This window comes from Prochlorococcus sp. G5PB11, from assembly GCF_059772425.1.
Window position 1 is genome coordinate 445,785 of record NZ_CM186287.1, and the last position, 101,291, is coordinate 547,075.

Annotated in this window: 155 protein-coding genes, 1 tRNA gene and 1 pseudogene; 65 read left to right on the top strand and 92 right to left on the bottom strand. The window is 32.7% G+C overall.

All coding sequences use genetic code 11. The annotated features are described in order from the left end of the window. Positions 1-425 precede the first annotated feature (425 nt). From AC6EI0_RS02590 to AC6EI0_RS02605, 4 genes are all read left to right on the top strand, one after another. Positions 426-986, top strand: coding sequence for a CIA30 family protein (locus tag AC6EI0_RS02590; protein ID WP_498522926.1), 561 nt, complete (start codon positions 426-428; stop codon positions 984-986). A gap of 191 nt (positions 987-1,177) precedes the next feature. Further along, positions 1,178-2,653: a polysaccharide deacetylase family protein gene (locus tag AC6EI0_RS02595; RefSeq protein ID WP_498522927.1), complete on the top strand. Its 1,476-nt coding sequence runs from the start codon at positions 1,178-1,180 to the stop codon at positions 2,651-2,653. A 91-nt stretch (positions 2,654-2,744) separates the two neighbouring features. After that, a complete protein-coding gene (locus AC6EI0_RS02600) occupies positions 2,745-2,936 on the top strand; it encodes a hypothetical protein (RefSeq protein ID WP_413677972.1) in 192 nt (63 codons plus the stop codon). A 48-nt stretch (positions 2,937-2,984) separates the two neighbouring features. Continuing rightward, the gene (locus AC6EI0_RS02605; protein ID WP_498522928.1) at positions 2,985-3,119 is read left to right on the top strand and encodes a hypothetical protein; all 135 of its coding nucleotides are present in this window, start codon (positions 2,985-2,987) and stop codon (positions 3,117-3,119) included. Positions 3,120-3,714: 595 nt separating this feature from the next. On the opposite strand, the gene AC6EI0_RS02610 is transcribed toward AC6EI0_RS02605, so the two are convergent. From AC6EI0_RS02610 to AC6EI0_RS02625, 4 genes are all read right to left on the bottom strand, one after another. Next, positions 3,715-3,873, bottom strand: coding sequence for a DUF8642 family protein (locus AC6EI0_RS02610; protein WP_498522929.1), 159 nt, complete (start codon positions 3,871-3,873; stop codon positions 3,715-3,717). Between the two features lie 156 nt (positions 3,874-4,029). Further along, on the bottom strand, positions 4,030-4,212 hold the full coding sequence (locus AC6EI0_RS02615; protein WP_498522930.1) for a hypothetical protein: 183 nt from the start codon (positions 4,210-4,212) through the stop codon (positions 4,030-4,032). Position 4,213: 1 nt separating this feature from the next. After that, entirely contained in the window at positions 4,214-4,477 is a 264-nt protein-coding gene (locus tag AC6EI0_RS02620; RefSeq protein WP_269624959.1) for a hypothetical protein, read from the bottom strand. A gap of 5 nt (positions 4,478-4,482) precedes the next feature. Then, entirely contained in the window at positions 4,483-4,686 is a 204-nt protein-coding gene (locus AC6EI0_RS02625) for a hypothetical protein (protein ID WP_413390719.1), read from the bottom strand. 537 nt (positions 4,687-5,223) lie between these two features. On the opposite strand from AC6EI0_RS02625, the gene AC6EI0_RS02630 reads away from it, so the two are divergent. Together AC6EI0_RS02630 and AC6EI0_RS02635 are read left to right on the top strand one after the other, a co-directional pair. After that, positions 5,224-5,379 carry a hypothetical protein gene (locus tag AC6EI0_RS02630; protein ID WP_498522931.1) on the top strand — a complete coding sequence of 52 codons (156 nt, stop codon included), beginning with the start codon at positions 5,224-5,226 and terminating at the stop codon, positions 5,377-5,379. Between the two features lie 101 nt (positions 5,380-5,480). Further along, complete coding sequence (locus AC6EI0_RS02635; RefSeq protein WP_498522932.1) at positions 5,481-5,777, top strand: DUF3764 family protein; 297 nt, start codon at positions 5,481-5,483, stop codon at positions 5,775-5,777. 250 nt (positions 5,778-6,027) lie between these two features. On the opposite strand, the gene AC6EI0_RS02640 is transcribed toward AC6EI0_RS02635, so the two are convergent. The 7 genes from AC6EI0_RS02640 to purT form a co-directional block, all read right to left on the bottom strand. Next, entirely contained in the window at positions 6,028-6,360 is a 333-nt protein-coding gene (locus AC6EI0_RS02640) for a DUF1499 domain-containing protein (protein WP_498522933.1), read from the bottom strand. A 261-nt stretch (positions 6,361-6,621) separates the two neighbouring features. Next, positions 6,622-7,173: a nitroreductase family protein gene (locus AC6EI0_RS02645; RefSeq protein WP_498522934.1), complete on the bottom strand. Its 552-nt coding sequence runs from the start codon at positions 7,171-7,173 to the stop codon at positions 6,622-6,624. Positions 7,174-7,335: 162 nt separating this feature from the next. Continuing rightward, positions 7,336-7,605: a hypothetical protein gene (locus AC6EI0_RS02650; protein ID WP_498522935.1), complete on the bottom strand. Its 270-nt coding sequence runs from the start codon at positions 7,603-7,605 to the stop codon at positions 7,336-7,338. 169 nt (positions 7,606-7,774) lie between these two features. Continuing rightward, complete coding sequence (locus tag AC6EI0_RS02655; RefSeq protein WP_498522936.1) at positions 7,775-7,951, bottom strand: hypothetical protein; 177 nt, start codon at positions 7,949-7,951, stop codon at positions 7,775-7,777. A 374-nt stretch (positions 7,952-8,325) separates the two neighbouring features. Further along, complete coding sequence (locus AC6EI0_RS02660) at positions 8,326-8,496, bottom strand: DUF4278 domain-containing protein (protein WP_158466730.1); 171 nt, start codon at positions 8,494-8,496, stop codon at positions 8,326-8,328. A 624-nt stretch (positions 8,497-9,120) separates the two neighbouring features. Then, on the bottom strand, positions 9,121-9,378 hold the full coding sequence (locus AC6EI0_RS02665; protein ID WP_498522937.1) for a hypothetical protein: 258 nt from the start codon (positions 9,376-9,378) through the stop codon (positions 9,121-9,123). Then, positions 9,371-10,534: a formate-dependent phosphoribosylglycinamide formyltransferase gene (gene purT, locus AC6EI0_RS02670; RefSeq protein WP_498522938.1), complete on the bottom strand. Its 1,164-nt coding sequence runs from the start codon at positions 10,532-10,534 to the stop codon at positions 9,371-9,373. The genes AC6EI0_RS02665 and purT overlap by 8 nt, the downstream gene beginning before the upstream one ends. A 441-nt stretch (positions 10,535-10,975) precedes the next feature. On the opposite strand from purT, the gene AC6EI0_RS02675 reads away from it, so the two are divergent. After that, complete coding sequence (locus tag AC6EI0_RS02675; protein WP_498522939.1) at positions 10,976-11,191, top strand: hypothetical protein; 216 nt, start codon at positions 10,976-10,978, stop codon at positions 11,189-11,191. Positions 11,192-11,389: 198 nt separating this feature from the next. After that, a pseudogene (locus AC6EI0_RS02680) lies at positions 11,390-11,724 on the top strand (DUF3804 family protein). A gap of 428 nt (positions 11,725-12,152) precedes the next feature. Here the strand turns inward: AC6EI0_RS02680 and AC6EI0_RS02685 are convergent. The 9 genes from AC6EI0_RS02685 to AC6EI0_RS02725 form a co-directional block, all read right to left on the bottom strand. Further along, on the bottom strand, positions 12,153-12,278 hold the full coding sequence (locus tag AC6EI0_RS02685; RefSeq protein ID WP_498522940.1) for a high light inducible protein: 126 nt from the start codon (positions 12,276-12,278) through the stop codon (positions 12,153-12,155). Then, positions 12,278-12,424, bottom strand: a complete 147-nt coding sequence (locus tag AC6EI0_RS02690; protein WP_269613088.1) for a high light inducible protein — start codon at positions 12,422-12,424, stop codon at positions 12,278-12,280. Before AC6EI0_RS02690 ends, AC6EI0_RS02685 begins: the two co-directional genes overlap by 1 nt. After that, positions 12,424-12,543, bottom strand: coding sequence for a high light inducible protein (locus tag AC6EI0_RS02695; RefSeq protein WP_011294968.1), 120 nt, complete (start codon positions 12,541-12,543; stop codon positions 12,424-12,426). Before AC6EI0_RS02695 ends, AC6EI0_RS02690 begins: the two co-directional genes overlap by 1 nt. 20 nt (positions 12,544-12,563) lie before the next feature. Continuing rightward, a complete protein-coding gene (locus AC6EI0_RS02700) occupies positions 12,564-12,770 on the bottom strand; it encodes a CAB/ELIP/HLIP family chlorophyll-binding protein (protein WP_498522366.1) in 207 nt (68 codons plus the stop codon). Positions 12,771-12,902: 132 nt separating this feature from the next. Further along, positions 12,903-13,103 (bottom strand): hypothetical protein, encoded by a 201-nt coding sequence (locus tag AC6EI0_RS02705; protein WP_498522941.1) that lies wholly within the window; start codon positions 13,101-13,103, stop codon positions 12,903-12,905. Positions 13,104-13,136: 33 nt separating this feature from the next. Then, positions 13,137-13,868: a type 1 glutamine amidotransferase gene (locus tag AC6EI0_RS02710; protein ID WP_498522942.1), complete on the bottom strand. Its 732-nt coding sequence runs from the start codon at positions 13,866-13,868 to the stop codon at positions 13,137-13,139. Positions 13,869-13,875: 7 nt separating this feature from the next. Beyond that, a complete protein-coding gene (locus AC6EI0_RS02715; protein WP_498522943.1) occupies positions 13,876-14,115 on the bottom strand; it encodes a non-structural protein (NS2)-like protein in 240 nt (79 codons plus the stop codon). Positions 14,116-14,278: 163 nt separating this feature from the next. Continuing rightward, a complete protein-coding gene (locus tag AC6EI0_RS02720) occupies positions 14,279-14,545 on the bottom strand; it encodes a hypothetical protein (protein ID WP_498522944.1) in 267 nt (88 codons plus the stop codon). Positions 14,546-14,716: 171 nt separating this feature from the next. Next, positions 14,717-15,085, bottom strand: a complete 369-nt coding sequence (locus tag AC6EI0_RS02725; protein WP_498522945.1) for a hypothetical protein — start codon at positions 15,083-15,085, stop codon at positions 14,717-14,719. Between the two features lie 186 nt (positions 15,086-15,271). On the opposite strand from AC6EI0_RS02725, the gene AC6EI0_RS02730 reads away from it, so the two are divergent. Next, entirely contained in the window at positions 15,272-15,556 is a 285-nt protein-coding gene (locus tag AC6EI0_RS02730; protein ID WP_498522946.1) for an inward rectifier potassium channel, read from the top strand. Positions 15,557-15,622: 66 nt separating this feature from the next. On the opposite strand, the gene AC6EI0_RS02735 is transcribed toward AC6EI0_RS02730, so the two are convergent. The 3 genes from AC6EI0_RS02735 to AC6EI0_RS02745 all read right to left on the bottom strand — a co-directional run bounded on the left by AC6EI0_RS02735 (position 15,623) and on the right by AC6EI0_RS02745 (position 16,781). Further along, the gene (locus AC6EI0_RS02735) at positions 15,623-16,093 is read right to left on the bottom strand and encodes a hypothetical protein (RefSeq protein ID WP_498522947.1); all 471 of its coding nucleotides are present in this window, start codon (positions 16,091-16,093) and stop codon (positions 15,623-15,625) included. A 269-nt stretch (positions 16,094-16,362) separates the two neighbouring features. Beyond that, positions 16,363-16,569 carry a hypothetical protein gene (locus tag AC6EI0_RS02740; RefSeq protein ID WP_498522948.1) on the bottom strand — a complete coding sequence of 69 codons (207 nt, stop codon included), beginning with the start codon at positions 16,567-16,569 and terminating at the stop codon, positions 16,363-16,365. An 8-nt stretch (positions 16,570-16,577) separates the two neighbouring features. Beyond that, entirely contained in the window at positions 16,578-16,781 is a 204-nt protein-coding gene (locus AC6EI0_RS02745) for a hypothetical protein (protein WP_498522949.1), read from the bottom strand. A 269-nt stretch (positions 16,782-17,050) separates the two neighbouring features. Between AC6EI0_RS02745 and AC6EI0_RS02750 the strand changes: the two genes are divergently transcribed. The 3 genes from AC6EI0_RS02750 (at position 17,051) to AC6EI0_RS02760 (ending at position 18,339) form a co-directional block, all read left to right on the top strand. Continuing rightward, positions 17,051-17,221 (top strand): hypothetical protein, encoded by a 171-nt coding sequence (locus tag AC6EI0_RS02750; RefSeq protein WP_269605936.1) that lies wholly within the window; start codon positions 17,051-17,053, stop codon positions 17,219-17,221. Between the two features lie 185 nt (positions 17,222-17,406). Further along, complete coding sequence (locus AC6EI0_RS02755) at positions 17,407-17,820, top strand: DUF1499 domain-containing protein (RefSeq protein WP_498522950.1); 414 nt, start codon at positions 17,407-17,409, stop codon at positions 17,818-17,820. A 171-nt stretch (positions 17,821-17,991) separates the two neighbouring features. After that, positions 17,992-18,339 carry a hypothetical protein gene (locus tag AC6EI0_RS02760; RefSeq protein ID WP_498522951.1) on the top strand — a complete coding sequence of 116 codons (348 nt, stop codon included), beginning with the start codon at positions 17,992-17,994 and terminating at the stop codon, positions 18,337-18,339. A gap of 72 nt (positions 18,340-18,411) precedes the next feature. On the opposite strand, the gene AC6EI0_RS02765 is transcribed toward AC6EI0_RS02760, so the two are convergent. Continuing rightward, a complete protein-coding gene (locus AC6EI0_RS02765) occupies positions 18,412-18,606 on the bottom strand; it encodes a hypothetical protein (RefSeq protein WP_498522952.1) in 195 nt (64 codons plus the stop codon). A 315-nt stretch (positions 18,607-18,921) separates the two neighbouring features. Between AC6EI0_RS02765 and AC6EI0_RS02770 the strand changes: the two genes are divergently transcribed. Both AC6EI0_RS02770 and AC6EI0_RS02775 read left to right on the top strand, forming a co-directional pair. Next, positions 18,922-19,251, top strand: coding sequence for a hypothetical protein (locus AC6EI0_RS02770; protein ID WP_498522953.1), 330 nt, complete (start codon positions 18,922-18,924; stop codon positions 19,249-19,251). A 219-nt stretch (positions 19,252-19,470) separates the two neighbouring features. Further along, positions 19,471-19,659 (top strand): hypothetical protein, encoded by a 189-nt coding sequence (locus AC6EI0_RS02775; protein WP_498522954.1) that lies wholly within the window; start codon positions 19,471-19,473, stop codon positions 19,657-19,659. Between the two features lie 195 nt (positions 19,660-19,854). Here AC6EI0_RS02775 and AC6EI0_RS02780 read toward each other — a convergent pair whose 3' ends face one another. The 3 genes from AC6EI0_RS02780 to AC6EI0_RS02790 form a co-directional block, all read right to left on the bottom strand. Next, positions 19,855-20,139 carry a hypothetical protein gene (locus AC6EI0_RS02780; RefSeq protein ID WP_498522955.1) on the bottom strand — a complete coding sequence of 95 codons (285 nt, stop codon included), beginning with the start codon at positions 20,137-20,139 and terminating at the stop codon, positions 19,855-19,857. 179 nt (positions 20,140-20,318) lie between these two features. After that, entirely contained in the window at positions 20,319-20,552 is a 234-nt protein-coding gene (locus AC6EI0_RS02785) for a DUF1651 domain-containing protein (protein ID WP_498522956.1), read from the bottom strand. A gap of 324 nt (positions 20,553-20,876) precedes the next feature. Then, positions 20,877-21,053: a hypothetical protein gene (locus AC6EI0_RS02790; protein WP_498522957.1), complete on the bottom strand. Its 177-nt coding sequence runs from the start codon at positions 21,051-21,053 to the stop codon at positions 20,877-20,879. Between the two features lie 797 nt (positions 21,054-21,850). Between AC6EI0_RS02790 and AC6EI0_RS02795 the strand changes: the two genes are divergently transcribed. Next, entirely contained in the window at positions 21,851-22,075 is a 225-nt protein-coding gene (locus AC6EI0_RS02795; RefSeq protein ID WP_498522958.1) for a hypothetical protein, read from the top strand. A 92-nt stretch (positions 22,076-22,167) separates the two neighbouring features. Here AC6EI0_RS02795 and pip read toward each other — a convergent pair whose 3' ends face one another. Next, positions 22,168-23,118 (bottom strand): prolyl aminopeptidase, encoded by a 951-nt coding sequence (gene pip, locus AC6EI0_RS02800; RefSeq protein ID WP_498522959.1) that lies wholly within the window; start codon positions 23,116-23,118, stop codon positions 22,168-22,170. A gap of 107 nt (positions 23,119-23,225) precedes the next feature. Here pip and AC6EI0_RS02805 point away from each other — a divergent pair, with 107 nt between their 5' ends. The 3 genes from AC6EI0_RS02805 to AC6EI0_RS02815 all read left to right on the top strand — a co-directional run bounded on the left by AC6EI0_RS02805 (position 23,226) and on the right by AC6EI0_RS02815 (position 24,553). Next, positions 23,226-23,441: a hypothetical protein gene (locus AC6EI0_RS02805; RefSeq protein ID WP_498522960.1), complete on the top strand. Its 216-nt coding sequence runs from the start codon at positions 23,226-23,228 to the stop codon at positions 23,439-23,441. A 119-nt stretch (positions 23,442-23,560) separates the two neighbouring features. Continuing rightward, on the top strand, positions 23,561-23,878 hold the full coding sequence (locus AC6EI0_RS02810) for a hypothetical protein (RefSeq protein WP_498522961.1): 318 nt from the start codon (positions 23,561-23,563) through the stop codon (positions 23,876-23,878). A 510-nt stretch (positions 23,879-24,388) separates the two neighbouring features. Next, positions 24,389-24,553, top strand: coding sequence for a hypothetical protein (locus AC6EI0_RS02815; RefSeq protein ID WP_269610566.1), 165 nt, complete (start codon positions 24,389-24,391; stop codon positions 24,551-24,553). 105 nt (positions 24,554-24,658) lie between these two features. Here AC6EI0_RS02815 and AC6EI0_RS02820 read toward each other — a convergent pair whose 3' ends face one another. The 4 genes from AC6EI0_RS02820 to AC6EI0_RS02835 form a co-directional block, all read right to left on the bottom strand. Continuing rightward, entirely contained in the window at positions 24,659-24,835 is a 177-nt protein-coding gene (locus tag AC6EI0_RS02820) for a DUF4278 domain-containing protein (RefSeq protein ID WP_498522962.1), read from the bottom strand. A gap of 236 nt (positions 24,836-25,071) precedes the next feature. Continuing rightward, entirely contained in the window at positions 25,072-25,335 is a 264-nt protein-coding gene (locus tag AC6EI0_RS02825; RefSeq protein WP_498522963.1) for a DUF1651 domain-containing protein, read from the bottom strand. Positions 25,336-25,337: 2 nt separating this feature from the next. Further along, positions 25,338-25,553, bottom strand: a complete 216-nt coding sequence (locus AC6EI0_RS02830) for a hypothetical protein (RefSeq protein ID WP_498522964.1) — start codon at positions 25,551-25,553, stop codon at positions 25,338-25,340. 599 nt (positions 25,554-26,152) lie between these two features. Further along, positions 26,153-26,365, bottom strand: a complete 213-nt coding sequence (locus tag AC6EI0_RS02835; RefSeq protein ID WP_498522965.1) for a hypothetical protein — start codon at positions 26,363-26,365, stop codon at positions 26,153-26,155. 678 nt (positions 26,366-27,043) lie between these two features. Here AC6EI0_RS02835 and AC6EI0_RS02840 point away from each other — a divergent pair. Both AC6EI0_RS02840 and AC6EI0_RS02845 read left to right on the top strand, forming a co-directional pair. Continuing rightward, positions 27,044-27,196: a hypothetical protein gene (locus AC6EI0_RS02840; RefSeq protein ID WP_498522966.1), complete on the top strand. Its 153-nt coding sequence runs from the start codon at positions 27,044-27,046 to the stop codon at positions 27,194-27,196. A gap of 29 nt (positions 27,197-27,225) precedes the next feature. Next, on the top strand, positions 27,226-28,023 hold the full coding sequence (locus AC6EI0_RS02845) for a TIGR01548 family HAD-type hydrolase (protein WP_498523488.1): 798 nt from the start codon (positions 27,226-27,228) through the stop codon (positions 28,021-28,023). 143 nt (positions 28,024-28,166) lie between these two features. Here AC6EI0_RS02845 and AC6EI0_RS02850 read toward each other — a convergent pair whose 3' ends face one another. The 3 genes from AC6EI0_RS02850 to AC6EI0_RS02860 all read right to left on the bottom strand — a co-directional run bounded on the left by AC6EI0_RS02850 (position 28,167) and on the right by AC6EI0_RS02860 (position 29,029). Then, positions 28,167-28,451 (bottom strand): hypothetical protein, encoded by a 285-nt coding sequence (locus AC6EI0_RS02850; RefSeq protein WP_498522967.1) that lies wholly within the window; start codon positions 28,449-28,451, stop codon positions 28,167-28,169. A gap of 54 nt (positions 28,452-28,505) precedes the next feature. Next, positions 28,506-28,688 (bottom strand): hypothetical protein, encoded by a 183-nt coding sequence (locus AC6EI0_RS02855; RefSeq protein WP_498522968.1) that lies wholly within the window; start codon positions 28,686-28,688, stop codon positions 28,506-28,508. 197 nt (positions 28,689-28,885) lie between these two features. Next, on the bottom strand, positions 28,886-29,029 hold the full coding sequence (locus AC6EI0_RS02860; protein ID WP_498522969.1) for a hypothetical protein: 144 nt from the start codon (positions 29,027-29,029) through the stop codon (positions 28,886-28,888). Between the two features lie 310 nt (positions 29,030-29,339). On the opposite strand from AC6EI0_RS02860, the gene AC6EI0_RS02865 reads away from it, so the two are divergent. From AC6EI0_RS02865 to AC6EI0_RS02900, 8 genes are all read left to right on the top strand, one after another. After that, the gene (locus AC6EI0_RS02865) at positions 29,340-29,936 is read left to right on the top strand and encodes a hypothetical protein (RefSeq protein WP_498522970.1); all 597 of its coding nucleotides are present in this window, start codon (positions 29,340-29,342) and stop codon (positions 29,934-29,936) included. 110 nt (positions 29,937-30,046) lie between these two features. Next, positions 30,047-30,211 carry a hypothetical protein gene (locus AC6EI0_RS02870; RefSeq protein ID WP_219045946.1) on the top strand — a complete coding sequence of 55 codons (165 nt, stop codon included), beginning with the start codon at positions 30,047-30,049 and terminating at the stop codon, positions 30,209-30,211. 63 nt (positions 30,212-30,274) lie between these two features. After that, positions 30,275-30,346 (top strand) — tRNA-Gly (locus tag AC6EI0_RS02875). 105 nt (positions 30,347-30,451) lie between these two features. Beyond that, on the top strand, positions 30,452-30,796 hold the full coding sequence (locus AC6EI0_RS02880; RefSeq protein WP_498522971.1) for a DUF8646 family protein: 345 nt from the start codon (positions 30,452-30,454) through the stop codon (positions 30,794-30,796). 141 nt (positions 30,797-30,937) lie between these two features. Then, complete coding sequence (locus AC6EI0_RS02885; protein ID WP_498522972.1) at positions 30,938-31,027, top strand: DUF3764 family protein; 90 nt, start codon at positions 30,938-30,940, stop codon at positions 31,025-31,027. A gap of 104 nt (positions 31,028-31,131) precedes the next feature. After that, positions 31,132-31,221 (top strand): hypothetical protein, encoded by a 90-nt coding sequence (locus AC6EI0_RS02890; protein WP_498522973.1) that lies wholly within the window; start codon positions 31,132-31,134, stop codon positions 31,219-31,221. Positions 31,222-31,691: 470 nt separating this feature from the next. Further along, positions 31,692-33,386 carry a protein adenylyltransferase SelO gene (locus AC6EI0_RS02895; RefSeq protein ID WP_498522974.1) on the top strand — a complete coding sequence of 565 codons (1,695 nt, stop codon included), beginning with the start codon at positions 31,692-31,694 and terminating at the stop codon, positions 33,384-33,386. Positions 33,387-33,554: 168 nt separating this feature from the next. Then, the gene (locus AC6EI0_RS02900; protein ID WP_498462905.1) at positions 33,555-33,683 is read left to right on the top strand and encodes a hypothetical protein; all 129 of its coding nucleotides are present in this window, start codon (positions 33,555-33,557) and stop codon (positions 33,681-33,683) included. Between the two features lie 328 nt (positions 33,684-34,011). Here the strand turns inward: AC6EI0_RS02900 and AC6EI0_RS02905 are convergent, their stop codons facing one another. Both AC6EI0_RS02905 and AC6EI0_RS02910 read right to left on the bottom strand, forming a co-directional pair. Continuing rightward, entirely contained in the window at positions 34,012-34,257 is a 246-nt protein-coding gene (locus tag AC6EI0_RS02905) for a hypothetical protein (RefSeq protein ID WP_498522975.1), read from the bottom strand. Positions 34,258-34,348: 91 nt separating this feature from the next. After that, positions 34,349-34,546 carry a hypothetical protein gene (locus AC6EI0_RS02910; RefSeq protein WP_498522976.1) on the bottom strand — a complete coding sequence of 66 codons (198 nt, stop codon included), beginning with the start codon at positions 34,544-34,546 and terminating at the stop codon, positions 34,349-34,351. Between the two features lie 133 nt (positions 34,547-34,679). Here AC6EI0_RS02910 and AC6EI0_RS02915 point away from each other — a divergent pair, with 133 nt between their 5' ends. Further along, positions 34,680-34,892 (top strand): hypothetical protein, encoded by a 213-nt coding sequence (locus tag AC6EI0_RS02915; RefSeq protein ID WP_498522977.1) that lies wholly within the window; start codon positions 34,680-34,682, stop codon positions 34,890-34,892. 51 nt (positions 34,893-34,943) lie between these two features. On the opposite strand, the gene AC6EI0_RS02920 is transcribed toward AC6EI0_RS02915, so the two are convergent. From AC6EI0_RS02920 to AC6EI0_RS02935, 4 genes are all read right to left on the bottom strand, one after another. Continuing rightward, positions 34,944-35,126, bottom strand: coding sequence for a hypothetical protein (locus AC6EI0_RS02920; RefSeq protein ID WP_498522978.1), 183 nt, complete (start codon positions 35,124-35,126; stop codon positions 34,944-34,946). 229 nt (positions 35,127-35,355) lie between these two features. Next, positions 35,356-35,595: a hypothetical protein gene (locus AC6EI0_RS02925; protein WP_498522979.1), complete on the bottom strand. Its 240-nt coding sequence runs from the start codon at positions 35,593-35,595 to the stop codon at positions 35,356-35,358. A 10-nt stretch (positions 35,596-35,605) separates the two neighbouring features. Then, entirely contained in the window at positions 35,606-35,761 is a 156-nt protein-coding gene (locus tag AC6EI0_RS02930) for a hypothetical protein (RefSeq protein WP_498522980.1), read from the bottom strand. 57 nt (positions 35,762-35,818) lie between these two features. Further along, entirely contained in the window at positions 35,819-36,289 is a 471-nt protein-coding gene (locus tag AC6EI0_RS02935; protein WP_498522981.1) for a hypothetical protein, read from the bottom strand. A 701-nt stretch (positions 36,290-36,990) separates the two neighbouring features. Here AC6EI0_RS02935 and AC6EI0_RS02940 point away from each other — a divergent pair. Continuing rightward, the gene (locus AC6EI0_RS02940; RefSeq protein ID WP_498522982.1) at positions 36,991-37,197 is read left to right on the top strand and encodes a hypothetical protein; all 207 of its coding nucleotides are present in this window, start codon (positions 36,991-36,993) and stop codon (positions 37,195-37,197) included. Positions 37,198-37,347: 150 nt separating this feature from the next. Here the strand turns inward: AC6EI0_RS02940 and AC6EI0_RS02945 are convergent, their stop codons facing one another. Both AC6EI0_RS02945 and AC6EI0_RS02950 read right to left on the bottom strand, forming a co-directional pair. Next, positions 37,348-37,680, bottom strand: a complete 333-nt coding sequence (locus AC6EI0_RS02945; RefSeq protein ID WP_498522983.1) for a hypothetical protein — start codon at positions 37,678-37,680, stop codon at positions 37,348-37,350. A 799-nt stretch (positions 37,681-38,479) separates the two neighbouring features. After that, entirely contained in the window at positions 38,480-39,034 is a 555-nt protein-coding gene (locus tag AC6EI0_RS02950; protein ID WP_498522984.1) for a hypothetical protein, read from the bottom strand. Between the two features lie 462 nt (positions 39,035-39,496). Here AC6EI0_RS02950 and AC6EI0_RS02955 point away from each other — a divergent pair, with 462 nt between their 5' ends. Next, a complete protein-coding gene (locus tag AC6EI0_RS02955) occupies positions 39,497-39,670 on the top strand; it encodes a hypothetical protein (RefSeq protein ID WP_498521107.1) in 174 nt (57 codons plus the stop codon). A 574-nt stretch (positions 39,671-40,244) separates the two neighbouring features. Here the strand turns inward: AC6EI0_RS02955 and AC6EI0_RS02960 are convergent. Beyond that, entirely contained in the window at positions 40,245-40,427 is a 183-nt protein-coding gene (locus AC6EI0_RS02960; RefSeq protein WP_498522985.1) for a hypothetical protein, read from the bottom strand. 196 nt (positions 40,428-40,623) lie between these two features. Between AC6EI0_RS02960 and AC6EI0_RS02965 the strand changes: the two genes are divergently transcribed. Then, positions 40,624-40,788 (top strand): hypothetical protein, encoded by a 165-nt coding sequence (locus AC6EI0_RS02965; RefSeq protein ID WP_498522986.1) that lies wholly within the window; start codon positions 40,624-40,626, stop codon positions 40,786-40,788. A gap of 25 nt (positions 40,789-40,813) precedes the next feature. Here the strand turns inward: AC6EI0_RS02965 and AC6EI0_RS02970 are convergent, their stop codons facing one another. From AC6EI0_RS02970 to AC6EI0_RS02990, 5 genes are all read right to left on the bottom strand, one after another. Then, positions 40,814-41,131, bottom strand: a complete 318-nt coding sequence (locus tag AC6EI0_RS02970; protein ID WP_498522987.1) for a hypothetical protein — start codon at positions 41,129-41,131, stop codon at positions 40,814-40,816. A gap of 307 nt (positions 41,132-41,438) precedes the next feature. After that, complete coding sequence (locus AC6EI0_RS02975; protein ID WP_498522988.1) at positions 41,439-41,636, bottom strand: hypothetical protein; 198 nt, start codon at positions 41,634-41,636, stop codon at positions 41,439-41,441. A gap of 891 nt (positions 41,637-42,527) precedes the next feature. Further along, entirely contained in the window at positions 42,528-42,854 is a 327-nt protein-coding gene (locus AC6EI0_RS02980; RefSeq protein ID WP_498522989.1) for a hypothetical protein, read from the bottom strand. Positions 42,855-43,156: 302 nt separating this feature from the next. Then, positions 43,157-43,360 carry a hypothetical protein gene (locus tag AC6EI0_RS02985; RefSeq protein WP_498522990.1) on the bottom strand — a complete coding sequence of 68 codons (204 nt, stop codon included), beginning with the start codon at positions 43,358-43,360 and terminating at the stop codon, positions 43,157-43,159. Between the two features lie 793 nt (positions 43,361-44,153). Further along, a complete protein-coding gene (locus tag AC6EI0_RS02990) occupies positions 44,154-44,444 on the bottom strand; it encodes a cytochrome oxidase (protein ID WP_498522991.1) in 291 nt (96 codons plus the stop codon). Positions 44,445-45,161: 717 nt separating this feature from the next. Between AC6EI0_RS02990 and AC6EI0_RS02995 the strand changes: the two genes are divergently transcribed. The 4 genes from AC6EI0_RS02995 to nei all read left to right on the top strand — a co-directional run bounded on the left by AC6EI0_RS02995 (position 45,162) and on the right by nei (position 47,615). Beyond that, positions 45,162-45,374, top strand: a complete 213-nt coding sequence (locus AC6EI0_RS02995) for a hypothetical protein (RefSeq protein ID WP_498522992.1) — start codon at positions 45,162-45,164, stop codon at positions 45,372-45,374. Positions 45,375-45,474: 100 nt separating this feature from the next. Further along, a complete protein-coding gene (locus AC6EI0_RS03000) occupies positions 45,475-45,756 on the top strand; it encodes a hypothetical protein (protein WP_498522993.1) in 282 nt (93 codons plus the stop codon). 181 nt (positions 45,757-45,937) lie between these two features. Then, a complete protein-coding gene (locus AC6EI0_RS03005; RefSeq protein WP_498522994.1) occupies positions 45,938-46,564 on the top strand; it encodes a hypothetical protein in 627 nt (208 codons plus the stop codon). Between the two features lie 205 nt (positions 46,565-46,769). Continuing rightward, the gene (gene nei, locus AC6EI0_RS03010) at positions 46,770-47,615 is read left to right on the top strand and encodes an endonuclease VIII (RefSeq protein ID WP_498522995.1); all 846 of its coding nucleotides are present in this window, start codon (positions 46,770-46,772) and stop codon (positions 47,613-47,615) included. Positions 47,616-48,039: 424 nt separating this feature from the next. Here the strand turns inward: nei and AC6EI0_RS03015 are convergent, their stop codons facing one another. Next, a complete protein-coding gene (locus tag AC6EI0_RS03015; RefSeq protein WP_498522996.1) occupies positions 48,040-48,165 on the bottom strand; it encodes a hypothetical protein in 126 nt (41 codons plus the stop codon). Between the two features lie 1,027 nt (positions 48,166-49,192). Between AC6EI0_RS03015 and AC6EI0_RS03020 the strand changes: the two genes are divergently transcribed. Continuing rightward, positions 49,193-49,357, top strand: a complete 165-nt coding sequence (locus tag AC6EI0_RS03020) for a hypothetical protein (protein WP_498522997.1) — start codon at positions 49,193-49,195, stop codon at positions 49,355-49,357. A 41-nt stretch (positions 49,358-49,398) separates the two neighbouring features. Here the strand turns inward: AC6EI0_RS03020 and AC6EI0_RS03025 are convergent, their stop codons facing one another. After that, complete coding sequence (locus tag AC6EI0_RS03025; protein WP_498522998.1) at positions 49,399-49,758, bottom strand: P-loop NTPase family protein; 360 nt, start codon at positions 49,756-49,758, stop codon at positions 49,399-49,401. 949 nt (positions 49,759-50,707) lie between these two features. On the opposite strand from AC6EI0_RS03025, the gene AC6EI0_RS03030 reads away from it, so the two are divergent. Beyond that, on the top strand, positions 50,708-50,890 hold the full coding sequence (locus AC6EI0_RS03030; protein WP_498522999.1) for a hypothetical protein: 183 nt from the start codon (positions 50,708-50,710) through the stop codon (positions 50,888-50,890). A 229-nt stretch (positions 50,891-51,119) separates the two neighbouring features. On the opposite strand, the gene AC6EI0_RS03035 is transcribed toward AC6EI0_RS03030, so the two are convergent. The 5 genes from AC6EI0_RS03035 to AC6EI0_RS03055 all read right to left on the bottom strand — a co-directional run bounded on the left by AC6EI0_RS03035 (position 51,120) and on the right by AC6EI0_RS03055 (position 54,815). Further along, a complete protein-coding gene (locus tag AC6EI0_RS03035; RefSeq protein WP_498523000.1) occupies positions 51,120-51,659 on the bottom strand; it encodes a hypothetical protein in 540 nt (179 codons plus the stop codon). 1,155 nt (positions 51,660-52,814) lie between these two features. Further along, a complete protein-coding gene (locus tag AC6EI0_RS03040; protein WP_498523001.1) occupies positions 52,815-53,246 on the bottom strand; it encodes a hypothetical protein in 432 nt (143 codons plus the stop codon). Positions 53,247-53,581: 335 nt separating this feature from the next. Then, entirely contained in the window at positions 53,582-53,821 is a 240-nt protein-coding gene (locus AC6EI0_RS03045) for a hypothetical protein (RefSeq protein WP_498523002.1), read from the bottom strand. 251 nt (positions 53,822-54,072) lie between these two features. After that, positions 54,073-54,213, bottom strand: a complete 141-nt coding sequence (locus AC6EI0_RS03050) for a hypothetical protein (protein ID WP_498523003.1) — start codon at positions 54,211-54,213, stop codon at positions 54,073-54,075. A 380-nt stretch (positions 54,214-54,593) separates the two neighbouring features. After that, positions 54,594-54,815, bottom strand: a complete 222-nt coding sequence (locus tag AC6EI0_RS03055) for a DUF2839 domain-containing protein (protein ID WP_498523004.1) — start codon at positions 54,813-54,815, stop codon at positions 54,594-54,596. Positions 54,816-55,392: 577 nt separating this feature from the next. Here AC6EI0_RS03055 and AC6EI0_RS03060 point away from each other — a divergent pair. Together AC6EI0_RS03060 and AC6EI0_RS03065 are read left to right on the top strand one after the other, a co-directional pair. After that, positions 55,393-55,557: a hypothetical protein gene (locus AC6EI0_RS03060; protein WP_498523005.1), complete on the top strand. Its 165-nt coding sequence runs from the start codon at positions 55,393-55,395 to the stop codon at positions 55,555-55,557. 57 nt (positions 55,558-55,614) lie between these two features. After that, positions 55,615-55,803, top strand: coding sequence for a hypothetical protein (locus AC6EI0_RS03065; protein ID WP_498523006.1), 189 nt, complete (start codon positions 55,615-55,617; stop codon positions 55,801-55,803). 220 nt (positions 55,804-56,023) lie between these two features. On the opposite strand, the gene AC6EI0_RS03070 is transcribed toward AC6EI0_RS03065, so the two are convergent. From AC6EI0_RS03070 to AC6EI0_RS03080, 3 genes are all read right to left on the bottom strand, one after another. Then, the gene (locus tag AC6EI0_RS03070; RefSeq protein WP_498523007.1) at positions 56,024-56,314 is read right to left on the bottom strand and encodes a hypothetical protein; all 291 of its coding nucleotides are present in this window, start codon (positions 56,312-56,314) and stop codon (positions 56,024-56,026) included. Between the two features lie 944 nt (positions 56,315-57,258). After that, positions 57,259-57,477: a hypothetical protein gene (locus AC6EI0_RS03075; protein ID WP_498523008.1), complete on the bottom strand. Its 219-nt coding sequence runs from the start codon at positions 57,475-57,477 to the stop codon at positions 57,259-57,261. Positions 57,478-57,624: 147 nt separating this feature from the next. Next, entirely contained in the window at positions 57,625-57,813 is a 189-nt protein-coding gene (locus AC6EI0_RS03080) for a PM-15 family protein (RefSeq protein ID WP_498523009.1), read from the bottom strand. A gap of 743 nt (positions 57,814-58,556) precedes the next feature. On the opposite strand from AC6EI0_RS03080, the gene AC6EI0_RS03085 reads away from it, so the two are divergent. The 3 genes from AC6EI0_RS03085 to AC6EI0_RS03095 all read left to right on the top strand — a co-directional run bounded on the left by AC6EI0_RS03085 (position 58,557) and on the right by AC6EI0_RS03095 (position 60,556). Beyond that, positions 58,557-58,730 (top strand): hypothetical protein, encoded by a 174-nt coding sequence (locus AC6EI0_RS03085; protein WP_498523010.1) that lies wholly within the window; start codon positions 58,557-58,559, stop codon positions 58,728-58,730. 1,169 nt (positions 58,731-59,899) lie between these two features. Further along, entirely contained in the window at positions 59,900-60,043 is a 144-nt protein-coding gene (locus tag AC6EI0_RS03090; RefSeq protein WP_498523011.1) for a Photosystem I reaction center subunit IX, read from the top strand. Between the two features lie 174 nt (positions 60,044-60,217). Further along, the gene (locus tag AC6EI0_RS03095; RefSeq protein WP_498523012.1) at positions 60,218-60,556 is read left to right on the top strand and encodes a hypothetical protein; all 339 of its coding nucleotides are present in this window, start codon (positions 60,218-60,220) and stop codon (positions 60,554-60,556) included. Between the two features lie 122 nt (positions 60,557-60,678). Here AC6EI0_RS03095 and AC6EI0_RS03100 read toward each other — a convergent pair whose 3' ends face one another. Together AC6EI0_RS03100 and AC6EI0_RS03105 are read right to left on the bottom strand one after the other, a co-directional pair. Further along, entirely contained in the window at positions 60,679-61,086 is a 408-nt protein-coding gene (locus AC6EI0_RS03100) for an ExbD/TolR family protein (protein ID WP_498523013.1), read from the bottom strand. A 9-nt stretch (positions 61,087-61,095) separates the two neighbouring features. After that, positions 61,096-61,713: a MotA/TolQ/ExbB proton channel family protein gene (locus AC6EI0_RS03105; protein ID WP_498523014.1), complete on the bottom strand. Its 618-nt coding sequence runs from the start codon at positions 61,711-61,713 to the stop codon at positions 61,096-61,098. Between the two features lie 157 nt (positions 61,714-61,870). Between AC6EI0_RS03105 and AC6EI0_RS03110 the strand changes: the two genes are divergently transcribed. Beyond that, positions 61,871-62,509 carry an energy transducer TonB gene (locus AC6EI0_RS03110; protein ID WP_498523015.1) on the top strand — a complete coding sequence of 213 codons (639 nt, stop codon included), beginning with the start codon at positions 61,871-61,873 and terminating at the stop codon, positions 62,507-62,509. Between the two features lie 2 nt (positions 62,510-62,511). Here AC6EI0_RS03110 and AC6EI0_RS03115 read toward each other — a convergent pair whose 3' ends face one another. The 4 genes from AC6EI0_RS03115 to AC6EI0_RS03130 form a co-directional block, all read right to left on the bottom strand. Next, positions 62,512-63,393, bottom strand: coding sequence for an ABC transporter substrate-binding protein (locus AC6EI0_RS03115; protein ID WP_498523016.1), 882 nt, complete (start codon positions 63,391-63,393; stop codon positions 62,512-62,514). 50 nt (positions 63,394-63,443) lie between these two features. Then, positions 63,444-65,684 (bottom strand): TonB-dependent receptor domain-containing protein, encoded by a 2,241-nt coding sequence (locus AC6EI0_RS03120; RefSeq protein WP_498523017.1) that lies wholly within the window; start codon positions 65,682-65,684, stop codon positions 63,444-63,446. Positions 65,685-65,880: 196 nt separating this feature from the next. Further along, positions 65,881-66,657 (bottom strand): ABC transporter ATP-binding protein, encoded by a 777-nt coding sequence (locus AC6EI0_RS03125; RefSeq protein ID WP_498523018.1) that lies wholly within the window; start codon positions 66,655-66,657, stop codon positions 65,881-65,883. Positions 66,658-66,662: 5 nt separating this feature from the next. Continuing rightward, positions 66,663-67,682 (bottom strand): FecCD family ABC transporter permease, encoded by a 1,020-nt coding sequence (locus AC6EI0_RS03130; protein ID WP_498523019.1) that lies wholly within the window; start codon positions 67,680-67,682, stop codon positions 66,663-66,665. Between the two features lie 566 nt (positions 67,683-68,248). On the opposite strand from AC6EI0_RS03130, the gene AC6EI0_RS03135 reads away from it, so the two are divergent. The 7 genes from AC6EI0_RS03135 to AC6EI0_RS03165 all read left to right on the top strand — a co-directional run bounded on the left by AC6EI0_RS03135 (position 68,249) and on the right by AC6EI0_RS03165 (position 75,805). Beyond that, positions 68,249-68,479, top strand: coding sequence for a hypothetical protein (locus AC6EI0_RS03135; RefSeq protein ID WP_498523020.1), 231 nt, complete (start codon positions 68,249-68,251; stop codon positions 68,477-68,479). Positions 68,480-69,831: 1,352 nt separating this feature from the next. After that, the gene (locus AC6EI0_RS03140; RefSeq protein ID WP_498523021.1) at positions 69,832-70,326 is read left to right on the top strand and encodes a DUF2231 domain-containing protein; all 495 of its coding nucleotides are present in this window, start codon (positions 69,832-69,834) and stop codon (positions 70,324-70,326) included. Next, complete coding sequence (locus AC6EI0_RS03145) at positions 70,326-70,952, top strand: DUF2231 domain-containing protein (protein WP_498523022.1); 627 nt, start codon at positions 70,326-70,328, stop codon at positions 70,950-70,952. Before AC6EI0_RS03140 ends, AC6EI0_RS03145 begins: the two co-directional genes overlap by 1 nt. Beyond that, the gene (locus tag AC6EI0_RS03150; protein ID WP_498523023.1) at positions 70,952-71,890 is read left to right on the top strand and encodes a cytochrome c oxidase subunit II; all 939 of its coding nucleotides are present in this window, start codon (positions 70,952-70,954) and stop codon (positions 71,888-71,890) included. The genes AC6EI0_RS03145 and AC6EI0_RS03150 overlap by 1 nt, the downstream gene beginning before the upstream one ends. Positions 71,891-71,899: 9 nt before the next feature. Continuing rightward, entirely contained in the window at positions 71,900-73,591 is a 1,692-nt protein-coding gene (locus tag AC6EI0_RS03155) for a cytochrome c oxidase subunit I (protein ID WP_498523024.1), read from the top strand. After that, positions 73,592-74,185 carry a cytochrome c oxidase subunit 3 gene (locus tag AC6EI0_RS03160; protein WP_498523025.1) on the top strand — a complete coding sequence of 198 codons (594 nt, stop codon included), beginning with the start codon at positions 73,592-73,594 and terminating at the stop codon, positions 74,183-74,185. A 42-nt stretch (positions 74,186-74,227) separates the two neighbouring features. Next, entirely contained in the window at positions 74,228-75,805 is a 1,578-nt protein-coding gene (locus AC6EI0_RS03165; protein WP_498523026.1) for a GMC oxidoreductase, read from the top strand. Positions 75,806-76,029: 224 nt separating this feature from the next. Here AC6EI0_RS03165 and AC6EI0_RS03170 read toward each other — a convergent pair whose 3' ends face one another. The 7 genes from AC6EI0_RS03170 to AC6EI0_RS03200 form a co-directional block, all read right to left on the bottom strand. Then, on the bottom strand, positions 76,030-76,233 hold the full coding sequence (locus AC6EI0_RS03170; RefSeq protein WP_498523027.1) for a hypothetical protein: 204 nt from the start codon (positions 76,231-76,233) through the stop codon (positions 76,030-76,032). Then, entirely contained in the window at positions 76,230-76,553 is a 324-nt protein-coding gene (locus tag AC6EI0_RS03175) for a hypothetical protein (RefSeq protein WP_498523028.1), read from the bottom strand. Before AC6EI0_RS03175 ends, AC6EI0_RS03170 begins: the two co-directional genes overlap by 4 nt. Before the next feature lie 149 nt (positions 76,554-76,702). Further along, positions 76,703-76,894 carry a hypothetical protein gene (locus AC6EI0_RS03180; protein ID WP_498523029.1) on the bottom strand — a complete coding sequence of 64 codons (192 nt, stop codon included), beginning with the start codon at positions 76,892-76,894 and terminating at the stop codon, positions 76,703-76,705. Positions 76,895-77,012: 118 nt separating this feature from the next. Further along, on the bottom strand, positions 77,013-77,201 hold the full coding sequence (locus AC6EI0_RS03185; RefSeq protein WP_498523030.1) for a hypothetical protein: 189 nt from the start codon (positions 77,199-77,201) through the stop codon (positions 77,013-77,015). A gap of 128 nt (positions 77,202-77,329) precedes the next feature. Next, positions 77,330-78,052 (bottom strand): esterase/lipase family protein, encoded by a 723-nt coding sequence (locus AC6EI0_RS03190; protein WP_498523031.1) that lies wholly within the window; start codon positions 78,050-78,052, stop codon positions 77,330-77,332. A 591-nt stretch (positions 78,053-78,643) separates the two neighbouring features. Next, positions 78,644-79,021 carry a DUF2834 domain-containing protein gene (locus AC6EI0_RS03195; protein ID WP_498523032.1) on the bottom strand — a complete coding sequence of 126 codons (378 nt, stop codon included), beginning with the start codon at positions 79,019-79,021 and terminating at the stop codon, positions 78,644-78,646. Between the two features lie 178 nt (positions 79,022-79,199). Further along, positions 79,200-79,514, bottom strand: a complete 315-nt coding sequence (locus AC6EI0_RS03200) for a hypothetical protein (RefSeq protein ID WP_498523033.1) — start codon at positions 79,512-79,514, stop codon at positions 79,200-79,202. A gap of 249 nt (positions 79,515-79,763) precedes the next feature. Between AC6EI0_RS03200 and AC6EI0_RS03205 the strand changes: the two genes are divergently transcribed. Further along, positions 79,764-79,976: a hypothetical protein gene (locus tag AC6EI0_RS03205; protein WP_498523034.1), complete on the top strand. Its 213-nt coding sequence runs from the start codon at positions 79,764-79,766 to the stop codon at positions 79,974-79,976. Between the two features lie 27 nt (positions 79,977-80,003). Continuing rightward, complete coding sequence (locus AC6EI0_RS03210) at positions 80,004-80,270, top strand: Nif11-like leader peptide family natural product precursor (protein WP_498523035.1); 267 nt, start codon at positions 80,004-80,006, stop codon at positions 80,268-80,270. Positions 80,271-81,176: 906 nt separating this feature from the next. Here the strand turns inward: AC6EI0_RS03210 and AC6EI0_RS03215 are convergent. The 3 genes from AC6EI0_RS03215 to AC6EI0_RS03225 form a co-directional block, all read right to left on the bottom strand. Further along, on the bottom strand, positions 81,177-81,311 hold the full coding sequence (locus tag AC6EI0_RS03215; protein ID WP_498523036.1) for a hypothetical protein: 135 nt from the start codon (positions 81,309-81,311) through the stop codon (positions 81,177-81,179). 199 nt (positions 81,312-81,510) lie between these two features. Next, positions 81,511-81,714, bottom strand: a complete 204-nt coding sequence (locus tag AC6EI0_RS03220; RefSeq protein ID WP_498523037.1) for a hypothetical protein — start codon at positions 81,712-81,714, stop codon at positions 81,511-81,513. Between the two features lie 450 nt (positions 81,715-82,164). Continuing rightward, positions 82,165-82,356, bottom strand: a complete 192-nt coding sequence (locus tag AC6EI0_RS03225) for a hypothetical protein (RefSeq protein ID WP_498523038.1) — start codon at positions 82,354-82,356, stop codon at positions 82,165-82,167. A gap of 664 nt (positions 82,357-83,020) precedes the next feature. On the opposite strand from AC6EI0_RS03225, the gene AC6EI0_RS03230 reads away from it, so the two are divergent. After that, positions 83,021-84,037, top strand: a complete 1,017-nt coding sequence (locus tag AC6EI0_RS03230; RefSeq protein WP_498523039.1) for an SDR family oxidoreductase — start codon at positions 83,021-83,023, stop codon at positions 84,035-84,037. Positions 84,038-84,149: 112 nt separating this feature from the next. On the opposite strand, the gene thiD is transcribed toward AC6EI0_RS03230, so the two are convergent. The 7 genes from thiD to AC6EI0_RS03265 form a co-directional block, all read right to left on the bottom strand. Beyond that, on the bottom strand, positions 84,150-84,932 hold the full coding sequence (gene thiD, locus AC6EI0_RS03235; protein ID WP_498523040.1) for a bifunctional hydroxymethylpyrimidine kinase/phosphomethylpyrimidine kinase: 783 nt from the start codon (positions 84,930-84,932) through the stop codon (positions 84,150-84,152). A gap of 32 nt (positions 84,933-84,964) precedes the next feature. Next, on the bottom strand, positions 84,965-85,591 hold the full coding sequence (locus AC6EI0_RS03240; RefSeq protein ID WP_498523041.1) for a TenA family protein: 627 nt from the start codon (positions 85,589-85,591) through the stop codon (positions 84,965-84,967). 174 nt (positions 85,592-85,765) lie between these two features. Beyond that, positions 85,766-85,975, bottom strand: a complete 210-nt coding sequence (locus AC6EI0_RS03245) for a hypothetical protein (RefSeq protein WP_498523042.1) — start codon at positions 85,973-85,975, stop codon at positions 85,766-85,768. A gap of 919 nt (positions 85,976-86,894) precedes the next feature. Continuing rightward, positions 86,895-87,206, bottom strand: coding sequence for a hypothetical protein (locus AC6EI0_RS03250; protein ID WP_498523043.1), 312 nt, complete (start codon positions 87,204-87,206; stop codon positions 86,895-86,897). 504 nt (positions 87,207-87,710) lie between these two features. After that, positions 87,711-87,842 (bottom strand): hypothetical protein, encoded by a 132-nt coding sequence (locus tag AC6EI0_RS03255; protein WP_498523044.1) that lies wholly within the window; start codon positions 87,840-87,842, stop codon positions 87,711-87,713. Between the two features lie 609 nt (positions 87,843-88,451). After that, positions 88,452-88,775 (bottom strand): hypothetical protein, encoded by a 324-nt coding sequence (locus AC6EI0_RS03260; protein ID WP_498523045.1) that lies wholly within the window; start codon positions 88,773-88,775, stop codon positions 88,452-88,454. An 889-nt stretch (positions 88,776-89,664) separates the two neighbouring features. Continuing rightward, positions 89,665-89,796, bottom strand: a complete 132-nt coding sequence (locus tag AC6EI0_RS03265; RefSeq protein ID WP_498523046.1) for a hypothetical protein — start codon at positions 89,794-89,796, stop codon at positions 89,665-89,667. Positions 89,797-90,294: 498 nt separating this feature from the next. Here AC6EI0_RS03265 and AC6EI0_RS03270 point away from each other — a divergent pair, with 498 nt between their 5' ends. Continuing rightward, complete coding sequence (locus AC6EI0_RS03270; RefSeq protein ID WP_498523047.1) at positions 90,295-90,459, top strand: hypothetical protein; 165 nt, start codon at positions 90,295-90,297, stop codon at positions 90,457-90,459. Positions 90,460-91,024: 565 nt separating this feature from the next. Here AC6EI0_RS03270 and psbZ read toward each other — a convergent pair. The 6 genes from psbZ to def form a co-directional block, all read right to left on the bottom strand. Further along, complete coding sequence (gene psbZ, locus AC6EI0_RS03275) at positions 91,025-91,237, bottom strand: photosystem II reaction center protein PsbZ (protein WP_498523048.1); 213 nt, start codon at positions 91,235-91,237, stop codon at positions 91,025-91,027. A 943-nt stretch (positions 91,238-92,180) separates the two neighbouring features. Beyond that, complete coding sequence (locus tag AC6EI0_RS03280; RefSeq protein ID WP_498523049.1) at positions 92,181-92,456, bottom strand: DUF3104 domain-containing protein; 276 nt, start codon at positions 92,454-92,456, stop codon at positions 92,181-92,183. A gap of 229 nt (positions 92,457-92,685) precedes the next feature. After that, the gene (locus AC6EI0_RS03285) at positions 92,686-92,826 is read right to left on the bottom strand and encodes a hypothetical protein (protein ID WP_498523050.1); all 141 of its coding nucleotides are present in this window, start codon (positions 92,824-92,826) and stop codon (positions 92,686-92,688) included. 20 nt (positions 92,827-92,846) lie between these two features. After that, positions 92,847-92,999 carry a hypothetical protein gene (locus tag AC6EI0_RS03290; RefSeq protein WP_498523051.1) on the bottom strand — a complete coding sequence of 51 codons (153 nt, stop codon included), beginning with the start codon at positions 92,997-92,999 and terminating at the stop codon, positions 92,847-92,849. Between the two features lie 386 nt (positions 93,000-93,385). After that, positions 93,386-93,628, bottom strand: coding sequence for a hypothetical protein (locus tag AC6EI0_RS03295; RefSeq protein WP_498523052.1), 243 nt, complete (start codon positions 93,626-93,628; stop codon positions 93,386-93,388). Positions 93,629-94,122: 494 nt separating this feature from the next. Continuing rightward, positions 94,123-94,656 (bottom strand): peptide deformylase, encoded by a 534-nt coding sequence (gene def, locus AC6EI0_RS03300; protein WP_498523053.1) that lies wholly within the window; start codon positions 94,654-94,656, stop codon positions 94,123-94,125. Between the two features lie 227 nt (positions 94,657-94,883). Between def and clpS the strand changes: the two genes are divergently transcribed. The 4 genes from clpS to AC6EI0_RS03320 are packed head-to-tail and all read left to right on the top strand — an operon-like array spanning position 94,884 to position 95,911. Continuing rightward, complete coding sequence (gene clpS, locus AC6EI0_RS03305) at positions 94,884-95,180, top strand: ATP-dependent Clp protease adapter ClpS (protein ID WP_498523490.1); 297 nt, start codon at positions 94,884-94,886, stop codon at positions 95,178-95,180. Positions 95,181-95,214: 34 nt separating this feature from the next. Continuing rightward, positions 95,215-95,478, top strand: a complete 264-nt coding sequence (locus tag AC6EI0_RS03310) for a hypothetical protein (protein ID WP_498523054.1) — start codon at positions 95,215-95,217, stop codon at positions 95,476-95,478. Continuing rightward, the gene (locus AC6EI0_RS03315) at positions 95,457-95,681 is read left to right on the top strand and encodes a hypothetical protein (protein WP_498523055.1); all 225 of its coding nucleotides are present in this window, start codon (positions 95,457-95,459) and stop codon (positions 95,679-95,681) included. Before AC6EI0_RS03310 ends, AC6EI0_RS03315 begins: the two co-directional genes overlap by 22 nt. Before the next feature lie 44 nt (positions 95,682-95,725). Then, complete coding sequence (locus tag AC6EI0_RS03320; RefSeq protein WP_498523056.1) at positions 95,726-95,911, top strand: hypothetical protein; 186 nt, start codon at positions 95,726-95,728, stop codon at positions 95,909-95,911. Positions 95,912-96,882: 971 nt separating this feature from the next. On the opposite strand, the gene AC6EI0_RS03325 is transcribed toward AC6EI0_RS03320, so the two are convergent. Continuing rightward, complete coding sequence (locus AC6EI0_RS03325; protein ID WP_498523057.1) at positions 96,883-97,134, bottom strand: hypothetical protein; 252 nt, start codon at positions 97,132-97,134, stop codon at positions 96,883-96,885. Between the two features lie 297 nt (positions 97,135-97,431). Between AC6EI0_RS03325 and AC6EI0_RS03330 the strand changes: the two genes are divergently transcribed. After that, positions 97,432-98,049, top strand: coding sequence for a tetratricopeptide repeat protein (locus AC6EI0_RS03330; RefSeq protein ID WP_498523058.1), 618 nt, complete (start codon positions 97,432-97,434; stop codon positions 98,047-98,049). 164 nt (positions 98,050-98,213) lie between these two features. Here AC6EI0_RS03330 and AC6EI0_RS03335 read toward each other — a convergent pair whose 3' ends face one another. The 3 genes from AC6EI0_RS03335 to AC6EI0_RS03345 are packed head-to-tail and all read right to left on the bottom strand — an operon-like array spanning position 98,214 to position 98,782. Next, on the bottom strand, positions 98,214-98,381 hold the full coding sequence (locus tag AC6EI0_RS03335) for a hypothetical protein (RefSeq protein WP_498523059.1): 168 nt from the start codon (positions 98,379-98,381) through the stop codon (positions 98,214-98,216). A 39-nt stretch (positions 98,382-98,420) separates the two neighbouring features. Then, positions 98,421-98,603: a hypothetical protein gene (locus AC6EI0_RS03340; RefSeq protein WP_498523060.1), complete on the bottom strand. Its 183-nt coding sequence runs from the start codon at positions 98,601-98,603 to the stop codon at positions 98,421-98,423. Continuing rightward, a complete protein-coding gene (locus AC6EI0_RS03345) occupies positions 98,603-98,782 on the bottom strand; it encodes a hypothetical protein (protein WP_498523061.1) in 180 nt (59 codons plus the stop codon). Before AC6EI0_RS03345 ends, AC6EI0_RS03340 begins: the two co-directional genes overlap by 1 nt. A gap of 141 nt (positions 98,783-98,923) precedes the next feature. On the opposite strand from AC6EI0_RS03345, the gene AC6EI0_RS03350 reads away from it, so the two are divergent. The 5 genes from AC6EI0_RS03350 to AC6EI0_RS03370 all read left to right on the top strand — a co-directional run bounded on the left by AC6EI0_RS03350 (position 98,924) and on the right by AC6EI0_RS03370 (position 101,213). Beyond that, the gene (locus AC6EI0_RS03350; RefSeq protein WP_498523062.1) at positions 98,924-99,058 is read left to right on the top strand and encodes a hypothetical protein; all 135 of its coding nucleotides are present in this window, start codon (positions 98,924-98,926) and stop codon (positions 99,056-99,058) included. Further along, complete coding sequence (locus tag AC6EI0_RS03355; RefSeq protein ID WP_498523063.1) at positions 99,055-99,186, top strand: hypothetical protein; 132 nt, start codon at positions 99,055-99,057, stop codon at positions 99,184-99,186. Before AC6EI0_RS03350 ends, AC6EI0_RS03355 begins: the two co-directional genes overlap by 4 nt. 347 nt (positions 99,187-99,533) lie before the next feature. Then, entirely contained in the window at positions 99,534-99,818 is a 285-nt protein-coding gene (locus AC6EI0_RS03360) for a hypothetical protein (protein WP_498523064.1), read from the top strand. Between the two features lie 66 nt (positions 99,819-99,884). Beyond that, on the top strand, positions 99,885-100,376 hold the full coding sequence (locus tag AC6EI0_RS03365) for a DUF3104 domain-containing protein (protein ID WP_498523065.1): 492 nt from the start codon (positions 99,885-99,887) through the stop codon (positions 100,374-100,376). 540 nt (positions 100,377-100,916) lie between these two features. After that, positions 100,917-101,213 carry a hypothetical protein gene (locus tag AC6EI0_RS03370; RefSeq protein WP_498523066.1) on the top strand — a complete coding sequence of 99 codons (297 nt, stop codon included), beginning with the start codon at positions 100,917-100,919 and terminating at the stop codon, positions 101,211-101,213. Positions 101,214-101,291 lie beyond the last annotated feature (78 nt).

Sequence of the window (101,291 nt, forward strand, 5' to 3'; positions counted from 1 at the left end):
TATAGCTATTAAGTATTTGAATAAAAAAAATAACGAGGAAAACATGAAAAACCTCATCAAATCTCCTAAACAAAATTGATTTTATCAAAGAAAAATTGAGATCAAGAAACAATGGCAAATCATTGGTAAGTTATCGAATATGAGTGGCATTTGAGATGCTAAATACTATATAAATCCATCATCTCCAAGTTTCTTTCTCTCTAACAATTTACAACAATGGATACAGCTGCAAGCCAACTAAAGTGAATCATCTCAGATCATAAATTTCTCTAAAAGCCTTGTGAGTGATAAAAGAATCAACATAAAGACAAAAAGAATCCACTAATGAGTTGTATGGGATTTTTACTATCTGGTGAGTCTACATTTTCAAACTCATGATTCAAAAAAAAATTTTATAGAGTTAAAAAAAATTTTTTTAATAAAAAATGCCGGAGCTTTCAAAAGTCCTGTCATCAACTGACTTTGATGAATGGTTTTCATTGAACGACACTGTCATGGGAGGCTCAAGTAAAGCAGTTTGTAGAGCATCTTCAAAAGGCCTCTCCCTGGAAGGTGTTGTAGTCGAGGAAAAAGGGGGGTTTGTCAGTTGCATATCTCCAACATTTTTACCTCTTCTAAATTTATCCAATTATCAAGGTTTTGAATTAAGAATTGAAGGTAAAGGTCGAACTTTAAAATTTGGAGTGTCATGTAAATACGGAATTTTTGGTCTAAGGGAATTCTTCTTAAATAAATCACCTGGTGGGCTCAGATGGGTAGCAGAAATAGAAACAAAAAGATTTGGGACAACAATTATTAAAGTTCCTTTTGAAAGCCTTGAACCAACTGTTCTTGCAAAAAAAATTTCTTTTCCACTTAAGTTCAAATCCGACTCCATAAGTCAATTTCAATTACTACATTCCAAATTCGGTAGACCTGGAGAATTGAATCCTGGCTTTAAACCCGGAAAAATAAATTTTGTGTTGCAATCTATTAGTGTTTATTAGCACTAATAGAAAAATTAAAATATTTATACTTTTCTTAATTCATAGATAATACACCCTGGAAAGAAAATTGTTCAGATGAATTGAACTGTAAAACAAATTATTTCTTTGATAAATATTTTTATTTGTATATACTCCGATTAATTAAGTAACCTCACTTTTAGATTGATTTCTTTAATATATAAAATCGAAATATGAATAATATAGACCTACCACCGATAAGTGGTTTTGAATATACAATTAAAAAATTAACAAACAAGAAAAGAGATAGAAAACAATTCAATGAAAAGTCAAATTTTAAGAATGCCAACTCAGGGTTTGCATGCGCCCTCCATATGCATCAACCAACAATTCCAGCAGGTAGAAATGAGGAACTAATTTCACATTTGCAATTTATGTTTGAACACAGTTCAGAAGATGATAATCACAATGCCGAACCATTTGCTCAATGCTACAAACGTCTAGCTGAAATCATTCCAAGACTTATAGATGGTGGATATGATCCCAAAATAATGCTTGATTACTCAGGAAATCTTCTGTGGGGATTCATGCAAATGGGTCGAGAGGATATTCTTTCATCTTTAAGACTGCTAACGTGTGATAAGACAGTTCATCAGCACGTTGAATGGCTAGGAACCTTTTGGAGTCATGCTGTAGCCTCTTCAACTCCACCCTCTGACTTTAAATTACAGATAACAGCCTGGCAGCACAATTTCTTATCATTATTCGGAGAAGATGCATTGCGTCGAGTGCAGGGATTCTCTCTTCCTGAGATGCATCTTCCAAACCAACCTGATGTTCTTTATCAATTAATCAAAGCTCTCAAAGAATGTGGATATCGTTGGGTATTGGTTCAAGAACATAGCGTTCAAAATTTAGATGGCTCCAGTCTTAGAGACGAGCAGAAATATATTCCCAATAGGCTCAAAGCACAAGGAAGTAATGGAGAGATTATCTCTATTCTTTCACTAATAAAAACTCAAGGTTCAGATACAAAACTTGTTGGACAAATGCAACCTTATTACGAGGCAAAAGGGCTAAAAAAACAAAAATTAGGTCAAGATATTATCCCCACGCTAGTTTCCCAAATTGCTGATGGAGAAAATGGCGGAGTAATGATGAACGAATTTCCTCAAGCTTTCATTCAAGCGCATAAAAGAATTGGTCCAAAAACGAATAAAAGTCCCACAATTGCTATGAATGGTTCTGAATACCTCGATTTCCTGGAGACTTTAAATATAGATGAAGATAATTATCCATTGATACAAGCAATCGATCAAGACAAAATATGGGGAAAAATTTCAGGCCCAATAACTCCCACCTCGGTTAAACAAGCAATTAGTAAATTAAAAGAGGAAGATCAATCCTTTTCTTTGAGTGGAGCTAGCTGGACTAACGACTTGAGTTGGGAAGATGGATATAAAAATGTTTTAGAACCAATTACAAAACTTAGTAGCTATTTCCACGAAACATTTGACCATTTATTAGTTCAAGATCAATCGTTAACGAAAACCCATGAATATCAAGAAGCGCTCCTATACCTTTTGCTATTAGAAACTAGCTGCTTCCGGTATTGGGGACAGGGAAAATGGACTGAATATGCTAAAACGATCTTCAGAAAAGGTGAAGAGGTGATTAGAAACTTTGAATTTTCAGCACAGAGCAGTTAATCAATTTTGTAAAGGCATCAATCAAGAAAAAAGAAATAACTAGCAAAAAATAATTTTTTGCGTTAAGTTCACCGACCAAAGCTTTAATAAAATGACTAGTACAAGTTTTGACAAAAATGGACTGGATAAAGCAGGTATTCATTGGATGCAATACCTTTCAATGACATCAATGTCATTGCTTATATTTCTCATAGCATTAGACAAAGCCGTTCCTAGCTTTCATCATTTTGTTTTAATTTCTATGGCCAAAGCAGGAATTATCTGTAATGGGATAGCTGGATAACATACTTTGACAGATCCAGTAATCTCGCCAAAGAAAAAATATTAAACTATGAAAGGAAAAAACAATCCAGACAACGATGGTTACGATCCATCAGAGGAATACTTCAAAAAGAAAGGTGACGCATATGAAAATGAAACTGAAGAATATTTCCCTGAAGAAACTTCTAAACCACCCCATTATTAAGGCAACCAAGAAAGGGCTGATGATAATTAAAATAAACTAATGATTATTATCTATGTGAAATGTACGTACCTTCTGGATAGAGCCTTGAGATTGCATTAAATCGCTTTGATATTTGTCGTTCTTTGTCAATATTAACTTTACGATTAAGAACCAAAACGTTGTGAACCATCCATAGAAAAAAGCCAATAAGCCAATACCAAGATATGGGATGAGCCAAAATTTTTAGATATCATCTAATTTCAAGATGGCAATTATATCCGTTTTCTTCATAAGTATTTAAACCTTTTGTTATTACCCCAACATCAAAATTAGATTAAAAAAAAATTACTCAAGACTATTGCTCTTTTCACCACATCAACAGTCAAGTATGACTAGGTAGAACTGCTCAAGTCATTTATAAACATGAAAATATTTGGTATAAATCAACGGAATGTATACTTATTCGTACTGGATTATTCATAGATTTTTCGAGCATTACTGCTCGCCAGATAAGAGAGTGTATTTAGGTCTCTAATTTGAGATTGAGATTTCAAAAGTTAATTTCATTATTAAAGAGCTGTAATTTTCTCTGGTTTTTATTTTTTGGTGTATCAGTCTAAAAATATGAGCTTTTCAAATGCCTTTCCATACATATAGTTTGGCAATCGTTCTCTTCCGCACTACTAGATATTGAACAATATGTTACACACTCAAGATAATCATCAATTGGATCAACTTGTCCTTGAGACATTTTCTTAGCATCAATCGTATTCATAAAAGTCTCCTAAAATTAGAGTTAATCTATCCTTTCTTTTTATTTTTTTCTATCGGTATTACTTACTAACTTATACGCATAAGAAAAACGTATACCTGAATCATATTTTACGCAAAAAGTAGTGGCGAAAAAGGGATTAATCATCATTTTAATAGCTCACATTTTTCTCAATTTTATTCTTATTCCTATTCTTTCTCGAATAGCTTTTATCGGGATCATATCTTTCATTTGACCATCTATTTGCTTTCTTATTAAATTTCTAAATAAATGAGAAAGCAACACCAAACTAAAAAGAGATAATACAATGGTTGCCAATCCAATTAATGAATAAGTATCCATTTCAAAGTTCTCTATATATTGCCCATTCATCACCATCAGCAGTGACTTCAGAAAGTAACGCAACAGCTATGTCAGACTGATCAGAGCGTTTAACAATAATCTCTTTACCACCCATATATGGATCATTGAACTCTGATTTTGAACGGCTAGCCTCAAGCTGTTCTGATGGTGTCAAAACTTCAAGAATTTTAATCCATATCTCATCATCTGAAGCGAAAGGAGGAACAGAAAATTTACTCGGGCTACTTCCTTTTTTTTTATCCATATTATTTAATTTTTAGCTTTAATCTCTTTAACTTCATTAATTAACCGCTCTTGTCGTTCAGGGGTAATAAATCCAAGAGATCCGCACTCATTAATATCTTGAATTGGATCTGATAGTCCATCGTGTTTCTCTAGCCATCCTTCAGTGCATCCTTTACATGCTAATTCATTTAATTCATTAGCCAAAGACTTGGCTTTCAAGCTATCCATCAATAAAAATTTAATTACTTCTTTCTTTCTACTCTACAGTCATTCGATAACTCAAGGGAAAAAAATTAATAGCCTTATTAAACAAACTTGTAAAGTTAGGAAATTTAAACCCTATTAATAGATAAGTGGAATCAAAGAAAATAAGAACAAAAAAAAATCTAGTTAGGAACTCATGCAGCTTCTTTTTTAAATTCCCGATAAATAGAAATGTCTATAGGTCTATTCACATCGGATTGAAAATCAACAATGTCTTGATAAATCTCATTAGGTAAAGGTTGCATTTCGCATCTTGAATAACATTTGCTGTAGTCATACTTTTTCACTGAAAACCTGTTGCTTAGGCGCTTAAAGATAGACAATGTCACAATGCAACTTGAGTTAGTTATATCGTTAGAAGCTGTAGATGCAATACGCAAAACTACTAGCCTTCTCTATTAATTGAGTAAGTAGTTATTACTAATATTACTTTTTAGTAGCAGTTTCCACTTCATATCATTTTGTATAAAAAGCAAAATTGAAAAAGAATATTAAAAAAAAATGTCTTTATCTCCAAATGAGATGACTCCGTACATAAAAAAAATTCAACAGAAATTTGATGAAGCACTAATGTTTTTAGTTAAAAATGGTTTTCACCAAGCCACAAAAGGGCTTTTACAAGACATCGAAAACGCTAACGATAAAATAAAAAAATAACTAACATCCTCCCAACCGATGGAAGCGAAAACAACAACGTCTGTAGGGACAAAAGTAAAATGGTAAACATATACATCATCTAAGATTCACTAACCCTTTACATGGCAACTGAAATCACTGTTTTAGACTTCAAGCTTAGTAATACTTTTTCAGAGTATTGCACTCATATGAATGCGCCAGAGCAGCAGGCGATGTTTAAAGAAATGGGTGTTAAAATTTTTTATATCGGCGAAAGTATAGGAGACTCTAAAAGAGCAACTGTTATGTTTGAAGGAGCAGAGAATGTTTTATATAACATTTTTATCAGTCCGGAAACAAAGCCTATTGTTGAGGCCTCTGGTCATATTTATGAAGAAACCAAAATCACAAGATGGATAAACAATTGTCCTAACTGCTAATTTTAACGTGTTAAAGCTCGTCAAGAAAATTTATCTGAAATCATAGGTATTGAATGTTTTTTGCCATCTGGGCTTACATAGATATTCTCTTTCCCATATTCCGTATAAATGATTTTTTCAAAATGAGTCCCCTTTGGAAGATGTAAAAAATATTTTTCTGCTCTGTTCATTTTATTTATACATTTATTTAAAAATAACTAGCATTTTTCCCAACGACAACAAATTGATTGTTTTATGAAAGTTTTGGTGGCTAACAATTTAATTTTTCTAAAGCAGTTAATAATCTTCCCACTCTAGCTCCATTAACTCCAAGATCTCCACCACCATATCTTGATGCCGATTTGATTTGAATCTTCTTATCCATTTTTAAAATCTCCAAGTCGTCTGGAAATCTGAAAATCAAACTTCGACAAACTCCTTTCCAATATCTATCATTAGCCTCTAAAACTTTGGTTCTAGGAATTTTCTGGGCAATCCCAATAAGTTGTTCAAAGGTCTTGTCAACATCTTCAAATTCTTTTTGAAAAAAAACGCAATTAAGCGGATTTAAACAGGGACTAAGACCTGATTTAAGATCTGGCATATTTTCTATGAGTTCACATATTGACCATGAGAAAAGTTTATCCCCCCTTTGGTCTTGTTTTTCAGAAATTTATTACTAAGTGATGTCTAGTTCTCCCTACCTAAAATGATCGTGCTAAAACTTACCATCGATTAAATTTTTATAAAACTATTTTTTAGCATGAAGCGATTAGATAAAACAGGGATGATGATGATTGTCTTTAGTGTGGCCTCAACACTTCCTTATCAGTTTCATTATCTCTCTTCTATAAGTTAAAAAAGGTTAATTACTCTCTCTATAGATAGTACTAATTAAAGGTCTATTGATTAAAGGCGGCTCATTTCCATATCCAATCCAAATAAAACCAATAATTTCCTCCTCACTTGAATTTATTTGTGCGATTTGATAGGTATTAGGATCTTTGGTGATTTTTCCTGTTGACCACTTGCAACCAACATCATCGGCGACAAGTGAAAGTGACAGGTTTTGAATCGCGCAAGCACAAGCAGCATAATCTTCGAGTTTTTGAGCTTGATTATCAGTACATACTTGAGTGGCAATAAGCAAATGGGAAGGGTTAAGCATTTTTTCCTTTATTTTTCTTAAACTAGATTCATCTATTGACTTATCACCAAACTTCAGAGTCAGCTGTAATTGATATAGAAGTTCCCGTTTTTTTATCCCAATGTTGGTAAAACGCCATGGGAAAGTCCTTCTGTGGCAGGGTGCCTGATTAGCTGCAACTATTGATTTTTGAATTACTTCGCTAGGAACACTTTTTTGGGAAAAGATATGAATGGTCCTTCGTTTTTTAATTGCTTCAGCTATTTCCATGATTTTTTCTTGATGTTATTAACTACAGTATTAGCAATAGTGAAAATTTTAAAAGAAGTTTAGTTTAGAGACCTGTATAAAGAAAAGGCGTTTAAATCATCTCCAGATTGAAACTAACATTAAAAAAAAAAAAAAAAAAAATTATTAGTTGAAAATCACTTATTAAGCAACTTTGTCAAGAATTACATTTGATGGTTTTGAAAATAACGAGACGACTTGGCCCATAGGTGTCTTGAATACGCGTTCGACAATTTCTCCATTATTTATAATTACCCTCGTATTCAAAGACCCAGAAGGTAGATTTACAGATCTTTTTTTTAGAAGAATTTCTAGCTCTGGATAGTGATCATTAGGTTTAAGAACCTCTTTTAACTCAGGATGTAGATCTAAGATTGCGTCATCAAAGGCCTTAAACTTTTTAGTTAAAACCATACTTTGAGAAAGCTGTTACTTATAACTTGTAACCTACTGATCTCATGACGTAAAGGGTATTTGAACTAAGATATGGATAAACTTAATAAGACTTTAAATAAAGCTTTAATAAGCAATGAATAAATTCATAAAATAAGTTTTACTGATAGCTAAAAGTGAAAAATAGTCATTAATATCTAGTAGCATCGATCACTCGCTGTTCATGATGAGAAATAGACGTTACTTCAGGACTTCTGTCATTTAAAACTGACTGTGTAAAAACAGTAATAGCTGCAATACTTGGTGTAATAGGTAAAAACACGAACAATGCCAACACTCTACTGTTAGGTTTAAATAATCTTTGCATTAATAAATAAAGGATTTAATTATCATTCTTAATAACTTTTAGGTGATTTGCGTGTTCGGTTTCCCTTGAATAAAGCTATTAGTTTGACCTGTAATACCATCTAAACACCTTTGGTCGTTTCCAGAGCATTGTATAAATAGCTTCAAGTGCCTTTTGAGTTTTAGGTAGCTTGCAACTAGGCCATGACTGTTGAGTAATCATTGTGATTATTTCGGAGTCATTATTATTTCTACATCGGATGCCACCTATAAAACCAGAGTAATAAAACTTAGGCCAAAATACATAGAACCAAAAATATAACTCAGCTAGATATTTTTGGGGCAAATGAGCATAAAAAAAGAGGCAATTAATGCCTCTTTTAGTTCACCTTTAAATTACTTTTGGTATGTATTACCTCTGTAAGTTAAGGATGCTTGCATCTGCTTTTTAGCTTCTGCCTGCCTAGATGTGTAGACGTTACTTCTGTAACTAAGTTCTACAACTTTTTTTGGAGTAGCTTCTTTATGTTGAAGGTACTCTTTGCCTCTGTAAGTAAGAACAGTCATTGCTCTTCCTCGTAGTGCTCAAGACCCCGTTCCATGTCTCGAGTCTTACTGCAGCTTAAAATTCAGCTGAACGTGTAACAAAAATAACAGAAATTATCTATAAAAGATGTTCCTCATGATACATAAAACATTGAATTAAGTAGTGTTAACCGAAATAGTTGCATTTCTTACTAAAAAGCCCCCTTAAATCACTAAAAAAGTTAATTATGTATCCTATTCTTTTTCCTTCTTAAACTAAACCAACCTTCCCCTTTCCCCTCTTCTTACAAAAGTAATTAAAGAACAAAAAAAGGATCCTAATATGGCATAGATTATGAAAGTAATTACGCCTTAAAACCAGATGAAGCAATATTTAGAAAAATTGAATCAAATGCTTCCATAACACTTCAAGAAGGTAAACCATTCAGTAGCCACACAAAAGCCTCGTTATTTAATACCCAGTTTCTAAAAACTACTATCACTATTAAATTGATCAAAAGAAGCACGAATAAACGAAGTTTTGGATCCTCTATCCCCATAAATCTATTGTAATTTAATTTTTGTTAGGCAAAACCAGTTACAAAGATGTTAACAATTATGGGGCTAGAGGAAGTTGGTAAGGAGTTAATAGAGTATGTATGATTTTCAATCCGCTTTAAAAGGCCTACCACCTTTACTTAAATAATCCATATATTTATCAGATTCTTTGAGGTAATAATTCCTGCTTTGACCAATATATCTAGCTTCAATTAAGAGATCCGTAACTTCAGGCCAAAAAGATTCAGGGACCAACTCAAGAGGGTTAATTGCACTTGGATTCCAATTTAACTCAGTCAAAAATAGAAACCAAATCGACTTGCAATTAATGAAATCAGATAAACAATCTGAATTAAAATTATTCATTTATAAATTGCACTGATTGAGCTGTTTTATCAGCTTTAATTCTTGCCTCATCGATGGTTTCTGCATTTGCTACGGCTACTCCCATTCGACGACCTTCAGTAGAGCTTGGCTTGCCAAATATAAATACACCTGTATTCGGTTGACTTAAGGCATCTTCAAGTCCCGTAAAAGCTATGTTTGAAGTTTTCTGGGAAGCCAAAATCACTCTGCTCGCAGAAGCTTCATGACAAACTATTTCTGGAATTGGGATACCTAAAACAGCTCTGAGGTGTAATTCAAACTCATTTAAATTTTGGCTAATCAAAGTTACTAAGCCTGTGTCATGTGGTCTTGGTGACAGCTCTGAAAAAATCACCTCCTCGCCCTTAATAAAAAATTCAACGCCAAACAAACCAACTCCACCAAGATTATCAGTAACACATTTGGCTATCTTCTGAGCCTTATCTAAAACACTTTCAGTTAATGTAGCTGGTTGCCAACTACATTGATAATCTCCATTCTTTTGCTCGTGTCCTATCGGTTCACAAAATAATGTTTTACCATTAAATTGTCTAATAGTTAATAAAGTAATTTCTAAATCAAAATCAATAAATTCCTCTAATATAATTTTATTTGATTTACCTCTTGATTTTTCAATAGCCAAATTCCAAGCCTGGACTAAATCATTTTTATTATTAACTAAGCTTTGTCCTTTACCTGAAGAACTCATAACTGGCTTAATTAATAAAGGATAACCAATCGCATCTGCACAAAAATTAAGCTCGGATTGACTCATCGCATAACTAAATTTTGCAGTTCTTATATTTAATTCGTTAGCAGCTAAATCTCTGATTTTATCTCTATTCATAGTTATTGCAGTAGCTCTAGCATTTGGTATTACTGTTATTTTTTGTTCGATTTCTTTTAATACATCTACTGCAAGAGCCTCAATTTCAGGAATAATTATATCAGGATTACATTTATATATCACTTCTTTTAATTCACTACCATTATTCATATTTAATACCTCAACTTGATCAGCTATCTGCATAGCTGGCGCATCATTATATCTGTCACATGCAATAACATAACAACCTAATCTTTTTGCTGCGATTGCCACCTCTTTCCCTAATTCTCCGCTACCTAAAAGCATTATTTTCTTTGGAAAAACGTTCATAATCATATCTATAGGTCAAAAATATAAATTAATATAATATCTCTTAATCAGAATTGATAATAAAAAAAAGAAGTAGAAATTAACAGAGACACTGAAAGGGAAAAATTATTCTTAGTACAACAGAGCGCTTTTTATTGATGGATAAAATCAATTGATCATTCGCGATGGTGTTCGACTCAATAAGATAAAAGAATGATATTCCCACCACAACAAGTAATTTTTGGATAACTACTTTTGAGTACTGCAATGGTATTGATTTTGGACATTAGGTAGAACCGTTTTGAAAACAATGAAAACAAGCTTAAAAAAGCAATTTCTAATCCAAAAACCATATCTAATTTTTCACGTTAGTCCTATAAATAGCTGATTAGTTATACAAGCTCTTTACGAGTGGAGAAAAGTTAGTTAAAAGGAATAAATAACTTCGACTTATTTATTGGAATGGTTACCAAGAAGAAAATTAAAGACTTCAAGGATTTGGATCAGTTCCCAGATTTAAAAGAAGCTCTAGTACCAGCTATTATGACATTGCCTTCAGGTTCAATGAATACTAGAGTAATCGTTACTAAAGGCAAAATTGTAGAGAGAATTTATAAAACACCAAAAGGTGAAATTATATCTCTTTTCGCAAGTGACTTATCGGAACAAGCTGCCTAAATTTTCTTGTTAAAATTAATTATTTTTATTTCTCCATAAAAAGGGTTAGATCATATTGACAGCACAACAAGAAAAGATAGCAAAGAAAACATCCATTATTGAGCAGATCAGTAATCCTAGTCTATTGTTTTTAATTGATCAATGTCTTCTAAAGAAGAAATCCTGTCCATCCTAGAAGCCTTTGCCTCAACAGAGAGAATGGGATCATTCTTTTTAGACAATGCAACCCCCGACTTTTTATTTATAAGACCAAGCGGAAATCGCATTGACGCGAAAGGTTTTCAAGAGATGTGGTCCTAAGGAGATCTTGTATTACAAAGCGCAGAAGTCACAAAGGTGCACAAATTTGAACTCTTAGGTTCATATGCTTCAATTTGCGTTTTCACCCTAGGTTCAAAATTTACTTATAAAGGGACTCAAATGATGACCTCCCTACAGTAACATCTATTTTTAAAAAGATTGATGAGAAACAGAAAGTAGCGTGGATGCAAAGATCTTCAGGCCAGTCAGATATGATTTTGTGGAACGACTAATTTATATTTCCTTCTTAATGGTTAAGTATTCGTAAGTTCTATTTATATCCTTACGTCTGAAGTAATCATTGAACAAGATAGATAATTTAAAAGAAAAACAGTATTAGTCGTAAATGCAAGAAAAGCCAAATGTTGAAGAGCTGACTGCAGATTCAATGACATTGCTCTTAATTAGAGCCCAAAAGCTAGCAAAATGAAATTACTAGCAAATTCTCAAGAGTTTAGAGAATGGCTTATTGGTAGTTGCAAAGTAGAAGATATATTGATCCTAGATACAAGAATCAAATAGTAATAACTACATCCAGTTGATAATCATCAATATTACTGAATTAATTTACATTGCGTTAATCAGACAAAAAACAAATAAAAAAGGCCTCTTCCATAATGACAGAGAAGAGGCTTGTTTTTATTTGACTTGAAAGGTAGGACTATACAATTCCAGGGACGATCCAGCCTGTTATTCCGTAGTTAATCACAGCTGCAAAGAAGCCCATCATCGCAAGACGACCATTCATCTGCTCTGCTGTTTTCCAATAATTAGTTGCTTTGTTCATTACACGAAACCTGGGATGATTTGACCAGTTGTGGCATAAGCACCAACAAGAGCGATGCAACCAAATAATGCTGCATAGCCGTTAAGTCTTTCTGCAGTTACCTTTTCAGGATCAATGTTTCTGTTGCTGTTGTTTTGAGTAGTCATTAAACGACACCTGGAATGAGTTGACCGGTTGTTAGGTAGATACCTGTTAGTAGAACGAATGCCATCATGGCTGGTCTGCCGATGCTTCTTTCTAGAATTGTTTTGTTAGATGGTTGCATTGTTATTGGTAGTTATTGATTTAGAAAATTCCAGGAATGATTTGACCTGTAGTGAAGTAAGCACCTAAAAGACTGATCATTCCGATCATTGCCCAACGGCCATTTGTCTTTTCTGCTTCTTCTGGGTAGCTGGTGTAGTCCTCTACAAGCTGAGGCTGTGTTTCACGAGCAAAGATGTTTTGCTTGCCGTACTCAGTGATTACCTGAGATGAGGTTGAACTTGTCATTACTGGAATTGAGTTGATGTGAACAAATGTAAAGTATGAATTTTTCAAATGAAAGATACGGTCGGGTACGGCTTACTCACTTTATGAAGATCTTAAAGTCGATTTTAAATAAAAAATTCCAATGAAGATTACTTAGTGAATTAAATACAGAATTGCTAAATCCTGATTAGATTCTGCGACTTTCCTTCTTAAAAAAGTTAATGCCTCATCATTCATACTTGACTCAGCGATCATTTTTTCGGCTTCATTGATACCATGCTCAAGATTTTTAATTTTTAATTGAAGAATTTCCCTATCTTTTTTGCACTGCTCAAGTGTGAAGTCGTCAATCATTTTTGTAAATATTCAAACCGCTAATTTTTTTAGCTAGTTTAATAAGTCAAACAAAGTGTTTAAAAATTTTAATCTAGAGTTTAGCGTTTTACTACCAAATTCTTTTTGTTGTTGTTTGAGAATGGCTTGGCCGTCAACTCCTAATGCTGAAGAAATAAATTTATGATCTTCTGAAATCAACGTATTAACCATCTCATCGTCAATCTCAACGTGAAATTGCATCCCATATGCTAACGAACCAATGCTAAATAGTTGCTCCTTACACCTATAACTACTAGCGATGAGCTCTGCAGAATTAGGCAATAAAATTCTATCTCCATGCCAATGCAAAACAGGGAAAGGTTGACTTAAAAATGCTGTCAGTTTGCTTTTATGTTCTAGTGAATGCGGAAAAATACAGTCCCACCCGATTTCAGCTAATGGTTGACGAGATGTCTCCTCCTGAAGCAATTCGACATCACCACCAGCTGCATAGGCTAAGAGCTGAGCTCCCAAACATACTCCTATTAATCCAACACCTTGATTTAAGGCTTCTTTTATTAAGCGAACTTCTTCGATAAGCCATCGATAAGTTGAAGTTCCAATGTCTCTAATACCCATGGGTCCACCCAACACCAAAAGTAAATCACCATTACTAAGTACAGGAAGAGAGTCTCCTAAATCCAAGCGGAAAATGGAAACACTAAATCCTCTTTCCTCAGCAATATTTACAAAAAGTCCAGGCCCCTCGCGTTCTAAATGCTGAAGAACAAGTAAACGACTCATAAATAAATTAAAAATCTACATTTTCATTTGGAGTAAAAACAGAGCAATACAATTTGATGAATAGCTCTGCCTCCTTTTCATCTTTACCATCATATTTAAGTTTGAGGTCTTCTATTGCTACTAAAGCAGTTTTCTCTTTCAACCTATATCTTGCACAAGTATCTAGAACTTTAAACATTCGAGTAGTAACTGCTACCGTTGGAGTGCTTAGACCAAACAAGAAAGTAACAAGTAATAGATATTTCATATAAATAATTCAATCATCTTTTTTAGATAAAGCTCTAGAGCTTTGAAATTATTTATTAGTTTTGTACAAAAGGACAAAAATCCTAGACAAAAGGAGTAGTAAGAGCTTTTAAATAAATAAAGAAATAATCATTCAAATACATATTTTTTTTCTTGAGATTTGATTAAATTTGCTTTAATTCCTCATCTGTTAATGAGCAAAAACCTCTTGAACATCTATCAGGTTTATCTAAATCTGCAACAGACTCCGACCCACCAATAATTAAATTGTGCTTTGACATTTTATAAAACTTCTCGTGAACAGAATCAGTAAACTTGTTTTCCTTCTCATACTCTAACTCGCATGGATCTATGTTGTTATCAAACCATTCATCATATTGAATATAATTTGGGTTTGCATAATATGTCATATTACTAGAGTAGTACGACATAGGAATAAATACCAGAAATTAAAGTCAAGGCTCGTTGGGTTGTTTATCAAGAATTTTTTTAAGATATTTCTTTTTGAGTAGCTTTTTTCTTTCTTTCAAGAATTTTTTTAATTGTTGTAACTTCAAATCAATCAGTAACTATATTCAGTACTGATTAAATTTACCTCAAAGTTAGCTTGATGGGCTGCACTTCGGAGAAGCTTTATTTCCATCGAGCTTTTGAATTTTGGATATGTCTAAATCGGATATCTCCAGCCCATAAATTTCAGCGATCTTAGCCATCGCCAAACCTTCTGCACCTGTCCATGCTTCAGCTAATACCGACCAAGTCTTTTGACTAAATTCAACTCCGAGATTTTCGTTGATAGCTCTTTTTTTATCTATCTCAACTACTTTCTCTAGCCCCTGCTTAGATAGGTGACTTTTTATCCTTAAGAAAACAACCTCCAACATTGAATAATAGAACTTTTCCATTGCTTTGTTGTATGCCCATTCAGCTTCTTTCTGTGCCTTTTTTGCACATTCGGTTGTAATCTCCATATCCATTTATTGTTTTAGAAAGTGTTTTTATATATTATAGTTTTTGAATTAAGCCATTAAAGATGGAATCTTAAATTCAGCTCATAAATAAATAATTTAAATAAATGCTAACGTCAAAATAAAATAACTTTTTACAAAAAGCCTTTTTCATTAAAACACCGATTTCTCCATTAGGGTAAATTAAAAATGTCTTTAGAACTTACAGAATTAGTCAAGGATTTCATAGCAACAAAACTCCTCTCAAAAGTTGAACTGGATTTCTTAGAGAGTGAACTATGGGAAACCCTCGAACATATAGATGAAATAACTTCCTTAACAGCAGCTCCAGTAGATGTTTCTAAAGAATTGAAATTAAAAGATGGTTCCTCATGGCAATTATGTTGTGCAGTAATACTTGATGAGGCCAGACCACAAAAAACCCCTCGTTCAAAAAAACTTATCAAATTAATAGAAAAATTTTCTCTCCAATGACACTACTCATATAGTTTTGAGATTCTAATTTTAAAATAATTCAACCAAAATTTAGATCTCACTTATTTAATAAAAAAATATCTTTCTAAATTTATAAAAAAACATTCCCGTTTTCTCATAAAGATGATTTGGTTCTTTTTTTAGCTCTAATTCATATGGATTAATAAAAATAGTCAACAATATTCTTAAGGCAGTATAAAAATTTTTACTAGACTTAATATCCTGATATCTTTCGTTTCTCAATTTAGAAATTAAATGCTTATCTAACAAAGCCTCTAGAGAGTGAAGGACTATGTCTTTCTCCTTTTGGCTGATTGTAGATAATAAAACCATCAACGCTTTTATTGATGATTCATCTCCACTGATAACATTCCTAAGAACGCTTTGATAGAGATTCTCCCATTTGTAGGGTTCATTCCTAAAAAGATTAGAAGCAGGTTCATCTGGATTAAGCTTTAACAGTCTCTTATTTTCATCATTCTCTTCTTGCGCAGAATTCCAATATTCATACAATGGTGATGATTGAGCGATATTCATATGTATTTATTGAAAAAAAAGATTAAAGGAAATCTGGAATCAGAAATTCTTGGTAACCATTTTAGTTCAGATAGTAATGCTTTGACTTCTTCGTTATTTGTTCCACTTACTGCCAAGAAATTTACTTTGGAAGAAAACAACATACCAAACATTTTTTAGATTAATCTTGCTAGTACAAAGAGGTAGTTATCACAAGTAAAATTTACTAAGCCTAATTTAAAGCATTATTTAGTTGTGGTAGATATAAAAAAATAAAAACAAATCAAAAACTAAGCGCAAAATATTTTTGCGGTATTAGTCAAACCTATTGAATAATCATCAATATTTAAATCCAAAGCTTCTAGGGTTTTGAGGGCATCTATTTTCCCAGCGGCAAAACTTTCACATACAGAATTTAGTTTATAAGTTCTTGATGCTTGCGTTTTTGTAGGAAATAAAAAGCACAAAGATAAAGGTAAAACAAAAAAGAATTTCATTTAGATCCCTAGCTATTTTGAAAAGTTTTTTCCAATGAACTGACTTGAGCTCGATATGCATCACCTTCAGAACCGCATAACTTCTCATGTTCCGTTAACGGAATCCAAGACCAATCAAGTCTTACAGCTAAAGACCAAAACATTATTATGTGACCAATTAAAAGGATTGGCCAATCAAGGCCAATGAACTCAGAATGAAAAACAGGGTGCATAGAAAGTTAAAAATTAGTTAAAAACCTTGACTTGACTCATCAAGGGTGGAGTGATAAATAGCCTTAAAAGTACGAATAACGCTCGTGGGGGCAAGGCAATATGAGAGAAAAACAATAGAAGATTAACTATAACTACTAGTGCTCTTTCCAATTTGATAGCTAAGGTGGGGACAACCAGTAAGAGTGATGTAAAGCAAAAAGAAAAAAAACCTTAAAAACTTATGCTTATGCTCGATTTCATCCTAAACAGATAAAAATTAATTGAATTAATGAGCGGAGACAATTTGCTCGGAGAGCAACCTCTAAAGTTTTACTCTGAAGAGGTAACTGAAACTAAAATCGAGCTAGTTCATCGTTTACTAATACTTAATGCTCAAAAAAATTCAATAGTAGATTTAGATAGAAAACACAAAGAATGGGGAAATGAATTAGCAAGTTAAAAAAAACTCTGATAGGCTCGAAAAAATATATATATATTTTATCCAACTCTCTTTTAGCTTGATATTTATAATTTCAAACCACAAATTTCAAAAAAAATCATGTTGATACATAACATTATTTTTTTTTGCTAAAATTATTATATTTAAATTGTCTTTTAATTAATTTAACTAGATCTTTTTAATTAATGATTAATCGATTTTTAACTTTCTTCTTTTCAATTCTAATTGTTGTTACCATCGCCCCCCATAAAGCAAATGCAACAACAACTGAACTGCCAGATTGTGTTGTCATTACTCACTGCGTGAGAGAAGACTTTAAAGTTAACGACTTAGAAAATGCTTTTAAAAAAGCAACCAAAATAGTTTCTGAAACAGCAAGAACAAAAATAGTTGAACAGACTGATTCATTCATTCATGCTGAAGCAAAGACCAAATGGAGGAGATATACCGATGATCTTCTACTAAAAGCAATTCCAGAAAAAGGTATTATTCAAGTCAGATCTGAATCAAGAGTAGGAGTTGGAGATAATGGAGTGAATCAGAAGAGGGTTGATGACTTTGCTTATCGTCTAATGACAGAAACAGACATTACTAATTAACCCAAAAAAATTCACTGTTAACTACCCTGTAAAGTCATTAATTTTGAACAAATAAAATTTTTCGATTAAGTTTGTTTGCGAAGGTATGGCTTAGGGATAAAAAGTAAGTGATTTTTTATACAAATTGCTTTTCTTTTTATGCTTCTAGCAGCATTTGAACCTGGTAGAGAAATGGCCATCGCCAACTTTTTCCTAGCTATTTTTTGTCTGTTTACCATTGCATTACCATTCCTACTCATCACCCGGGGAGACAAAACAGAAGCTAATCGGGACTTCATTGCAGCAACGGTTAACCCATGGTCTCAAGTTGTTAAAGAAGCTGAGTTGGCTCAAGTAGTTTTGTCTGAGATCACATCGTCAGTAAAAATAGATCCCAATTTGGAAACAGCATCCGAACAAAATGTTGAAGGGGATTTTGAGACAGGAGATGTGATATCTCTTGAAATCAAGAGTAGTGATGAAATGGATGAGTCTACAACTCATACATCACTCAACGAAGATGAACTATTAGTTGCTTGAGAGATCTAAACATAAGTTCTATCAAAACCTTAAACGAATATCTAGGACCTCTAAAGTCTCTAGATATTCGTTTTAACTTTTGGGCGTGATCAGATTCGTATAAAGAACATGGGGGTGTTTATTTCCAACTTCACCTGCTTCTAACCATTCTTTATATTCCTCTCTTAATGCCTGACTGTCTTTACTACCTAGTTCATTAATCTTTAGGTAAATGTCCTTCATGGTGAAGTCAAGTGTTCTTTTTAAACTTATCGAGGGAGTCTTCATACTAAATTTCCCACAAGAGAATTAGATATGAAAGTACAAACCATAAATGCAAATGTCATTGCAAATGGTTTCGGAAATAATTTATTAGGTGTTTTCATTTAGATAACATTCAGCAGGTGAAGCATGCTAATGAAGCACAATAAATAAAAAGCAAACTCATTTCTAATGGTTTGCGTGTGAAAACTGAGAGGTAAAATTGAGTGGATTTCATTCATTAATGATCTAAACAATTGAAACGTTTTGCGTGTTCGGGTTCCCATATGACATTGCAAACAAAATAGTTGTGAAGATTAGGAAGATCGCCATTATGAAAGAATGAAAAGTTTATTTCTTTTATTACTGATACCTCCTATTCTCTTCTTTTTTTCTGTCATACCAGTTAGTGCTGAGTCAGAATTCGAGATGTATCTAAGTGATTTTTATCAAAAACAAGAGAAGGCAAGCAGAATACTCAAAGAAATTGAAATAGACCTAAAAGATGGATCAAGAGACAGAGTTTGTGCAAGGCAAAGAGAAGCTGCTAGATATGGAATCGAAGCCACAAAGTCTTTGATTAAAGCATTTAAAACAAATGGTTCTACAAGTCAAATGGAGAATCTTCAAGCAGGACTGGATAAGTGGAGAGAGTTGAGAGACTATTGCTAAAAATTTATTGCATATAAAAAATGAATCTATTAGTTATTGTATTTTTTATTACCTCAATTTGGCTCATAAGAAAATTGGCATGGAATTTAGAAGAGGGAACCAATAAACAAAGAGAACAGAATCCAGAGTTCAACACAAAAAACTTCGATATGCATGAAAGAAGACTTAAACAATTTTCAAAGTCTAAATACAAAAACCGTATGTTCTATATCGGAGCTGATGGCAATTGCTACTATTACTCAGCAACTGGAAGGAAAATTTTTTGCTAACGATGAAATATCTCAATGGGGTATTGCTGCTTTAATTGGAACATCTATTGCCACCTTGTTGGCTTGGTTTAATAAATCTGGTTCTGATTTCAAAGACGGGTTTGAACCAAAAAGGAAAAGGACAAAAAAGAAAATATAAATTGCACCTTTTAAAAAATCAAATATCTTTGCACACATACCTGTCAGAACTCAAGTAAACGTGAAGCAACAAGCATCTGACGTACTACCAATACAATCGCAAGAAAACAATCAATCTACTAAAAACATAAATAGGTAAATTATTCAAACGACTAAGAAAATAAAATATTTTTTAATGGTGGAATAATCAGTATGTTTACTTACCAACTCCAGTAAAAACGAACCCATTTAGAATACAAAAATCATAAGCAAAAATCTTAAGCCGCTCTGGCATCTCACTCCATTTCATCTCCTCAACTTTATTTACTTGCTCTGAACTTAGGTTCTCTGCTTTAGCATATGCCTCAATCATCTTTGACCAACTATCAGAATATATATCTACGTAAAATGCCTTTTGGTTTTGATCAAAGAAATTAATTTTGTCTTGCTTAGTACTAACCTTTTTCGAAAGCTGTTTATAGTATTCAATGTCTGATGTCATGATCACATGCTTATTTAGAAATCTAACCTAATAAATTCACATTTAAATAGTGAAGTGATGTTCAAAATCTATACATTAAGTAGTCTGCGAATAAAACCGTTTCATTTCTTTATATGTACCGTAATGGTAAAAAAAAATAAATTAATCAAGGCATCATAACAACATCATTATTTTGTTCATCAAACCCATTGAGGATCTATACGTCTCCATCCAGTTGATAATAATTCCTTCCAAAGTTTGATTGCCACTGCTCGTCTTATCCTCTTGCGACTTTTTAGGAGCGGAGGCCCATTAAATTCAAGTCTTCCTTTCTCTATCAGAACTTTAGGGTTTTGGTCCCAGCTATCCCAGTCATACCGAAACCTTAGTATCCATATTCCATCTACATCAGTAACCCAACCATCTTGCTTCATGTAATCCTATGCTGGATAATACAAGAGTACCACTAAAAGTTGTTGGCTTTATCAATGTGTTTTTTTGGATGTAGCTTTAATTTTTCGTTTTGGAAGAGCTGTCATATCTGCTTTTGGGATGCTGAATGGAGTAAACAATTTCATTACGATAAAAAATCAATTGACTTTATGTGTTCTAGGTCATGTGAGAGTTCAATGCATGGGTGAAACTACCCTAATTGATTCGCATTGCACTACAAAATTGGATATGCGGGAGTAGCTAGTTTTAGATAATATATTAAACAGATTTTAATAGTTGTTAAATTATTTCTGACTGGAAAACTATCAAGCAAAGCAAGTCCAGTCAAGATTTCGATGATTTGTTAAAAATGGAGCTGGGGTACAAACCTTTTCACCATCTGGTGTTACGTAGCATCTTTCAATGCCCCAACTTCGTTCAATGATTTTCACCTCAGTTGACCCTTTTGGTAAAGGAGGTGCCGTAATTTGAAGCCTCGTCATATGAATATGCAACTATACATTTTTAGCTAATGAAAAAGCTTTATCAATCGGTAAATAAATCCATTGACATTGAATCAAGTACAAAACATACAAACTTAATAAAGATAAACATGAAAGCTTTATGGTCGCTCAAGCTTTTAGTTTCTATTGATTAGACATTAAGTTGACGTTGATATCGAGATATCGAACTTTAAAACCGATTCAAAGAAAGCTAAGCATAGTAATGCTTCTCATGAAGACATTCACTAAGTAACTAATTCATCAGTTCAAATGCAAATGTTCCAACTACAATAAAATTCCCAATACAGCCGAAGAATTGGCTTTTACTTAAATTGCGAAGAATCGAAGCCGTTTCAAAAGAAAACTATATGAACTGAAGTGAAAGCAACATTTCACTTCAGCTCATATAGCATTATTCAGAGAGTGAATCAGAAGTTTTTTCACAAAGAAACCAAATGAAAAGAATAAAGATCAATCAAGAATCTGATGAAATTGGAAATATTTATAAAGTGGTCGTAATATCCATAACAGTTTGACTAGATACAATTGTCCATACTTGGTTCTTTCTCTTTTCAGGGTTGACGAAATAAATTATCTAAAAACATGTAATTCAAATAAGAAGTAATCAGAGTATCCACAAGCCAATGAAAGCGATTTAATAAAACTTATATCACTCAAAGTATTAACTTTATTTACTTTTTTGTGTATATTTTTTACATACAAATCACAAAGAAGCGAGCAGAAAGAAAATATGCAGTTTTTTTTTATATGGTTCAGAAATAATTCACGAAGTAAAAATGCAAGTAGATCTAAATGAACTAGCAAATTCATACGAAGTCGTACCCGTATCTCTTAGTGATCCTTTTAAATCTTTAGTTGCGGAACCTTCCACGATGGAAGTACTTAGATTCTTACCTATCATTGCTTTCATTGCTTTAATAATTACAGCTGTATGGAGACAGGGCAAGAAGTTCCCAGTAAAAGCTATTGGCAATTTAAACAAAGATAGAAAACAAGATTAAATGAATTAAGAGATTTAAAAGATTTTCTTGTAATTCTTAATTGGCGCAGGAATAATTAAATATAATTAAGATCAAATAACAGCTACATAAAATTAGAGGTTAGATGAGGAATTAGCTAAATTATTCGTCAACTCAATTAGTTTTTTAGATATTCCAATCTCTTTCATTGAGTGTCCTGCACTATCGATTACATAAAGTTTTGAAGAAGGCAATGATTTATTAAGATCCCATGCACTTCGCATTGGACAAACCACGTCATATCTTCCCTGAACAATCGAAACTGGAATATCTTTTAGCTTATTGATGTTATTTAAAATATAATTTTCCTTTAAAAAAATGTTATTAACAAAATAATGACATTCTATACGGGCAAAAGAATCTGAGAAATTATCATTTGCAGCTTTTTTAATGGATAATTTTTTTTGAATAAGAAAGCTTGTTGACATTTCCCATCTCGTCCAAGCATGTGCCGCTTTGGATCTTTCAGACCTATCTTGACTGGTTAATCTCTTGTAGAAAGCATTAATCAAATCACCTCTTTCATTTTGCGGAATAACAGACTGATAAAGTTCAAATTCTTCAGGGAAAATCTCACTTGCACCTTTTTGATAGAACCAACTTAATTCGGTTTTTCTGCACAAAAATATACCCCTAAGAGTAAGACTTAAAACTTTTTTCGTGTGATGAATGGCATAAATCAAGCTTAAGGTTGAGCCCCACGAGCCCCCAAAGACATGCCATGATTTAATTTTTAAGAGTTGTCTTAGTTTTTCAATATCATCAATTAAATGATGTGTCGTATTTTCTTTTAACTCAGAATGAGGAGAAGATCTACCACATCCTCTTTGATCAAATTGAACAATATTGAATTTCATTGGGTCAAAATATCTTCTATAAGAAGGACTACTCCCACCACCTGGACCGCCATGAACAATTAAAACAGAAGATCCATTTGGATTGCCGCTTCTTTCCCAGTAGATTGAGTGTAGAGGGCTCACTTTTAATATCCCTTGTTCCTTAGGTTCTATTTCTGGAAATAACATTTTTAATTAAATTTTCGTCTTTTGCCTTTGAGACATTTCAACCAACCCAAGCATACATACCAAAATTAGCTATAAATGATTATTAAAAAAGAAATTGATCTATCCCTATGAAAAACTGGCTAAAAAGCTTACAATTAAATATTCATGCACCTAGAACAGGTTTTGCCTTAATGATCTTGGCTTTAACTCAAGTACCAGTAGGAATAAAAAACGCAGCCGAAGTTGCTTGTATTGGTCAAACATCAAATAAGATTTGGAAAACAGAAAAGAATCATGCGGATGCAAACATGCTTGCAGTTCAAAGATGCAATGGAAGAAATTAACTGGAATTATGTGTTCGTCTACAAGCAAAATAAGATAAAAAGCCAAAAAATGTAACGTTGACCTAGAACTTGATTTTCAACACGATAAAAAGGTGAATATTTGAATATTCACCTTTTTTATGACTTCAACGCTAAAAATAATCGATCAAGAACTAGCTCAGTTTGGGTGGGTTGAGCCAATAGCAATTAATTCAATAAGTGAATTCACGTCACCCAAGATAGATGTTGAAGAACAAACAACTAATGAAAAAGAATCTGATCTCATAGACACATTCATATGTCATCTTATTTTCTATGTGGTTTTTTGCTATTCCCTATTTCTATATATTTTTATTGATTTGGGTTTTGGTTCCTTTTTAAAGAATAAAGTAAATAAATTATTCAAACTCCAAAAAAAGTTTGAACCGCCCTCCTTTATCAGTGCTCATTCCAATTAATACAGACTAGGCTTGTACTTAAACAAATTAGTTGGGTATTCCTTACTATCGCACTAACTAAAATAATGTATTTAGATAGGAAAGAAGTAATTCGCTAACGGTCTGAGTCTGCACAGACCGTTTTTTTATTTAAATGGAAAATTTTTTCGCAAAACTATCAAAATATTTTTTCGGAATTGAAGTTGGTCAATTCTATGAAGAGCCCATAGGAGACGATTACTTATATCCAGATTGGTAAATAGACTTCAAATGCGTTTATCATCGTTCAATCCAAGATTATTCATTACTACACAACCATTTAGAAAATGAGACAATCAATTGATTATTAACTAATAATATAACCACAGACTATATTTTTTTAACTTGGTAAAGCTTCAAGCATAGCCTCTACTCCCATAATTCTTATCTTTGATTCGTTAACGACTAATAGTTAATTCAACTTGAGTAAAAGACGAGGTGTATAAATTTAACAAGATCGATTAGAACATCTATATACCGATACGGAGGGTTATGAAACTAAAAACTCCTTTGAACATAATCAAAAATGCATTAAGTGATATTCGAACAATGCATGATTTCTCTTACACGGTTCCCAATGAAACTAGAGATGAGTTTTGGGAAAAAGAATGTAGTAATCATCCAACAGCATCTACTTGCAAAGTTTATGAGGGCTAACAAAAATAAACTTTGTACGAGTTAATAGCTGCTCAACCAAACAAGAATTATCTAAGCAAAAAAAAAGGCCCTGCCTAGCAGGGCCTAATAAAAAGAATTAACAAACTAATGTTGATAGCGATGACCGCGATAAGCCAATTGGCAGTTTAGCTCAGACTTAGCATCGCTTCTGCATGTGTTGTAGTGATTTCGCCTGTAAGTAAGCTCAACACAATCCTTTTGAGCTTTTTGCTCTTTGTGCTGGACATAGTTTTGTCCACGATATAGAAGAGTTGTCATCATCCATACTCCGAATGTTGATTTAAGTCCCCGTTCCTTGGCTTAAATCGAGATGCGGCTCGCTAAGTAACGAGTTGAACGTTTTGGTAGCGGTTGCTACAAAAACTATTATGTTATGCATGGACGGGACGTGTAGTTCATCTGGATACAAAACTATCTAGTGGTATATACTCAAATTTCAAAATCTTTTTTTCTTAAATATCCACTTAAAATAGAATTCTGCTAATTTTTTTTAAGCTTTAAGAGGTCTCCCATAAGGGTTTATTAGAGACTTCCCATTCTGTTTCCACTGACGACCTCCATAGGTCTCTTGCTTTTTCATAAGTTAGCTTCTCACTTTCATGTAATTGAACATGAGGAGTAATTCCGTGTAGGAATCTGAGCCTGCAGCTTGCGTAGTGAACACTTATGTATGTAGTTCCGTCTTCATCAGGGTGTTTATCTTTTAAAAACCTCATTGCCCAAACTCGATCTTTTTTCACAAGCCAACTTTCATTTCGCATTTTCAGTAGGAGCTTGGATTATCTCTTTTATGCTGCCTAGCATTTGAATGAAAACTATCTGATGACCAACGATTTTTAACAACTTCAAGGAAATCAAATATGAATTCATCTGGGCAATCAAGCTCAACCTGCAATTCAGCTAACTCATCAATTAAAAATTCGAATTTTCTACTTATTAAACCTGACTTTTGCTTTTGGGAAGGAATCCATCTGACCATAACCAGAAACAATAATCAACTAAAACAATAATTAAACTATTACTGCAGAACCTATTTGGTAAACACCTGCTATTAAAACCAAAAGAGGAAGGTTTATTAAAACTAAAAGCTTAGCGGCAGTAATTTTATTAATTGCTGTCATTGCTAAAATGTTTAGAAATTTGAATCAACTGTTGGGAATATAACCAGGAATAATCTATACCTAAAGGTCGGTTCAGGTAGTGCTAACCAGTTCGGGTACAAAAAGAGGAAATCTCTCCAAAAACGTGAATTGATTATGGATAGAGTTGAACATTAGGAGAAGTTCTATAAAACGCAATTTATTATTTTTGTCATCGGCTATGTTTTTGACAGCTATGAATACACAAGCCGAAAGTTCTTGGTTGATCCTTCAAAACAGTACTTACGGAATAGAAAAAAATAGAAATTAAAAACATGTCTCAATGCGAGGAACAAGGCAAGCAGTACACAAAAAGTTCTGGTAATACTCGTTACTTGTGCTTAATAGGCAAATAAAAAAGTATCAAACAAAATACCTTATTGGTACAACTGGGTAGTTAACTTGCTGACTTTTAATTAGTAGACGAATTGAAGGTGGTTTAACAACAATCACAACCTTTGTCTCCTATTATTGCATTTTCTTCAAAAGTATCAGCAATATCTCGAAGCATTAGTGCGATAAATGCAGGAGGACATTGGAGATCACTAGCATTGTTAGCGTATTGCTGTGCCGTTCCCTGCATTGCTGGAATAATGATGTTATCGATTTGATCTTCAGTGGGTAACCACTTCGTTTCACATTTTTCAGTCATAGTTTACAGTCACCTAACAACAGATATAAATGTGTTTTGCATGGAGTCAATAATGTAAATCCATTTACCACTTGCTTAAGCATTTGATCAAACGACACCCAATTTCATTCCACTTTTCACCTTCGCAAGAATCTTATCGTCTAAATCATTGTCTGTTTGAAGAACTAGCCACTCAATTGCACTGATAATAAAAGCTTTCATTTGCTTCTTGAAAAATTTTTTCAACATCAAAAAGAGTACTGGCTTTAGTATTAAGAAAAGGAAACTAACCATTACATGCCAACTTATTCAGTATTGTTTTAACTCATATTCTCAAATATTGGTGTAACCACCCCCAAAATCTTCGCATTGCACTACAACATCGACTTAGTTTGTTGGTTAGATTCTTGTTGGTTTTTGTTTTTTTAACATGCTTACTCCATATCACATAATTTTATTTGGAATACTTTTAGTAGTTAGTTCTGCTTCAATTTTTCAAATGTCCACTGCTGAGCAAAGCTGATGACATCATTTTTTATAATTTCAATGGCTGGTTATTTCTATTTGATGGCCTGCTTATGGAGAGATTTAAGAAGAACCAAAACAAGTTGAAATTCACTTAATATTTTAATTGTTAAAATTGCTTGTTAACTTCAAAGAAGACTAAAACAAATCTTTTTTATTATCGAGTAAAAAAAAATGCAAAGCCTTACAAGATTTTCAGTAATTGGTATACCCGCAACCTTAGGGATAGGAATTGCATGGGTCGGTAATCGAATTATTAAAAATGAAAAAGGTCTCAAAGATCGTGAATTAGAACTTAAGCTTCAACTAAACAACAAATTTCATTGAACATCTCTAATCAAAAGAAAAACTCAATGATGAATAATATTGGCCTAATTTTATTTGATATAGATGGGGTGATTCGTGACGTAACAAACAGCTATCGATTGGCTATCCAAGAAACTGTAAATTTTTTTAGTGGGTGGAGGCCCTCGATAGAAGATATTGATTCTATAAAAAGTGAAGGCTGTTGGAACAATGATTGGGATTTGAGCCTAGAAATGATTAATAGACATGTACAAACAAACAATCTTTCTTTTTCAGCTCCGTCTAGAAAAATATTAATTGAGTGCTTTGAAAACTTTTATTTTGGTGGAGATCCAAACCATGACTCTAGTGAATGGTCAGGTTTTATTAAAGACGAAACGTTATTAGTCAAACAAACACTTTTTAAGGAATTAACTCAACGAAGAATTGGTTGGGGTTTCGTGAGTGGAGCTGAATTACCATCAGCTAAATTCGTCTTAGAGCAGAGGCTTGGCTTACCCTATGCTCCCTTGATTGCAATGGGTGAAGCTCCTGAAAAACCTGATCCAACAGGTTTTATTTCGCTATCTTCTAAACTTTCAAAAAATCCTTTAGGCCTTTCCAACCCTCCAATTGCATATATTGGAGATACTGTTGCAGATGTTAAAACAGTAATAAATGCTCGAATTAAAATCCCAGATCAGAAATTTATCAGTATCGCTATTGCCCCCCCACATTTACATGTAGATACAAGTCGAGAGAAACGTCTAAGTTATGAGGCAGAGTTGAGAAAAGCAGGTGCAGACCTGATTATTAAATCGATGGACAATTTAAAAAATGAAATTATAAATTTGTTTATAAACCAATAGATAATCCGATAATCTAAATTTATTTCTCATAATTATTCTGTCAACAAAAAAATCAACATAAGATAATTTTTAGAAAAGTGCTTAAAACTTATTAGTAAATTATGAGCAATTAACCATCTTTATCACGTAACTTCAAAACAAAATCAAGCTGAAACTGCTTCAGCATTAGTTACATCATCGTCGGACATCTTTACTTCATCATCATTTGATTTCTTGTTTTGAAGAATGTAGTAAGCAGCTCCGCCCGCAACTGTTGATGAGACAATTAATCCAGAAATAAGTGTAAGTGCAAAGAGTCCGCCTATCAGTCCACCTTTCAAACGAAGAAGGTTTGATTTAATTAAAAGAAGTAAAAGTAATGTTGAAGTTGCTTTTAATGAAGCGATTCTTAAAGCTGTTAAAGGCCAAAATGGATTAAAAAAAAACATCTTAAAATTTCTTTCTTCAAATGTAGAGGCTTTTTTGTCTTATTGAGGAAAAAACTAGAAAATGGTGAAATTGCTTTTAGTTCCTTTAGGTGTAAGAAAGTCTTGTACAACTTCTTCGCTCATACATTCAGTTGGATAGGAGATCACATTCTTTGCTGTGAATCCTGCACCAATGGCGACCAAACCAATCACAGAAATCCATTTAGATCTTTCACTTGAAATAAGTCTGTTAATCATTTACTAAAAATAATAGGTTTTTATTCTGTCAAATAGTCTGAGAATTGGGTCCAAAAGATATTGATTGAGAGTTTTATCAGCATTGTGAGAAGTCATTACCCAATAAATAAAAGCCCCAATACAAAGAAGAGTTAATATTTTCGTTCAAAAGTTTTCTAGTTAATTCGAACCGGAGTTGAATTGATTTTATTTTCTCATTACTTCCAACGTATACGTTCTGGATGATCTTTTTCAATTTGCCTAAGTAGCAAAACCAAACCCATAAGACTCAATGGTCCAATCACAAGTGCAACTTGCATAAAGTTTTTTATTAAAGGATCTAATACCGCAAAAAAATTCATTATCTCAACAACTGTCGCCACCATTACAACCAATAATCTTGAAAGTGAGTCTGAAGGAATTTAGAACATATCTTCTTACTGAATTTTCTTGTTTTTTTTTTCTTAGTATTAGCTTGAATTTAAAATACTTTTTAATTATTTTAATGTGCGGTCAACGTCCAAATATTCGCCTAGTCCGTCCTCGGGGTTCCTCTGTTAAACAACTAACCCGGTTTCAATCATTGGTAAGTTTCTTTAAAAAATATTAGTTCTTGTATTAGGAAGATTTCAATAAAGTTGCTAATTTCATATTAGCTCCAAATTAACTTAATTGACCTTTAGATCATTATTGTTATTAGCACATCTACAAGCATTTCTCATCCCTATCCTTATTGGAATCAAGTCCATAAACAGATTCAAGCAAATTAGATTTCCTCTGCTACCCCCTTTTGCCTTTATCTCACTAGGCCTTGCTTCAATGTTTGAGATGTTTGATCATACGACTACGAATTGGATATATGTAGATCACTCATCAATATATAATTGGCTGTTTTATTCATTTCTTTCTATTGGATTATCGTTCTTTACTATTTCAGTAGCTAAAAACAAGTCGATCATAACTAGCAATATTTTGTTAATAATTGCCGCGGTTTTTTCTTATTGGTTAGTAGACAAGTCAACAACTCTTTTAATTCAAGTATTAATAAGCATTCTACTTATATCGCAGTGGTGGAAGCGATTTAAAGATTGGGTCTTGTTTATTTATCCAATCACAGGAGTAATCTTTACTACATTCTTTGGGATTCTACTTTCAAGTTCAGGTAACCAAATATGGCATGTATTTATAGGTCCATCTGGCACGATAAGTGTCTTAACTTTTTACGCAGTTTTAAAGAGGTCAAGAAAAAAAGAAATCATTTCTGTCTAATAAGATATTGATCAACTTCAAGATCGCTATGACTTATTAAAATTACATCTGCAGTTATAATCTTAGGTAAGATGATTCATCCCATTACTTTGATTAATGTTTAAAAGCTAATGAGTCTGAGTTCTCATAGACAACACAAAATTTATATTGCTGCAACGATGGGGTATGGACTTGGTTCTGAAGATCCAGAAGAATTAGCGCTTTATGAGATGATCAAAAAAGAAATAGAAAAAGACTGCAAAAACAGAAATATGGGCATTAAAAGAACTGATTAGACTCTCATTTCAGAAAGTGTCTAAAGATAGGGTAGGCATTTAACGTCGCTAACTTAAAGATCTGCGGGTGTAGTTCAGTGGTAGAACGTCAGCTTCCCAAGCTGAATGTCGCCAGTTCGAGTCTGGTCATCCGCTTAAAAAAATCTAAACTAAATTCTAATTGTGTGGTGTAACTCACAACAGCAAGTTCAGTCCACAGAAAACAATTGATATCGACATAATTTATTTTTAGAAATTTACATGGATAACCCCTCTAAGGAACAAATTCTTGCTGCATCCAGTGGATGGGTTGCTACAATATTAAATTTCATTCCTGGCTTAGGCGCTGGATACCTTTACCAACGTCGCTGGATACCTTACTTTGCAACTGGAGGAGCAGCTACAGCTTGGTTCGTTTTAGGAGCCATCTTAAATGGTGATACAGAGCCAACAAAAGCCGAACAATTTATTGGAATAGGAGGCTTATTTTTGATATCAATCACAACAATGGTTGAATCTAAAATTGCTCATAAGAAAGCAAGATTAGTCGTAGAAGAACAGCTTCAGGCAAAGACTCCAAAGAAAAAAGCAGGTCTTTTTAGATAATTAATCATTCAGTAAATTAATAGTGATGAAAGTAAAAAATCATAATTGTGTTAAAAGATGTTGAAGATATGATTAATGAGACAGAATTTTATAAAAACATATACAACTTTCTTTTTGTTTCATAATTATCTAATCATATAAGTGGCTCTGGAAACAACCCTATTCAGCTTTAAGATTTCTGTTCCGTTTGAACAATGGGCAGCGGTATATGACAGTGAAGAAAACAAATAACTTATGAAAGAAGAAAAAATTGATTGTCTTTATAGAGGGATAAATAAAGAGGATCCAGTAGTGCCGTTGTTATAAAGCAAGCTGAAGAAGGTATATCAAACGCATTGTTTTCCAATCCTGAAGTAAGACCTTTAATTGAGGAAGCTGGACACATTTATAATTCAACCGTCATCACTAGTTACTTACAGAGTTAATTAAAAGATGAATTACTTTCTTTCTCTTGTTTTATTTATTCTTATTTATAAGTGCTGTACCAAAAACACTTCTTGAGTCAGTTCCTTAAAACAAAATGTAATCCCTGAGACTCAGAGACAAAGAGATCTTTACCTAGATTGGTATGCTTACAGAATTGAAAATGCTAAAGCAATTTCAGACCTAAATCACAAAACAGAAAAAGAGTCGGATTTAATGGTTTATTGTGAGTTCTTTTAAAATGTAGCTGATACGAATTAAGTTTTTACATGGAATTGAATTAGCCCTGTAGTTTTATGTCTTAAAACTTTCTCAGGATACAGCTCAATCAAAAATATTTTACTCTCCATTTTTTAGACTTATCGGCTAATTCAATACAAAAATTTAAGAACATTAAAGCTTCTAATCTATGCTAGAAATATAAATGAAAGAATCATCAAATTAAAGACTTGACCAACTACAAAAGATCTAAATGAGCAGTACTAAAGCTATGCAGACAACTAGAACTTTTTCTGAGTTTGCAAAACAAGCTGACTACTCATTCATGGATTCTCTCGAACCTGATCCTCAGGCAACAGATGATGGTGACGACCACCTAACAAGAGAGGTCTTTTCTGGTCACTATGTACCTGTCACTCCAACAGCAATTCCAAAACCAGAATATGTCGCTCACAGTAAAATATTATTTAACGAGTTAGGATTGAATCAGAAACTTGCTCTAGATGAGCTTTTTCGTCGCCTATTCTCCGGTGACATAAGTGTTGCAAAAACACCGATGCGACCATTTGGTTGGGCTACCGGTTACGCATTATCTATCTATGGAACTGAATATACACAGCAGTGTCCATTTGGGACAGGCAACGGCTATGGAGATGGGAGAGCTATTTCAGTATTTGAAGGTCTCTTTAATGGCAAAAGATGGGAGATGCAACTTAAAGGAGGAGGGCCAACACCGTACTGTAGAGGAGCTGATGGACGAGCAGTGCTTCGTTCAAGTGTTCGTGAGTTTTTAGCGCAGGAATATATGCAGTCACTCGGAGTACCAACATCACGATCTCTTACACTATATGTCTCTAAATCTGAGACAGTCCGCAGGCCTTGGTATACAAAAGGCTCCAATTCAATCGATCCAGACATATTAGTAAAAACACCAGCTGCAATCTCAACACGAGTCGCACCTTCATTTTTACGGGTAGGTCAAATAGAACTCTTTGCACGTCGAGTACGCAACCATGAGCATCAAGATGCAATGAAAGAGCTCGAGATGATTGTGAAGCACTTAATCATAAGAAATTACAAGGAAGAAATTGATCCTAATCTTAGCTTTAGCAATCAAGTCGTTGAACTAGCAAATTCATTCCGAGAACGACTCACATCATTAGTAGCTAATTGGATACGGATCGGCTATTGCCAAGGAAATTTCAACAGTGACAACTGCGCTGCAGGAGGTTTCACTCTCGATTATGGTCCATTTGGATTTTGTGAACTCTTCGATCCTAGTTTCCAACCGTGGACAGGAGGTGGTGAACATTTTGCATTCTTTAACCAACAAGTTGCTGCCGAGGCAAATTATCGTATGTTCTTGAGAGCGCTTCAACCAATGCTTACCGGCCACCCAGAGGCTCTGGACAGGCTAGATAGCATCCGTGATGGATTTACTACAGTAATGAATCAGAAAATGGAGAACATGTGGACAAAGAAACTAGGCCTAGTCAGCTATGACGCACCTCTAGTTAATGAAATGCTAAAGCTCATGGTTCACACAAAGGTCGACTACACAATCTTTTTCCGAAAACTTTCTAGTATTCCAAAAACACTTAACGTCTTAAAAGATAGTTTTTATCAACCAATCTCAGAAGAGATTGAGTCAAAATGGATCAGTTGGCTACAAAGGTGGCGGAAGCAAGTAATTAACAAAGGTGATCAAATTGAAATATCAGCTAAAATGAAACGCGTTAATCCAAAATACACATGGCGTGAATGGCTCATCACACCAGCATACGAAATGGCAGAGAAAGGTGACTATGGTCTCATAAAGGAACTACAAGCTGTTTTAGAAAACCCTTACGAAGAGCAATCAATAGAGGTACAAAAAAAATATGACAGACTCAAACCCAAGAAATTCTTTGGAGCCGGTGGGGTTTCGCATTACAGTTGTTCATCTTGAGTCAAGATGAACAGTTAAATTTAGTGATATTGTGGCTAGCAATTAAAAAATAACCGCTCCAAAAAACATAAAAAGAATTTTTTCACTTTTTTGTATACAGGTAACCGAACTAAATATTCTCTCGTTATTCGAAGAATTTGAGGATGATTTATAAACGTATTTAAATTCATGTCAGAAGAAACAAAATCAAAAATTAGAATTTTTCTTCCATTTAGCTGGTTCATTCCCGCAGTAATTTCTTTTGGAGTGATTAATTATCATCAATTATCTGCTGGCATTCCACCCATAGCTATTTGATTAATGTCATCACACATCCCTGAATACTACGAAGCTATCGTTGAAGCTTCAAAAAGAGACGAGTTGAGGGGACTAGACTAATTTACTAACAATTCAAAGCAACTTGAGATTAATTTTACCCACTCTGTTTATAAATAACGGCTGATGTCGATAATATAAATTATCTAAACATTGAAGATAGAAAGTTTATTTTTAGTTGAATTCCATATACGTCCCTGAGGTTTAGTGACAAAAGTAACTCAAGGTCGAAAGTATTATTTTTTTTAAATCCTAGACATAAAAGTAGTCAATAATAAGATTTTTCTTAGACGATCAAACTTAAACCATTTCAACTATTGATTTTATTCCAAATAATCTCAGCGTCTCTAAGAAGGTAAAGAGCTTCTTTTCTACCTACAGCTCTTTCAGCATCATCCATCAACTTAATGTATCTTTCCCTCAAGGCCTGCTTTTCAAGAACTATTTTAGTAAACATGTGAAGCTTTTCTGCTCGATCGTCAACATTGCAATTCTGAACTGTCTTTATAAGTCCATGCGGAAACTTAGCTCTGACACGAACGTTGTGCCTACTCATTACTGAATTTTTTCTTGAATTTTATTTGAATATTCTGTGAAGGCCTTTAGTTAACTGCGTGTAGGGTTAACCTCCAATCCTTTATTTTCCACTATGAAATTTTCGGTAATTCAATTCCATAGTCTCTCGCTAGTTGAATCAACTCATTCATTGATAAGTCAACGAGGTAACTTCGTATACATTGATAAGCATGAAAACTCTCAACACTTTTTCTCTCATTGAACATTGAACGAGAGATTCTTAGAGCTAAGGCTTCTTTAGTGAAAATTGGACGAGTGTGATTATTCAAATATTATTCAACTCTTAGGGATGTATGTGTATGTGGCTTCTTAAAAAAAAACAAAAAAATGCATCAAAACTCTCACCAATAAAGTCACAATCTAAAAATAGACCTTTTAGTATTTGGATTTATTTAAATAACCATGGGAGAATCAAGAAAAGGTAAAAAAAATGGATTTCTCCCCAAAACGTCAAAGACATTAGAAAAAAAAGAGTTAATTAGAGAACCCAAAGGAAGACTAATCTCATGGTCTCCCTGGCCTCCTGCTAATTTCAAAACTCGTTACCCAGCATTCCCTTTAGTTACAACTGTTTTGATATTAATAATTTTACGCTGGCTAACCTCGGCTAATTAGCTTAATTAAGTACGAGTTATTAGTTGAAACTTATATAAGGAAAGTTGTTTTTCAAAAATGAAAATAAGGTATTTCTCTTGGGGGGGCAGAACCCGTAGAACAAATACCAAATTGCAAGCACTCCATCACATCATCATCATATTTTGGTTTGTAATTAGCAAACAAATCAGACATATCATCTCCTTGAATAGAAACCCCAGAAAAATTTCGAAATAATTGCTTTGAGAATGGCATGGTTAGATACCTAAACAACCTGCTTAATTTCTACTCATATTGGTTTAAGAAAGCTATGGGGAGGAACACTCAAGTATTTATACATTCAGAGAAAACAATTCAATGCATAGAGACAATTGTCCAAGGCTCAACTAGTGCATTTCTTGAAAGACTTTTTTTGTAAGAGGCAATTTTATCTCAACGCTTTATGCTGCCTTTGCTCGATAATAAAGTTCCATTATTTTGATTTTTATCTTTGACTAAAGCCATCCGGAGACTGAAGATAGGAAGTTTGGCCTAAATAAGGATCTTCGCCAAAAAGATCGTTCATTTGCTTTTCTGTCATTTGATTAGAACCTTGAACGGTTTCAATAGGATCTGATTCTATAAGCGATGAATCTATTTCATCAGCATTAACAGCCGCAGGATAAAGATTCAGGAGAAGACAAAGAGAGAATGAAACAAGTCGAATTAGCAATTTGCTGGTCATCTTCTTGAAATTAACTATCGGTAGAATCGGAACCATCAACTTGCTCATCCGTCTCATCTTGAATTGTTTTGTTCTCATTAGATAAAGAGCATCCACCTTCACCCCATGCAAAAACAGGAGCTATCGTAAAAGAAAAGGCGAATACTAAAGGTAGAATTTTATTCATAAAAAAATTGGAAGCAAAACAATATTAAAGCCTTTTAAGAAAGTTCGTTTAACTGACTTAATTCATATCCATTCCTATTTCCATTTCATTAATAGACACCTCCCTTTGATCACTATCCAATGGTCCTAAAGTAATTTCATCGGAATTTTCATCGCTTACTTCAGGCAAGGATGGTTCAATAAATATCCCGAGAGGATTTTCAGCATTGTCTTCTAGAATTGAAAGGTCATCAAATAGAGACTTCTCTTCTTGATCTGTCAGTAATTCTGATTCTGATTCTGATAAAAGGTTATTATCCTCACTAGATATTATTTTACTTGTATCGTTTATTAATAATTTCGAAAGCTCGACAATGTCTATAATTACCGACTTCTGACTTGTAAACATATCTTGAATCACATTAATTATTTCACCAGATTTTGTAGGTTGAGAAATAAAAGCGAAACCAGTCCAACCAGTCAGAATAATTGAAATTAAGACAATAGAAATAAATGCAGAATAGGTTGCTCTTATTATTGCTTTAATCATTCGAAAACGTTAGATATTGCTAAATCTAGGCAAATCATTTAATACTTAAAACGGGCTCTTCACACCCTGTAAACGCGTATAAATACTTTGGGGTTTACTCTCTATTTTTTCTACCCAAACAGAGCAGAAAAGTAAAAGAGTATTTAGGGAGCTAAATTATGTCCTTTAATCAATTCAAACCTTTAATTCAAACTATAGAAAAGCATTCCTCACGTATATTTCATGAAGCATCATAGAAACGATGTAAATTTGACATGCTTGCAGTATGGTTTTGTTTTATACAAACCAAATCAGTTAGATCAGAAGAGTTGCTTTTAGGATAAAACTAATCTTGAGTAAGCAACTTCAGGAATTTATTCAATAAATTTATCTAATTCTCTAAGTTTCCTTCTAAATAACTATCTTTTTTTATTCAGTGATTTCTCCTGAATAAAATTTTATTGGTAAATTAGAAATTGGATTGTCAACACTCATAAAGAAGGTCAACTGAATTTTTAATCTATAAAAAACAATAGTTAAAAGAAATCAATACAACTATAAAAATGTTGTATTTCTCGCTTTAAAATGTTTGAAAGGCTTGCACTGAAATAAGTATCTACATATCCAATATTAAAATTACTAATTAGTTATTAAAAGACAGCATAAATACTTGAGTGTTTACTCTCTAGGTTTCATTCCCCCAATAGGAGTAGAAATGAAATATGGATCTTCGACCTCCTATGTCCTACGGAAATCGCTTTGCTCAATTAACTACTGAAGCTGCTGAAAATGCGGCACGACTGGTTCTTAGACAACTTTCTGAAAGACTCAATTTTTCAAAGCTCCAATCAAAAAATGATGAAGAAATGGAGTGCTTGCAATTTGGCATCTGTTCTTATCAAGCTCAACCACAAAGAGTAATTCAATAAGAGTAATCAGATGAAATACATTGATCTAATTTTGGTATTTTCTTCATTATCAATGACGTTTTTAGGTTTCTCTTTGCTTGCTATTTAAGGAATGAAGAAAAGTCTTAGAGAATTAGAAAGCGCTGTCGGAAAATTGGTAATTTAATAAACTCATTTGTTATCTGAGTCTTCTAAGAGATCTGAATATTCTGGTGAATGTGAAATTGGCAACTCAGACGCGCTATTAGTTGATCTCACTAACAAAGCAGTTAATTCAGCTGTCCGTTTATTGTTAATAACATTGCTACCGTGCGCTGATACCGCAGCTCCAGCAACAAGGGCAGAGATTGGCTTCCACCAAGATAAAGATTTTAAATCGTTCTTTTTAACTTCAGCCAATAAGAAACCAAGCCCAAACAAAATACCAAACACAGCTCCTGACCATTGGCATATTCTGGCTGAAATAGATTTCGCGTTTTCGGCAGCATTAATTTGATCTTCCATTGGGTAATTTTTCGAAAATTAAGTATGTAATTACTCAATCATTATAAAAGCATTCTTTAAACTTGATGAAAATAAGTAATTAATCCAGTAGAGGTGATCTAAGCAGCAAGATAAAAAAAAGATCTAATAAAAAATAAGCAAAGAGATGCCTAAGAACGAAAATGACAGTGAAAAAAATATTAAAAGTAATTCCGTCGTTTTCATAACCACTCAGAATCTTCTAATAGGTTTGAATATTGTGCATAATTAAAGAAAATTTCTTCCTCTAATACTTCTTCCAGGAGAATTCTCTTGAAGTATGTCATTTTAATTAAAACAGAATTGTTTGATCATCTAAAAAAATAGACAAAATCGTGAGTTATTGACATTCGGTTTACATGGTTCGGTATGTTTTCTTAATTAACCAACAAATATAAAACACAGTTCAGTCTTAAAAAATCCCTGAATAAAAAATGTACTGATAAAAAAAATAAAAAGTTTTCATCGAAGAAGTAATTATTGATAAACGCTGTCGTATCAACTTAAGTGAAACACCTTATCGCTAAGTACAAAAATCAAAAGTCCTATAGAAGTCATTGCCAACAAAACTCCACCAAAAATTAGAGTATTGTTTTTTTCAGTTTTTTGCTGAAGAACTTTTTGAACTTTTAGAGGACTAGCTTTTCTTTTCTCTCTCTTACTCATGAGTTTCAAAGTTGAATGGATAATAGATTGACCTTTTAAACATAAAATTATTTTATAGCTTAAGATGGTTTTGGTACCATTTCCTCTACACATTCATTGTGCAAGATAGATACTTTTAATTTTTAATGATTTTGACTTGACCCATTTTAAGACCACTGATTTGAGATAATTCCTTTTTAAGTTTTTTAGAGGTTTTCCTACTAAGCAATCTAAAACTTTGAGCAACCGTTCTTCTATTAGAGTTTTGACCAACAACTGAGAATTGGAAATTTTTACCTTTGCCTACTTGAGAGCCCAAACGTCCTCCTCCATATACGCCTCCAAGCAGAGCCGGAACACACAGAATCCCAGCACTTGCACCACATATTGCAAAACCCACAAATGCTCCTGTATATGTACCGCCAGCAGCACCGGCAACACCAAGAAGAAGATTATCTTCTTGTCGAACTGAATACCACTGAGAAATATTATCTTTAGGGATAAAATCATTTGGTCCTGAGAACCCCTCCTCTGTAAGAGTTATTTGACAATTAGAAACCTCAATACTTTCGTCGTCGTTATTAGAGGAGGATTGAGTAACATCACAAAGAGCATTATAGACTTCAGCTCTTGTAGCAACTGGAGACAACAATCCTACTATTAGTAAAGGTGTAATTAATAATTTTGACATATAAGACGTGAGTCGAAGTCACGATGTTTTTTTAGATTCTTTTTGATATTACCGAAAGTTATTCATCCGACAAACAATAATCAGAGAAATATCAAAGTGGCTAAAGTTTATCTCACTCTATAACTATAGGCTTTCGCACGAACAAAACATAATTATTTATTAGTTCAATATCGGAAAAAAAGGAAGATGGAACCTATATAATGTTAAAGAAAAATTCCTACAAATTGGTTTAGATACATTCCTGTTTTTTAACATTCTTGCTTTAAAGTACATACGTCACACTTATTTGAGATATTAACTATCACGCAGACTTCATAAACTTGCATCTTAATTGAAATATATTTCAAGGGGAAAGAGTCTAATTAGTAGCAAAAGCTCTAAAACACCTCAATAATTTTTGCTAAGACAATATTACAAATTTAATAATCTCATATAGATTTTGTCAGCCCAAAATAAAAAAACATGCAGATCACAACATTAGCTTTAGCCTTCTCAGAGTGGGGTATTGGAAGATTTCCATTGGATTTAATTATTTTTCTTTGTGTAGTACTAATCTTTGCATTACCAGCAGGTATCAATAGAAAAAAGATTTTTGTTGAAGGTGATGCTTTTACGACTAGGTTGAAAAAACAATAAAAATGGGGCTTTAAACCCCTGTAACTCCTTGGTGAGATTTTTATTTCTGGTTAGTAGCCATTTAAGCAAGGAAGCATTTGGAAAGCGAATAAATTTCCTTGTTTATGATTGTTGTATCAGCAATGAAATACCTCATAATATTTCAATCAAATCAATTTCATCGGCTTTGAGATGAAGTCATTATTTTTACGATTGAACGTTATTGCGCCGACGAAAAATAAAAGCTTAGTTCCTCTGATGTAGTTTTTTCTGGTTGGGGCTAAGCGTGAAATACATAACACTTTGTAAGATTTAAAAAGGGGCAGTTGGTATCAAGCAGTAAGAAGGTTTACTTGTTTGTTTTTATTGACCATGACAAATACATTTACCGCCCTTCCAGGAGGAACATTTCTTTTTTTTGCATTTCTTCTTTTTCTTCTTATCTCCCATAAGAAATAGAGTCTATATTTTGATTTTAATAGAACGGAAATTGGCTTGTTGGATGATCAACTTTAAAATTTTTCATCCACAAAATCATTCTTCAACTTTATCAATCATAAGCAAACCCTTTTTATATTTAAGTTGAATTCAGTTTTTATTGGTTGTAATACCTAACCAAATCAACAATCAAAAAAATCACAAACCCGACAGCTAGGATGACTGGCAAAATTTGATTCCTACGAAGCTTTTGAATGATATTAGGACTATCGTCCTTTTTTTCTTTTTTAATTGTCTTAGGAGGCAATCCCTGTTCTTTTCTCCTTTTAGCTTCTCCCATATTTATGTAAAAGTTCCTCCACTTCAATAATGGCGTTTCTATTGCAAAATTTCTCATATCTTTAAGATAAAAGAAATTATCTACATACTTAATAAATGCTATAACTAGGCTTATGGATAAAAAAGTTCATAATGTTACAGTAAATACAACCTATTCTGAATTTTGAGGGATCATTTTATCCATCGACATAATGGTTATGACCAAAAAACTCACATATAGGTACGCATTTACTTTATTGAAAATGAAGAATGCTGAAGGTAGAAATGAATATATGGATTTAGCAAAAGAAGCAAATCTCTTATGGCATCAAATTGTAAGGCAAAAAGCTAAAAACACTCCCCGAATTAACTGTCGAGCATAATTCTTTTTTACTTGGTTGTTGTTGATTAAGCGAAAGCAGGACTTTTCTCAACAAAATAAGTCTTTGTCAACTTAATCAAATAAACAATAGTCTTTTTAATCAAAGAACCAAGACCTAGATCAATAATTATGTGCAAAACCAGGGAAATGCAAAAGAAGGCATAAAAAATTAAATGGCAAATAAAAGTATTTATAAAATCATCTTTATCTTTTTCAGTAATATCTTCTTTTTTAATGAGTTTTGATGGAATGAAATCAGCAAATGAATTTACGCTTGCTGATTCAACTAATCCAGATGAAATCAGTTCCTTTTTATTTACTGTTTGAGCAGCGGTGGAATTCATAACGGAAGCCTTAATTAAATCCACCCTACTTTCTTAGTGATAAGTTTGGCTTATGACTTAATCTTTTCGTTTTAAATCTTGTTCAAATAAGCCATCGTTTCCAAATCTTTCTGCAACATAATTGGCACTTTCTGAACATCAAACCTGTTCTTTATTTTTGATATCTTTTTTTTTAAAAAATTAATCATAACCTTAAATGTATATAAGTTTTTTTATTAAATCTAAAATTTACAATAATTCAATCCGTAAGAATCACTAAAAGAAGGGGCTAGTGCCCCTATTGAAATTAGCTTTCAAGTTTTAAAGTCTACTTTTTAAAAAGAGAGCTCTTTACCCCAGCTTGTTCCCACTTTTTTATTGTTGGTCTTAAGAAAGACATGGGGAGGGCAGTCAAAACTGCAAATGAGACAACAAGTATTAGATCAGTAGTGAAATGACTAACCCCAAAATCAGTCCCAGAAAGCCATAGCCATGGGAATGCAGAAGAAAACAAACCAATCATCATAAATACTTTTTCAATTAAAAAAGAGCATATAAGAGTATTGTGATAAATGATTCTTTCCTTAGTAAAAATTATTAGTCTCTTTTTTTTGAGTTAATTAACAATCACAAATTAGTTTGGGATTAATTTGATCTACTTTTAGTACCTATCAACAATCAAGGAGAATACGAAACAGGCTTTGCTAGAAGAAATATTCAAGAAAGAAGTCTTGAAAGAGCAGCAAAAAAATATAATTGCATTTTTTGAGTTGAATACAGAAAAAATCTATAAGAATGACATTAACAACTAACTTGCCTAATAAAATCATATAGCAGAATTAAAAACTCATACGGAGCTCTAAATAAGAGTAAAAAGGAAATACCGGATTTCATGTGTCAACAACTTCATCAACCCCACTAGCAAAAAGCAATGTTTCCTATGAAACAGATGGAGGAATGATCCACTGAGAATTTGAAGTGGCTAAGAAGCATTAGTCAAATATGAAGTGTAAAAATACTTAGATTTTAAGTATGGTCTTGATTTTTATTCCTTTAGACTATCCTATCGCCTAGTTTTCCCGATAAATGAGATTGATTGTTCTAGATCAAATAAGATTGAATAGTTATATCCAGTAATTTCATCTAAGGGTGCTTAAATTTCAATTTCGTTTCTAACGAATCTGCTTTACGACACAGTGCCCAAAACCATCTTCAATCATAAACAAACCTCATAGTATCTTTCTGGCCTATTCTTTACTCCTCCTGATTCGTACCTTTCGTTTAGCATCTTTCCACCAGTTTCTTGATCTTCTCCAACAATAAATTAATAAGAAATAAGATTACGCTATATAACTCTTAGAAAACTAATAAACATAACTACTGTGAATAAAATTATTATATTTTAATTTAAAATTAATTAGTAAGAACAACTATTAATAATAGTTTTCTTGATTAACTTGTCATTTAATGGGGTGTTCCAGTCTTTTACTTGCTTAATGTCTCCAGTTATAGGAAGTTTGCTATATAATCTATTTTCACAATCAATAGCCATTAAATAAGAATCAGTATTTAAAATTTTTTGATCTTCAGGATCAACTTCAGATTGTTTTGTTATAACAGAAAGAAAGCCTCTATTATCATAATTAATTGAACTGGGCTCTATAAATATTACTTCATTATTTGTCTTAGAAACTTCTAGCCATTTGATTTCCTGAGCTGAAAGTATAAGAGGAAAAAAGAACACTATTAAAACAATCGCAAAGCTAAACGATAATAGCTGTTTTATATAATTCTTCTGAGATATCATTATTTCTAGTTTACATATTTGTTCTTTATAGTAGAGTCGACAAACAAGAAAAAACATCTACATCTTATAGTAAATATACATAAATTATCTTTTCTTAAAAAATGACGTTATTGCTTTATCGCACTCAAAATAATTATTTATAATCAAAATACTGTGATTAAGAAAGTATTATGTTTTAAAATTTGGCCCGCTGTAAAAAACAAATAAAAACTATTGGCTATTTACCTTAATATTAATTGTCACTTGTAAAAATGATCATATGCAAAATGTTGCTCCATTTCTCTACCCAAATAAAAAAGAATTTCATTAACTCGTTTCAATTTTCTTTCCAATTCACTTCTCTTAAATTGTAGATCAACAAATTTTCTCTGCAACTCAGCTTGATGCCTTTTTCTTAAATCATCATTTTGATTACTTGGAGTTGATGAAATTTGATTTTTCATAGTTATGACCATTGATACTTAGATAGGGAACCTAGACAAAGAAGATTAGTTTTAATAGTTTTGGTTTTACTTCAATAAATGATCTACTAGAAATAGCCGCTAACTGTAAATCCGTCTTAATGCTGGAGTATTATGACCTCAGCTTTCTTACCTCAGCATTTATTACGTCTATAAACACAGGAGTATATTTTCCATAATTACATACGACGACACTAGAGATGCTCTTGACTACGGCAGATGAACCATTGTTTTCCAATTTGCTGTAATGAAATCCTCAGAAAGCGTTATTTAAATCTTCATATTGTTAATTTATAAGTAGTTATCAAAAGAAAATTAAAAACCATTTTTAATCGTATAATATTTAAATTTGAGAGTCAAAAAGATATCACTCTAAATATATTAATTGCTAATGTAATATATTTATTCCTGAAAGCCGTCACATAATAGACGTAATAGGTATAACCTAGATTAAATAGGTAGTTATAGGTGGGTTATTAATAGAAAATGTTCTTTTGTTGGTGAGTTTATTGATTGAAATCAAGGCCAAGTCGTAAGAAGATAAACCTACTTCATATTCAAATGAGAATTGTTTATCAATTGCATTTTGATTGGTAATTATGACTTTTGAACTATTCAATCTAATCTTTAATAGGTATAAGCTCAGTAAAAGCTAGCTATATGAATTATCAAGTAAAGAAAAGACACTTTAATAAGTGATCATTATTAGTAATTACAATTTCTAAATGATCTGGTTGAGTGTTGGCAATTTATCACTCAAGAAAAAGGAAATTATCTAGTTGGATTCCTCAGAAATTGATTGAGACTTTGGTCTCTTCCTCTTTGGTTTTTGAAGCTTATAGCCAAATTCAATAAGTTGATGATATGTCAATTTAGCTTGTAAAGCACTTAAGGATAGACGTTTTTCATTATCTTTTTGAAGATAAAAATTTCCTTTATTATTATTATTAGTCTCAATAGTGATAAATTCCTTTCCTTTCTTAAGGATCCAAGGTTCTTTTAGATAATTATCGTCTCCAACATTTAAATCCCATGGAACTTGAACTGGCTTTTTCTTTGATGGCATTGTTTAAAATTTACATACCATAATTTTATTTTACATATAATTCTTACGATAATCAATTTAATGCAACTTATGATCAAAACTGTTGTGATGATTAAGCGTAACGAGAAAAAATAGAGAGTTTGAATTTAATCAGGTTTTACTGGGGGCTTGCTTAAACTGCTCTTTTGCTTAGTAGCAATTAATTGAGATGCAATTGGGTTGACTCTGTTTTCATACTTCCTAGATCTATAGATTTTAAATTTGCAAATATCATCTCCACTAAGGAAACAATCATCAATAAAATCATCAAATACTCGTGATGTCATGGTACAAAATAAATAATAATCTAATTAATGCGTAATTAGCGACAACAAACAAGTGCGTCTTAACACCTAATTCTTTCTTGAGGCTAAATAAGATCTCTCAAATGAATTTATAAACTGAATCAAACAATATTTTTTTTGGATAAATTAAGAAAGTCATTACACATATTTCATTTTCTAATTAGTGAAATAAAAGAAAATTAAGAACTTAAGCCTTATTACATTCATAGAACTAAACGTTTAGATTAAATTCAATGGTAAAAAAAGTTCCTAAAACCGAACAAACCCTAAGCGCACTAATAAAGAAGTCAAGTCAGAATAATTAAACGTTGGATTTTTTCCAACTAGAAACATTAAGGATTTCCAAATACCGTCCTTTCTTTTTCTCGCTACCAATTCTATTAAATAGTTATCAATGAGTAGTCATCAAAACTTAACTCAAAATTCCTCACACTCACCCTACAATAATAAAGTTTCTCTTAGTGAGATCGATCGAGAGATAAAAATGGGAGAGCTAAGACTTAGATATGTAAAGTTAATGAGAGATTTCCATACCTCTCTCAGTGATGAAGATGCCACTGATTTAATAAAAGAATCTATGGATATTTGGGAAAAACTCAGTATGTAAAACCAGATTTAGAATGCCAAACTCTAACGGATCAGTTATTATTTAAAATAACTTCTATTCTGTTTAATAACATGGATTAATAAAACTGAATTATGTGATTATGAAACTCTTAGATGATCTCAGGCTTTTATTTTACAGGTATTTTAAGGAGCAAGATAAAAAGAGAAGAGAAATGAAAAGAGTTTTCCAATGGAGAAGGTATCTAGAATGGAATAATTTAAGCCCTGAAGAGAAACTTTCAGCTAAAAGATTCTTATTAATTCCTGTATTTGCCTATCTAATTATTGGAATTCTTAACCAGAATTTGTCTTTGATAGTTCTACTCCTTATTGGCTATGTGCTTTATAAGAAATTTGAAGGAGGAAGAATTCAAAAAAAATAATTTTGTAGCTCATTTAAAGATCCTTTTGCCTTTTTAAACTTACAAGGAGTACAAGAGAAAAATAGGGCTTTTATTAATCAATGTTGACTATATAGTAATATTTATCTAACTATATATTAAAGCCATTACAGGTTAATTAAGGAATAACTGCTACAGATGAACTTATTTAAAACTCAATTCTATGAATATAACTAATTTCCTGTTAATAGACTCATTATTATTAATTGCAGCAATACCACTTTTGTTTTTGCTTCAAAGAGATAAAAAAAATGTCACCCCTCGAAAAAATTCAAATAAAGAAGAATTATTGAGACAGACTTCAATTAAACTCCCAGACAAAGAAAAGCTTATAAAACTGGAAAAACATGCAAAAGTTCAAGGAAGTGGAATTGGATTGAATTCGCTTATTGGAAACTGGAAGTTTGTATCAATATGGAAAAAAGACAAGGAGGAAAAAGATTCTCTGTTCAGTTCACTGCTTAGACTCTTTTCTGCAAATATAGAGTTCAAAAAGGACACCTCAACCGAGGATTTATATAAATTTTCTATTATCACAACTATTGAATTTGGAATCTTGACAATAACGTTTTCAGGATCTGGTTTTTTAAATGGAGAACAACCTATATTACTGTATTTTTTTAACGTAATTGAACTCAATTCTGGTTCAAATGTTTTGTTGAGAAAATCTCTTGGAGAACCTATAGCTGAGGAGAAGTCAGTTTTCGCTCTAATTGCATTAGAAGAAAGTGGTGAATGGCTTTCAGCAAGAACCCAAGGAGGTGAGATCGTACTCTGGTTGAAAGGTTGAGATCAACAAATGAGAACTTCATATTTACCTTGAAATAAATCAAATAATTTACATTAAGAACTAGCTAGCTAGCTATCAAAGGGAAAACTCAATATGAGTGAAGTTAAAAAAGCTAGCAATTGCAAGGAAGAGATCATTCATGGAATTTGCAAAAACTTCTTGAGGGCACATTTTAATTGAATAGAACCTATGATGATATGTTTATATGCCTGAAGGACCAGAGATTAGGCGCACTGCAGATAGGATTAGTAAAGTTTTAGTTGGCAAAGAAATTATTGAAAGCAATTTTTACTACGAACGTATAAGAAAGAACGAGGAACTAGTCAAAAACACAAATATCAAAGACATAACAACTATTGGGAAGGCAATGCTTATCCGATTTAAGAATGATTGGTCAATGTATAGTCATAATCAACTATATGGAAGGTGGACTGTAAATTTAAATACTACAAAAATCACCTCAAGAAGAGCACTCAGAGTAGTTTTCAAAACAAATAAACATACTGTCAGATTGTGGTCAGCAACAGATATTGATTTAATACCAACATCTCAAGAAGATGAACATCCTTTCTTAAAGAAAATCGGGCCCGATGTCCTAAGTGAATCTTGTAGTTTTGAGATAATAGAAAAAAGGTTAATGTCGAAAAGGTTCCAGAAAAAGAAAGCCTCAACTTTGATGCTTGATCAGGCAGTCTTCGCCGGTTTAGGGAACTATCTTCGCTCAGAAATTTTATTCGATGCAAAGATACATCCAGACGATAGACCATTTGACCTTGATAAAACGAGAATTTACCAATGGGCCAAATCAATCAAAAACATCTCACGTTTAGCTTATAGAACAGGAGGATTTACAGTCTCAAAATCATTAGCAGATATAAACAAAGCTAATGGAGAGCCAAAAAGATCTTATAGACATGCTGTATTCATGAGACACAAATATGAATGTTTAAATTGCAAGAGAGTTATAGAGAGAAAATGGTATGGAAAAAGAAAACTTGATTATTGCCCAAGTTGTCAAATTAAAAGGGGTACAATTAAATCTTCAAAATAAAAATTGATAAACGTGAGCCAGGATAACAATACTAAATATAAGAAAACATGGTTTTGGATAAACGCATAAAAAAGAGATATATTTAATTATCGATTGACTTAAAAAAGTTATAAATTGATAGATCGTCTCTATTTAATAATGCAAAAGTTATCACCTTATAATCCCTGCATAATCGCAATTTATTAGTTAATACTATTGTATCTAGCCAACCTTTTTGAGTCTTATTTATTTCTAAAAAGAAGCCTGTATCATTACCTAATAACTGTGGGCCTATTATCCCTACCTTTTTAAAGGCGAAATTTAAACGTTTCTGATCAATAATTTCCAATTCAGGAAATTCTTAGTCGTAATAAATTTGCACAAAAAACCTTTAGGCCTCAAAAAATTAAGTCTTCTACATTTATCTGGGTCTAATATTTGAAGATTATCTAAAAACGGTATAGTTAAGAAAAGGAGATTTTGAACTACTCCATCTCAATGCCCAAACACCTCTAAGCTGGTCCAATTGCTTAGATATGTCTATAGAGAATTCATTTTCTGCTGATTTCATATAATCAAAAATTTTTCTTGATTTTGGCGCTCTCAAGAGTGGTAATTAGTTTTGATAAGTTACTCATGATTTGAGTATTGGTAATGAAACGATGGTTGATAAATATCACTTTTGTGTAGTGAAGCCCTTAAAATAGTCTCTACACTAATCACTTGAAGAAAAAAGCTATCTAAAAATATTTTAGATTAGTTTTACCGTTCATCTATTTAGATCAACTTCACTTCTAAAGGTGAATTATAATATGCTTTGTTGAATGTATAAAAGGTGTACAAAGAGACAGCTATGCCCAGAAAACCAACGACAAGAATTGGTGAAAGTTATGAAAAAATATAAGTAGTAACAGTAGTCATAATGTTTTTAATTACGCTTACGTTCTAAAGGATATAAATATATTTGGTAGGGGTTTGCACGACAATTAATCACGGTTATCTTTCTAAGGGTTGGCAAAGTAAGTAGGGAATCGAAAATGCTCAATTCAGACAACTCACTATTTCATTTAAATGGTTAAAAGCAACCTGAAACGTTGTTTATAACATTACTAACAAGCACATATTCATAAACAATATCTTTTCAGTTGATTTCTTTACCTACTTTCTAGCAACTGGAGTATCAAGTATTTCAACAAAGGATCTAAACTTGTGAAGTTATGAAGTGATTTGATTTATGATCATTTATTTTGTTTAGGTCATAGTCGATAACGGCTCAATAACCATATTCCTTAACGAACTTTTATTAGTTTCTTCTTCGTATTTACTGGAAGACCACCTAATCAGGCTCTTCTAAAATAAGCATATTGATTTCTAAGAAAGCTCAGATTTTCAAGTTGAGGCCTTAAAACAAAAAATACAAGAACAAAAAGTTACTTTCCTATTGGATGTTGAAGGAGAAAGATATCTGACATATATGATTTAGATCCCTGAATGGGACATTTTCATTATCAACCGTACAGCGTTAATACTTAATTTTTTTTTACCTAGACAAAGTGTGTTTTTAGTTGCCATGATATTAATAAGTCCTTACTTCGACTATGGATTCTTATAAAAAAGATACTCATAGGTACGCTTTTGAACTCGTTAAAGCTGCAAGGTCAATGCCAATCGATCTAGCCGAAAAGCTGCAACATATAAAGCAGTTGAGATTTAACTATCAACTAAAGGCTTTAAGAAAAAGAATCAACAAAAGAATCACATAAATAGCACTTATAGCTTTTTCATTATTGTTCCTGTGAAGGTTTTATGAAGTCCTATCTTTAAATTGATCAGGTATTGGAAAATCTTCTCGTATTTGTTTTAAACGTTTTCTGTAAATAGTTTCATAGTTAGGATCACGACTTTTATAAGCATTGTAATTTTGCCCTTCAAAATCTTCTTCTTTAATTAATACTTCTACTTGCTTAATAAGATCTCTATAAATATCTGCTCCTATGATCTGCTCTTTAGTAAGTTCATTACAATGAGAATCAGCGTATTGAATAATTCCTTTGTAAGTAAAAAGCCATTGCCTCCTTGCTATTGGATCTAATGCGATAACCTCTTTAACTATAAAGCTTTTACAAAGTTTGAACTTTAATTTTAAATCGTTAGTTTCAATCACAAAGGAAGGAGTATATCTTCCTTAAATTGTAGATAACTATTATGGAAATTATTCATTCAGTTTGAATCCTTCGACAGGAACGGTTTTGATTTCATTATCAGTTGAGTAATTATGTTGCATTTATTCTGCATCTCCGAATTATTCGCCAAGAGGAAACTCCCAAGTTAAGCAATAAATGGGAAAAGGGGTTTTATAGTTTTCATTATTTATTTCCAGTAGAAACGATCTTTTGAACTTCAAGTTGATTAACTTATTCAATAAGATTAAGAAGATTAACAGTATTTTTGTAGTTATTTCTTCTTTCGAACTCTTTAGCTTTATCCCTTTCTAATGATACTCATACCTGCTGTCTTAAATACATGGCTTGGATTGTTTAATTAATTTTTCATTGAATCTTCAATGATAGAAATCTCTCTGGTGTTTCTTCTATTCAGTCCACGAAGGTCTAATTGAAAGCGTATAACCTCCAATGCAAGCTTGTTAAATTTAAAGGTAGCTTGTACATATCCATGCGAGTAATCAGATTCAAAATACCCAAAACCTTTCAAGTCTTTTACGAGTAGATAGCTATCAAAGATTTTGCTATACCATCTGATCAGCATACTGTTATCCATAATGTCAGCTATCGCTATACGGGATATTGTCTTAGTCCTTACAGCAAAGTAATCATTAAGATCTTGGTAAATCGGTAAAAAGAATTTCATTAACCCTTTCTAGCTGATCTTTCTCAACTCATCCTCTTGCTCTAAGCAAAGTTACTTTAAAAAAGCCAAGGCAACAAAAGGAAACATATGAGTAAAAACAAACCGGGAAAATTCACAACATCAGTTAGATCTCCGACCATGCTGATCTTTATCTCATAACAAATATAATGGGTAATCTCTTTTTTGAGGCTATAAAAATAATAGGAAGCTAATGAGCTTCTACTAATCACTAGGACTATTGATCGATGGTTTCATTTGCTAGGGCAAGAACAAGATCATTGCTATCAAGGCTGTGGCCAATAAAAGCAAAACCTCTAAATAATCAAAAAATTGAGTTGCACAAGTCAGAAAATTTGATTGAGGGTATTAAGGAACAAAACAAGTGTTTCTTAGAAGCAAGCAAGGATGGTGGAATGTGGTTTTCTTAGTGCATTGACGTAAAGGAAGAACGGGATATTACCTGAATGATCATTGTGTGAGTATTAAAACCTGAGATCAAATGCTCCAAATAACTAGAAAATAGTTATGGGGAAATATAATTAATTTGAAGATAAAAAAAATATGTATATTTAGGTGATTGTTTAAATTAAGACAAGAATTGAAACTAACATTTTGGAGTCATTAAAAGGCAATTAAATTATAAAAAATATTGTTTATTTACTTCGCTTGTTCTTCAATGTATTTCTTAAGGGTATAACCATGACAATCGAAAGGATATTCTGCCCTAGTCATCTCGCTTGCCTGAGTCTTATCAGCATCATTACCTCTAAATTTTCGACAATCACATATGAAATCCATCTTGGTCCCATCTTTATAATCTTTTACTCTCGCATCGAGCCATTTCCTTGCTTGCACTGGCATCTCATTACAAGCAATCCATGAAGCCCAGAACAATGCATCAAACATTTGTATTGCTTCTGCTCTTTTATTTGGCCCTGCCAAGTCCTCACAAAAATTTCTCACTGGACAGTCTTTTCTACTTATATAGAACTTTTTAGCTTGATTCTCATAACCTCTGACATATGTTTTTTTATTATTTACTGCATCTAAAGCAGCATTTAATTGATCTCCGCCAAATGTATTAGTTATTCGCACTTTATCAATTGAGATCGGACCGGTTTGTCCCGTTTCACTTTCAGTAGCGACATTACCTCTCCTGACATCAAATTGTCCAAGCACTTCAATTAGTTCTGTCATATGGATGCAACTCTTCTTCCATTAGATTTTATGATTTTAATCTAATTTATACAAAAAGTATCTACGGCTGAAAGAAAAAATTCATTTAAAGGTATTGCATCCAATTACTAAAGAGATTATCTAATCCATGGTTGTTAAATTCTTTATCTTCAATTGAAATGTTGAAAAAACCAAGCACAAAAATTCACGTGGTGACTTTAGTTAAGCGCAATTTAAAGTAAAACTTGTATATTTGCTCATTTATTGAACAGATTATTCATTATGGTCCATCAAAATGCTAAATAATCGGCTTAAAGGATTCATTTCCCTTTTTTTCTAAACAGTTACTGAAGAGCAAACTTGGAATGCACTAGCCAAGAAAAGTAAAGCTGGAAGGTTCCAAAGTACTAAGATTTTTAGTGCAGTTTTTTTATAAGTGTTCGTAGTCATTGATCTTGGAGGGTTTGCTTTTAGAAAAGGTTTGTGATTGATTTTTTTCACAAATAGAAAAAAATCCCCTTTGTCTGAGGTTCGGTCGGGGTAGGGCTAACCGCGAAATTATTTTTTAATTTGTATGCATACAAATTAATCTGGAGGCGTTTAAACGAATGTTAGAAAGATCGTGTCTTCCAACTCATGCACAAAAATAATTTATTTTATTTTGAATATTGGCTTTTGGATTGAGATCAGATGAGACCTAAACTCCCAAAAGTAAAACCAACTCCGCAGAAAAAAGCAAATTCAGCTAAATCTCTGCATCCTGATGGGATTGAATTTAATGCAACGTTGATTCGTTGAGCCATTTGACCTTGTACTCGCAGGTGAATGTGGAAAGATACAACAAAATTAAGGTTAAATACTTAGAGACGTGACAGTTTCGAGGTGGGGTTTTCAATAATTAGTTAAACTTATGAATCAGAGTCTCTTTAATTTCAACGTAATTGGGAAAAAACTAGCAAAGAAAGCGATCCAAAAATAATTAACCATAAAGCCTCTCCTTATAGGCTCTTTCCAGTTATTTTTCATTGATATAAATTAAAAATCGAACGGGAAACACTTCGTAATCCAAATTATTCATCATAATTTTTAGTTCTTATGCCTTGCGAGTAGCAGTTACGGCTCTAAGAATAGATCTAATACAAGTATTAGATCTCTAAAATCTGTGAGGTGCTTAATTCAGTGGATTTCTTTAGCTAAATATTCAATATAGTTTTTCAAAGTAAAACCATGAGAATCATTATTCCCTTTTACAAAATCAATATCATCAATAAGATCTAAATTATGTCCAGCCATTAACTCCTTTACTCTGGCATTAAACCAATCCTTAAGAGGTTTTTCTATTGCATCTTTTTGATGTAGTGACCACAGATAAGTATCAAAAGCTTTTACGGCATCCTCTCTGGTCCACTTTGGTAGGCCAAGAAAATGATTTTTAACAGGACAATCTTTCCTATTGATGTAATGTTTTTTCGCATTCTTAGACATTCCTCTTACATACCGTTCTTTTGTATGTGTATTTTTAACTAACAACTGACCTGCCGTATTTTCATCTTTAACTTGAACCTCTCTCCTAAGATCATTTTGGCCTAAGACTTGTATTGGATCCATAACTAGTTGGCTTTTTTAGGATCACTGAATTTAGACCTTAAATTATCGATGACATTTTTACAATAATTAATCACAGAATCAGGAATAGGTTTATTTAGGGGCATTTATTAAGGAGAGGTTAAACATTATTTTTAGCCGCGTTTCACGTTTAGACAAAATTTGTTTCACTTAAGACCATGAACAAACTTGATTTTGACAGAATAAACGTTTGCGACATGAATAGGCGGGGGAAATCTTGTTAACTTGCTTCTCAAACAAATAAGGGAAATTTACAATCTAATTTTCGCCAATAAAAACAGAATCACAAGTATTAACTTATAGAATTTAAGATTAATTCAACTTTTTCTTTTTTTCCCGTTTCTGATCAATGGGTTTTTTGGGAAAAAGAACGTGACTAATCTACCAAAGAAAAAACTTCCTAATAAAATGAAACCACCTCCACCAACATAGATAAGAAGGTTAGATTGTGTAGAGGATGCGATGATTTGAATCATTTTACTCCTTGTGTTTAAGACAAAAGATAGTGCCCCTGATACAAGAACAATATCAACGAGCAACTGATAGTTGATATTCATTCTTATTTAAGAAAAGAAAGAAATATGCTGAAGGTTGCAGGAAATTATCCAATGACCATAGCAAACGAACCAAGAAAAACAGCCAAAATCGCACCATCTACTAAAAGATTTTTCCCGTTATATTTCATAAACAAATCATATAAATTTTTTTCTATTGGATTTTTATAGAGTTAAAGAACAGTTGTACCGACTGAAGAGAATCTTGCCTAAATGTCAAACTGACATTCGATTCTGCAAGCTATGGTTATATTTTAAAGCAAGAACCTATGGTGATCACCCATACCATCAAGTGGGTAGTCGTTAGCAGTCTGTTCAACAACTTTAGTTGAAATATTAAATCTACTAATTAAGTTAGAGATCCTTTTATTAATCAAACGAGAAATGAAAGCCATAAAACTTTTCAAGTTGTGCCAGTTATACCTACAGCCCAGACACTTTCAAGTAATTAATACGGAAAAGAACGTTTATTGAATTACAAGAAAAAGAGGAAGACAAGAACATTTACAATTATTATTGGGGAATGGTATTTTCGTTAGACGAGAATTCATGTATGGACTAGCATCACAACTCTTGCCTAGGTTACTATTCTCCCTCTGAAAATGTTACGTACATGTTCAACTTATTGAGCGGTGGAGATAATTTTGCATCTAATTGGAATCCATTTTTTCTTAGTCAGCCAGAAACTCTCATTACTGTTTTTTTTTATGGTTAAATAATGAGTAGTATTGCTAGACAATTGAACCTCAAAAATATGTGATTACTATAGAGTGTTCTAAGACTTAATTAATTGATAACCTTTAACGAGATTATATAGCCCCCAACCAAAAGCTCCAAGTACAAGGCCATAAAAAACAAATGGAACAATTGGATTCTTATACAAAAAAGACCTAACTTTTTTTTGAATATTTTCTTTATCAAGCACAGGCAACTTTAACTCAACTTGTTTCTCTCTTGGAGGGAGTCCCAATTCTTTTCTTCTTTTAGCTTCTCCCATAAAAAAATAGGACGTAATACACTAAAGATAAATCGGAGTTGGTCTTAGGCTTAAAAAGATTTAGACGGTTTAATAAAAAAAATAATTCATTGCTCATGACTTAAAGAGTAGACACAAAAGAATATGAGGCAGCATGGGAAACTGTTTTAGATTGCGTGGATGGGAAGAGAGAAGAGTTCATTTGGGCAAAAGATGTAATTCCCAAGATGCTTAAAGAACTTGTTGAGAAAATATAAAGCGAGTAGAACTAAAAATAGACTATACTCAGCAAATCAAGTTAATGACTTAGCTCTGCTAGCAACTGCTAGCTCAGGTCTAAGAAGCAAAAAAACCTCCTCTAAAAGGAGGTTTTTTTACGGATGTTGCTTTGATTGCTTATGTGAGTTGACAATCTCTGTAATTTCCTCAGCATGAAACAAACCTATTTATCCCGTATCCAAAAATAAATCATATGGATGTTTAGAGCCACAAATTCATTTAATTAGAAAATTTGATACATGCTAAATACATTATGTGAATACTTTTGAAGTAAAACAAATAATTAATTCTAGAAAGGAATAAATAAATTTATGAACAAATGGGACAGGAGCTTAATCATCAAGAGATAGCGAAAAATTTAGCAAAGGCTATGGCAAATAAAGCAAATGAGAAGGAGCTTAGAAGGTTGTACGAAGAGACAATGTTTCAACAGTTCATCTCAATGGAAAAAAACGAATTATCTGAGCTTTTATGGCATGGATAATCAATCTCACACCTTTAAGTTTTAAAATTTGAATAAAAGAATTTTCACTTTCAAATCATGCAATATTTTTTTAGTCTTACTTTTTCTGAAATGGGAATAAACCCTCTTTTACTCACCATAATAATTTCATTTAGTATTTTATTTATAGTTACCTTTGGCTTGAGCTCAAGAAATATGGATAGTGACGGAATTATGAATTGGATGATGAAAAAGCCTGAAGACTGGATAGGGAATAAAAAGTCATAAATCATCATTCAAATTGAAAGATAATAATAAGCCAATCTTTCGGTCTAAATATTTTCAACATCTTAAAATCGTGATTGTCAATGCAGGAGATGGTAAAAAGTAGCAAGTTAAGATGAACAATCATACTAGCTTCTTAAGTTATAGATTGAGTTATTATTTTCTATTTTTTTAGCAATAATAATCACTAAAAATTTTATTATCAGAGTGCTTAACAATTAGTTCAACCAACCAAACCTGTCTTTTGATAAGTTTCATCCACCGATGTCATTTCATTGTCATCATGACAAGAGCAAGTGTACAAAAGGTTTATTACACGATCTAGATCAATTCCTCTGTCTGCGACATCCTGCCAAAGTCTCTTAGTTAATTCTTCATCACCTCGTTCAAACTGAGCTTGCACTAATTCTCGTACGAGCTGAAATACTGCTCGGCGATCATTTCGGATTCTTGTCTCTTGTGTTCCTAGCTGGACATCCACTGAGCTTGGAAGGATTTCTTTTTTGAGTGCCAATTTATTTTTTCTATTGTTGGTTTGGTATCTATCATTACAGAAACCTGTTTTATGGCAATCAGTAATTATATCGATCTTCCAATTGTTTAAGTTTAGATATCGATCACCAAATTAACTAGAAATTATTGATTTCACTCTATATCTTAGTAGTTACCCACTCCTTTAAAGTGCCAACCAGTGATATCGGAGGGATTTTAAAAGTGTTTTAACTGAGACTCATACTCCCTACACGATTATCAAAAAATTTTTTATCTTTTTGCATCTGCCTGTGATAATTAAAAAGACGCTCTTTCGATGTCTTCATATCATTATTTGTATTTTTAATCATAAGATCAAAAGTCATCGCTATAGTTTCGCCTTAAAGCAAATTCAATTTTAATTAGCTAAAGAAAATAGACAATATCTTCAAATCTATTGTCTTTACATATTATTAAAAGAAGAAAGATATTAAAATAAGTAGATGATGAAATAGAACTCAATTTCAAATTGCAAGCAACTTCCTAGAAATTTAAAAAATCCCTAAAAAAAATTTAGAAAATTCCCCACCAACTCAAAAATAAGTTAGCAAAATAATGTTGTAACATTCCATGATGTAAAGTCATTAACCTTATCTTTAATTCCTTCTCTAGATGAAAATATTTTCCATTCAAATTCTTCAACAATAAGGAAGAAAAAGATAAAGGTCAAAATAAAATTAATCACTATAAATCTTACTGCTTCTAATAAAGTCTTAAGATCAAAAATACTTCTATCGCTGTAGCTGTATGACGTCGCGATGGTCATCCTACAAAAAAAATGATTATTTATACACCAAGAATAAGAACTTCTTACTACAAGTCAAGAGAAAACACGTCAACTTAAAACACTACGATTATTTATTAACAAGCTTGCTTAAAGAATAAAAAAATTCCTTAAGCAATGATTAGAGCTTAAAAAAACGACTTTTAATCTAATGGAAGTACTTTTCTTTCTTTACGTTCTACCAGAGTTGCTTCAGCAGCAGAAATCCAAGCTCTACGAAAAGCATCGCTTCTCTCTTTCGCTCCGAAAAAATCATTAATACCAGAAGATACTACGTAGTCAGTAAGTTTGGTCATCATATTTAAGTTTGCATGAGTCACGATTTCTTCGTAAACAGACAACGAATGTAGTGTAAAGGGCATTCCTGCTTCACAATGTACACTAAATGTAGTGGCCTGAGCTAAAAATACTACTCAGTGTTACATAAAAAATCATGAATTACTAGCAGGTATCAGAAAGTCAAGAGAAATAAAAAACTTTGAGAATCAAAGTCCTTTAAACAAGATTAATTAATCGTAATTGCAACCAATACGACAACCAATTTGAATTAAGCCTCGATCCAATAGTCTACCAAGTTTCAAAGCTGTAGCTTCTTCAACTCGTGAAAAGTGAGGTTGATTTGATGTCACCCAATTCATCTCATCTGAAGTGATAACTCCAGTCGAAATAGATTTAAGAAAAAGCAATCCAAGATTCATAAAAATTGATCCAAAGAACTAAAATTCAAGCCTCAATTTGAATACCGATGCTTGAAAGTTTTTGCGCCAAAGACTGAGACCCATCACCCAGTCAATGAAACACTAGGAAGGACTCAGGAAATTTCAAATCTTTATAACACCATATACAGATTTATTTAACAAAACTTTATCGAAAGGTCCTAGATATGGTGGGTCTCCATCTTTTGAATAATCGCATAAATTCCTTTATCACCTATACCGATAAGACAACATCCCTTGAGTATTTTTTTTAAGACTTTGAATGGAAAATTTAATTGATGGTTTTTGAGATCTTCTCTGGAAAACTCGCTATCTGTAAATAAAAAAGATAAATGAATCTCATTTTTGCATAAATTATGCTGGAACTGATCATTGGATTCCACTTCATTATTATTGCTAGTAACTTCCCACTGGATGCATAAGTTATCTGAGAATAACAGTTCTATTTTGACCTACTGAGTAATCACGATCACACCATTCTCAATAATCAAACACATGACTTCTAATTAAATAAGTGCGTTTGCTTAAGTTTGCGATCAGCACTCAAACCAAATAGGATGACTTGATAAAAGTTTGCTTATTACTTGTGACATAATCTATTCACTCTAAAAAAAGTATTTTTAGCCATACAAATGAGCAGAGATATAAGAATTTTGAAACTATTTATAATATCTAACTGACAACAAATAAAAGGTTGCCTATATCTAAATAAATACTTTTCTGAAATGGCAAAAACATTTCGTGTTGATGCAGGATTTGACAACCCTGATGTAAGCAAGACATTCTTGTGGATTCAATTTGGGGTCTTTACTGGTTTAAATGTTCTTTTTCTAGTTATTTTCCTTCTGTATAAATTAAATCCTACTTTTCACAGCTTAATAACCGGCAGACCTATTTAACTTCTCCTCTTAAAGGTGTGTTAGTGGTCAAAGGATGAGAGACCAAAAACAAAAATTCTAATTCGTAAGATTGGCAGTAAGATTGCTTATGTAGCCATTTATTCAAATAGGAATAGGTATAAGGATTAAAAAATAAATTCGTGCAGAAGATTATACCTAGCGTATCAAATATTACCCTGTCTTTAAGAACGTAATAAAGGCCACATGAAAAGTTCCTTTTCACCCTTATATTGCTAAAAACCTTGCAAGGTTCCATTAAAGCTATGGCAATAAGGAGCACTGAAAAAAAAACATATGCGTCTAGTCCATTTTTGGTCTCCTCGATTTTGTATTCAGGAACGGCGATTCGTGTGCATGTGATTGCCCCCAGTCGTAACAGATAAAGATTTAGTAACTATTAAAAATTCAATACTTTTAGGTGAAATTGACAATAAACGAAAATTCTCTCTTTAATATTTGACTGTTTTTGGCCAGAGGAATGAGGCTTCCGAACAATAGAATACCGTAATCCTAGAAAAGAACTTTGAAATAAACAAAAGTAGAGACATTTGTATGCTTTGCTGGTCAGAGACAATAACAATAATGCACCATTAACATGGATTTAAAACAATGGTTGGCAATTTGTGAGAATGAAGGCTTAAAACCACTTACATCAATGGATAAAGGGGTAATTATGGAGATGCTCGAAGAATTAACTAGAGTCGTAGAGTAGTTAAGATAAAATCATAATAAGTAGCCATGGGAAAACAGGAATTAAAACAATATAGCTATTGTCTCAGTTATACCTACTGGCCTCACGATCAATCTAACAGTGGTGGAAACCTTAGGGGATTACAACAGATTGTGGGTAATAAAGCCCAATCTGATTATACACTTGCTGCTCTGTTACTAATTTTTAACGAAAAACATAGAAAATGCTTTTGCTAAAACCTCACTATTATAAAAAAGATAGATTGATATATAAAAAAATTTATTCAACGGTTAATGCTACCTCCCCTAATCCACGGTAATAGAGGAAAGCATCTAAATTAATAAATAATAACTACTTAATTAAAAATGACAAAAACGATTTGTGAATCTAACGCTTTAAAAGATTTAATTATATTGAATCTAGCTGCTGAAATAATAGCTTCAAATAATTAGGTTTATCAGTAATCATATAAAACTATATGAACTCATTTTTTAAAATATTTCAAACCAAATGGTTTAGATCAGCGCCAGTTGTAGCAACAATATTTATGTCTATAACTGCTACTAACATCATATTGTTTAATTATTTTTTCCCAGATCTATTATTCCACCCAATGTCCTAAAGGTGAATAAATTAATTCAATTTTTTTTGATATCTAAGGTAACTATATTCGTAGTTATTGCTTATTCAGATGTTTTGGCTTAGGCAAAAGTTTCTAGACTAATAAGCGCAAAATAAGTTACAATTGAATAGACAAAATATAAATGTTAGTACAAAGGAGTGAAATGATTTAAGTATGAAGAGTTTATTCTGTTATGCAGTAGGATTTTTATTAATTAATATTGCTCTTTCATCCAATGTTAATGCTTTTGAAGCTGAATTTAGCTTAAATAAATCACAAATAACAATTGCAAACAAATATGCAGATAGATTTTGTAGTGCGAAAGCTGATAACTTTTTTGATGGATTAGATAATGAGAAAACGCTTAAATATTCATACTTTAAATATATAGGATTGCAAAGTGAAGAAATGATTTCAAATGATATTAACAAACTATTAATTAATCAAATAAGAGAAAAGTGTCTTATTACTAAAGATGAAGAAAAAGAAATACATGAGTTTTTTAACAAGTAGTAAAATAATTCTATTAAATATCTAATTTTTTAAGCTAACTTCTATATTAGAAAAAGCATTAGCTTAACAAGCATAACATTTATATAATGAAAAAAGAAATATATAAAATAATTTTAAAAAATTCATTTTTTAGTAGATATGCCAATACGTAAGTTATCTATAGAACGTATCTGATCAAGAACCTCAACGACCCTGCCATATGAAACATCTTTATCTGCGGAAATAACTAAAATATTATTTGAGGTGCCAGAAATAAGCTCGTTAATTGGATCAATTATGTTAGCAGAATTTATAAGTTTATTACCTATAAAAACATTATTTTCATTATCAATAGTTAAGATAAATGGTTCCTTTTCTACTTTATCTGATGTCATTGCCGAAGGTAAATTAACAGGTATGTTATCAATTCTAATTAAATCAAGACTAGCAATAATAAAGAAAGTCAGAATTGCGAATATAACATCAATCATTGGAACAATATTTATTCCCTGATTATCTATATCAGATTCATTTTCCTCAATAAATTTCATATTAATAATTTAAATTAAATTACTTTTGTTAGTTCTAGCAATTTCAAAATTTACTAGAAATTCTTTTATAAGGGGAAGTTCCCTTTGAAACTCAATTTTAAAATAATTCGCAAATATAAGGGAAATTATTGCGACAATCAAACCTGCAGCGGTTGAAATAAGTGCTTCACTAATGCCCCCAGTAACCTCAAGATTATTTGCTCCAGTCTGACCTATGTTAATCAATGAAAAAGATTCTATTAGACCTAAAACCGTTCCCAAGAGACCAAGTAAAGGGGAAATAGTAATTACTGTTGAAAAAATATTAGTGTGTCTTTTCAATGAAGGAATCTCTGATTGCAATGCACTAGACAATGCAAAATGAAAATTCTCATCGGAACTCTTATCGAACTTAAGTGCTTTTAATAAAATAGAAAATAAAGGATATTCTTCGTCATTAGACAATAGATCTGAAAAAGATGAAGGTGAATTTAAATAATGTTTAATTATATTTTCCTTCGTATTATTATTATGCCATCTTATATTGCGCCAGAAAATTATTCTCTCAAAGGCACAATAAAGACTCAATAATGAACAAATTAATAATGGCCACATAACAAATCCACCAGTTTTGAAGAGAAAGAACATATTAATTAATTTATAAACTTTTAAAGTATACATGAATTGTAGAATTATAGTATGAATACAAAATTGATGAGAATATCCTACAAAGGTGCTTAGACATTATATTCTAAAAAATAAATCTAAAATAGCAATAATTTTCTCAATATTATTGCATTCTATATTGTTATTATCAATCAAAACGGATGAGTCTCTGGGAAAGACAAAAAAGCCTATTGAATTTACAGAAATCAAAATAATTTCAGGCCCTGGAGAGTCTATAAAGAAAAACATACTTAGCAAAATAACAAAGAAGCAAACTCAAAAAGAGAAAACACAAAAAAATCAATCTAAAAGAATTAGTAATGAAGTAAAAGTGAACTCAGAAGTCCCAATAAATTCGAATACCAAGAAAAATATTACTAAAAATAAGAATAAACAATATCTCGATAAAAAAGAAACTCTTCAGTCATCTAAACCTCAAGACTCATCGAGAAGGGGCAATAAATCAAAGAATATAAAAAATGAAATTCAAAAAGGAAGTCTTAAAGGAAAAGGCAGAAAAAAAATAATCTGTAAAAAATGTTTAGAACCTATTTACTCTCAGCAATCAATAAGGAGAGGCTTAGAGGGGATTACAACAGTAAAAGTAACAATAGATACAACAGGGATTGTGATCAATGCAATTATCACTAATTCTAGCGGACATAAAGATATAGATAATGCCTCGATAAAAGCAGCAAAAAACTCAACATTTAGACCAATTTCAAAAGTAAGTACAATAAATATAAAATATGAACATAAGATCAAAAATTTTCTTTGAGATTATAATTTAATCAATTTTTGACATGTATTATTAATACTTTCAATACTACCTGGATTGATTAATCCATAATAATCAAATGAATAAACACTATTTTTATTAACAGCTTTAAGTGCAGAAGTATAAGATTTACTAAGGAATAGTGATCTCATATCATTAGAAGTATCTACAACAATAATATTGTCAGGGTTTTCTTCTAACAAAACTTCAGGAGATAAAGTTACATAACCAGCAAATGCGCTTTTTGACTGAATATCTCTTATTACATTATTTATATTGAACTTATCCAATAGAGATCCAGCCCAACTATTTTTATTTGGGGAAAGTAATGGTGAGCTACTAACCAATACTATTGTCCCATCTGATGTGGATTCCTTAGGATCATAACTACAATAAGGTGCCAGAGAATCAAGTGGGGGCGTATCAACTAATAAATATTCACCTATCTCCTCAATTAATAAATCCAAGTCATTCCAATTCCTAACCTCAGAAGTTATGGTTTGAATGCCTAAAGCATTTAACTGAGCTAAAGCTTTACTATGAAAGCCCTTAGCTCCTAAAACTAAATCTGGTTCCAAAGATATTATTTTTTCTATGTTAGGTGGATTCCTACCTTCACTTACAACTATTTTATTATTAAATTGTTCGTTGTTCTTAAGTAAACTACTTCCAGGAATAGCAACTAATGATTCAGAATCAAGTCTATGAACCAAATCAGCTGTAAGAGAAGTTAGTGCAACAACTCTTTTATTATCTGTCTCAAAATTAATAGATTTATCAATATTATTTAAGTATGGTATTTTGATCCTTGAAGAACAACTAGATAACAAAAAAGAAAAGAATAAAAGTATATAAGTAAAGCTGTTAAATTTAATTTTAATCATTTAAATAAAATTAAAAGGAAATAATAAGAAAATTAGGTTTTTATAATTTTTTAAAAAGCAAACTTAAAACCTCCTTTAATAGATCTACCTGGTTGAGAATAACGCTCTATAGCGGTAGTACCTGGCCTAACTGTTCTTGTGTTTAGATAATTGTAGTATCTTTTATCAGCTAAGTTGTAAATACCCAAGTCTAGTTTTAATGAATCATTAACCTTATAATCTCCAATGAGATCAAAAACTGTGTAAGCATCTGGTTTGTAATAAGTATCACTATCTGGAAGTCTAGCCTCACCAACATATGTAGCTATAAGTTCAGCATTAAATCTGTCATTAGCCCCTGCATATTTTAATCCAGTTACTACTTTAAACGGATCAATATTATCTAATGGTTGATTCTTATCATCATCTTCTCCCTTCAAATATGATATCGAATTAATTAAAGAGAATTTCCCATTAACATCTTCTCTCACAACGAAATCGTTATTTAATTCCATTCCCCATATCGTCGCCTTCCCAACATTATCAATTTGACTTACGTTTACATTTGCAACATCATCAACAGTCAACTTTCCTAGTGATGAACTTCCAATGAAATCGTCATATTTTGTCAGGAAAGTAGCAAGTCTAAATTTATTTCTGTCAATTTTTCCTCTTAAACCTATTTCAAAACTATTACTTTTTTCTGGTTCTATATTTGGATTATTTCTTAGTTGATATGGCGCACTAGCAGTCAAGTTAGTTTGTACAGCGTTAAGTTCCTCCCATGTTGGAACTCTCGTACCAGCAGCAAAGTTTCCATAAAACGAAACGTTGGGATTTATATCTACTATTCCTCCAATCTTAGGTGAGAAAGAAGTTACATCCGCCTCACCAAGTAAGCAAGAGTAAGCTCCGCTCCCAGTACAATAATCTGTATGAATTGAATCAGTTTCGACATCTATTTTTGTATTTTCTAACCTAACACCAGCGATAAGGTCGATTTTTCCAATGGTCACCTCATCTTGTAAATAAACACCAACGCGCTTGGTTTCACCATCTGGCACTCTTTTAACGGGTGTACGAGAAACTGATCCAGTTCTTTTGTTTGTTGTATATCGATCTTGAAGATATGAATTATCAGTTACAGAAGCTGCAAATCCATAAGTTAACTTATGTTCATTAATTAATGAACCAAATTGTATATCTGCACCATAAGTTTCATCCTTTAATTGATAATCAGAAATTCTTCTCTGAGGTGTAAAAAAATAACTCCTTTCATCATCCCAAACATCATCAGTCTCTGCATTCTGATAATAACCCTTAGCAATTAATCTATTAAAACCAGTTTGTTTTTCAGGGTTATTGTAATCATATGAAAAGACTATCCTATCTTTAACAACTTCAACGTCTTGCGATTGCTTTGAGTAAGACAAAGGCATAAAAGTATAGCTTGTCAAGGTGTTCTCTGGCTTATCACTATCGGTTTCCCTCCTGACCTTTTCTAAAATCAGACCAAATTTTTTATTTTCTCCAGCTTCCTTTTCTGTATTTATATAGTAAGTCTCACCAAGCTTATCTACGGAGTTTATCCATTTATCCCGGTCTTTAAAATCTTTAGGTTTTGACTCATTAGATTCATAGCGACTATAAATAGCTATGGCTGAAAGACCTGATTTGTCATCTCTAGCCGCTATTTTTATTGCACCATTTTTACCATTACTATTACTGTTGAAGCTTACTGGAACCTCGACTGCAAAATCCTCACCAGGTTCTAGTAAATCACTTGCAAGCAATGATCGGTATGAAATTATTCCTCCTAATGCATCACTACCAAACAACGTAGATCCAGGGCCCTTAACTATTTCCAGAGCTTTAATAGTATTAAAGTCAACATAAGCACCACGATCATAGTTATATGGCAAATTCGCACTACCTCCAAAGGCACCAGGTAAGCGAATACCATCTTGCGTAAACAATATTCTGTTATCAATCATTCCTCTTATATTTACATTTCCCTCTACAGCCGAAGCGGCGCTATAAGGGACATAGCTATCAGTTTCAACCGAGACACCGGCTTCATATCGAAGCAACTCTTTCAATTCATAAAATCCACTGTATTTTTTATCTGAAAAATCTAAAACATCTATTGAGCCAGGAACATCATCAACAAACTCTTCATTTCTTGTTCCAGTTACAGTAATCTGAAGGGAATCGGATTCATATTTATTATTTTCAGAGTTGATATCTGCAGCAACCGGTACTGCAAAAGAAACTGCTGCTGGAATTACCAACAACTTACGAAAAAATTTCACCCTTGCCTCACACAACAAGATATACATGCTTTTTATAAAGCAATAATCGAATTTAAACTTTCAAAAATAGTAGCTATTTATACAAGTTGATCGGTAAAAATACTCATCCTGTCAAAGCTTGGCGTTAAAAGTATTAATTAGGCTATTCATTAGCAACAAAATATACTGGAAAAATATGCGTTAAGGCCCGATCTGATTAGTCAGATTTAATTGTGCAAATTTGAAAACCTACTGGAGTATCTATTTGGCAGGTCTCAACTTGAAATGCGTCTTTCATTAATTGGTTATTAAGCGCTTCCCTTGGTGTATCAACAGCTAATAATTGGCCCTCTTTAAGTACTGCAATCCGATCGCAGTATCTTGCTGCTAAGTTCAGGTCATGAATAACAGTGATAATTGAGATTTCTTGTTCCTGATTAATTTTCTTAAGTAGATCTAAGAATTGGAGTTGATATCGAAGGTCTAAAAAAGTCGTTGGTTCATCCAATAAAAGTGTTTTTGCATCTTGAGCGAGAGCTAAAGCAAGGAAAGCTCTTTGCCTCTGCCCTCCAGATAATATATCAACAGGTTTATCTCTAAAAGCTTTCATATCAGTCAATTCAATGGATCTCTCAACTTTAGAATGATCATTTTCATTAAGGTCTAGTTCCCACCATTTCTTATGGGGAGAACGTCCAAGGCAAACCAGTTCGTAGACAGTTAGAGTTAAATTAGATCTTTGTTGCTGAGGTAATACAGAAATCTTTTTTGCAATTTCTTTTGTAGAAGCATGATGAATATCATGTCCGTCTAAATAAGCAGTGCCTGTATATGCATCAAGTATACGACTAATACCTTTTAAGAAAGTGGATTTGCCTGATCCATTAGCTCCAACAATTCCTAACCATTCAGAATTCTCCAATGAGAGACTTATCGATTTAATTATATTATTTTCTTCATAGCCGGTAGAGAAATCTTTTGTTATGAGAGTCATTACGTCTATCTCAAACTAGATAATGCTTTTTGTCTTTTATACAATAAGACAATAAAAATCGGAGCACCTAACAATGATGTAATGATTCCCACAGGCAATTCAATAGTCCCTGATCTTGCAATTAAATCAGCTGCGCTGAGTGTTAAAGCACCTAACAATGCAGAGAATGGAAGAACGACTCTATAGTCTGTTCCAAATAAAAACCGTACGGCATGGGGGACAATCAGACCTACAAAACCTATCAAGCCGCCAACACTAACTGAACTTGCAGCTAAAAGAGTTGCCGATGCACCAATCAAGCATCTTGAACGAAATAAAGAATTCCCCAACCCTACTGACAATTCATCTCCCAAGCCTAATAAATTTAATTGCCTAGAGAGTAACAAACCCAAAAATAAAGCAAAGGCGATTGGTGGAGCAGCTAACTTAATTTCAGCCCAACCTCTTGAATTAAGACTACCTATCAACCAAGTTAAAGCAGCTTGAACTCTTCCATCTTCAGTTTGTAGAAGTAGCATTGACTGAATAGACCCAAAAAGGCTACTTAGAGCAACCCCTCCAAGAATCAATCTTTCAACTGATATAGAAGTGCCTGATTTTGCTAAAAAATAGACAATCAATGTAGTACAAATAGCTCCAATCCAAGCAGCAATTGGGATCCAAGTGAGCCATAAACCCATGCTAATTAACAAAACAATTACTAAACCTGAACCTGCAGAAATCCCAAGCAAATAAGGACTTGCCAAGCCGTTTCTAAGCATTCCCTGCAAGAGAGCACCCGACATTCCTAAAGCAGATCCAACTAGTAATGAGGCAATTAATCTAGGTAGTCGAAGTTCCCAAAAAATAATCTGGTTAGTAGGGTCACCTTGTCGTAAAAAAGCATTGAATATTTCTTTATTACTAAGCTCAACGGAACCTCTACTTAAGGACAATACTATGACTAAAACAATAAGTGCTACAAGAACTGCGGCGTTGAACCAATTCTTTTCTTTTAATAAATTTAGAAGCTTTTTATAATTCACCTGAAAAAAAATTTTACAACCTTACGATAGGCATTGAGATGTTTATGCAATGTACAAATATTACATATTCAATAAATATAGCTTAAAGGACTGAATGGAAATAAACCTAGGATAACAATTAATAGACAATTATTTTTAAGTATATTGTTGGTCAATAAGAAAATCAAATTAGAACTTTAAAAATAAAAGTATATTTTATACTATTAGAAAATCAGTTCTGATGAATACTTACTTTTGGATTATAGAAAGGATAATCAGTTAGAAATGCCACACAAGTTCTTTTTAGAGTCTCCAATTGCTCATATTTGTGACAATACTCCAAGCATTTAAAATATTTATCTTGTGCTGATTTCATTTTATAAATAAATTTCTACTAAATAAATCATTAACGGAATTAATCATAAGAATATAAATATAGATTCAAATTGATTAATCATAGCGTAAAATATGACAGAAATTAGCCTATTAAATAAAACAATTTACAGATAAATATTATTGATATGACTATTAATCTCAAAAATCAAAAGGTTTATAACATAAAATAAATTAAACAAAAAAAATAATTAATGAATCCGCAAATTTTATTTAATTTTTCTCTAACACTTGTAACTGCAGGTTTGATTTTATTATTTAAAGGTCTATTTATATTAGGGTTTGGTAGTCTAATTATTGCGATCGGAACTGCAATAATTTGGCTTATGTCTGGTTTCTTTGGAAAGTTTGAATATAATCCTATGGATTCTAATCCAGCAGAAGAAAAGGATGAGGAAGGAAAAGGAGTCTTAAAACCGTTCTAAAACTGTTTTATAAATCAGATGTTTAGTGATTAGTAAAATAATGTACAATCAAAGAAATCAATACACCGGTCCAAATACCTTTAAAAAAAATTCTATACTCCCCGGTGTTTATAGAGTTATTATTTGTTTGTGGATTTATTAATTCTTCCATTTCAGTATTTTTTTTTTAAATATACTTGATATCAATATGTTTTTTCGAACAATTTATACTCTAAAAGTTACGGTTTATACAAATCAAACAAAAAGCTAATACTTTATTTCTATATATTTATCTTACGTAGAGTTTATGTGCAAAACCACTCGACATAAATGGGTAAATATATAGCTAGAAATTTATTTAAGGTTGTATTGCTTCAGCCCTATCTATTGTTTTATCATCTAAATCAATATCATAATATAGTAATTTATTGTTTTGGTTAGGCTCAAAATACGCTTAACAAATAAATCAAATTTCGATATCATCCATTTAATGGATTTCTGGCTATATTCTCTTTATACAATTCAAGACAGCAAATGATACATTAGAGTTATTTGTGTGAATTTCTATATTTTAACCTTGAATAAAAATTAGAACAAATCAACTATAAATATATTTTATATAAAAAAAATTAATAAGAATAAATTATTTTTAAATTTATTCTTATTAATTTATATTCAAATACTTTTTATTATTAATAGCTGAAATAGTTTGTTCCTTTATCATTGATAGAAATTTTTTATATTCACAACTAAATTTACTGCATTCTATGCCCTTTAATAGGTTTTTATCAATATCTAAAAATTCAGTCTCGTGTTTTATCCTTGAGAAGATCTTGTATGCTTTCATCAATTCTAAAAATTAAAAAATAATTTTGTCATCATCAAGTAAATATCTATAGAGTGAAATCACCTAATTCAAAATCAAAACATGCTTTATGTATTAAATTTACTCATCAAATGAATCTTTTTTTATGGGTTTATCTGAGTTTTTTTATAATATTTTGATAGGTGGTTATTTAATTGATGTATTTAGCTGAAACTTTGGGATTACAATTTCTTGCTCCGCAGAGTGTATTAGGAATACTCATCTTAGTAACAGGGTTCATTTTCTCAATGATGATGTTCTATGTAGGTTATATCTCAATTCGAGAGATGTATTCAAACAAATCTCTTTCGTCGACAGATAAAAAAATTCAGGAGCAAAAAGAAAAGATAGCTAAACTTTACCCGCAATCATAAAATTAACTTAAATAAAGTTTCTATCAGGAAATTTTAATGTCATATTTTTTAGACGAAACCAACCTGATAAAAAGCCAACCATTAAAGTTTTATTGAATTAACATGCTATGTATTTACAGCTAGATTCAGTAGTAATGAGTCTGCTGCCAGCACTTAATGAAAAGAACCTACCTTGGATCGATGTAATACATCCAATAATTGTTCACTTTGTTATTGCAATGACCTTGATAGCAGTTGTTTTTGATATTATTGGCATCCTTACAAAAAGATCTAATCTTTTTGAGGTTAGTTTTCTTAATTTAATAGTTGCGACGATAGCAATTTTTATTGCTATCATTTTTGGTCAAATTGAAGCTGGATTGGCAAATCCTTATGGATCTTCTAAAGATATTTTGAACTATCACAGTACGATTGGTTGGTCATTAGCAGCTATTCTCTCAATAATAACTGGCTGGCGTTATGTCTCACGGCAAAATAACCCTAATAATCTATCAATAGGTTTTTTATTTGTAGACATAATGCTTGCTTTTCTTGTATGTATTCAAGTTTATTTAGGTGATAAACTTGTTTGGATTTATGGATTACATACTGTTCCAGTAGTAAATGCAATAAGAGATGGAATAATATAATGATTATTAATAATATTTTAATTAAAATTACATCACCAATCACAGAGATACAGAGTTCATTAGGTCCTAATGACCTTCCCTACAAAATACCAATTCATCCCAACTTGGTTCACTTAACTATTGGATTATTTGCTATTGCTATAGCTTTTGATTTCGCAGGAGCATTTTATCCTTTTGAGAAGAGAATACTTAGATTTCTGGCTTTTCCAGTTACTAGAGTTGGGTTTCATGATGTTGGTTGGTATAACATACTTGCAGCTTCCTTTATTACATTTTTTACAGTTGCTACAGGCTTCTTTGAAATGCTTTTAGCCGTGCCTATAGGGGGTATAAAAAGTATTATTGGGCAAGGAGCTATTACTACTATGCTTTGGCATGGGGTAGGAGGAGTTTTAATATTATTTATTTTAATTACTATGACAGTTTGGAGAGGTTATCAGAGATTTGTTTTTAGAAAAGATTTTGGAAGACAAGTTTCATGGGCTTATTTATTTTCAGGTACTATCATTCTATTAATTATGGGATTACATGGTAGTTTAGGAGCATGGTTAGCAAGTGATTTTGGTGTCCATATTACAGCGGATCAACTTTTAGTTAAAGGAATTGATCTTACAAGTATTTTATAATGAATACGTTAATTAAAAAAATTTTTAATCAGAGGTTTATATCTATTGTTGGCATATCAATAGCAATATTTATTGATTTACTTATTAGTAAATTAATGGCAAATTGGTCATATTCTTGGCTTCCAGTGCAAGCATCAGCAGCAGCTCCATATGTAGATAATCTTTTTGCCTTTGAGACAGGAATTGGAACTTTTATTTTTATTGGCTGCTCAGGTGTAATTGGTTGGGTATTAATATTTAATAGAGCTCCAAAATATGATGAAAGTTTTGGAGAGCCTATAGAGGGAAATACAAATTTAGAAATTGTTTGGACAGTAATTCCCCTTTTGCTTGTTATTGCAATTGCAATTTACTCAACTAATGTTAATAGCACCCTTAAGAATTTAGGATCAAAATCAAAATATGATCCACAAAAGAATTTAATTGAAAATTCTGAACTTGGACTAAAACTTAGTGAAGCGCCCATTGATGTAATAGCAAGACAGTGGAACTGGGAGTTTGTATATCCTGAAGGCTTCTCGAGCTCAGAGTTACATTTACCAATCAATAAAAAGATTAACTTTAGATTGATTTCTAAGGACGTACTACATGGTTTCTATATTCCTGCTTTTCGATTAAAACAGGATATTATTCCAGGCAGTGTAATCGAATATAGCCTCACACCAACAAGGTCTGGTGTTTATCGTCTAAGAGATTCGATGTTCAGTGGAACATATTTTTCTGAAAATCAAACTAATGTAATTGTTGAATCAAAAGATTCTTACCAAAAATGGATAAATAAGACTGTAAAAAAAGTACCTGTTAGTGGTTTAAATCAAGCTGGTATTCTTTACAAAAAACGATTAGAAAAAGGTAATAGAGGCTGGGCAACTGTACCTCCAAAATCAGCACCGCTGGTTAATGAGCCTGGAGATTATCAGCAACAACATGAAGGATAGATTTTATTTATGACAATAACTAATTACGACGAACGTGTCTTAAAAGCCACCCATCCAGTACCTGGAGCTCCAAATAATTGGAGAAGATTTTTTGGATTTAATACAGATGCGAAAGTTATTGGAATCCAATACATAGTAACCGCTCTTTTCTTCTTGTTATTAGGTGGGTTACTCGGAATGTTAGTAAGAGGTGAATTGATCACACCACCATCAGATCTTTTTGATCCAAGTGTTTATAACGGTCTGTACACAATGCATGGAACAGTAATGCTCTTTCTGTTCTTGTTTCCAGTACTTAGTGGACTAACAAATCTATTGGTACCACCAATGATTGGTGCACCGGATATGGCATTCCCAAAATTAAATGCGCTTGCCTTTTGGCTAGTGCCAGTTTTTTCAATTGTATTACTTGCAAGCTTTTTTGTTCCCGGAGGTCCGGCTTCCTCTGGGTGGTGGTCTTACCCACCAGTAAGCATTCAAAATCCACTTGGTATTTTCTTTAATGGTGAGATGTTATGGATAACAGCAATTGGGTTGTCGGGCGTTTCCTCAATTATTGGTGCCCTTAATTTTGTGACAACGATTATTCGAATGAGAGCACCAGGTATGTCGTTTTTTAGAATGCCTATTTTTATTTGGACTGTATTGGCTGCACAAATTCTTCAACTACTTGGGCTACCAGCGCTTACAGGTGCAGCAATAATGCTCTTTTTTGATCTTAATTTTGGAACAAGCTTTTTTAATCCTGAAACAGGTGGGGATCCAGTTTTATTTCAACATTTTTTTTGGTTCTATTCTCATCCCGCTGTATATGTAATGGTTTTACCAGTATTTGGTATATTTTCCGAATTGTTCCCAGTTTATTCTCGTAAACCATTATTTGGCTATAAATTTGTAGCCGTAGCTTCCTTTGGCATAACGATATTATCTCTAGTCGTTTGGGTACATCATATGTTCTATACCGGTACTCCAATGTGGATGAGAAATATTTTTATGTTTACAACAATGTTAATTGCTGTTCCTACTGGGGTTAAAGTTTTTGCATGGATAGCAACTCTTTGGGGTGGCAATTTAAGATTGAATACACCTATGTTGTTCTGCTTAGGGGGACTTTTTAATTTTATATTTGGAGGCATTACTGGCGTAATGCTTGCAACAGTCCCAATTGATATACATGTTGGGAACACATATTTTGTTGTTGCCCATTTTCATTACATAATTTTCAACACAATTGCATTTGGAATATTTGCAGGAATATATCACTGGTTCCCAAAATTTACTGGTCGTATGTTTTATGAAGGGCTTGGCAAGGTTCACTTTACTTTAACTTTTATTGGAGCAACACTTAATTGGTTGCCATTGCATTGGGCTGGCTTACTAGGTATGCCAAGAAGAGTTGCTTCTTATGATCCAGAGTTTGCTATTTGGAATGTTATTGCGAGTATCGGAGCCTTCATGCTTGGTGTCGCGTCTATTCCATTTATTTTAAATATGGTTAGTTCATGGTCTAGAGGTAAAAAAGCACCTCCAAATCCTTGGAATGCTATTGGACTTGAATGGTTATTACCATCACCACCTGCTCATGAGAACTTTGAAGAAGATATTCCAACTGTACTTAATGAACCTTACTGTTATGGGTTAAACAAACCTTTTGTTGTTGATGAAGAATTTTATGTTAAAAAAGCCATAGATGAAACCTAAATGACTTCAATAGAATCGGAATCACTACTTCACACACCTGGTCATGTAAAACATGATGGACATAATTTAACAGGTTTTATTATTTTTTTGTGCTCAGAAAGTATTATTTTCTTTGCATTTTTTGTTGGCTATGGCGTCTTAAAAATTTCAGCACCGACTTGGTATCCTGACGGCGTAAATGGTATAGCGGTAAGAGAACCATTAATCAACACAGTCGTTTTAGTTAGCTCAAGTTTCGTTATATATTTTGCTGAAAGATACTTACATAAAAAGAATTATTGGGGATTTAGGATCGTTTGGTTACTTACAATGTTAATGGGAACATATTTTGTATATGGTCAATATGTTGAATGGTCTGAATTGACATTTAGCCTTAGCAGTGGTGTATTTGGTAGTTTATTTTATTTACTAACTGGTTTCCATGGTTTACATGTTATTACAGGAATATTACTAATGGGTTTAATGTTGTTTCGTTCATTTATTCCTGGAAATTATGAAAAGGGTGAAATGGGAGTCGAATCAATAAGTCTATTTTGGCACTTCGTAGATGTAATTTGGATTATATTATTTGTATTAATTTATGTGTGGCAATAATATTCATTTGAATATGCAGATTCAAAAAAAATATCGAAAATAATGTTTATAGATGATCATCATTATGATTGTATAATTGTTGGGAGTGGGGCGGGAGGCTCTACTCTTGCCAGTGAGTTAAGTAGACAAGGTAAATGGGTACTACTACTTGAACGTGGAGGTCAATTACCTCTTGAAGATCAAAATATAAAAGGTACTGATTTATTTAGAAAAACAAAATATCACCCTTTAGGCGAAAAGTGGTTTGGTCCAGATGGCGATCCTTTCGCTCCTCAAACTGCCTATTCACTTGGAGGTAATACAAAGATTTGGGGTGCGGTTCTACAACGAATGAGGGAAAAAGATTTTACATCATCGCCTCTACAAGAGGGAATATCTCCATCTTGGCCCTTTAGTTATGAAGATCTTGAACCATACTACGAATATGCCGAAAAATTATTTAATGTTCATGGTAAAGAAGGTATAGACCCAACAGATCCCCCTCGTAAAAGAAAATACAATAATGCTCCAAGAAAATTAGAAAATTTTTTAGAGTTAATTAGAGAGTCACTTATTAGGAATGGATGCCACCCATATGACTTGCCAATAAGCTGGCCTGACTCATTAAAAGATGACAATGATAATTATGAAAATTGTTCTTTTTTCCCTAGAGGGGATGCTCAATTATTTGGTTTATATGCTTCCGATAAGAACAGACTAGAAGTAAAAACTAATGCCCATGTCTTAAAGTTGCATGTCAATCCAAGTGGTAAAGCAATTAAAGGTGTAGAGGTAAAGTTAGAAGAAGATATATGGTTGTTTTCATCAGATATTGTTGTCTTGGCTGCTGGTGCTATTAATACACCAGTGATAATGTTGAACTCTAAGACAGCAAAACATCCTAATGGATTAAGTAATAGCTCAGGTCAAGTAGGACGAAATTTGATGAATCTTCAACTAACTTGTATTTTGCAAAGAGCCAGTGAGCCAAATAATGGTCTTTTCAACAGATCATTTGGTATTAATGACTATTACTGGGGAGACAAAAATGTAAATTTCCCTCTTGGGCATATTCAATCTGGTGGCGGAGTCTTGAAAGATGCATTGTTTGCCGAATCTCCACCAGTACTATCATTGATTACAAAATTAATACCAGATTTTGGGCTTAAACGACTAGCTTCTAGGTCTATAACTTGGTGGGCAATGACGGAGGTGTTACCGGACCCTGAAAATAGAGTATGGGTTGACGATAATAAGATCAGAATTAACTATTTACATAATAATCTTGAAGCACATGATCGACTTGTTTATAGATGGTTAGATACTTTAAATAAGGTCGAGCGGGACACAAAAACAACTGTAGTAACAAGAACGCCTACTCACCCAAGAGGCGCAGCCCCTCTAAGTGTTGTTGGATATGCATGTGGTACTTGTCGAATGGGAACATCACCCAATTCCTCCGTTGTAGATCTAAATGGCAAATGCCATGATCTGGAAAATTTATATATTGTTGATTCAAGTATTTTCCCAAGCTGTCCAAGTGTTGGTCATGGCCTGACGATTATTGCTTTAGCACTACGTATGGCAGATAAATTAACGACAGGTATCAATCCCCAGATCACATGCTGGGGTGGATCGTGATTTCCTCTAAATCAATAGGAAGGGAATGAATGTACAAAATTTTGTTCTCATGGTTAAATTCTACTACTATAGTTGTATCTTATAAGTTAATTAAATTCGAATAATAGGATATAGTCCACAAAATTTTTTTTAATCATGTGGGAATCAATTATTTATCTACTAATTGGAAAAAATGAAAAATCAAATACACAGTCAAATTATAATTATCAAAGTAATGATTAAATCTATTTCTCTAGATTTTCTTGTTCAATTTTTCTTAACTTTTGGTTTATATCATTCAATCTATTCTCAGCCATAGCAATATATTCTTCTGCACCGTACCTACCTTCATAAGTTTTAGTATCTCCTTTAAGAAAATCTTTATACATGTTTATATCACTCTGCCATTGATTTCTGGCATCGATTAAAGATTGATATTGACTACTCATTTTAATATTCTTGGACTATTTTGATCTACGTTAGAAACAACAAAATATGAAATAAAAGAAATTATATTTGCACTCAAGCGACCAAAAGGGTTTGATATTGATAAGGATCTTTCAAAATTCTTAATGAGATCTGACCTTGACTGCCTAATACTTTTTTCGCCTCTACTATTTAAAATATTCTCAATTATTTCATGAATTTGCTGGTGCATAGGGTGTGAATTGTTAATACTCCAATATTGATCTAAGGCATGAAGCTTTCTATTACTAAAACATTCCGCTCGATTCTTAAAGAATATAGAATCAGCCGATGATAAAAACATATGTTTTCTTAGACTTATAATATGTGTCTTAGATTTTCGCTCCCATAGCCCAAAAAAGTCTAGAAGAAATGAAACAAAATATTGTTTCATATTTACCTTACAGTTTCTTAAATATTTAAGCCAAGGGGATCAAGCAATTGCTGTTTAAATCAATTAATTTGATTATTTACAAACCAAACATCCTCCTCTTTGGCCACACCATGAATCCATTCTTTAAACTCTTGAGAAATTGCAATTTGATCCTCTCTCTCTAGAGATAAAGATCTTTTTAAAACTTCTGTCAGAGAACAAGTAATTAAATCTTCAATATCCTTTCTCTTTCTCATTCTAGAAAAGTGCATCTACTAACAACTTATTAAAATAATAAGATAAGAACAAAAAATAAACATATTGTCTTCGTTATTAAAGTAAGATTTTAAAGATGGTTTTGTATCTATTATTTCTACTATATAGTAGAGTCTAAATCTTAGCTATCAATCCAGTAAGAATATCTTTCACATCGCTCTGAATGATCTCTTTTGTTAAATAAATCAAAGAGCTCATTTTAATAACTATTAGTGGTATTGCAATAATCAAAATTAATCCTAACGAAATTATCATAGAAGATGAAATTCGGATTAACCATTTAGTAATTGGATCTAATTCCATATCATGAAAACAAAATACTACTATAGTTTTTTTTTTATCTCTTTGTTTGATTAATTGCTACATATTAAGTGTATTTATGTTCTTAGTTTTATGTCTTTAGGCAATATTCAGATACGTAAAGAAAAATATTATTTACCCCCCCCCCCATCTGATTCCAATGATTTATTCACCCATTCTTCAACTTTATTTTTAGAGCCATACCAATCTTTACCAAAAGCTTTTCCATGTGCTGTTTCTTTCATTACTATCTGTTTTGAGCCAATTAGCAATGCTGAATCTCTAGGAACTAGTCCATCTCCAATAACGTCTCCATTCCCATTCAATGCTCTATAGGATGACTTACTCAACCTCAGTGAGGTTTTTGTCGCAATAGGGCCGTTCAAGTTTAATTCACCAGCAACAGATATATAACAAACATCAGCGCTGTAGAAACTACCTGGCAAATTAGAGCTTACAAAATTACGCAGATGCGTAGCTCTTTTAGCTTGGTTAGGACTTCCTAGGGTAATTAGGCAATTAGCGTAATCCTTCCCATTATATATCTTTCCACTAAATAAAAGATCTGATAAATATAATCTTAGGATCATTCCTCCAGAGCTATGACCGATTAAAGTGACTTTGTTTTTAGGTGATTTTTCCAATAATTCTTTCACAATTTTATCAACTTTATCAAGAATATTCTTCCAACCAAATGACCAATTAGTGCTAAGCCATTCTAGTTTATTTACTGGAACTATTACTACCTTGTTATTTGATCGACTTTTAATATATTCTGTCATATCCCCATAAGAACTACCCTCGATCAAGAAACCACCAAGGATAACTATTGGCTGTTCAATATATTTATTCATGATTTAGTAGAAAACCTAAAAAGAATTAACTTAAAAACTATTTTAATGATTAACTTATTGATATTTTAAAATACATAATTTTTAGTCACCTAACTAATTGACATGAATTCTTAGATCATTCCTGCTAGTAATAGCGATTACATGTCGATGTATTCAATATCTTCACAAAAGTCTCTCTCATGAAAGCATCTAAAATAAAAACAAAATAAGTGGAAAATGTTGCGATCCAATTGTTTAATGGTGTTGACAAAAAATTATTACAGAAAAAAGGCGTACAAAAAGCAAAGAGGTAGAAGGATGAGGGCTTATTTCAGAATTAAGAACCCTGACGCATTTTTGTCAGATAATTTCAAGGAAATTCAAGGAATGTATTTAAATACGAAGAAGGGAGAATTACTACTCGATTACTAAATATTGCTGTTTCAAAAAAAATGGGAAATCTACTTCTATAGAGTCTGTTTGCTCTTGAGGATCACAAAGAGATTTTTATAGATTCATGCGTTTGGCAAATCAACATGCCAAACCCTTTCTTATAAAGCGAATGATGACCAGTAATTGAAAACAAAGATTATAATCTTAACCTTCAGTTTTCTAATCACTATTGATTGTTCTTTCTCTCATAAACATAAAAGCACCAAATGAGAAAGCTAATGAGATCAGGAAAGTAAGAGGGAAGTAAATAGCCCACAATTTCATTTGCAGTCTTTTCCCCTCGGCAGCATAGAAAGCAAATATTGCAATTAATAAAACTGCTGTATCAGCAGAAACGAACCCAGATGTTGGTGTTGCCCAAGCTCCATCAAGGAAAGTATTAGCTATTTCGATAACTGAGCTTCCAACAGAGCCACTTTGTACTTGACTGACAAATTTCGCTATAAAGTAAAAAGGCCAAATCAATCCAGCTAGTGCCGTTACGCCATAAATAGAAAGACGAATGTTAGACCACATTAGGTTTAATATAAAAATCATTTATAGCTAAAAAGGATGATCTCTTGATGTATAAAAAATCAACAAAATACATAAGTCACTATATTTTAAAGTTATCGAAGAATATAGAAGTTAAAAAGTTAAGTTGAATACCAATTAATCTTGTTATTAACATCAGCCATTAGCTAGTTAGGAGCTGAAATAAGTAGACAATTATTGATCAGCCAAGATTGTTTTGAAAATGATCAGTATATTTAGTGATTATTTTCCCATCTTTATTGGAGTGGATTAAATCCAAGCAAGTCGCTACTACTAAGAACCAATTAGCCCCTTCTTCCAAGTCAATCTCCCGGCAAATCCAGGCAGGGGCAGAAACTATCCCACTTACAACGCATCTCATATCATCTCTTAGATTTTGATAATGTTGTTCTTTTAGGATTTCAATCTTTTCTTCTGAAAGGGTTCTGCTTGGATAGCAATAAATCCACTCTTCAATAATTTGCTCAATAATTTTTAGCTTTGACAGTTGAAACACAATGAAGAACAAGACAAATCAAAAAAATACTAACTAAGCACGTGTAAAAGGGTTAGCCAATAACGTACACAAACTGGTAATAATATGCACTAACCTTAGTTTTTTAATTGCTAAAAGGGTTTAGGACTTACTTCATAAATTTTAGCAATCTTTTCGAAATCCACTCATTACTCTGGTTTGTATAAATAATCAGCCATTTAATTGAATAACTCATTATGCTCTTACGAACATAAAATTTTCTTTTACAGCGTGACTGAAATCAACTCTGAAGAAGTAACTCATTCAGAAAAATCTATAGAGCTTAAACCTACAAAAACACAAGGAGGTTTTTTATCTGGATTTTCTCTAATAAACAATAACCCAAACTACAAGATGTTGGGAGCTCTTGGAATGATGCTAGTGAATTTTTCTGTCTGTGTGACAATCGCCAATTGGTTAAAACATTCAATTCTAGTTTCCTAAGGGTAAAGGCTTCGTCATAATGAGCATATGACTTTAGATCAACTAAAAACTTTTCTTTCAGAGCTTCAAAAAAATAAAGATTTACTCAATGCTATAAGAGTTGCTGCTACCGCAAATGAAATTGCAGAAATAGCCTCAGAATTTGGTTATAAATTTACTGGCGATGAATTAAAAGCAGCATCAAAAGTGAATATTGCTGGTGTAAAAATCAAAAAACAAGATACATCTCCATCCTATAGCTTCGGTGAAAGTGGAATAGACCCAAATGAGACAAATTATAAAAGTACTAACTAATGGGATTTCAATAACCAAACCATTAAAAACCTTTGCGATCAAAACACTAAATCGAGCGACGTAATTTTAGAGAATATACTTTATTATTATTTCGATATCTTAATACGTAGGCATAATCAATTAGCGTATGGAATAGTGGCTAAAATCCTCTCCTTAGTTCTCCAAGTTAGTGAAAGGAAGTCTATCCCCATACTGCATAACTAAAGATTTGAGATATTGAACCTTTTTTTTTCGAAAAAATCCTCGAACTATATTTAGTGAACTCTCCATAACAAGAGAGTTTTCTTTTTTCTTATATTCTTCTTAACTAGAGTAATGAAATAATTTATTTCTACATGTTTTTTTTTTTAATTTCTGCTGATACATGGACTGGTAATATTCAAAACGAGATGGATGCTAGATATCAAGATCAAAAATAAAATGACTACTTAGCCATAGACCAGATGCGCTTAGCAGATGTACTTCCCCCATATATTCCAATAATCATTACATTAGCTCAAACCTTGACTACTATGATTGTTGATTTTAGTTCTCTTGGTATCCAACTCCTAGATAAACAGTCTTAGAGAAAATAGACTAAATGTTGAGAAATGCGCATGGCATAAAATGGTAGGTAAAGAGAAACCACATGGGTGTAATCTCCCACTTCAACAAGGGATGGGGCGATGCTGCGTTTAACCCGAAAAAGAAATAAGCCCCCTTAATTTAGGAAGAGGACTTAGAAAAACAAAGCTTAAACAACATCAATATTTGACTTGTTAAGCAGCAACATTTTCTTAGCAGGAGCAAGAGCTTTGCTTTGATCTCTTCTTGTAACTCATGCTCTCTAATATCAAGAACCTTGACTCGAGCTTGATAACACTCTTCCAACCTCTTACGAGCAGTCTCGATATTCTCGAGTTCTTCTTATCTTTGGTTTGGCTTGATTTCTTCTGGCTGACTATCAGAGACGACATAAACTGTTCTCATAGGAGAGAAGAAAGAATCAGTGAATACTACGTCAAATAAAGATGAATACATTACATTTATTTCAAAGGACATATCTACTTTGACTCGACTACTTGGAATTTAAAATGTTGCAAACCGAAGAATTTGATGCGTCCTCTACGACCAAGATCGGTTGCTACTATATAATATTGGGTATACTGATAAATTACCAGAAAAAATAATAAGCCTTAAGATGTAAAAAAATTCATTCTAAAATTTCTTCCTTAAATAACCAGAAAAATAATTATAGTATTCAATTTATATAACCCAAATCGATCAATACCGATGTCATTACTTTAAATTGGCGCATCTCTTTTAATCCTTCAAAAGGGGCCGCTGTACATATTTCATTTCCTGCAGGAGTTATATGTGATCTTTCAATACCCCAATCTCTTCGACGCAAACTTGCTTTGGTTCCTTTTAGTAAAGGAATGGAAACCATCCTTGCTCTTTGCATCAAATAAGAAAACTTGTTTTATTATTTCTAGCACATAAGAATAATATATCAATTATTAAAAGCTACAGTCAAATACAAAGTTTCTTACTCTTCTATTTCTCACTAATTAAACCATTGCCTCATCCCAAAAATTACCTTTAAAAATCCCTGATCATTCATTTTGTTTCTTACAGATCTAAAGCCCCATTATACAAGCTCAATAAATATCTCTTGGAAGCATTTCTCCTTATCCAACTTATGCTATAAAAAAACCTTTGACTAAATCCATGTATTAATTTTTTTACAAACAGCCTTTTCCATACTTAAATAAGTTTAAAGCGTATCTATGGGTGAGTAATAATGTCATGTCGAAATATACGTGCATCACGATCAACTAAAGAGGAGATGACACCTTTGTTAAAGATGAAAATTTAAACTTTTTTTTAACGCTATTTATAACACATCCTTATGTCACTCATAAGCTGAAAAATTGTTATTCATAACTTTGTTTATCATCCTATCTTCACGAACTGATTCTTCATTGACTTCAGGAATCACCTCAGGGCCCGTAAGCACAGTCCATAAAAACAAAATAGTTACAGGGCATAGGGCCAGCTGAACTAGAGGAGCAAAATATTTGAGCGAGTTGAGTTTCTTTTTCATATTTAGTTGCCCCTCGCATTTCGCTTGGCATATAGATAGGTTATATCGCATGGGATGGACTTACATAAGTTTGATGATGCACTTCTTTGGTATAACTCAAAGCAGCGATAGATGTTAGTCAATGGAATATCAGCTGCATGAGAAGCCTTTGCATAACGATGCTTAAGGGTATAAGTTACAACACCTTACTTATCATTTTTGCCAGCAAAATAGAACATTCCATACATTTTTTTAGTTACGTCTTAGATGTCGTTAAAAGTAAGAAAAACAACAGAACCAAAACCTCCGACACTTATCAGTAAAGTTTATATGTCCATAATGATGATTTTAAAGAGCATTGAGAAGTAGACATCTCCAGATTTAATCATACAGATATAAGACAATGTACTTTAAGCACATCCAATGCTGAAGAAACATCAAAAAAAAAAAAAAGATGGAGTATTATGATTACTCCTCATCATAAAAAGGGTGATAGTTAGACAAGCCTCGAAAATGAACATAACCAGCGGGGAAGAGAGCTTGTACTGGCAAAGGTAGATGAGGCTAAAAATATTGCGAAAGACGGTTTTCAGGATTAAAGATCAGCTCAAGAAAAGATGTAATGCCCCAAAGAACTTAAGCTGCCAAGAATAAAAAATCTGTATATTTTTGATAAAATTATCAAATGACTCTTAATAAAGGGAAAGTTTTAGTAACTGGTGCTTCAGGCTATATTGCTCTGCACTGCATCTTAGAATTATTAAATAATGGATATGAAGTAAAAGGATCTCTAAGAGATCGTAATCGTGGGGATGAAGTAAGAAAATCCCTAGGAACAAAAATTAGCAATAACAATCTTGAATTTTGTAAGTTAAATTTACTTAATGATGAAGGCTGGGACGAGGCGGCCTCAGATTGTGATTATCTTTTTCATATCGCTTCTCCGTGCATTGTCGAAGAGCCAAAGAATGAAAATGATTTAATTACTCCTGCATTGGAGGGAACACTAAGGGCCTTAAAAGCTGCGTATAAATCAAAAGTTAAAAAGGTAGTGCTAACTTCTTCAATAGGTGCAATAGCTTACGGACATAACAAGAGCTACTGCAACCCTAATGATTGGACTGATACATCAAAGAACATAGGGGCTTATATAAAAAGCAAAACCATCGCAGAAAAAGCAGCTTGGGATTTTGTTGACAGCCATGGAGACGATTCGTTTTCAATGACTACTATTCATCCTGGAATGGTTTTTGGACCCTTACTTAGCAATGATATAGAGGGTATATCAGCAAGTTTAATTACAAAAATGATTACTGGTAAATTCCCTGCTTTGCCAAATATTTATTTTACTGTGGTGGATGTTAGAGATGTCGCGAAATTACATGTTCAAGCATTAACGAATCACCATAGTGATCATAAAAGGATAATTGCAACGTCTCAAAAAAGTATTCAGTTTCTAGAAATTTCAGAAATTTTAAGAGAACTTGGATTTAATAAATCTCCAAAGAGCTTGGTTCCTACTCAATTAATAAACACTCTTGGAATTTTCAATAGAGATATGAGAAACACTTCCACTATGATAAAAAGGGGTCGATATGGAGCAGATATATCCGAAACCATTTCAATTTTTGATTGGGAGCCAACCCCCTTTAAAAAAACATTAGAAGATATGACTGTTTCTCTAATGACAATTTTAAATTAAATCTTTTTATATGAATTGTTTTGTTAATTGATTAATTGATTAATTGATTTTTTAGTCCTCAATATTATTCTGTCATTAACATAAGGAAATAAGTTAAATGTCAATCTATCTTTTACTGATAATGCCCAAGAGGTCCAGGACCAGATCCTATCTTGTAGGATTTTTCTAAAGATTTTTCAATAAAATATTTAGCATTTTTTATTGACTCAATTAGGTTAAATCCTAAAGCAACATAACTACAAATAGCAGCACTAAGTGTACATCCACTACCATGTGTATTTGAGGTATTAATAACTTTATTGATTAACCAATCTCTATTGCCATCTTTATCAATGTAAAAATCTTTACCTTTCAAGGAATTTAGTCCTCCTCCTTTTATTAATACAGCTTTAGGACCCATTTTTAAAATTTCTTGAGCTGATTTTTCTATATCTTCTTCATTTTTAATTTGTACATCTGAAAGTAAATTAGCTTCATAAATATTTGGAGTTACTATTTCTGCTACGGGAAAAAGGAACTTCTTATAAGCATTAATTGCACTATCTTCGATTAATTTCGCACCAGTCCTTGAAACCATCACGGGATCAATAATTTTAGGTATAGAGTATTCCTGCAGTTTTTTCCCAGTATTTATAATTATTCTCTCGTTTAATAACATTCCAGTTTTCAAAGACTGTATATCGAAATCTGAGAACAAAGCATCAATCTGATTGATTAATATATTACTCTCAACAGCTTCTACACCAGTTACTCCCATACTATTTTGTGCTGTAATACATGTAATGACTGTGCAGCCATGGACTTTAATAGACATAAAAGTCCTTAGATCTGCCTGAATTCCTGCACCACCACTAGAATCACTACCACCGATGGAAAGAACGATTTTAGAATACATAATTACTCCTTAAAAGATAAATCTGTGAAAATTTAAGAGAAAGAAGAATAGGCATTGAAAAATTCTAGTTCCAATTCCATAGCTCTTTTATATAGAAAATTAACTTGGTGAATATCATAATCATCATTATATTCATCTATTAGATATTCTAGTGATTTTGCAAGATAGTCAAAACTTTTATCAGAGTAAGTTAAGATCCATTCTTTATAAGGATTGCCTGAAATCATATTTAATAAATTTTTTCCAAGCCAAGAATATAGCCGCATACATGGTGTCATTGCGCTCATTATTTCAATTAAACTTAAGTTTAAGGAGACTTCTTCTAAAAAATCAGTATATTTTTTGGTGGCATGTTCTATTAGATTAGTAGTCAAATCTATATCCCATTCCTTGGCATATGTTTCATGCAGAATCAACTCATCTGATACTCCTGATAAAAGTACGCTCAAAGTTTTGATATTTTTTTTATTTCTTGACTTAGAAACTGCTAACCCATATGCACGAGCGAAACTTTCTAAAAAAAAATAATCTTGAGCTAAATATTCTTGAAATTTTGTTTTAGGAAGATCTCCATTTTTTATCCCCTGTACGAATTTAGTATTAAGGCTTAGTAATGCAAGATCATAATTGCTTTCCCATAATTTTTGTGTTAAAGACATTGATTTTATATTTTATGTATACACATCATGCCTCATTTTCTGCTTATTACACTACACATCACATCTAGAGCAATAGAGAGGATTCAGTCGAAATCGATCTGATAGCAACTTCTTCATAAGAGAAACTAGTCTTATTATTTTCATTGGGTCCCTCGATAAACTCAAATAAAAAATTCAACTCTTTCCTCCTGTTGGAAATTGTCGTTGGGACTCCTTCGAGGAATACAAGAAAACAATTATCAATAGTAACCATATCCCTCCTGCCAAGAAGAAAATAGGTGCATCGTTGAACAACTCAACAGAAAAAATGCTTCTTGCTGTTGGGATTAAACCTACAGAGACAAAGTTGACTCCTGAAAAATATGCAAGTTGAGATTTATTCATTTTACCCGTCTATTATAAATAGACTATTTTTCTGCTAATTGATTTGAAGTTGATATTTCTGTTTTTTTTTTATAGAAGTATTACTTTGATCCTCTTTTAATCTAGTAATACCAAAATCATCTTTACCAAAAGCAAAAAATCCAATTCCTAATATGAAGAATGCGGCAATGGCTATTAATGGAAATATTTAATTTTTTAAAATATCTATTATATATAAAAAGACTTTCTGTTTAAGTTAGTCCTTTGTTCTTATAACTTTATATTGATGTAATTTATAATTAGTTATTTTGAACTTTATTTACATTTCTCTTTTTCATAAATAATCTAAGAAGTATAGAATTATAACAATCTCTTGATCCCATAATTACTTATCTAGTGATTGATATTACATATATAGCAATCATACAAAAAGCATTTATTTCCTATTAAACACGAATAGCTCGTTAAAGCAATTTATTATATTCATATAATTTAAACTATAGCCCTCATATTTAGTTGAGTTTTACATATCAGGTCCAATATCTTTTTAATTGAAATTAGGTATAAAAAGAGTTTTTTAAAAATTTTTTTAATCTCAAAAAGCATCTTTTATTTACATTGACCTTAATTCTTCCATCTTTTTAAAATTGTTTAACTATTGTAAATTATAAGTAAATTATTATATCGAAATCTATTCCTATGTCTTTAGCGATTTTTTATTGCTTATCAACTTTGCTTTTATTTCTGACCTTTTTTACTTATAGATCAACTTATTTTGTAAAAAGGAAGCAAAAGTTTGTTTATATGATTCAAGTATAGATGATAAAGAGAAATTTAGAGAATGCATACAATTTGACTACTTTTAAAGACTCAATGCATCAATAAACAAAGCTATAAATACTTAAAATCAAGATATATTTTATGTAATAAAATAGTTTAGTTAAACTTTCATTTTCAGGATTTTTTCTAGCAACTCTTTTTGTTCGGTTAGGGAGACTTCTTTTTCTATCATTTCTGTTTTATTAATATAAAGTTGATTATTTGAGGCTTTATGTTCTTCTATATTTTTTTTTAAAAATAATCTTCGAGAGATCAATATCTGATTACCAAAAAAATAAATTAATTTACTGAGTCCATGAAACATTCCTTCACTGAAAATCAAAATCAATAAACCTACACCTGCAAATGATAAGAGAGCTCCTATCATTGCAATTGATGTGGACGTTGACGTGAGATTATAATAAAGTCCCATTTTTTAAATCTAGCAGAATCTAAAAGACCATAATGATAATTTTTTACTCAAGAAGTGTATTTATGAACTCAAATTGGTAGTCAATGCCTCTTTCTCAACTCCTAATTGATTAATCATATGAGGTGTAATCTTTGGGACATTAAAACTACTAATAATGCTTGAGATTTTTTTTTGAATTACTTTAGAAATAAACACCATAAAAAATTTTTCTTGTCATTGTTGTGATGACAATAAGAAGAGTCCTTATTGTTATCAGACTTACTGGTGAGTTGTTGTAAGCGAAGAAACTCTTTCCTCTATAACTTTTTTAGCATTTCTTTAATCTAATAACATCCCTTCGAGCACGACAGTGATTCTTTGTAGCGAAAATTGTGACACTTGATAATCCATGCCTGTGCATTAGATACAAAAATAAAAGGATCCAAAGTATTTAAATTGTCGATTGAATTGAAAAATGTTGATTGTCTTCATACATAAAGTCTGATTATGCTAGGGAGAATTATGCTAAGGCCTAGAAATTTTGTGAATAGTCTTAGCAGATTTTTTTAAAATTTTTTGTGCCTCTTTTCTTGAAATACAGGCCTCTGCTTTAGCTTGAAGTTTTAAAAGCTTGGCATGGTGCTTTTCTAAATTCATGCAACACCAGGAATAATTTGCCCAGTTACTAAATAGCTGCTTGCGATAAAAACGAAAGCCAACATTGAAGCTCTTCCAAGAAAAGTCATGCTCATACAAGAAAAACAGCGTATAGGTTAACAACCAAAATCTTTACCCGAGGGATGAATGCTCGAAAGGTTTCCAACTTTGTATATTTTGAAGCCTAGCCTTAAAAAAAGGCTATTTAGTTCATCGAAATAGCCAAATCAGACAACTTTTCAAGAGGGAAATGTCTTTCTAGTAGTACAAGAAATAACGTTTAATATTATCCGATCAATCGAAAGACTTTCGAAAAAAAGCTTTATAGGTTTTTAATATCATCGATTTCATATTTAATTGATCCATATGTTTCATAAGCTAGGAAACAATTAACCCCAGTTCGATTTTTATTACAAATGATACTAGTGAAAGGCTTAAGACTTATAGCTAAATGATCTCAAAGCCTTAACACTTAATATTGAGAAAAGATTTGGTATCAAAAAACCCATCTAAAAATTTAAAAGATTATCAGTTAAATACAATCTAAATGTTCTTTTAAATTCAAAAGAAAATTTAGATTGTATTTATTAGGTGACTATTTAGCCAAAATCACCTATTCATTGAAATAAGTTGAGCCAAATGAAGCCTTTTCTCGTGCTCCCGCTTTTTTGCCAAGTGGATGTTTAGCTGCGAAGAACTTGAGGTCCCTTTGGAAGCAAGATTCAATTCGGACTGATGTATTGCTTTTCTTTTGGACTTTTGCCTGAGGTATCGAACATTTAATTCCTTTGGACTTGAGTGACTTGGCCTGGAAGATAAAAACAACTCAGCTTTGTGGAGTGAGTTTTTCTTACAGATGCTTTTTCTGATTAAAGGAAGGTGATTCATCACGTTTCTCAGCAGAGGCAACCCCGTTCCATGTTGCCCAAACATGCATTTCCCTAAGGAAATCGAACGTATTCAAATTGTAGCGGTTGATACCGTTTTTTGCGAATGGAAGAAATTACTCAATTATGAAAATTACAAATCTAAGCTACTTTTCATCCATTAGTTAATTTTGCATAAAGCAAAGACAAGTAAAAATGAGATTAATCGTTGATTGATTACTAAGTCTCATAAAAAAGACAGACTAGAAAAACTATCTTAGAAGAATTTAATTATATAAGGATTCTAAAGAGCTCACCTAAGGCTCTAAAGCAAAAAAAGAATTTACGCAATTACAAAGAGGAGGCAATCTTCTTAGATTTAAACTTAATACTTTACGTTAATGAATGATCCAACCTGTTATTTAATAATCAATTACTGTAGAAAAGAACCCTTTCATCGCAATGCAAATGTTTATTTACTTTGTATTTGACTAGTAGCTAGTTTCTCTAGAAAAGAAAGTGAGAAACAAATTAAAAACTTCAATTCCACCAACCGAATTGCTACCACATAAATTAGATAGGATAACTTCGTACGTAGAGGTTACGAAGGTCGGAATAATCACAAAAAAATTTCAAATGAAAAGGGCACAAGGTTCACTCAATTAGAGCCAAAAAACAAAAGTCGAAAAGAAATATTTTAAAATTTTTCGGATAACTTTCCCAAGTCAATTTAATAGTTTGTCCAATTCGCTTTCAGACATTCTTTTCATATTTGCATATATGTGAAAGGCATCATCAATATCCTTCGGGACATCTTTATTTAAAAATAAATTTCCAACTGCTATGTCAGGGAAAAAAGCAGCTTGATATCTGTCAAAGAAATCGACTTTTTGTTCGTCAGTAATACATTCTTTAGCTAATTCATCAAAAATTAGACCTCTGAGTTGATTGAATCACTAGTTGGAGCTATGAGAAAAGATCAAATGTATCTCTAAAGGGGTTAAATCAGTATTTTCGATTCCCCAAAGTTCGCCTTTACCTGAAGCTTCTAGTATGGCTTCGTAGAATTCATCAGAAAATTTTGGCATTGGTTGTTTAAAAAAACGCGAGAGATTTGGTGAAAAGAGTTATGGCGAAAAAGGAAGGGACTAATTAGTACAAATACTTTCTCTAACTTAATGACCAAAAGTTAAATAAGAGTATATTTAAAGCCTTCAACAAAATTGGTCGGTATAGGTAGGGCTAACTAGTTACGGTCAGGTACGGCTTCTTCTAATACTCAACACCTTTAAGGCTTAAACACCAACGACAACAACTAATCCAAGAGATATTTATTAAATGATTAGATTTGTTGATGACTCTAATCAGTATAAATAGCCCGAACTGGTTAGCCCTACTTCAACCGTCCTAAAGGAATTGAGGAAATCTATCTATACTTTTAATAATTACTAAGTATTTGATTTTCAGTAATGCTTGCAGTAAACAAATCTATTGCTGCAAAACTAATTGTTCTATGGAATCTCCCTGCACTGCTTTTAGTAGCTAGTGCTTGTGAAGTTAGTAATTTCGTATTTACTTGATTAAAAATGACATCATCAAATAAGAGCCCAAAGAATTGGTCCGAGTGGAATAACAAAAAACACTTCACTGATTATTCAAGAGACTCAGGAACGGGAAAGTTTGTACGTTTTACTATTGCTACCTTGCTCTTTGTTCCAGTTGGCTTCCTTGCCTACATGACTACTATCTAAGAATTAAATGATTTCAACAAATACTTCAGTAAACACCAATAGATTTGGGAAAGTTATTGCCTTTGGCCTAACAGCAAAGTTATTAATTTTTTCGATTTTTCTCATTTACATGATGAGGGGGTAACCATGACAAAACAAGAAAAAATCAAAGCAGCTGAAGAAAGAATCAAAGAACTAGAAACTCTAATAAAACATTTTAAAAAGTAAAACTTAATCTTCTAAAGGACTTGTAAAAAGCTATCGCTAAATTACTAATTCTAAGTCTTCAAACTTTCAATGGGTTCTATTTACAGTAGGTTGTAGCTATTTCTGTAGATGAAGGTTGTAACCAAAGTGTTATATGTAATAGGGTGTTGTGGTGAAAACTTTAACTGTATTTATTTAAGTAGTGCTATGTAATGAAATTGGTAAGGCAAAGTTGTAGCGACACTAAATACGATCAAAAACATACTGGCTTTAGTCAATCGTTTCATGACTTGATTTTAATAAATACTCTTTATCAACTTAATTGTCATAAATAAAAACCGTGATATTCCAAATAATGATGTATGAATTGATTTTTAGCTTAACCAGAAAAACCTTGTGCAATGCCGCCTACTAATCCATTCAATAAAACCAAAACAAACAAAACGCCACCTAGAGCTTCTATTTTTCTTATATTTGCGTTTCTATTCTCCTCCGGACTATCTTGAGTCATGTAAAAAACCGGAACACCTACCACTAACAGCAACGATGATAACAAAAGTGCATTAGCAAGTATGCCTGCAATAATAGACATTTTTGGATAATCTAAAGGTCAATTTCTGAAGCCGAAGTATCTCTAACTATTAGCACGAAGGGCGAACTATCTAAAAAGGCTTAAAGGAAAAAAATTCAACGAAAATTATTACATTAATTTTTAACGAATCTACTGTTAATCCTTAACGGGTATTTATCTCTAAGAAGTTGAACAGCTAGAGTCCTTTTTTTACTAGTTAGTAGGTATACTTTTTTCGCGAACTATAAAAAGTGGTTGTCCTATGAATTATTCGGGAACATTCTTCCACTTTGGATAGTCGTAAAATTAATTTTAGTTTGTGTAAGCTTGAAAAAGGTTTAAATTCAAACTAAATAAACAGCACTTTGCCGTTAAGATAATTCTATGTGAGACTGATAAGTGAAAGAATCTAGAGGAATATTTAATATAATTTAGATACCAGACTAGAAAGTAGTAGCAAACGATCTTGATAATAGAGATCGTATATAATTTTAGTTTACAATGTTGTTTAATTAAAAACGTCGAGCCAAAATAGATATATCTTTCAGGATGACTGTAATGAATTACACTTTACATGAAGCAGTATTCGATTATTTCTTCTGTCCTATGAGAATAGTTTACCTTGTCTCTAATAGTCAGTTATAAGAAATCAAGCCAAACCAAAGAGAGGAAGAACTTGAAAGTATCAAGGATTCTCTCAAAAGGTTGGGGAAGAATTATCAATCTCAAGTAAAAGTACTAGATGAGGGTAAGCAAGAGCGCCAAGAAGAGTTCAAAGCTTTAACTCCAGCGAAAAGAGAAAAGTAACTGAAAAATCAATTCTTAGATCTATTATTTAAATTCCCTTACAGGGATAGGTTTGATATGGTTTTCGACTGACGGCTTTTGATTCATTTGTTTCCAGATTATCGAATTACTAGCCAAGAAGAAAACTCCAATAGCAGCGATAATAGGGAATAGATTTTTAAAATGCTTCATTGTTGCTGTTGTTGTAGCTGCTAAATTTTTCATAAAAAGTAGAAGGCTTTTTAATTGATGTCCGATATTTACAAACTATCTCGCTAACTTTCTCACTATGAACCCAGCGGATTTCTCCAGAATCTAAATTTACGATTTGAAAGAGTGTGAGTGCATCTTGATCTCTTGGACCACTTATAAATGTTAGAACTTTTCCTTTTTGATCCGCTTCATATGGAACAGCGTCACCCGGTCTGACTTTTAAAAATAAAGGGTGATCCATAAGTTCATTTTGTCAATATATCTCAAGTAAGGGAAGTATCCTTTTTAACCAATTTTAATTCCGTTAAATCCCTTTACTTCCAAAAGTTCTGAATTATTTATGGTTACTTTTTGGGCAACCCTGAAAATTGACATTAAAATAGACATGCAAAGTAATCTTCCTCAGATTGATCGGGACGAAAGTATGAGGTGTTTTTCTTGACTCGAAAACTAGCAAGTTAGATTCTTGATTAGGACCCTACACTTTGGAACTCAGTAAAAGTCATCCCATCCCCATCATTATCGTCATCATCAAAACCAGAGATTAAAACCCATATACCTCCAAGTGCAAGCATACCTGCTATGCAAATCACAATTACTTGGCTTGGCATGACAGATTCTCAGATTTTGTTTAATAGGTGTTTAAGTCGAATTTTGATTCACTAGGCTTAACTGGAATTGGACTATTTGCTGAAGAATTATCTATTGAGGAAGCTTGAAAGATAACACTAGCCCCACCTATTAATAAAACTGCGAACATAATTGTGTGATAAGAACTAAACATTTACCAAGTCTGTATATTTATAGAATCTAATCAGTTGTGAGATGGCTGTGATGTAGTACAAAGCGAAAGATTCTGGGGTGTTTCTCCTACTACTTTTAGGAGATGGTCTATGACTTGAAGACTAGGCAAAAGAAAACACTCTTTTTAAAGAGGATTAACTAAAAACTGTGTGAGAATGATTTTGAAGGAAAGAGATTGAACAATTGGCCCCTTAGATTTCTCAAAAAAAGTGAAACATATTGAACTTTTAATGAATTCGCGAAGAGAGGACATAATTTCGACTACCGTTCTCGGACCATGATTGATGATGCTTCCGTATTAAGACATCAATTGGGACATACTCCAAAAGACTTATCTAATCTTGATGTTGGATTCAGGAAGGGGGGCTATCTTTTTTTCATTTTCTTATTGTAATCACTTTTAGTTGAAACCTTGTTACCACGCCAGTCAGTTTCTCCTACATACATTTCCTCTCCAAATAAATCGTTTAGTTGCTTTTCCGTCATTGGCTCAAGGGCAGGTGCCTCAGCTATTTCATCTTGAGGCATTATTTCAACCTCTTCTGCTTTTACTGTTAAAGGACTGAAAAATAATAGAAGACCAAGAACAAACGAAAAGAGCTTTTTCATCTCCCTGAATTGTCTGCTTTTGTCTATTAAAAACCAATACTCTCATTTGAAGCTATCAGCATTAATGCCTTTTCAAAAGAGTTTTTTTATTGCTGTTAATTTATTTGATCTTAAAAAAAGGAAGGCTTTTTGATTGTTGTCCGATATTTGCTAACTATGTTGGTCACTTCCTCTCAATGAATCCAGAGGGTTTAGCTAGAATCCACATTTAGATCTGGAAGAGGGTCGGTGCGCCTAGATCTCGTGAACCGACAATAAATGTGAGAATTTTTCCTATTTGATACTTTTCATAAAGAACAGAATCACTAGTTTTAAATTTTAATTATGGAGGTATATTGATAACTTGTTAATGTCAAAAATTAGAAGGACATGGAGAAGATCAATAATCTTGGCAGATATCTTATTTATTCCCAGAAGTCCAAATGTATTGCTTTGAGTGGAATTGAATGAAACATTTTCTACTTGCACATTTACAAAAGCTAAAAATTTGAGGCTTATGGAATCCGTCCATGAGCCTGAAGCTCTTCCGTAAACCCAAAACCTAGTGGACTGATAAGACGGTCAGGGAAAAGTACACCATTCAAGTGATCATTTTCATGCTGAGCGACTCGTGCTTGAAAATCTTGCAACTCTTCTGAGTGGAAAGCACCTTCTCGATCTTGCCATTTTATCTGAATACGTTTCCAACGCTTCACCTGACCACGCAAACCAGGCACACTAAGGCAACCCTCCCAACCAGTGATTAAATCATTTCCAATTGATTTGATGACAGGATTGATAAGTACACGTTCTGGCAAAGGATCTGCATCGGGGTATCGAGGGTTATGGCCCATGCCAATCACGAAAATCCTCCAGGGTTCATTGATCTGCGGTGACGCTAGACCTGCTCCAGAACAATACAATTTTGTATCGAACAGATCGTCTATTATCTGCTGTAGACGTTGACTGCCGAACCAGGCATCAGGGACCTCTGCTGCGCATGTGCGCAATGCTGGATGCCCAATTCGAAGAACATTCCGAATCCCCATATACCAATCATAATGTCATTAATAGCTTACATCGACCCAACGCAGGAGAATGGCATTGGTTTCAAAAATAACTGGCCTAACAGAAGACCCGCCATTTTATTTGAATATTTTTTAGACCTTTAAAAAGGTGATTTCATGAAGAACCAGTCTAAGAGGAGTATCCAGATTGGAAGATTCAAAGCTAAGTTGACAGTCGATCTATCTTGGGGTAATTGGCCCGCATTTTTATGGATCAAATTACTGATTCAACAACTACAGTCTTGGATCCAAAGACAACAAAAAGAAAATATCCAGAAGCAAGGATAATAGTTCTTGATGACAATTTTAATTCGTTTGAACATGTAGCAAATTGTCTTGTGATAATTATCCCAGGAATGAGTGAAAAAAGATCATGGGAACTTGCGGTCGAAGTAGATAGAGAAGGTGCTGCGGAAGTTTGGAGGGGCCCCCTTGAACAGGCAGAGCTATATCATCATCAGCTGGTCAGCAAAGGATTAACAATGGCACCAATTGAAAAAACATAAAATTTCTCATCCTATAGAAAGTCTCAGAAAAACAATGAAAAACATCTTTTCTTTTGTTCTTTGTCTTCTTTTGATTATTTGCCCTCTCACCGCTCAAGCAGATCATGTCGAGCCAATTCCTCAAGAGGAAATAATTGAAGCACCTTCACCTGATCCAATGTCGAATGAAGCAATTAGATATTTACAACTTGAGGAAATGTATAAGGGCACTCTTAGTTGGCAAGGCAACCAAGCTTCTACCAAATTTAATTACGATATGAAAAAGAAAAAAAATAGATGGCAATATTCGCAATTATAGTTCTCATTGGATTTGTCCTGTCCTGGTACTTCCGAAGCTGGGGAGTTTTCACTCGGCTTCTTGGCTATGGGGTAATTCTTGCCGCAATTCCTTTAGGACTGAAATTTGCTTCGGTAGTTGGTTTAAACCCAATAGCAGTTTTCTTTATTTACCTGGCTGTCTTTTGGATTGTTTATTTCTTTATTTATAGAAGGAACCGTTAATTATCAAAACTCTTTAGGGTGAGTTCTTAGTAATTTATTTTTGAATGCCTAGTCCTTTTTTTGCAGTACCACTCAATATGGGAACAGGTACTTGGATTGTGACGATTGTTGCTGGTTTAAGTTTTATTGTGATGTTTGGTATTGCCTCTGCCTTTGGCGACTTCCAAGGCTTGATTAATACAACATTAGAAAACGATTCAAATTCTAGAAAAAGCAGGAAGAGACAATAGCCAATCACACCAAGAAATAGTACAAAAATTATCAGGTTAGGAATAATCCCACCTATTATTTAAACTCATCCATAACTCCATTTGTATTTTATCGACTACGATTTGTCAGATATATATTTGAGACTAAAAAAGCAATTTTTTAGTCTTGCTCATTTTCTTATTTGCTGAATTTGAACCAACCTTCTTCTTTCATTCCTCTTCGTTTTTATTGCTGAAACAACGGACTTCTAAACTGGATGCATAACTTATCTAGAAATATTAATTCTTTTTTCTCTTTGCTTCTCCCACCGATTATTTGGATAAAAACAAAACAATAAGAGTCCTCAATCAGATTGATAGAAGAAACGTTGATTCGAGATTATTTTGATTTGGCGACCCCTATATGAATGCTTTAACTTTCAGGCGGTGGTCTATTGCTTAGTAACGAGCGCAAAAATCAAACAAAAGTAAACCAATTAATTCACCAAGGTCATATTTGGAATTTTTCTTCGTTACGGTTTGCGAAGCAGTCATTTTTTTTTGTCTTTAAATAAAGTCGTTTCCATCACCCATTTGCCAAGGAGAAGCCCCACAAAAAATGAGCATTATTCCAAACACTATTGCGTGGTAGGGAGTGTTCAAACAAGTGACCAATTTTTGAAAACTAACTAATTTTCCAAAAATCTGTTGTAGCAAAAGTATTCATCGATACTAGAAAACCCTCTTTTTAGGGAGAGTTTACCAGCCTTAATAGTTACTCAAAGCTCCTAATCTAAGATTGAAGAGGGTTATGCCAAGTAAGTAGGAAATGCAAGGCTAACCATGAGTTTTTGTTTACCAAAAAAAGTGCATACCAAATGAACTTTTAATGAGTTAAAGAGCTAAGGGACAGGATTTCGACAACTGTCCCCTTCTCTGACTAGAGCTTGAACGCAACACAGCCTTGAACCCAGTTACTCGCTCTTGCTCTAGAGAGTATAAAAGCAAATTCTTTAAAACTGAAGTTCGGTTGAGGTAGGGCTTTCCAATCTTTGCTTAACCTCTTGTTCGTATGTGGAAACTATTTCTCTTACTTCCTCTCCATGCACAAATTTAATTTCACCTTTATCGACATTTGCTACATGAAAAAGTGTGGGAGCAAACGGAATATTTTTCAGTCTAGGAGTATTAGAGGTGCAAATACCAAATTGCATGCACTCAATCACATCATCATCATCATCTTTGGGCTTGGAAGTAGAAAACAACTCATGATTCTGGAAAGATCCTTTGACATTCTTTAGTAGATGATTAAATAGATTTCCACAAGATATAATTAGTTCTCCTAAAAATGTTGGGAAGGCATTCCATCCAATATGACTTTGAATGCCTTCCCCTCTACTATGAGAACCGAGTCTTAAGATAAAAGTTCTGATAATAGAGGGGATTTGTTTGACTCAGATAACGCAAGAACTTCTCAACGACATTCAAAGTTGGTAGCACGACTTGTCGCTTTACAAAATAATTATTAGGGTAATCACCTTCGATATAAGTAGTGGATAACTATGAAACTCAAAGATACTGCGATTGCTTTAGGAGTTGGTGTTGCGACTGCTGCTGGTTTATCTCTGTTGAAAGTAAATAAAGACTTTGTCGTTGGATCGACTGCTGTAGTTGTCGGTGCAGGCTTGATGATTGCTTTAAAAGACAAGAACGATCTAAATATAAAAGCAAGAAACTATGAGTATTTTTTTAATAGAGCACAAGATAAATTCGAACTTGCAGATTATGAAGATGCAATACTCGATTACAATATAGCTTTAGAACTTTCACCTACTGAGATTTGTCTCGTCTACTCAATGCGCGGTAATGCAAAACGTAATTTGGGTGATTTTGAAGGTGCAATTTCCGATCAAAATAAGGCCTTAGATTTTGATCTTTTATACGCGGATGGATATTTCAATAGAGGAATTGCCAAGTTTAAAAAGGGAGATTTTGATGGTGCAATTCAAGACTATTCACAAGTTCTAAAAATTACCCCAAAAGATTCAGATTCATTTTTTAATCGTGCCAATGTGAGGAAAGAAATGGGTGATATGAAAAGTGCCTGCGAAGACTGGAGAAAAGCAGCTTATCTTGGGGATGATGATGCTGCAAAATTATTGAGAGATAATTGCGAATGACTTTCTTTCTCTAAACTAATCTATTCAGGTATAAACAACTTTCCCTCCCTCAAGTGCATTCAATGATTCTTTGATTTCTTTTCTATTTGCTCCAAGAAATAATCAAAAGCAATTAGGTCAGGGAATTGCCACCAATAATTTGAGCTTTGGCAAAGAAAATCATTTTATTGATGGGGAGGTACTTTTTCTCCTCGTCTCACTATTGCTTTTCTAGTTTGATCAAAATAAAGAATCATCCCACAAAAAACTGCTAAGCCAATCAAATTAGGAATGATTCCACTAATAATTTCGAACTCATCAAAGAATTCCATATATATCTGTACTGACTCCAATTGATTTTGTTCAAATTAGAGACTTAAAAAAGAAATTGCTTAGTCTTGCTCTTTTTGTTCTTTTTTGAACTTGAACCAACCGTCTTCTTTCATTCCTCTTCTGATAGCAGTAACAAGTGCTCCAAGGAAAAAAGAGCCTACTCCAGCAAAAATTGCCAGAGTTAATAAAGGCTTAACTCCTGTTACAGCTGTACTTTGAAGGGCAGGATCGAAAGCATCCATTAAATCTTTTTTTTATTATTCGTCATAAACTTTGCATGTTGACGAAGTTGGATGGATTTCACATTCTTATTCCAAAACTCCTCTCTAGTTTCAGCTGGGATTTCGTAATTAAAATCATGCCTTGATCGAATATCACTTAATGCATTTTTGATCATAGAAAGTGGAGTTCTTAGTTTCATAAACCTCCTATTCGTATCAATCTGTTCTACTTGATTCCTTTTGCTTTTAACACCTCGGCATTTACTCAGGGACTACTTCCTAGTAAATTAATAATAATGAGAAAAAGTATTAGTTCAGTCAGTAAAGTTTAAAATTACTTAATGGAAGATACTTATCAATGGCTAGTAGCTCTCTTAATAAGGCTACCCATAGCATCATTACTCGCTTGGTTAAACAAATCAGGCTCTGATTTTAAGGATGGCTTTGAGCAGAAAACAGAGAAGAAAAATAAATGAATTATCAATTATTACTTGAATGCTATTCCTCAGGCTCAGAGATGACAAAGGATGAATTAAAGATGTTGGAGATAGAGCTAGATACTCAGATAAAAGTATTAAAGTTTCTCGTACTCAAGGTTGTCTAAAAATTTCACCGAAACACATTTACCAGGCTGCGCATGTTTGCGAAGGCAGTGCTTGGAGCACTTGTTTAGCGGCTGTTTTAGATAAGTACTCGCCACCATTAATTGATAAAAAAGCAAAAGGTGCAATCGTATTTTATGAACTAGTTCGACAAGGTTATTTCGCTACCAACTAAAGATTAGTCACCTCACATTGGATAAATAATATGAGCCAATGATTTCCAACACTGTTTATTAATACTTGCTTTCAAAGCTTTTCTTTTATCGTTTAATTTCAATCATTTCTATAGGCTCACCTATCGGTTGTAGGACTTAAAAAAACAGCAATATGGGTTTAAAACTCTTAAAAAATGCTCAGGGAAAAAGAGAAAAAGGCTCTTTCTTCAATCCTCATGTTGATAATTGGTTGGCCTGTTGGACTTGATCAATTTCTTGAAGGAAAGAATGAAAAAGGTATTTCTACAATTATTGGTTGGACGATGACAGCCTTATTGTTTTTATATGTTTTGGGTTTAAAAGGTTATTACACTGGAGTTGTTCTATTAATTGCGGTGCTTTTGACCTTGGCAGGTAGTTTTCAAGCTTGTAAAAAACTAATTAAAGTCACGCGAGCTTTCGTTGATATAGATAACTAATAATGAACGAACTTGTCCATAACCTTTTAGCCCCTTGGCATCTTGCGCTTGATGCGACCTTATTAATTGCCTTTTTTACTTGGGTTTATTTTCTTAGAAAAAATAAGGCTGATAGCTAATGGGAATAGCAATCACATATGCCATAGCAAATCTTGGAATACTTGGATTGTTTTTCTACATCACGTATCGAATGACAAGGAAATAAAATTGAAGGAGTTAAACGATAAGGTCAATACCAACGAATTTAAAAATTGGTCTAAAAGGATACTTCCCTTGGTTGATAAATTTAGTCAAAATGTAATTATGGATGAGCCTCTATTTTTAAAAGTCAGACCAGGTGACACTGTTCTATATGAAAAGGACCAAATTGGAAAAGTTCTTACTTTTGTTGGCGGCTCTCGTGATCCTGATGCACCCTCACTCTTTCAAATCGCCAACGTAGATTCTGGCGAAATCCGCTGGATTCATGGTCAAGAAGTTACTGACATAGTTTGTGAATATCGGACAACAATCAAAAGGCCTTCTTCTCTTTACGATCAAATTCAGCAGTACCAATAACCAACAAGAAACCCCTCTAGAAATTCCAAAAACTAAAGGGGTTATTAATCGACTCGTACTATATAAAGTCAATTATGTCTTGATGAGGTTTGGCCTCAGTCATATATATAGGTGAAATCAAGCTATAAAACAAGCAAAGCTTGGAAAGCCCTACCTCAACCGATCCATAAATCAAATAATTACTCTTTAAATTTATTTAAATTAGTGGCGTCATACGGAAGCACCATTAATTAGAGTTGGGGGCTGTACTGCATAGCAAGCAGTCCCTATTCTCGCTAGAGCGAGTAACGACTTTTATAGAACCGTTGCGACTAAAGCTCAAATTTGAGGGGGAAAGTTTTTCGAGATTTTTTCCCTTACTTCATTAAGAATTTTCTTCCTTAGGGTTTCTTTCTTTTATGACTTCAACAGATAAAGCAGCATTCGAAAAGAAGGCTTTTAAGTTTCTTCCTTTTCTAATCTTAGGAAAAATTACATTTGCTGCTTGGTTTATTTCGCACTTGGTGCAACTCTAACTTTTTTCAACCGAATGTTGCAGCTATGAATGATTTAATTGGAAATTTTATAATTACTGCTGACCCATGGCTTGGGCGTATTCAAAGCGAAATGGATGCAAGATATGTAGAACAGTCATCTTTGACTAATCTTTTTACTGAACATAAATTTTGGGGTTGGGCTGGACTTCTTTTAATTTTCGTAGCGTTAGCAGCAATATTTTATTTTCAATTTCAAGCGTGGGAACAAGAAGATCAAGAACAAGAGAAACTTACTGCTAAACAAAAAGAGTTTGTGGAGTTTCTTGAAAAGGCCTCTAATCAATCAAAGGAAAAAAACTAAACCAAAGGCCATCGCCTGAAAGTTAAAGCCTCAGACGAGAACCGCCTCATAATCTCGAAAAAAGAATTTTTCTTCAGA

What these genes read in the sequence shown, in the direction of transcription:
- AC6EI0_RS02840 (WP_498522966.1), top strand. Translation starts at nt 27,044, where the DNA reads ATGCAAAGCCTTACAAGATTTTCAGTAATTGGTATACCCGCAACCTTA.
- AC6EI0_RS02660 (WP_158466730.1), bottom strand. Translation starts at nt 8,496, where the DNA reads ATGACTGTTCTTACTTACAGAGGCAAAGAGTACCTTCAACATAAAGAA.
- AC6EI0_RS02725 (WP_498522945.1), bottom strand. Translation starts at nt 15,085, where the DNA reads ATGGAGATTACAACCGAATGTGCAAAAAAGGCACAGAAAGAAGCTGAA.
- AC6EI0_RS03190 (WP_498523031.1), bottom strand. Translation starts at nt 78,052, where the DNA reads ATGAATAAATATATTGAACAGCCAATAGTTATCCTTGGTGGTTTCTTG.
- AC6EI0_RS03370 (WP_498523066.1), top strand. Translation starts at nt 100,917, where the DNA reads ATGAATGATTTAATTGGAAATTTTATAATTACTGCTGACCCATGGCTT.
- AC6EI0_RS02925 (WP_498522979.1), bottom strand. Translation starts at nt 35,595, where the DNA reads ATGACCAGCAAATTGCTAATTCGACTTGTTTCATTCTCTCTTTGTCTT.
- AC6EI0_RS02770 (WP_498522953.1), top strand. Translation starts at nt 18,922, where the DNA reads ATGAAAAGTTTATTTCTTTTATTACTGATACCTCCTATTCTCTTCTTT.
- AC6EI0_RS03280 (WP_498523049.1), bottom strand. Translation starts at nt 92,456, where the DNA reads ATGGATCACCCTTTATTTTTAAAAGTCAGACCGGGTGACGCTGTTCCA.
- AC6EI0_RS03345 (WP_498523061.1), bottom strand. Translation starts at nt 98,782, where the DNA reads ATGAAACTAAGAACTCCACTTTCTATGATCAAAAATGCATTAAGTGAT.
- AC6EI0_RS03030 (WP_498522999.1), top strand. Translation starts at nt 50,708, where the DNA reads ATGGTTTCATTTGCTAGGGCAAGAACAAGATCATTGCTATCAAGGCTG.
- AC6EI0_RS02640 (WP_498522933.1), bottom strand. Translation starts at nt 6,360, where the DNA reads ATGCCAGATCTTAAATCAGGTCTTAGTCCCTGTTTAAATCCGCTTAAT.
- AC6EI0_RS03185 (WP_498523030.1), bottom strand. Translation starts at nt 77,201, where the DNA reads ATGGAATTAGATCCAATTACTAAATGGTTAATCCGAATTTCATCTTCT.
- AC6EI0_RS02825 (WP_498522963.1), bottom strand. Translation starts at nt 25,335, where the DNA reads ATGCGAAATGAAAGTTGGCTTGTGAAAAAAGATCGAGTTTGGGCAATG.
- AC6EI0_RS02970 (WP_498522987.1), bottom strand. Translation starts at nt 41,131, where the DNA reads ATGAATTCCACCGCTGCTCAAACAGTAAATAAAAAGGAACTGATTTCA.
- AC6EI0_RS03270 (WP_498523047.1), top strand. Translation starts at nt 90,295, where the DNA reads ATGACATCATCAAATAAGAGCCCAAAGAATTGGTCCGAGTGGAATAAC.
- AC6EI0_RS02915 (WP_498522977.1), top strand. Translation starts at nt 34,680, where the DNA reads ATGGGAGAATCAAGAAAAGGTAAAAAAAATGGATTTCTCCCCAAAACG.
- AC6EI0_RS02950 (WP_498522984.1), bottom strand. Translation starts at nt 39,034, where the DNA reads ATGTCAAAATTATTAATTACACCTTTACTAATAGTAGGATTGTTGTCT.
- AC6EI0_RS02850 (WP_498522967.1), bottom strand. Translation starts at nt 28,451, where the DNA reads ATGTTTTTTTTTAATCCATTTTGGCCTTTAACAGCTTTAAGAATCGCT.
- AC6EI0_RS02815 (WP_269610566.1), top strand. Translation starts at nt 24,389, where the DNA reads ATGAAACTAAAAACTCCTTTGAACATAATCAAAAATGCATTAAGTGAT.
- AC6EI0_RS03005 (WP_498522994.1), top strand. Translation starts at nt 45,938, where the DNA reads ATGAATATAACTAATTTCCTGTTAATAGACTCATTATTATTAATTGCA.
- AC6EI0_RS03045 (WP_498523002.1), bottom strand. Translation starts at nt 53,821, where the DNA reads ATGAATATCAACTATCAGTTGCTCGTTGATATTGTTCTTGTATCAGGG.
- AC6EI0_RS03115 (WP_498523016.1), bottom strand. Translation starts at nt 63,393, where the DNA reads ATGATTAAAATTAAATTTAACAGCTTTACTTATATACTTTTATTCTTT.
- AC6EI0_RS03080 (WP_498523009.1), bottom strand. Translation starts at nt 57,813, where the DNA reads ATGAATCTTGGATTGCTTTTTCTTAAATCTATTTCGACTGGAGTTATC.
- AC6EI0_RS02730 (WP_498522946.1), top strand. Translation starts at nt 15,272, where the DNA reads ATGTCTTTAGAACTTACAGAATTAGTCAAGGATTTCATAGCAACAAAA.
- AC6EI0_RS03065 (WP_498523006.1), top strand. Translation starts at nt 55,615, where the DNA reads ATGCAATATTTTTTTAGTCTTACTTTTTCTGAAATGGGAATAAACCCT.
- AC6EI0_RS02715 (WP_498522943.1), bottom strand. Translation starts at nt 14,115, where the DNA reads ATGAAATATCTATTACTTGTTACTTTCTTGTTTGGTCTAAGCACTCCA.
- AC6EI0_RS02780 (WP_498522955.1), bottom strand. Translation starts at nt 20,139, where the DNA reads ATGACATCAGACATTGAATACTATAAACAGCTTTCGAAAAAGGTTAGT.
- AC6EI0_RS03165 (WP_498523026.1), top strand. Translation starts at nt 74,228, where the DNA reads ATGTTTATAGATGATCATCATTATGATTGTATAATTGTTGGGAGTGGG.
- AC6EI0_RS02760 (WP_498522951.1), top strand. Translation starts at nt 17,992, where the DNA reads ATGGCCATCGCCAACTTTTTCCTAGCTATTTTTTGTCTGTTTACCATT.
- AC6EI0_RS02920 (WP_498522978.1), bottom strand. Translation starts at nt 35,126, where the DNA reads ATGCCATTCTCAAAGCAATTATTTCGAAATTTTTCTGGGGTTTCTATT.
- AC6EI0_RS02595 (WP_498522927.1), top strand. Translation starts at nt 1,178, where the DNA reads ATGAATAATATAGACCTACCACCGATAAGTGGTTTTGAATATACAATT.
- AC6EI0_RS03315 (WP_498523055.1), top strand. Translation starts at nt 95,457, where the DNA reads ATGGCAATATTCGCAATTATAGTTCTCATTGGATTTGTCCTGTCCTGG.
- AC6EI0_RS03095 (WP_498523012.1), top strand. Translation starts at nt 60,218, where the DNA reads ATGAAGAGTTTATTCTGTTATGCAGTAGGATTTTTATTAATTAATATT.
- AC6EI0_RS02795 (WP_498522958.1), top strand. Translation starts at nt 21,851, where the DNA reads ATGCAAGTAGATCTAAATGAACTAGCAAATTCATACGAAGTCGTACCC.
- AC6EI0_RS02710 (WP_498522942.1), bottom strand. Translation starts at nt 13,868, where the DNA reads ATGAGTCGTTTACTTGTTCTTCAGCATTTAGAACGCGAGGGGCCTGGA.
- AC6EI0_RS02870 (WP_219045946.1), top strand. Translation starts at nt 30,047, where the DNA reads ATGAGTCTGAGTTCTCATAGACAACACAAAATTTATATTGCTGCAACG.
- AC6EI0_RS02785 (WP_498522956.1), bottom strand. Translation starts at nt 20,552, where the DNA reads ATGAAGCAAGATGGTTGGGTTACTGATGTAGATGGAATATGGATACTA.
- AC6EI0_RS02975 (WP_498522988.1), bottom strand. Translation starts at nt 41,636, where the DNA reads ATGATGATTGGTTTGTTTTCTTCTGCATTCCCATGGCTATGGCTTTCT.
- AC6EI0_RS02705 (WP_498522941.1), bottom strand. Translation starts at nt 13,103, where the DNA reads ATGATTGACGACTTCACACTTGAGCAGTGCAAAAAAGATAGGGAAATT.
- AC6EI0_RS03230 (WP_498523039.1), top strand. Translation starts at nt 83,021, where the DNA reads ATGACTCTTAATAAAGGGAAAGTTTTAGTAACTGGTGCTTCAGGCTAT.
- pip (WP_498522959.1), bottom strand. Translation starts at nt 23,118, where the DNA reads ATGTTATTTCCAGAAATAGAACCTAAGGAACAAGGGATATTAAAAGTG.
- AC6EI0_RS03195 (WP_498523032.1), bottom strand. Translation starts at nt 79,021, where the DNA reads ATGATTTTTATATTAAACCTAATGTGGTCTAACATTCGTCTTTCTATT.
- AC6EI0_RS03330 (WP_498523058.1), top strand. Translation starts at nt 97,432, where the DNA reads ATGAAACTCAAAGATACTGCGATTGCTTTAGGAGTTGGTGTTGCGACT.
- AC6EI0_RS03240 (WP_498523041.1), bottom strand. Translation starts at nt 85,591, where the DNA reads ATGTCTTTAACACAAAAATTATGGGAAAGCAATTATGATCTTGCATTA.
- AC6EI0_RS02900 (WP_498462905.1), top strand. Translation starts at nt 33,555, where the DNA reads ATGTCAGAAGAAACAAAATCAAAAATTAGAATTTTTCTTCCATTTAGC.
- AC6EI0_RS03265 (WP_498523046.1), bottom strand. Translation starts at nt 89,796, where the DNA reads ATGCCAAAATTTTCTGATGAATTCTACGAAGCCATACTAGAAGCTTCA.
- AC6EI0_RS03285 (WP_498523050.1), bottom strand. Translation starts at nt 92,826, where the DNA reads ATGCCAAGCCAAGTAATTGTGATTTGCATAGCAGGTATGCTTGCACTT.
- AC6EI0_RS02965 (WP_498522986.1), top strand. Translation starts at nt 40,624, where the DNA reads ATGACCAAAAAACTCACATATAGGTACGCATTTACTTTATTGAAAATG.
- AC6EI0_RS02805 (WP_498522960.1), top strand. Translation starts at nt 23,226, where the DNA reads ATGAAAAACTGGCTAAAAAGCTTACAATTAAATATTCATGCACCTAGA.
- AC6EI0_RS02995 (WP_498522992.1), top strand. Translation starts at nt 45,162, where the DNA reads ATGAGTAGTCATCAAAACTTAACTCAAAATTCCTCACACTCACCCTAC.
- AC6EI0_RS03360 (WP_498523064.1), top strand. Translation starts at nt 99,534, where the DNA reads ATGCTCAGGGAAAAAGAGAAAAAGGCTCTTTCTTCAATCCTCATGTTG.
- AC6EI0_RS03145 (WP_498523022.1), top strand. Translation starts at nt 70,326, where the DNA reads ATGATTATTAATAATATTTTAATTAAAATTACATCACCAATCACAGAG.
- AC6EI0_RS02755 (WP_498522950.1), top strand. Translation starts at nt 17,407, where the DNA reads ATGATTAATCGATTTTTAACTTTCTTCTTTTCAATTCTAATTGTTGTT.
- AC6EI0_RS03015 (WP_498522996.1), bottom strand. Translation starts at nt 48,165, where the DNA reads ATGAAATCAGCAGAAAATGAATTCTCTATAGACATATCTAAGCAATTG.
- AC6EI0_RS03060 (WP_498523005.1), top strand. Translation starts at nt 55,393, where the DNA reads ATGGGACAGGAGCTTAATCATCAAGAGATAGCGAAAAATTTAGCAAAG.
- AC6EI0_RS02665 (WP_498522937.1), bottom strand. Translation starts at nt 9,378, where the DNA reads ATGAATAATTTTAATTCAGATTGTTTATCTGATTTCATTAATTGCAAG.
- AC6EI0_RS03320 (WP_498523056.1), top strand. Translation starts at nt 95,726, where the DNA reads ATGCCTAGTCCTTTTTTTGCAGTACCACTCAATATGGGAACAGGTACT.
- AC6EI0_RS03160 (WP_498523025.1), top strand. Translation starts at nt 73,592, where the DNA reads ATGACTTCAATAGAATCGGAATCACTACTTCACACACCTGGTCATGTA.
- AC6EI0_RS02690 (WP_269613088.1), bottom strand. Translation starts at nt 12,424, where the DNA reads ATGACTACTCAAAACAACAGCAACAGAAACATTGATCCTGAAAAGGTA.
- AC6EI0_RS03215 (WP_498523036.1), bottom strand. Translation starts at nt 81,311, where the DNA reads ATGTCCTTTGAAATAAATGTAATGTATTCATCTTTATTTGACGTAGTA.
- AC6EI0_RS02630 (WP_498522931.1), top strand. Translation starts at nt 5,224, where the DNA reads ATGTCTTTATCTCCAAATGAGATGACTCCGTACATAAAAAAAATTCAA.
- AC6EI0_RS02990 (WP_498522991.1), bottom strand. Translation starts at nt 44,444, where the DNA reads ATGCCATCAAAGAAAAAGCCAGTTCAAGTTCCATGGGATTTAAATGTT.
- AC6EI0_RS02720 (WP_498522944.1), bottom strand. Translation starts at nt 14,545, where the DNA reads ATGTCGTACTACTCTAGTAATATGACATATTATGCAAACCCAAATTAT.
- AC6EI0_RS03055 (WP_498523004.1), bottom strand. Translation starts at nt 54,815, where the DNA reads ATGGGAGAAGCTAAAAGAAGAAAAGAATTGGGACTCCCTCCAAGAGAG.
- AC6EI0_RS02945 (WP_498522983.1), bottom strand. Translation starts at nt 37,680, where the DNA reads ATGGAAGATCAAATTAATGCTGCCGAAAACGCGAAATCTATTTCAGCC.
- AC6EI0_RS02750 (WP_269605936.1), top strand. Translation starts at nt 17,051, where the DNA reads ATGAGCGGAGACAATTTGCTCGGAGAGCAACCTCTAAAGTTTTACTCT.
- AC6EI0_RS03135 (WP_498523020.1), top strand. Translation starts at nt 68,249, where the DNA reads ATGAATCCGCAAATTTTATTTAATTTTTCTCTAACACTTGTAACTGCA.
- AC6EI0_RS03310 (WP_498523054.1), top strand. Translation starts at nt 95,215, where the DNA reads ATGAAAAACATCTTTTCTTTTGTTCTTTGTCTTCTTTTGATTATTTGC.
- AC6EI0_RS03075 (WP_498523008.1), bottom strand. Translation starts at nt 57,477, where the DNA reads ATGCCCTTTACACTACATTCGTTGTCTGTTTACGAAGAAATCGTGACT.
- AC6EI0_RS02740 (WP_498522948.1), bottom strand. Translation starts at nt 16,569, where the DNA reads ATGAAATTCTTTTTTGTTTTACCTTTATCTTTGTGCTTTTTATTTCCT.
- AC6EI0_RS02935 (WP_498522981.1), bottom strand. Translation starts at nt 36,289, where the DNA reads ATGATTAAAGCAATAATAAGAGCAACCTATTCTGCATTTATTTCTATT.
- AC6EI0_RS02620 (WP_269624959.1), bottom strand. Translation starts at nt 4,477, where the DNA reads ATGGATAAAAAAAAAGGAAGTAGCCCGAGTAAATTTTCTGTTCCTCCT.
- def (WP_498523053.1), bottom strand. Translation starts at nt 94,656, where the DNA reads ATGGGGATTCGGAATGTTCTTCGAATTGGGCATCCAGCATTGCGCACA.
- AC6EI0_RS02860 (WP_498522969.1), bottom strand. Translation starts at nt 29,029, where the DNA reads ATGAATTTTTTTGCGGTATTAGATCCTTTAATAAAAAACTTTATGCAA.
- AC6EI0_RS02895 (WP_498522974.1), top strand. Translation starts at nt 31,692, where the DNA reads ATGAGCAGTACTAAAGCTATGCAGACAACTAGAACTTTTTCTGAGTTT.
- AC6EI0_RS03155 (WP_498523024.1), top strand. Translation starts at nt 71,900, where the DNA reads ATGACAATAACTAATTACGACGAACGTGTCTTAAAAGCCACCCATCCA.
- AC6EI0_RS03125 (WP_498523018.1), bottom strand. Translation starts at nt 66,657, where the DNA reads ATGACTCTCATAACAAAAGATTTCTCTACCGGCTATGAAGAAAATAAT.
- AC6EI0_RS02810 (WP_498522961.1), top strand. Translation starts at nt 23,561, where the DNA reads ATGACTTCAACGCTAAAAATAATCGATCAAGAACTAGCTCAGTTTGGG.
- AC6EI0_RS03085 (WP_498523010.1), top strand. Translation starts at nt 58,557, where the DNA reads ATGGCAAAAACATTTCGTGTTGATGCAGGATTTGACAACCCTGATGTA.
- psbZ (WP_498523048.1), bottom strand. Translation starts at nt 91,237, where the DNA reads ATGTCTATTATTGCAGGCATACTTGCTAATGCACTTTTGTTATCATCG.
- AC6EI0_RS02765 (WP_498522952.1), bottom strand. Translation starts at nt 18,606, where the DNA reads ATGAAGACTCCCTCGATAAGTTTAAAAAGAACACTTGACTTCACCATG.
- AC6EI0_RS02845 (WP_498523488.1), top strand. Translation starts at nt 27,226, where the DNA reads ATGAATAATATTGGCCTAATTTTATTTGATATAGATGGGGTGATTCGT.
- AC6EI0_RS02675 (WP_498522939.1), top strand. Translation starts at nt 10,976, where the DNA reads ATGGTTACCAAGAAGAAAATTAAAGACTTCAAGGATTTGGATCAGTTC.
- thiD (WP_498523040.1), bottom strand. Translation starts at nt 84,932, where the DNA reads ATGTATTCTAAAATCGTTCTTTCCATCGGTGGTAGTGATTCTAGTGGT.
- AC6EI0_RS03260 (WP_498523045.1), bottom strand. Translation starts at nt 88,775, where the DNA reads ATGTTTGGGCAACATGGAACGGGGTTGCCTCTGCTGAGAAACGTGATG.
- AC6EI0_RS03035 (WP_498523000.1), bottom strand. Translation starts at nt 51,659, where the DNA reads ATGACAGAACTAATTGAAGTGCTTGGACAATTTGATGTCAGGAGAGGT.
- AC6EI0_RS03170 (WP_498523027.1), bottom strand. Translation starts at nt 76,233, where the DNA reads ATGAGTAGTCAATATCAATCTTTAATCGATGCCAGAAATCAATGGCAG.
- AC6EI0_RS02940 (WP_498522982.1), top strand. Translation starts at nt 36,991, where the DNA reads ATGGATCTTCGACCTCCTATGTCCTACGGAAATCGCTTTGCTCAATTA.
- AC6EI0_RS03000 (WP_498522993.1), top strand. Translation starts at nt 45,475, where the DNA reads ATGAAACTCTTAGATGATCTCAGGCTTTTATTTTACAGGTATTTTAAG.
- AC6EI0_RS02615 (WP_498522930.1), bottom strand. Translation starts at nt 4,212, where the DNA reads ATGGATACTTATTCATTAATTGGATTGGCAACCATTGTATTATCTCTT.
- nei (WP_498522995.1), top strand. Translation starts at nt 46,770, where the DNA reads ATGCCTGAAGGACCAGAGATTAGGCGCACTGCAGATAGGATTAGTAAA.
- AC6EI0_RS03225 (WP_498523038.1), bottom strand. Translation starts at nt 82,356, where the DNA reads ATGAAAAAGAAACTCAACTCGCTCAAATATTTTGCTCCTCTAGTTCAG.
- purT (WP_498522938.1), bottom strand. Translation starts at nt 10,534, where the DNA reads ATGAACGTTTTTCCAAAGAAAATAATGCTTTTAGGTAGCGGAGAATTA.
- AC6EI0_RS02605 (WP_498522928.1), top strand. Translation starts at nt 2,985, where the DNA reads ATGAAAGGAAAAAACAATCCAGACAACGATGGTTACGATCCATCAGAG.
- AC6EI0_RS02960 (WP_498522985.1), bottom strand. Translation starts at nt 40,427, where the DNA reads ATGGGAGAAGCTAAAAGGAGAAAAGAACAGGGATTGCCTCCTAAGACA.
- AC6EI0_RS02985 (WP_498522990.1), bottom strand. Translation starts at nt 43,360, where the DNA reads ATGAAAAATCAAATTTCATCAACTCCAAGTAATCAAAATGATGATTTA.
- AC6EI0_RS02650 (WP_498522935.1), bottom strand. Translation starts at nt 7,605, where the DNA reads ATGGTTTTAACTAAAAAGTTTAAGGCCTTTGATGACGCAATCTTAGAT.
- AC6EI0_RS03290 (WP_498523051.1), bottom strand. Translation starts at nt 92,999, where the DNA reads ATGTTTAGTTCTTATCACACAATTATGTTCGCAGTTTTATTAATAGGT.
- AC6EI0_RS03355 (WP_498523063.1), top strand. Translation starts at nt 99,055, where the DNA reads ATGAATTATCAATTATTACTTGAATGCTATTCCTCAGGCTCAGAGATG.
- AC6EI0_RS02695 (WP_011294968.1), bottom strand. Translation starts at nt 12,543, where the DNA reads ATGCAACCATCTAACAAAACAATTCTAGAAAGAAGCATCGGCAGACCA.
- AC6EI0_RS03040 (WP_498523001.1), bottom strand. Translation starts at nt 53,246, where the DNA reads ATGGATCCAATACAAGTCTTAGGCCAAAATGATCTTAGGAGAGAGGTT.
- AC6EI0_RS02590 (WP_498522926.1), top strand. Translation starts at nt 426, where the DNA reads ATGCCGGAGCTTTCAAAAGTCCTGTCATCAACTGACTTTGATGAATGG.
- AC6EI0_RS02905 (WP_498522975.1), bottom strand. Translation starts at nt 34,257, where the DNA reads ATGAGTAGGCACAACGTTCGTGTCAGAGCTAAGTTTCCGCATGGACTT.
- AC6EI0_RS03340 (WP_498523060.1), bottom strand. Translation starts at nt 98,603, where the DNA reads ATGGATGCTTTCGATCCTGCCCTTCAAAGTACAGCTGTAACAGGAGTT.
- AC6EI0_RS02735 (WP_498522947.1), bottom strand. Translation starts at nt 16,093, where the DNA reads ATGAATATCGCTCAATCATCACCATTGTATGAATATTGGAATTCTGCG.
- AC6EI0_RS02835 (WP_498522965.1), bottom strand. Translation starts at nt 26,365, where the DNA reads ATGACTGAAAAATGTGAAACGAAGTGGTTACCCACTGAAGATCAAATC.
- AC6EI0_RS03220 (WP_498523037.1), bottom strand. Translation starts at nt 81,714, where the DNA reads ATGCAAAGAGCAAGGATGGTTTCCATTCCTTTACTAAAAGGAACCAAA.
- AC6EI0_RS03245 (WP_498523042.1), bottom strand. Translation starts at nt 85,975, where the DNA reads ATGAATAAATCTCAACTTGCATATTTTTCAGGAGTCAACTTTGTCTCT.
- AC6EI0_RS03140 (WP_498523021.1), top strand. Translation starts at nt 69,832, where the DNA reads ATGAGTCTGCTGCCAGCACTTAATGAAAAGAACCTACCTTGGATCGAT.
- AC6EI0_RS02955 (WP_498521107.1), top strand. Translation starts at nt 39,497, where the DNA reads ATGCAGATCACAACATTAGCTTTAGCCTTCTCAGAGTGGGGTATTGGA.
- AC6EI0_RS02855 (WP_498522968.1), bottom strand. Translation starts at nt 28,688, where the DNA reads ATGATTAACAGACTTATTTCAAGTGAAAGATCTAAATGGATTTCTGTG.
- AC6EI0_RS02625 (WP_413390719.1), bottom strand. Translation starts at nt 4,686, where the DNA reads ATGGATAGCTTGAAAGCCAAGTCTTTGGCTAATGAATTAAATGAATTA.
- AC6EI0_RS03295 (WP_498523052.1), bottom strand. Translation starts at nt 93,628, where the DNA reads ATGAAAAAGCTCTTTTCGTTTGTTCTTGGTCTTCTATTATTTTTCAGT.
- AC6EI0_RS03175 (WP_498523028.1), bottom strand. Translation starts at nt 76,553, where the DNA reads ATGTTTTTATCATCGGCTGATTCTATATTCTTTAAGAATCGAGCGGAA.
- AC6EI0_RS03255 (WP_498523044.1), bottom strand. Translation starts at nt 87,842, where the DNA reads ATGAATTTAGAAAAGCACCATGCCAAGCTTTTAAAACTTCAAGCTAAA.
- AC6EI0_RS02745 (WP_498522949.1), bottom strand. Translation starts at nt 16,781, where the DNA reads ATGCACCCTGTTTTTCATTCTGAGTTCATTGGCCTTGATTGGCCAATC.
- AC6EI0_RS03150 (WP_498523023.1), top strand. Translation starts at nt 70,952, where the DNA reads ATGAATACGTTAATTAAAAAAATTTTTAATCAGAGGTTTATATCTATT.
- AC6EI0_RS02790 (WP_498522957.1), bottom strand. Translation starts at nt 21,053, where the DNA reads ATGACGAGGCTTCAAATTACGGCACCTCCTTTACCAAAAGGGTCAACT.
- AC6EI0_RS02610 (WP_498522929.1), bottom strand. Translation starts at nt 3,873, where the DNA reads ATGAATACGATTGATGCTAAGAAAATGTCTCAAGGACAAGTTGATCCA.
- AC6EI0_RS02830 (WP_498522964.1), bottom strand. Translation starts at nt 25,553, where the DNA reads ATGGTCAGATGGATTCCTTCCCAAAAGCAAAAGTCAGGTTTAATAAGT.
- AC6EI0_RS03250 (WP_498523043.1), bottom strand. Translation starts at nt 87,206, where the DNA reads ATGGGACTTTATTATAATCTCACGTCAACGTCCACATCAATTGCAATG.
- AC6EI0_RS02685 (WP_498522940.1), bottom strand. Translation starts at nt 12,278, where the DNA reads ATGAACAAAGCAACTAATTATTGGAAAACAGCAGAGCAGATGAATGGT.
- AC6EI0_RS02930 (WP_498522980.1), bottom strand. Translation starts at nt 35,761, where the DNA reads ATGAATAAAATTCTACCTTTAGTATTCGCCTTTTCTTTTACGATAGCT.
- AC6EI0_RS03210 (WP_498523035.1), top strand. Translation starts at nt 80,004, where the DNA reads ATGACTTTAGATCAACTAAAAACTTTTCTTTCAGAGCTTCAAAAAAAT.
- AC6EI0_RS03350 (WP_498523062.1), top strand. Translation starts at nt 98,924, where the DNA reads ATGGAAGATACTTATCAATGGCTAGTAGCTCTCTTAATAAGGCTACCC.
- AC6EI0_RS03105 (WP_498523014.1), bottom strand. Translation starts at nt 61,713, where the DNA reads ATGTTCTTTCTCTTCAAAACTGGTGGATTTGTTATGTGGCCATTATTA.
- AC6EI0_RS02635 (WP_498522932.1), top strand. Translation starts at nt 5,481, where the DNA reads ATGGCAACTGAAATCACTGTTTTAGACTTCAAGCTTAGTAATACTTTT.
- AC6EI0_RS03090 (WP_498523011.1), top strand. Translation starts at nt 59,900, where the DNA reads ATGAACTCATTTTTTAAAATATTTCAAACCAAATGGTTTAGATCAGCG.
- AC6EI0_RS03020 (WP_498522997.1), top strand. Translation starts at nt 49,193, where the DNA reads ATGGATTCTTATAAAAAAGATACTCATAGGTACGCTTTTGAACTCGTT.
- AC6EI0_RS03180 (WP_498523029.1), bottom strand. Translation starts at nt 76,894, where the DNA reads ATGCACTTTTCTAGAATGAGAAAGAGAAAGGATATTGAAGATTTAATT.
- AC6EI0_RS02880 (WP_498522971.1), top strand. Translation starts at nt 30,452, where the DNA reads ATGGATAACCCCTCTAAGGAACAAATTCTTGCTGCATCCAGTGGATGG.
- AC6EI0_RS02655 (WP_498522936.1), bottom strand. Translation starts at nt 7,951, where the DNA reads ATGCAAAGATTATTTAAACCTAACAGTAGAGTGTTGGCATTGTTCGTG.
- AC6EI0_RS02600 (WP_413677972.1), top strand. Translation starts at nt 2,745, where the DNA reads ATGACTAGTACAAGTTTTGACAAAAATGGACTGGATAAAGCAGGTATT.
- AC6EI0_RS03050 (WP_498523003.1), bottom strand. Translation starts at nt 54,213, where the DNA reads ATGGCTTTCATTTCTCGTTTGATTAATAAAAGGATCTCTAACTTAATT.
- AC6EI0_RS02700 (WP_498522366.1), bottom strand. Translation starts at nt 12,770, where the DNA reads ATGACAAGTTCAACCTCATCTCAGGTAATCACTGAGTACGGCAAGCAA.
- AC6EI0_RS02645 (WP_498522934.1), bottom strand. Translation starts at nt 7,173, where the DNA reads ATGGAAATAGCTGAAGCAATTAAAAAACGAAGGACCATTCATATCTTT.
- AC6EI0_RS02820 (WP_498522962.1), bottom strand. Translation starts at nt 24,835, where the DNA reads ATGATGACAACTCTTCTATATCGTGGACAAAACTATGTCCAGCACAAA.
- AC6EI0_RS03100 (WP_498523013.1), bottom strand. Translation starts at nt 61,086, where the DNA reads ATGAAATTTATTGAGGAAAATGAATCTGATATAGATAATCAGGGAATA.
- clpS (WP_498523490.1), top strand. Translation starts at nt 94,884, where the DNA reads ATGGATCAAATTACTGATTCAACAACTACAGTCTTGGATCCAAAGACA.
- AC6EI0_RS02775 (WP_498522954.1), top strand. Translation starts at nt 19,471, where the DNA reads ATGGCAATTGCTACTATTACTCAGCAACTGGAAGGAAAATTTTTTGCT.